The sequence below is a fragment of the Haematobacter genomosp. 1 genome (assembly GCF_002196855.1).
Lineage (GTDB): Bacteria > Pseudomonadota > Alphaproteobacteria > Rhodobacterales > Rhodobacteraceae > Haematobacter.
Genome location: NZ_NIPW01000008.1, coordinates 56,736 through 169,772, shown reverse-complemented (window position 1 = coordinate 169,772; position 113,037 = coordinate 56,736). Strand labels below are relative to the sequence as shown.

The 113,037-nt window shown below is 64.6% G+C and carries 102 protein-coding genes, 2 pseudogenes, 2 riboswitches and 1 other annotated feature (1 of these 107 cut by a window edge); of the genes and pseudogenes, 58 read left to right on the top strand and 46 right to left on the bottom strand.

Annotated elements, in window-relative coordinates; all coding sequences use genetic code 11:
* The 3 genes from CDV49_RS06105 to CDV49_RS06090 form a co-directional block, all read left to right on the top strand.
* On the top strand, nt 1-837 hold the 3' portion of the coding sequence (locus tag CDV49_RS06105; RefSeq protein WP_218821906.1) for a M20 aminoacylase family protein. Its footprint begins 327 nt before the window's first position; 837 of the gene's 1,164 nt are visible here — the last part of the coding sequence; its start codon lies beyond the left edge, outside the window; it ends in the stop codon at nt 835-837.
* Nucleotides 838-839: 2 nt separating this feature from the next.
* Nucleotides 840-1,505: a phosphoribosyltransferase gene (locus tag CDV49_RS06100; RefSeq protein WP_218821905.1), complete on the top strand. Its 666-nt coding sequence runs from the start codon at nt 840-842 to the stop codon at nt 1,503-1,505.
* Between the two features lie 1,109 nt (nt 1,506-2,614).
* Nucleotides 2,615-3,664 carry a linear amide C-N hydrolase gene (locus CDV49_RS06090; protein ID WP_088214672.1) on the top strand — a complete coding sequence of 350 codons (1,050 nt, stop codon included), beginning with the start codon at nt 2,615-2,617 and terminating at the stop codon, nt 3,662-3,664.
* Nucleotides 3,665-3,841: 177 nt separating this feature from the next.
* On the opposite strand, the gene CDV49_RS06085 is transcribed toward CDV49_RS06090, so the two are convergent.
* The 9 genes from CDV49_RS06085 to CDV49_RS06045 form a co-directional block, all read right to left on the bottom strand.
* Entirely contained in the window at nt 3,842-4,900 is a 1,059-nt protein-coding gene (locus CDV49_RS06085) for an ABC transporter ATP-binding protein (protein WP_088214671.1), read from the bottom strand.
* Nucleotides 4,897-6,486, bottom strand: coding sequence for an ABC transporter permease (locus CDV49_RS06080; RefSeq protein ID WP_256947260.1), 1,590 nt, complete (start codon nt 6,484-6,486; stop codon nt 4,897-4,899). Before CDV49_RS06080 ends, CDV49_RS06085 begins: the two co-directional genes overlap by 4 nt.
* A gap of 14 nt (nt 6,487-6,500) precedes the next feature.
* The gene (locus CDV49_RS20820; protein ID WP_256947259.1) at nt 6,501-7,100 is read right to left on the bottom strand and encodes an extracellular solute-binding protein; all 600 of its coding nucleotides are present in this window, start codon (nt 7,098-7,100) and stop codon (nt 6,501-6,503) included.
* Between the two features lie 628 nt (nt 7,101-7,728).
* Nucleotides 7,729-8,409 carry a response regulator gene (locus CDV49_RS06070; protein WP_088214670.1) on the bottom strand — a complete coding sequence of 227 codons (681 nt, stop codon included), beginning with the start codon at nt 8,407-8,409 and terminating at the stop codon, nt 7,729-7,731.
* Complete coding sequence (locus tag CDV49_RS06065) at nt 8,406-9,710, bottom strand: sensor histidine kinase (RefSeq protein WP_088214669.1); 1,305 nt, start codon at nt 9,708-9,710, stop codon at nt 8,406-8,408. The genes CDV49_RS06070 and CDV49_RS06065 overlap by 4 nt, the downstream gene beginning before the upstream one ends.
* Before the next feature lie 621 nt (nt 9,711-10,331).
* Nucleotides 10,332-11,114: an HpcH/HpaI aldolase/citrate lyase family protein gene (locus tag CDV49_RS06060; RefSeq protein WP_088214668.1), complete on the bottom strand. Its 783-nt coding sequence runs from the start codon at nt 11,112-11,114 to the stop codon at nt 10,332-10,334.
* Nucleotides 11,108-11,944 carry an FAS1-like dehydratase domain-containing protein gene (locus CDV49_RS06055; protein WP_088214667.1) on the bottom strand — a complete coding sequence of 279 codons (837 nt, stop codon included), beginning with the start codon at nt 11,942-11,944 and terminating at the stop codon, nt 11,108-11,110. Before CDV49_RS06055 ends, CDV49_RS06060 begins: the two co-directional genes overlap by 7 nt.
* On the bottom strand, nt 11,941-13,047 hold the full coding sequence (locus CDV49_RS06050; protein ID WP_088214666.1) for a CaiB/BaiF CoA transferase family protein: 1,107 nt from the start codon (nt 13,045-13,047) through the stop codon (nt 11,941-11,943). Before CDV49_RS06050 ends, CDV49_RS06055 begins: the two co-directional genes overlap by 4 nt.
* Nucleotides 13,047-14,210 carry an acyl-CoA dehydrogenase family protein gene (locus tag CDV49_RS06045; protein ID WP_035746904.1) on the bottom strand — a complete coding sequence of 388 codons (1,164 nt, stop codon included), beginning with the start codon at nt 14,208-14,210 and terminating at the stop codon, nt 13,047-13,049. The genes CDV49_RS06050 and CDV49_RS06045 overlap by 1 nt, the downstream gene beginning before the upstream one ends.
* Before the next feature lie 360 nt (nt 14,211-14,570).
* Between CDV49_RS06045 and CDV49_RS06040 the strand changes: the two genes are divergently transcribed.
* The 4 genes from CDV49_RS06040 (at nt 14,571) to CDV49_RS06025 (ending at nt 18,224) form a co-directional block, all read left to right on the top strand.
* Complete coding sequence (locus tag CDV49_RS06040) at nt 14,571-15,491, top strand: LysR family transcriptional regulator (RefSeq protein WP_088214665.1); 921 nt, start codon at nt 14,571-14,573, stop codon at nt 15,489-15,491.
* A 100-nt stretch (nt 15,492-15,591) separates the two neighbouring features.
* A complete protein-coding gene (locus CDV49_RS06035; RefSeq protein ID WP_088214664.1) occupies nt 15,592-16,134 on the top strand; it encodes a thiamine pyrophosphate-binding protein in 543 nt (180 codons plus the stop codon).
* Nucleotides 16,122-16,718, top strand: coding sequence for a thiamine pyrophosphate-dependent enzyme (locus CDV49_RS06030; protein ID WP_088214663.1), 597 nt, complete (start codon nt 16,122-16,124; stop codon nt 16,716-16,718). The genes CDV49_RS06035 and CDV49_RS06030 overlap by 13 nt, the downstream gene beginning before the upstream one ends.
* A gap of 21 nt (nt 16,719-16,739) precedes the next feature.
* On the top strand, nt 16,740-18,224 hold the full coding sequence (locus tag CDV49_RS06025) for an aldehyde dehydrogenase (protein ID WP_088214721.1): 1,485 nt from the start codon (nt 16,740-16,742) through the stop codon (nt 18,222-18,224).
* A gap of 105 nt (nt 18,225-18,329) precedes the next feature.
* Here the strand turns inward: CDV49_RS06025 and CDV49_RS06020 are convergent, their stop codons facing one another.
* Nucleotides 18,330-18,626, bottom strand: coding sequence for a photosystem reaction center subunit H (locus CDV49_RS06020; protein WP_088214662.1), 297 nt, complete (start codon nt 18,624-18,626; stop codon nt 18,330-18,332).
* Between the two features lie 603 nt (nt 18,627-19,229).
* Between CDV49_RS06020 and CDV49_RS06015 the strand changes: the two genes are divergently transcribed.
* Entirely contained in the window at nt 19,230-21,521 is a 2,292-nt protein-coding gene (locus CDV49_RS06015; protein WP_088214661.1) for an arginine/lysine/ornithine decarboxylase, read from the top strand.
* 124 nt (nt 21,522-21,645) lie between these two features.
* Nucleotides 21,646-21,700: a sequence feature (sul1 is cis-regulatory element that is thought to sense ions involved in sulfur or methionine metabolism; They are found in Alphaproteobacteria), on the top strand.
* A 27-nt stretch (nt 21,701-21,727) separates the two neighbouring features.
* Complete coding sequence (locus CDV49_RS06010) at nt 21,728-23,140, top strand: SulP family inorganic anion transporter (protein WP_088214660.1); 1,413 nt, start codon at nt 21,728-21,730, stop codon at nt 23,138-23,140.
* Here CDV49_RS06010 and CDV49_RS06005 read toward each other — a convergent pair whose 3' ends face one another.
* Nucleotides 23,141-26,095, bottom strand: a complete 2,955-nt coding sequence (locus CDV49_RS06005; protein WP_143413128.1) for a DUF11 domain-containing protein — start codon at nt 26,093-26,095, stop codon at nt 23,141-23,143.
* A 264-nt stretch (nt 26,096-26,359) separates the two neighbouring features.
* A complete protein-coding gene (locus CDV49_RS06000) occupies nt 26,360-27,094 on the bottom strand; it encodes a VPLPA-CTERM sorting domain-containing protein (protein WP_088214658.1) in 735 nt (244 codons plus the stop codon).
* Nucleotides 27,095-27,849: 755 nt separating this feature from the next.
* On the opposite strand from CDV49_RS06000, the gene CDV49_RS05995 reads away from it, so the two are divergent.
* Both CDV49_RS05995 and CDV49_RS05990 read left to right on the top strand, forming a co-directional pair.
* Nucleotides 27,850-30,540 carry an aminotransferase class III-fold pyridoxal phosphate-dependent enzyme gene (locus CDV49_RS05995; RefSeq protein ID WP_088214657.1) on the top strand — a complete coding sequence of 897 codons (2,691 nt, stop codon included), beginning with the start codon at nt 27,850-27,852 and terminating at the stop codon, nt 30,538-30,540.
* Nucleotides 30,541-30,644: 104 nt separating this feature from the next.
* A complete protein-coding gene (locus CDV49_RS05990) occupies nt 30,645-31,529 on the top strand; it encodes a glycine reductase (protein WP_218821904.1) in 885 nt (294 codons plus the stop codon).
* Between the two features lie 78 nt (nt 31,530-31,607).
* Here the strand turns inward: CDV49_RS05990 and cobO are convergent, their stop codons facing one another.
* Nucleotides 31,608-32,234 carry a cob(I)yrinic acid a,c-diamide adenosyltransferase gene (cobO, locus tag CDV49_RS05985; RefSeq protein WP_256947258.1) on the bottom strand — a complete coding sequence of 209 codons (627 nt, stop codon included), beginning with the start codon at nt 32,232-32,234 and terminating at the stop codon, nt 31,608-31,610.
* Nucleotides 32,235-32,267: 33 nt separating this feature from the next.
* A riboswitch (cobalamin riboswitch) is annotated at nt 32,268-32,472 on the top strand.
* A 107-nt stretch (nt 32,473-32,579) separates the two neighbouring features.
* Between cobO and CDV49_RS05980 the strand changes: the two genes are divergently transcribed.
* The 7 genes from CDV49_RS05980 to cobJ are packed head-to-tail and all read left to right on the top strand — an operon-like array spanning nt 32,580 to nt 40,424.
* Nucleotides 32,580-32,942: a DUF1636 domain-containing protein gene (locus tag CDV49_RS05980; protein WP_088214655.1), complete on the top strand. Its 363-nt coding sequence runs from the start codon at nt 32,580-32,582 to the stop codon at nt 32,940-32,942.
* Complete coding sequence (gene cobW / locus CDV49_RS05975) at nt 32,943-33,959, top strand: cobalamin biosynthesis protein CobW (protein ID WP_088214654.1); 1,017 nt, start codon at nt 32,943-32,945, stop codon at nt 33,957-33,959.
* Complete coding sequence (gene cobN, locus CDV49_RS05970) at nt 33,959-37,192, top strand: cobaltochelatase subunit CobN (RefSeq protein ID WP_088214653.1); 3,234 nt, start codon at nt 33,959-33,961, stop codon at nt 37,190-37,192. The genes cobW and cobN overlap by 1 nt, the downstream gene beginning before the upstream one ends.
* Nucleotides 37,189-38,325, top strand: coding sequence for a hypothetical protein (locus CDV49_RS05965; RefSeq protein WP_088214652.1), 1,137 nt, complete (start codon nt 37,189-37,191; stop codon nt 38,323-38,325). The genes cobN and CDV49_RS05965 overlap by 4 nt, the downstream gene beginning before the upstream one ends.
* Nucleotides 38,309-38,938 (top strand): precorrin-8X methylmutase, encoded by a 630-nt coding sequence (locus tag CDV49_RS05960; protein ID WP_088214651.1) that lies wholly within the window; start codon nt 38,309-38,311, stop codon nt 38,936-38,938. Before CDV49_RS05965 ends, CDV49_RS05960 begins: the two co-directional genes overlap by 17 nt.
* Nucleotides 38,938-39,651: a precorrin-2 C(20)-methyltransferase gene (cobI, locus tag CDV49_RS05955; protein WP_088214650.1), complete on the top strand. Its 714-nt coding sequence runs from the start codon at nt 38,938-38,940 to the stop codon at nt 39,649-39,651. The genes CDV49_RS05960 and cobI overlap by 1 nt, the downstream gene beginning before the upstream one ends.
* A complete protein-coding gene (gene cobJ / locus CDV49_RS05950; protein ID WP_088214649.1) occupies nt 39,648-40,424 on the top strand; it encodes a precorrin-3B C(17)-methyltransferase in 777 nt (258 codons plus the stop codon). The genes cobI and cobJ overlap by 4 nt, the downstream gene beginning before the upstream one ends.
* Here the strand turns inward: cobJ and CDV49_RS05945 are convergent.
* Nucleotides 40,403-41,143 (bottom strand): cobalt-precorrin-6A reductase, encoded by a 741-nt coding sequence (locus CDV49_RS05945; protein WP_088214648.1) that lies wholly within the window; start codon nt 41,141-41,143, stop codon nt 40,403-40,405. The genes cobJ and CDV49_RS05945 overlap by 22 nt on opposite strands.
* On the opposite strand from CDV49_RS05945, the gene cbiE reads away from it, so the two are divergent.
* From cbiE to cobA, 5 genes are read left to right on the top strand one after another with little or no spacing between them, the layout of a single operon-like run.
* Entirely contained in the window at nt 41,142-42,320 is a 1,179-nt protein-coding gene (cbiE, locus tag CDV49_RS05940) for a precorrin-6y C5,15-methyltransferase (decarboxylating) subunit CbiE (protein ID WP_088214647.1), read from the top strand. The genes CDV49_RS05945 and cbiE overlap by 2 nt on opposite strands.
* The gene (locus tag CDV49_RS05935; protein ID WP_088214646.1) at nt 42,317-42,679 is read left to right on the top strand and encodes a cobalamin biosynthesis protein; all 363 of its coding nucleotides are present in this window, start codon (nt 42,317-42,319) and stop codon (nt 42,677-42,679) included. Before cbiE ends, CDV49_RS05935 begins: the two co-directional genes overlap by 4 nt.
* The gene (cobM, locus tag CDV49_RS05930; RefSeq protein WP_088214645.1) at nt 42,676-43,449 is read left to right on the top strand and encodes a precorrin-4 C(11)-methyltransferase; all 774 of its coding nucleotides are present in this window, start codon (nt 42,676-42,678) and stop codon (nt 43,447-43,449) included. The genes CDV49_RS05935 and cobM overlap by 4 nt, the downstream gene beginning before the upstream one ends.
* Nucleotides 43,446-44,741 (top strand): cobyrinate a,c-diamide synthase, encoded by a 1,296-nt coding sequence (locus CDV49_RS05925; RefSeq protein ID WP_088214644.1) that lies wholly within the window; start codon nt 43,446-43,448, stop codon nt 44,739-44,741. The genes cobM and CDV49_RS05925 overlap by 4 nt, the downstream gene beginning before the upstream one ends.
* Nucleotides 44,738-45,457, top strand: a complete 720-nt coding sequence (gene cobA / locus CDV49_RS05920; protein WP_088214643.1) for a uroporphyrinogen-III C-methyltransferase — start codon at nt 44,738-44,740, stop codon at nt 45,455-45,457. The genes CDV49_RS05925 and cobA overlap by 4 nt, the downstream gene beginning before the upstream one ends.
* Here cobA and cobF read toward each other — a convergent pair.
* From cobF to CDV49_RS05895, 5 genes are read right to left on the bottom strand one after another with little or no spacing between them, the layout of a single operon-like run.
* A complete protein-coding gene (gene cobF, locus CDV49_RS05915) occupies nt 45,436-46,203 on the bottom strand; it encodes a precorrin-6A synthase (deacetylating) (RefSeq protein WP_088214642.1) in 768 nt (255 codons plus the stop codon). The two genes, cobA and cobF, sit on opposite strands and share 22 nt — an antisense overlap.
* On the bottom strand, nt 46,196-46,624 hold the full coding sequence (locus CDV49_RS05910) for a pseudoazurin (RefSeq protein WP_088214641.1): 429 nt from the start codon (nt 46,622-46,624) through the stop codon (nt 46,196-46,198). Before CDV49_RS05910 ends, cobF begins: the two co-directional genes overlap by 8 nt.
* Nucleotides 46,625-46,626: 2 nt before the next feature.
* Nucleotides 46,627-47,394, bottom strand: a complete 768-nt coding sequence (locus CDV49_RS05905; protein WP_088214640.1) for an ABC transporter ATP-binding protein — start codon at nt 47,392-47,394, stop codon at nt 46,627-46,629.
* Nucleotides 47,391-48,431 carry a FecCD family ABC transporter permease gene (locus tag CDV49_RS05900; RefSeq protein ID WP_088214639.1) on the bottom strand — a complete coding sequence of 347 codons (1,041 nt, stop codon included), beginning with the start codon at nt 48,429-48,431 and terminating at the stop codon, nt 47,391-47,393. Before CDV49_RS05900 ends, CDV49_RS05905 begins: the two co-directional genes overlap by 4 nt.
* Nucleotides 48,428-49,438, bottom strand: coding sequence for an ABC transporter substrate-binding protein (locus CDV49_RS05895; protein ID WP_088214638.1), 1,011 nt, complete (start codon nt 49,436-49,438; stop codon nt 48,428-48,430). Before CDV49_RS05895 ends, CDV49_RS05900 begins: the two co-directional genes overlap by 4 nt.
* Nucleotides 49,439-49,584: 146 nt before the next feature.
* Nucleotides 49,585-49,781, bottom strand: a riboswitch (cobalamin riboswitch).
* 297 nt (nt 49,782-50,078) lie between these two features.
* On the opposite strand from CDV49_RS05895, the gene CDV49_RS05890 reads away from it, so the two are divergent.
* Complete coding sequence (locus CDV49_RS05890) at nt 50,079-51,014, top strand: LysR substrate-binding domain-containing protein (protein ID WP_088214637.1); 936 nt, start codon at nt 50,079-50,081, stop codon at nt 51,012-51,014.
* On the opposite strand, the gene CDV49_RS05885 is transcribed toward CDV49_RS05890, so the two are convergent.
* The 8 genes from CDV49_RS05885 to CDV49_RS05850 form a co-directional block, all read right to left on the bottom strand.
* Nucleotides 51,011-51,973 carry a 5-oxoprolinase subunit C family protein gene (locus CDV49_RS05885; RefSeq protein WP_088214636.1) on the bottom strand — a complete coding sequence of 321 codons (963 nt, stop codon included), beginning with the start codon at nt 51,971-51,973 and terminating at the stop codon, nt 51,011-51,013. The genes CDV49_RS05890 and CDV49_RS05885 overlap by 4 nt on opposite strands.
* A complete protein-coding gene (locus tag CDV49_RS05880; protein WP_088214635.1) occupies nt 51,970-52,644 on the bottom strand; it encodes a 5-oxoprolinase subunit B family protein in 675 nt (224 codons plus the stop codon). Before CDV49_RS05880 ends, CDV49_RS05885 begins: the two co-directional genes overlap by 4 nt.
* The gene (locus CDV49_RS05875; RefSeq protein WP_088214634.1) at nt 52,641-53,399 is read right to left on the bottom strand and encodes a LamB/YcsF family protein; all 759 of its coding nucleotides are present in this window, start codon (nt 53,397-53,399) and stop codon (nt 52,641-52,643) included. Before CDV49_RS05875 ends, CDV49_RS05880 begins: the two co-directional genes overlap by 4 nt.
* Before the next feature lie 197 nt (nt 53,400-53,596).
* Nucleotides 53,597-54,370, bottom strand: a complete 774-nt coding sequence (locus CDV49_RS05870; protein WP_088214633.1) for an SDR family NAD(P)-dependent oxidoreductase — start codon at nt 54,368-54,370, stop codon at nt 53,597-53,599.
* Between the two features lie 11 nt (nt 54,371-54,381).
* Entirely contained in the window at nt 54,382-55,539 is a 1,158-nt protein-coding gene (locus CDV49_RS05865) for an NAD(P)/FAD-dependent oxidoreductase (protein WP_088214632.1), read from the bottom strand.
* A gap of 196 nt (nt 55,540-55,735) precedes the next feature.
* Entirely contained in the window at nt 55,736-56,479 is a 744-nt protein-coding gene (locus CDV49_RS05860; protein WP_088214631.1) for a sulfite exporter TauE/SafE family protein, read from the bottom strand.
* Between the two features lie 3 nt (nt 56,480-56,482).
* Nucleotides 56,483-56,860 (bottom strand): amino acid-binding ACT domain-containing protein, encoded by a 378-nt coding sequence (locus tag CDV49_RS05855; RefSeq protein ID WP_088214630.1) that lies wholly within the window; start codon nt 56,858-56,860, stop codon nt 56,483-56,485.
* Complete coding sequence (locus CDV49_RS05850) at nt 56,853-57,212, bottom strand: antibiotic biosynthesis monooxygenase family protein (RefSeq protein WP_088214629.1); 360 nt, start codon at nt 57,210-57,212, stop codon at nt 56,853-56,855. Before CDV49_RS05850 ends, CDV49_RS05855 begins: the two co-directional genes overlap by 8 nt.
* 141 nt (nt 57,213-57,353) lie before the next feature.
* On the opposite strand from CDV49_RS05850, the gene CDV49_RS05845 reads away from it, so the two are divergent.
* Nucleotides 57,354-58,019: an ArsR/SmtB family transcription factor gene (locus tag CDV49_RS05845; protein WP_088214628.1), complete on the top strand. Its 666-nt coding sequence runs from the start codon at nt 57,354-57,356 to the stop codon at nt 58,017-58,019.
* 374 nt (nt 58,020-58,393) lie between these two features.
* Nucleotides 58,394-59,257, top strand: a complete 864-nt coding sequence (locus tag CDV49_RS05840) for a fumarylacetoacetate hydrolase family protein (protein ID WP_088214627.1) — start codon at nt 58,394-58,396, stop codon at nt 59,255-59,257.
* A 118-nt stretch (nt 59,258-59,375) separates the two neighbouring features.
* Here CDV49_RS05840 and CDV49_RS05835 read toward each other — a convergent pair whose 3' ends face one another.
* The 4 genes from CDV49_RS05835 to CDV49_RS05820 all read right to left on the bottom strand — a co-directional run bounded on the left by CDV49_RS05835 (nt 59,376) and on the right by CDV49_RS05820 (nt 64,279).
* On the bottom strand, nt 59,376-60,689 hold the full coding sequence (locus CDV49_RS05835) for a TRAP transporter large permease (protein WP_088214626.1): 1,314 nt from the start codon (nt 60,687-60,689) through the stop codon (nt 59,376-59,378).
* Nucleotides 60,679-61,242: a TRAP transporter small permease subunit gene (locus tag CDV49_RS05830; protein WP_088214625.1), complete on the bottom strand. Its 564-nt coding sequence runs from the start codon at nt 61,240-61,242 to the stop codon at nt 60,679-60,681. The genes CDV49_RS05835 and CDV49_RS05830 overlap by 11 nt, the downstream gene beginning before the upstream one ends.
* Before the next feature lie 80 nt (nt 61,243-61,322).
* Nucleotides 61,323-62,366, bottom strand: a complete 1,044-nt coding sequence (gene dctP, locus CDV49_RS05825) for a TRAP transporter substrate-binding protein DctP (protein WP_088214624.1) — start codon at nt 62,364-62,366, stop codon at nt 61,323-61,325.
* Between the two features lie 146 nt (nt 62,367-62,512).
* Complete coding sequence (locus CDV49_RS05820; RefSeq protein WP_088214720.1) at nt 62,513-64,279, bottom strand: SLC13 family permease; 1,767 nt, start codon at nt 64,277-64,279, stop codon at nt 62,513-62,515.
* Nucleotides 64,280-64,388: 109 nt separating this feature from the next.
* On the opposite strand from CDV49_RS05820, the gene trhO reads away from it, so the two are divergent.
* Nucleotides 64,389-65,261, top strand: a complete 873-nt coding sequence (gene trhO / locus CDV49_RS05815) for an oxygen-dependent tRNA uridine(34) hydroxylase TrhO (protein ID WP_088214623.1) — start codon at nt 64,389-64,391, stop codon at nt 65,259-65,261.
* 527 nt (nt 65,262-65,788) lie between these two features.
* Entirely contained in the window at nt 65,789-66,190 is a 402-nt protein-coding gene (locus CDV49_RS05810) for a DUF2177 family protein (RefSeq protein ID WP_088214622.1), read from the top strand.
* 2 nt (nt 66,191-66,192) lie between these two features.
* Here CDV49_RS05810 and CDV49_RS05805 read toward each other — a convergent pair whose 3' ends face one another.
* From CDV49_RS05805 to CDV49_RS05795, 3 genes are read right to left on the bottom strand one after another with little or no spacing between them, the layout of a single operon-like run.
* Nucleotides 66,193-66,921, bottom strand: a complete 729-nt coding sequence (locus CDV49_RS05805; RefSeq protein WP_088214621.1) for an SDR family NAD(P)-dependent oxidoreductase — start codon at nt 66,919-66,921, stop codon at nt 66,193-66,195.
* Between the two features lie 3 nt (nt 66,922-66,924).
* Complete coding sequence (locus CDV49_RS05800) at nt 66,925-67,557, bottom strand: ChrR family anti-sigma-E factor (protein ID WP_088214620.1); 633 nt, start codon at nt 67,555-67,557, stop codon at nt 66,925-66,927.
* Nucleotides 67,554-68,075: a sigma-70 family RNA polymerase sigma factor gene (locus CDV49_RS05795; RefSeq protein ID WP_088214719.1), complete on the bottom strand. Its 522-nt coding sequence runs from the start codon at nt 68,073-68,075 to the stop codon at nt 67,554-67,556. The genes CDV49_RS05800 and CDV49_RS05795 overlap by 4 nt, the downstream gene beginning before the upstream one ends.
* 249 nt (nt 68,076-68,324) lie before the next feature.
* Here CDV49_RS05795 and CDV49_RS05790 point away from each other — a divergent pair, with 249 nt between their 5' ends.
* The 8 genes from CDV49_RS05790 (at nt 68,325) to CDV49_RS05755 (ending at nt 76,255) form a co-directional block, all read left to right on the top strand.
* Nucleotides 68,325-69,608: an NAD(P)/FAD-dependent oxidoreductase gene (locus CDV49_RS05790; RefSeq protein WP_088214619.1), complete on the top strand. Its 1,284-nt coding sequence runs from the start codon at nt 68,325-68,327 to the stop codon at nt 69,606-69,608.
* The gene (locus CDV49_RS05785) at nt 69,608-70,387 is read left to right on the top strand and encodes a DUF1365 domain-containing protein (RefSeq protein ID WP_088214618.1); all 780 of its coding nucleotides are present in this window, start codon (nt 69,608-69,610) and stop codon (nt 70,385-70,387) included. The genes CDV49_RS05790 and CDV49_RS05785 overlap by 1 nt, the downstream gene beginning before the upstream one ends.
* A complete protein-coding gene (locus tag CDV49_RS05780; protein ID WP_088214617.1) occupies nt 70,384-71,553 on the top strand; it encodes an SAM-dependent methyltransferase in 1,170 nt (389 codons plus the stop codon). Before CDV49_RS05785 ends, CDV49_RS05780 begins: the two co-directional genes overlap by 4 nt.
* The gene (locus CDV49_RS05775) at nt 71,550-72,962 is read left to right on the top strand and encodes a cryptochrome/photolyase family protein (RefSeq protein WP_088214616.1); all 1,413 of its coding nucleotides are present in this window, start codon (nt 71,550-71,552) and stop codon (nt 72,960-72,962) included. Before CDV49_RS05780 ends, CDV49_RS05775 begins: the two co-directional genes overlap by 4 nt.
* 59 nt (nt 72,963-73,021) lie before the next feature.
* Nucleotides 73,022-74,074 carry an NAD(P)H-dependent flavin oxidoreductase gene (locus CDV49_RS05770; RefSeq protein WP_088214615.1) on the top strand — a complete coding sequence of 351 codons (1,053 nt, stop codon included), beginning with the start codon at nt 73,022-73,024 and terminating at the stop codon, nt 74,072-74,074.
* A 59-nt stretch (nt 74,075-74,133) separates the two neighbouring features.
* Complete coding sequence (locus tag CDV49_RS05765) at nt 74,134-74,367, top strand: type II toxin-antitoxin system CcdA family antitoxin (protein ID WP_256947257.1); 234 nt, start codon at nt 74,134-74,136, stop codon at nt 74,365-74,367.
* Nucleotides 74,367-74,666 carry a CcdB family protein gene (locus CDV49_RS05760; RefSeq protein ID WP_088214613.1) on the top strand — a complete coding sequence of 100 codons (300 nt, stop codon included), beginning with the start codon at nt 74,367-74,369 and terminating at the stop codon, nt 74,664-74,666. Before CDV49_RS05765 ends, CDV49_RS05760 begins: the two co-directional genes overlap by 1 nt.
* A gap of 131 nt (nt 74,667-74,797) precedes the next feature.
* Nucleotides 74,798-76,255 carry a PAS domain-containing protein gene (locus CDV49_RS05755; protein WP_088214612.1) on the top strand — a complete coding sequence of 486 codons (1,458 nt, stop codon included), beginning with the start codon at nt 74,798-74,800 and terminating at the stop codon, nt 76,253-76,255.
* Between the two features lie 88 nt (nt 76,256-76,343).
* On the opposite strand, the gene CDV49_RS05750 is transcribed toward CDV49_RS05755, so the two are convergent.
* The 3 genes from CDV49_RS05750 to CDV49_RS05740 form a co-directional block, all read right to left on the bottom strand.
* Nucleotides 76,344-78,521: a TonB-dependent siderophore receptor gene (locus CDV49_RS05750; RefSeq protein ID WP_088214611.1), complete on the bottom strand. Its 2,178-nt coding sequence runs from the start codon at nt 78,519-78,521 to the stop codon at nt 76,344-76,346.
* Nucleotides 78,522-78,569: 48 nt separating this feature from the next.
* Nucleotides 78,570-79,499: an AraC family transcriptional regulator gene (locus tag CDV49_RS05745; protein WP_088214610.1), complete on the bottom strand. Its 930-nt coding sequence runs from the start codon at nt 79,497-79,499 to the stop codon at nt 78,570-78,572.
* Between the two features lie 90 nt (nt 79,500-79,589).
* Nucleotides 79,590-80,402, bottom strand: coding sequence for a shikimate dehydrogenase family protein (locus tag CDV49_RS05740; RefSeq protein WP_088214609.1), 813 nt, complete (start codon nt 80,400-80,402; stop codon nt 79,590-79,592).
* A gap of 129 nt (nt 80,403-80,531) precedes the next feature.
* Here CDV49_RS05740 and CDV49_RS05735 point away from each other — a divergent pair, with 129 nt between their 5' ends.
* The 7 genes from CDV49_RS05735 to CDV49_RS05705 all read left to right on the top strand — a co-directional run bounded on the left by CDV49_RS05735 (nt 80,532) and on the right by CDV49_RS05705 (nt 88,817).
* Nucleotides 80,532-81,143, top strand: coding sequence for an NIPSNAP family protein (locus CDV49_RS05735; protein WP_088214608.1), 612 nt, complete (start codon nt 80,532-80,534; stop codon nt 81,141-81,143).
* A gap of 7 nt (nt 81,144-81,150) precedes the next feature.
* Nucleotides 81,151-81,972, top strand: coding sequence for a sugar phosphate isomerase/epimerase family protein (locus CDV49_RS05730; RefSeq protein ID WP_088214607.1), 822 nt, complete (start codon nt 81,151-81,153; stop codon nt 81,970-81,972).
* A 231-nt stretch (nt 81,973-82,203) separates the two neighbouring features.
* Entirely contained in the window at nt 82,204-83,559 is a 1,356-nt protein-coding gene (locus CDV49_RS05725; protein ID WP_088214606.1) for an MFS transporter, read from the top strand.
* Nucleotides 83,560-83,569: 10 nt separating this feature from the next.
* Nucleotides 83,570-85,351 carry an FAD-dependent oxidoreductase gene (locus CDV49_RS05720; protein WP_256947256.1) on the top strand — a complete coding sequence of 594 codons (1,782 nt, stop codon included), beginning with the start codon at nt 83,570-83,572 and terminating at the stop codon, nt 85,349-85,351.
* Nucleotides 85,341-87,047 carry an FAD-dependent oxidoreductase gene (locus CDV49_RS05715; protein ID WP_088214605.1) on the top strand — a complete coding sequence of 569 codons (1,707 nt, stop codon included), beginning with the start codon at nt 85,341-85,343 and terminating at the stop codon, nt 87,045-87,047. The genes CDV49_RS05720 and CDV49_RS05715 overlap by 11 nt, the downstream gene beginning before the upstream one ends.
* 26 nt (nt 87,048-87,073) lie before the next feature.
* Nucleotides 87,074-87,922, top strand: coding sequence for a sugar phosphate isomerase/epimerase family protein (locus tag CDV49_RS05710; RefSeq protein ID WP_088214604.1), 849 nt, complete (start codon nt 87,074-87,076; stop codon nt 87,920-87,922).
* An 85-nt stretch (nt 87,923-88,007) separates the two neighbouring features.
* On the top strand, nt 88,008-88,817 hold the full coding sequence (locus CDV49_RS05705; protein ID WP_088214603.1) for an IclR family transcriptional regulator: 810 nt from the start codon (nt 88,008-88,010) through the stop codon (nt 88,815-88,817).
* Between the two features lie 4 nt (nt 88,818-88,821).
* On the opposite strand, the gene CDV49_RS05700 is transcribed toward CDV49_RS05705, so the two are convergent.
* Nucleotides 88,822-89,829 carry a LacI family DNA-binding transcriptional regulator gene (locus CDV49_RS05700; RefSeq protein ID WP_088214602.1) on the bottom strand — a complete coding sequence of 336 codons (1,008 nt, stop codon included), beginning with the start codon at nt 89,827-89,829 and terminating at the stop codon, nt 88,822-88,824.
* A gap of 134 nt (nt 89,830-89,963) precedes the next feature.
* On the opposite strand from CDV49_RS05700, the gene iolG reads away from it, so the two are divergent.
* The 10 genes from iolG (at nt 89,964) to iolB (ending at nt 101,329) form a co-directional block, all read left to right on the top strand.
* The gene (gene iolG / locus CDV49_RS05695; protein WP_088214601.1) at nt 89,964-90,971 is read left to right on the top strand and encodes an inositol 2-dehydrogenase; all 1,008 of its coding nucleotides are present in this window, start codon (nt 89,964-89,966) and stop codon (nt 90,969-90,971) included.
* 1 nt (nt 90,972) lies between these two features.
* Nucleotides 90,973-91,821: a sugar phosphate isomerase/epimerase family protein gene (locus tag CDV49_RS05690; RefSeq protein ID WP_088214600.1), complete on the top strand. Its 849-nt coding sequence runs from the start codon at nt 90,973-90,975 to the stop codon at nt 91,819-91,821.
* Between the two features lie 57 nt (nt 91,822-91,878).
* A complete protein-coding gene (locus tag CDV49_RS05685; protein ID WP_088214599.1) occupies nt 91,879-92,802 on the top strand; it encodes a sugar ABC transporter substrate-binding protein in 924 nt (307 codons plus the stop codon).
* Between the two features lie 64 nt (nt 92,803-92,866).
* Entirely contained in the window at nt 92,867-93,976 is a 1,110-nt protein-coding gene (locus CDV49_RS05680) for an ABC transporter permease (protein ID WP_088214598.1), read from the top strand.
* Nucleotides 93,976-94,755, top strand: a complete 780-nt coding sequence (locus CDV49_RS05675) for an ATP-binding cassette domain-containing protein (protein WP_088214597.1) — start codon at nt 93,976-93,978, stop codon at nt 94,753-94,755. Before CDV49_RS05680 ends, CDV49_RS05675 begins: the two co-directional genes overlap by 1 nt.
* Nucleotides 94,755-95,873, top strand: a complete 1,119-nt coding sequence (locus tag CDV49_RS05670; RefSeq protein WP_088214596.1) for a Gfo/Idh/MocA family protein — start codon at nt 94,755-94,757, stop codon at nt 95,871-95,873. Before CDV49_RS05675 ends, CDV49_RS05670 begins: the two co-directional genes overlap by 1 nt.
* Nucleotides 95,860-97,770 carry a bifunctional 5-dehydro-2-deoxygluconokinase/5-dehydro-2-deoxyphosphogluconate aldolase gene (locus CDV49_RS05665; RefSeq protein WP_088214595.1) on the top strand — a complete coding sequence of 637 codons (1,911 nt, stop codon included), beginning with the start codon at nt 95,860-95,862 and terminating at the stop codon, nt 97,768-97,770. The genes CDV49_RS05670 and CDV49_RS05665 overlap by 14 nt, the downstream gene beginning before the upstream one ends.
* Nucleotides 97,767-99,599 (top strand): 3D-(3,5/4)-trihydroxycyclohexane-1,2-dione acylhydrolase (decyclizing), encoded by a 1,833-nt coding sequence (gene iolD / locus CDV49_RS05660; RefSeq protein WP_088214594.1) that lies wholly within the window; start codon nt 97,767-97,769, stop codon nt 99,597-99,599. The genes CDV49_RS05665 and iolD overlap by 4 nt, the downstream gene beginning before the upstream one ends.
* Before the next feature lie 12 nt (nt 99,600-99,611).
* A complete protein-coding gene (iolE, locus tag CDV49_RS05655; RefSeq protein WP_088214717.1) occupies nt 99,612-100,535 on the top strand; it encodes a myo-inosose-2 dehydratase in 924 nt (307 codons plus the stop codon).
* On the top strand, nt 100,532-101,329 hold the full coding sequence (gene iolB / locus CDV49_RS05650; RefSeq protein ID WP_088214593.1) for a 5-deoxy-glucuronate isomerase: 798 nt from the start codon (nt 100,532-100,534) through the stop codon (nt 101,327-101,329). Before iolE ends, iolB begins: the two co-directional genes overlap by 4 nt.
* Nucleotides 101,330-101,347: 18 nt before the next feature.
* Here the strand turns inward: iolB and CDV49_RS05645 are convergent, their stop codons facing one another.
* From CDV49_RS05645 to CDV49_RS05625, 5 genes are all read right to left on the bottom strand, one after another.
* Entirely contained in the window at nt 101,348-102,370 is a 1,023-nt protein-coding gene (locus CDV49_RS05645) for a quaternary amine ABC transporter ATP-binding protein (RefSeq protein ID WP_088214592.1), read from the bottom strand.
* Complete coding sequence (locus CDV49_RS05640; RefSeq protein WP_088214591.1) at nt 102,363-103,250, bottom strand: ABC transporter permease; 888 nt, start codon at nt 103,248-103,250, stop codon at nt 102,363-102,365. The genes CDV49_RS05645 and CDV49_RS05640 overlap by 8 nt, the downstream gene beginning before the upstream one ends.
* A 72-nt stretch (nt 103,251-103,322) precedes the next feature.
* Complete coding sequence (locus CDV49_RS05635; protein ID WP_088214716.1) at nt 103,323-104,321, bottom strand: ABC transporter substrate-binding protein; 999 nt, start codon at nt 104,319-104,321, stop codon at nt 103,323-103,325.
* 74 nt (nt 104,322-104,395) lie between these two features.
* Entirely contained in the window at nt 104,396-105,214 is an 819-nt protein-coding gene (locus CDV49_RS05630; RefSeq protein WP_256947255.1) for a pyrroline-5-carboxylate reductase family protein, read from the bottom strand.
* 227 nt (nt 105,215-105,441) lie between these two features.
* Nucleotides 105,442-106,410, bottom strand: coding sequence for a TAXI family TRAP transporter solute-binding subunit (locus CDV49_RS05625; RefSeq protein ID WP_179209131.1), 969 nt, complete (start codon nt 106,408-106,410; stop codon nt 105,442-105,444).
* A 132-nt stretch (nt 106,411-106,542) separates the two neighbouring features.
* Here CDV49_RS05625 and CDV49_RS05620 point away from each other — a divergent pair, with 132 nt between their 5' ends.
* Nucleotides 106,543-107,343 (top strand): bestrophin-like domain, encoded by an 801-nt coding sequence (locus CDV49_RS05620; RefSeq protein WP_088214588.1) that lies wholly within the window; start codon nt 106,543-106,545, stop codon nt 107,341-107,343.
* 12 nt (nt 107,344-107,355) lie between these two features.
* Nucleotides 107,356-108,033, top strand: coding sequence for an AIM24 family protein (locus tag CDV49_RS05615; RefSeq protein WP_088214587.1), 678 nt, complete (start codon nt 107,356-107,358; stop codon nt 108,031-108,033).
* Nucleotides 108,034-108,058: 25 nt separating this feature from the next.
* On the opposite strand, the gene CDV49_RS05610 is transcribed toward CDV49_RS05615, so the two are convergent.
* The 3 genes and pseudogenes from CDV49_RS05610 to CDV49_RS05600 form a co-directional block, all read right to left on the bottom strand.
* Complete coding sequence (locus CDV49_RS05610; protein WP_088214586.1) at nt 108,059-109,642, bottom strand: SLC13 family permease; 1,584 nt, start codon at nt 109,640-109,642, stop codon at nt 108,059-108,061.
* A gap of 180 nt (nt 109,643-109,822) precedes the next feature.
* Nucleotides 109,823-110,602 (bottom strand): annotated as a pseudogene (locus CDV49_RS05605) (IS5 family transposase).
* A 527-nt stretch (nt 110,603-111,129) separates the two neighbouring features.
* Nucleotides 111,130-111,603 (bottom strand): annotated as a pseudogene (locus tag CDV49_RS05600) (DDE-type integrase/transposase/recombinase); the annotation flags it as partial.
* 289 nt (nt 111,604-111,892) lie between these two features.
* Here CDV49_RS05600 and CDV49_RS05595 point away from each other — a divergent pair.
* From CDV49_RS05595 to CDV49_RS21055, 3 genes are all read left to right on the top strand, one after another.
* On the top strand, nt 111,893-112,180 hold the full coding sequence (locus CDV49_RS05595; protein ID WP_088214585.1) for a hypothetical protein: 288 nt from the start codon (nt 111,893-111,895) through the stop codon (nt 112,178-112,180).
* A gap of 91 nt (nt 112,181-112,271) precedes the next feature.
* Nucleotides 112,272-112,469, top strand: a complete 198-nt coding sequence (locus tag CDV49_RS05590; RefSeq protein WP_088214584.1) for a hypothetical protein — start codon at nt 112,272-112,274, stop codon at nt 112,467-112,469.
* Between the two features lie 116 nt (nt 112,470-112,585).
* Nucleotides 112,586-112,882, top strand: a complete 297-nt coding sequence (locus CDV49_RS21055; RefSeq protein WP_143413127.1) for a WYL domain-containing protein — start codon at nt 112,586-112,588, stop codon at nt 112,880-112,882.
* Nucleotides 112,883-113,037: the final 155 nt, after the last annotated feature.

Here is a 113,037-nt window from a genome sequence, read left to right as displayed (position 1 = left end):
GGCGCGGCGCGGGAGCTGGCGCGGCGGAGGGATTTCTCCGGGACCGTGCATTTCATTTTCCAGCCTGCGGAGGAGGGTCGCGGGGGTGCGGATCGCATGGTGTCGGACGGGCTTTTCGACATCTTCCCCTGCGACGCGGTTTACGGGCTTCACAACATGCCTGGTCTCGACCCCGATGAGATCGCGGTGGTGGAGGGGCCGCAGCTCGCCTCCTCCGACAGCTGGCGCGTGACCTTCCGCGGGATCGGCACTCACGGGGCGAAGCCGCATCTGGGCCGCGACCCCGTGACGGCGACGGGCAGCTTCCTCACCGCCTTGCAGACCATCGTGGGACGGGTGGTCGATCCGCTGCAACCGGCGGTGGTCAGCGCCTGCTCGGTGCAGGCGGGGCAGGCGGACGTGCTGAACGTGATCCCCGAAACGGTGGAGATCGGCGGCACGGCGCGGGCTTATTCCGCCGAGGTGCGCGATCAACTGGAAGCGGAAATTGGGCGGCTGGCGGAAGGCACGGCCATGACGTTCAGCCTCACCGCCGACTACCGCTACATCCGACGCATCCCGCCCGTGGTGAACCACCCCGACGCGACATCCCGCGCTCTCGGCGCGGCGCGGGATGTCTTCGGGAAGGTCCGTACCGCGTTTCCGCCCTCCACCGCCGGGGACGATTTCGCCGCGCTCGCGCAAGGCAGACCCGGTTGCTACGTCTGGCTGGGCAACGGCCCGGCCGTGGAGGGAGCCATCCATCACAACGGCGGCTATGACTTCAATGATGCGGCAATCGGTCCCGGCGTGCGGTTCTGGACGCGGCTGGTGGAACGCGAGCTTGCGGCGGAATGACGATGGAACCTCATGACTTCTGGCAGGAGATACTGCCGCCCGGGCCCGCCGCGCCCCTGCACCACGATGGGTTCTACACCGCTACGCTGGCGGACGGACGGCGCCTGCGCCTGCCGATAAGGCCGCTGCCCAACGGGCGGCACGGGCTGGCCTCGCTGATCGTCAATCAGGCAAGCTTCGCCGTGCTGGACGCGCTCGCCACCGATCTGGCCGCGCGCGTGGCGGAATTCGAGCCGGATGTGGTGATCGGCTTGCCTACGCTGGGGCTGACACTCGCCGCGGAGGTGGCGCGGAAGCTGGGCCACAGCCGCTACGTGCCGCTCGGCACCTCGCGCAAGTTCTGGTATGAGGAGACGATGTCCGTGCCGCTTTCCTCCGTGACGACGCCCGATCAGGTGAAGCGGCTCTACATGGACCCGCGCATGCTGCCACTGCTGGTGAACCGCCGCGTGGCGCTGATTGACGACGTGATATCGAGCGGCCGGTCCATCCGCGCCGGGCTGTCGCTGCTGGAGACGCTCGGCGTTCGACCGGTCGTGATCGGCGCTGCGATGCTTCAGTCAGACCGCTGGCGCGATCCGGCCGGGGCGGAGGGGTGGAACGCCCGCGTACGCGGCTGCTTCACCACGCCGCTGCTGAAAAAGGACGCGCAAGGACGCTGGTCCTGAACGGGCCGGCATCCTCTTCTCCTGCCCATGCTCCGTGGAACCGTATGCCGTCTCGCCTGTGCGCTCGCGCGAGACAACGAGCACAGGACAGCCGCGACAGGCACGATCCTCGCCGTCCACGATCATCAGCCCTTTGCGGGACAGGACCCTCCTGCTGACCGGTCGAAATACGCAAGTAACGTGGCGTTCGGCAACGCGGACCCGATGGAGCCGCCGCCCCTCACGCAGCTCCTCAACAGCAGCCCGGTCGGCTCCACTGCGGCTGCTTTTTCGCGCGGAGGCCGCGACGGCCTGGATATCCAGCCGATGCAGCTCCGGTCGCCGCAAATACTGGTCGCCGCCTCGGATCCGAGAGAGGCAGACCAGAACCGCTTGCGAATTCTGATCGCTGGACGTTCTGCGGTTTGCTAACCCGCACAGCTATCATGTACCATGGCCGCGCCCAGCACATCTAGCAGGCTGCTGAAAAAGGCTTTTTGGCCTGTGTTGGAGCGGAAATCGTTCACTATCTGACGAAATCCAGCCGGAAATCTTCCGGGCGTTTCCGGGCCGATTTCCGGTACATACGCATGACAGTTCAGAACTTTTTCAGCAGCCTGCTAAGGTCCTGCGGATCGCGCTCGACATCTCCATCGCGCTTACTCCGCAGGTAAGCAAAGCGATCCGCGGGGATCACCTGCAACCGTATGACGTGAGGGGGCACCCGAACCTTCGAGAGCGCCTCGGGCGTCTACACGGAGATTGGACAGGCAGCCATGTTTCCACGGATGCCGACCACGAGCGCGTCCCCTCTGCCAACCGCCCAGGGGCGTCGCACCGTCGCTCTCCGTTTCGGCGCCGATAATGAGCGTCGGTCGCCGATGTCTTGCCGTCAGGCCGGTTTCCACGTGAGCGCCACGACCACTCCATCTCCATCACGCGTGTTGATCAGGAAGTTCGATTCCTCTTTTCGGAGGGCGCCGCGCCCATCATTGTGCCGCAGGGATGGCAACGGTTTTCAGAAGTGCTCTGCGGCTCCCTGCGGATTATCGCGATGGCGGCGCAGATTTCGATGCTACGGTGACCAGACAATGCGGCGTCGTCCGACAGTTCTGAAAAGAGGAAAACCCATGCTGCGCCTGCTTCTCGCCACGGGAGCCATTGCCGCGCTCACCGCCGTTCCTGTCGCCGAGGCCTGCACCCGTGTGGTCTATCATGGGCCGGAAGGCCGGGTGTTGACGGCGCGGTCGATGGACTGGAGCCTGCCGATGCTCTCCAACCTGTGGGTCTTTCCGCGCGGCATGACCCGCACGGGCGAGGCCGGGCCGCGCTCGCTGGAGTGGACATCGAAATACGGCAGCCTGATCGTATCGGGCTATGACATCGCCACCGTCGACGGCATGAACGAGACCGGGCTGGTCGCGAACATGCTGTGGCTGGAAAGCTCGGATTATCCCGAAGACGACGGCAGCACACCCCAGATGTCGCTGTCGGTTTGGGCGCAGTATTTCCTGGACAATTATGCCACCGTGGCGGAGGCCGTGGCGGACCTGAAGGCGCGGCCCTTCCATGTCGTGACGCGGGATGTGCCGGTACAGCCGGGGCGGCTGACGACGGTGCATCTGTCCTTGTCCGATGCGAGCGGCGACAGCGCCATCCTCGAATGGATCGATGGCGAGTTGATCATCCATCATGGCCCAGAATACAGGGTGATGACCAACGATCCGCCCTATCCCGAGCAGCTGGCAGTGGCCGCCTACTGGCGGGGCGTCAATCCGCGGGAGATGCTGCCGGGCACCACCCGCGCTTCCGACCGTTTCGTGCGGGCCGGAACCTATATCGACATGGTCGTACAATCCGACGACCCGCGCGAGGCGGCTGCGGCGGCCTTCAGCGTGATCCGCAATACCTCTGTGCCGTACGGCATCACTACCCCAGAAGCGCCAAACCTCTCGACCACGCGGTGGCGGGTGGTGGCGGATCAGAAGGATCGGCTGTTCTATGTGGAATCCGCGATCTCGCCCAATGTCTTCTGGGTCGATCTGAAACGTCTTGATTTTGCCGCGAACAGCGGGGTGCGCTGGCTGGATCTGGGCGTCGATATGGTCGCCCTTCAGTCCGGGGAGGTATCCGGCAAGTTCACGCCCGCAAAACCCTTCCGCTTCGAACCGGCAGAGTGAGGCCGGGCGGGCGCGCTTCCACTGTGTGCCGCCTTTCGCTGTCCATTGTGGGTGCCAGCTCACCCCATATCCAGCGACACGCTTCTTAGCCGCCCCCTCGTCCTGCCGTATGGGTGCTGCTCTCGAAGAATATGTGACGGTTGCGATACGCCCCGCCGCCGGACTGCATCGCGCCGATCAGAGCGGAGGGTCTGGAAACGCTGGCCCCGTTCCGGGCTGTTCGGGGAGCGGGCTCACCGGCGCAGGGGTAACATCGGGCCGCAAACCGACGTGGACATTCGCACCATCCCGGAAAGGCGTGCGGCTTTCAGCCTCCACCAGCAGGCCTGCGCAATCCACCGTGCAGATCGTGAAGCGCCCGCGATACTCCGATGCAACCACCTGCCCATTGCCAGCCTGATCGCCCTTGACGGGGCTGAGCAGAATGTCCTGCGGTCGCACGGAAAACACGATTTCTCCCGCCCGCGCATCGGGCACGGGAATACGCCCGATGGCGGTTTCCGCCCAATGACCGGCGGTGTCGCGCAGCCCAGGGATCAGGTTCGTGCGGCCAAGGGCGCGCGCGACGAAGACATCCGCGGGACGCTCGTATACCTCGTGCACCGGCCCGCACTGAAGCAGTCGGCCATGGCGCAGCACGGCAACACGGTCGGCAAAGCCGAGCGCCTCGTCCTGATCGTGGGTAACGATGATGATCCCGCAGCCGCTTGCCTTCAGCAGACGGCGGATTTCCTGTCTGGCAGCCGTGCGCAGGTCGGTATCGAGGTTCGAGAACGGCTCGTCGAGCAGGATCAGACGCGGCTGAAAGGCCAGCGTCCTGGCAAGCGCCACCCGCTGCTGCTGTCCGCCGGAAAGCTGGTCCGGGAACCGGTGCTCCAGCCCGCTCAGCCCGACCATGGCGAGGAGCCGGGGCAGCGCAGCGGGGTCTCTGCATCCGAAAAGGATGTTCTCCGCCACGGTCATGTGGGGAAAGAGCGCATAATCCTGAAACACGATCCCGACCTTCCGCCGTTCCGGCGGCAGGGTGGTGACATCGCGACCGGAGAGCATGATACGCCCGGCATCCGGCGTCTCGAACCCCGCGATCATTCGCAGCGTCGTTGTCTTGCCGCAACCCGAAGGGCCGATCAGGGCAAGGATTTCACCCGCAGCCACCGTGAGCGAGATGTCCGTCACGGCCGTGGTGGCGCCAAAGCGTTTTTCGATGCCTTCGAGTTGCAGCAGAGCTTCCGTCACTTTCGCGCTCCCCTTCCGCCGCCCTCGTACTTCAGGATCAGCCCGACGAATACCGCCGAAAAGAGGATCAGGACCAGCGCGAACGGCGCGGCTTCCGCCATCATCCCCTCTCCGGTGCGGGCGAAGATCGTGGTGGCGAGGGTCCGCGTGCCGGTGGGGGCAAGCATCCACGCGATGGGCAGGTCTTTCACCACCATGACGAAAACAAGGATGCCTGCAGCGATCATCGGGCGTCGCAGGCGGGGCATCACCACGCTGGCAAACGCGCGCAGAGGAGAAGCGCCAAGCGCACGGGCCGCCTCTTCCTGATGCGGGCCGATCTGCATCAGCGCCAGCCGGATCGGCCCAAACGCCAGTGCGATGAAGCTGATGACATAGGCAAAGATCAGCAGCGCATGGGTCTGATAGAGTACCGGGGCCACCTGCAACGTCAGGAATGCGAGCGAGAGCGCCAGTGCAAGGGCGGGCGTTGCATAGCCCAACCACGCCAGCCGCTCCGCCAGGCGGGAGAGTGGCCCGGGCCAGCGCAAGTCGAGCAGGACGACCGGTAAGGCCAGCGCCATGGCGACCAGTGCGGCGGGCCCGGCGATCAGCACCGTCGCGGTCATCGCCGCCCCCAGATCAGCCGCGTTCAGCGACGGCAGGCCGAGCCGCATCCAGTGCAGAAGCACCATCAGCGGCAGGCCGAGCGCGGCCAGCGCCACGCCGCAGACGCACAGACGCGCGGGCCAGCGCCATGCCCCGAGCGCGATGGGCTGCACAAGCCGCCGCGCCCCGCTGGCCGTTGCGGCAAAACGGCGATTGCGGGTCAGCCGCCCTTGCGCGAACAGCGCAGCCACCGTCACCGCCAGCAGGATCAACGCCAGCCACGCCGCATAGGTGCGGTCGAAGGCGCCGCTGTACTGGGTATAGATCGCGTAGCTGAAAACCTCATACCGCATCAGAGCGACGGCTCCGAAATCGCCGATCACATAAAGCCCGACGACCAGCCAGCCCGAAACGAGCGCGGGCCATAGCTGGGGCAGAACGACCTGGCGAAAGACGGCTATCCGCGACCGGCCAAGGCTGCGGGCGGTTTCCTCCAGCGCCGGGTCCATGCCGAGAAACGCTGCCCGCAGATTCAGGAAGATATAGGGAAACGTGTAGAGCGTCAGCGCCAGTCCCGCGCCCCACAGCCCCCGCAGCGGCGGCAGCGACAGGCCGAACCAGTGCTTCAGGAACCCGTAATACCCGGACAGGCCGATGATCGCGTAGGCCATGACGTAGCCAGGCACCGCCAGCGGCAGCACCATCAGAAAGGACACGAGCCGCCTGTGGCCAAGATCGCTGCGCGTCACCAGCCAGGCCATCGGCAAAGCGATCAGCGTGCCCAGCCCCAGAACCAGCGCCACTAGCTTCAACGTGTTCACGAGGAGCAGCAGGTTCCTCTCCCGCAGCACGATCTGGGCGATCTGTTCAGGCTCTGCGGCAAAGGCGCGCATCAGCAGATAGATCACCGGCAGGCATGTTCCCCCCAGCACCAGCAGAACGGGCAGCACCACAACAAGCGGAGGGCGGGGCTTCTGCCCCGCCGTTGTCACTCTCACCGTCGGACTCAGGCTCAGAGCAGACCCACGTCACGCAGCAGCGTCAGCGTCCCCTCAAGATCGCCGAGCTTGTTCACGTCAACCTTGGGGCTGATTTCCTCCACCGTGGCAAGCGGTTCGAGGGTCGCCTGCGGGATGATGCCCTGCCGCACCGGGTATTCGTTGCCCTGAAGGGTGAGGAACTGCTGCGCGGCGGGCGACAGGAGGAAATCCACGAACTTCTGCGCGGCGTCCTTGTTGTCGGAGGCCTCTGTCACACCGGCCCCTGCGACCAGCACCAGATTGCCGATGTCACCCGCGCCGAAATGGGTCTGGTCCACCGGGAACGTGTCGTCTTTCGCTGTGTAGCGACCCAAGTAGTAGTTGTTCACCAGTCCGAAATCCACCTCGCCATTGGCGATGCCCTCGATCTGGGTGCCGTTGTTCTTGAAGACCTTGGTTTCGTTGGCCTTCATACCCTCCAGCCAGGCCTTTGCAGCCTCATCGCCATGGGTCAGGCGGAAGGCGGTCACGAAGGCCTGAAACGAACCGTTGGTCGGCGCCCAGGCAACGCGGCCCTTGTATTTCGCATCCGTCAGATCGGTGATTGCGCGGGGCAGGTCGGCCTCCCGCACACGCTCGGGAGAATAGACCAGAACGCGGGTCCGCCCGGATGTTGCTACCTATTTGTTCGACGGATCGCGGAATACCTCCAGCACCGTTTCACTGACGGCGGGGGAGAGGTCGGCGAACTGCGATGAAAGCGCGCCAAGGGCCCCGGCATCCTGCGCCCAGAACACGTCGGCCGGTGCGCGTGCCCTCCTCCATCAACAGCGTCGCCCTCTCGGAGGTGGAGCCGTAGCGGACCTCGGCATCAATGCCGGTTTCGGCCTCGAACTAAGCGATGAGCGGGGCGACCAGGGCCTCGCCACGACCGGAATAGATCACAAGCGAGTCGGCAGAGGCCATCGAACCCGCGAATGCAAACGCAATGCCGCAGAGGAGTGTGGTCTTCATCGGTATATCCTCGTAATCGGCCCGGCAGTTGCGGGCCCGGTGGTGGTGGCGCCCCGACGATTACCGGTTGGCCTGCCGACTGCATGCTCGTTTGCTGGCCCCTTCGCATCGCGCGGGTCTGGCTGAAGGCGACACCATGGGCGGAGGATTTCCCTTTCCGCGGGCCCACGGCCTGTCGCGGAATGCATAGCCGACAAAAAAACTCATCGAAATTGGCCCGGGACCAATGCCGGACCTTCCGGGACTTTAGTCCGGTGTCCCGACCCCGCCCCGTTCACCACGCAGCAGCATTGCGGCCTCTGTCCTGTTGCGGGCGTTCAGCTTGTAGAGAATGCGGGTCATGTGATTTTTGACCGTTTTTTCATGCACTTCCGTAAGGCGGGCAATTTCCTTGTTGGACCGTCCCTCGGCCACTAGCCTCAGCACCGCGGACTCCCTCGGGGTGAGCTGGTCCAGCAGACGCGCACGAAGTCCCGCCTGCTGATCGTTGCAGGCGGGGAGGCTCATCCTTGCGTCGCGCCCCATCTCGGAGATGACACGGGCGGCGACCGTCGGAGTAACGTAACCCTCCCCCCGGGCAATGGTGCGCACCGCGTCGATCAATGTGCGGCCTCCCACGCCCTTGACGATATATCCCGCCGCCCCCGCCGACAAAGCGTTGGTCAGATCGTCACTGTCCTCCGAGGCGGTCAGCACCGCGACGGCCACCCCGGTAAGAAGGCGCAGCGCAGGCAGCGCCGACAATCCGCCCCCCGGCAGCGAAAGATCGAGCAGAACCACATCGGGCCGCAGGCTCCGGGCAAGGGAAACAGCCTCCTCCGCCGTGGCCCCCTCTCCGCAAACCACGAGATCTCCCGCCTCGGCGAGGGACAGGGCCAAGCCGCGTCGGAAGATCGGGTGGTCGTCAACGATCAGGATGCGTGTCATGGAGCTTTGCTTTCGGCGCATGCGGGCAACCACATGGCAACGGATGTGCCTGCCCCCTCGCCGCTGCGCAAGCTGAATGTTCCGCGCAGGCTGAGCGCTCGTTCCCGCAGTCCGGCCAGCCCCAGCCCCGCGGTTTCGGCGCCCGGATCGAAGCCGGGACCGGTGTCGGTAACCTCGATACCGATGCCGCCATCCGTGGAGCGGACACGCACCGCCAGATCAACCCGCGGCGCGTGGCGGGCGCTATTGTTGAGGGTTTCCTGCACGAAACGATGGATGCAGTTGCGCAGCGGAAGCGGCAATGCCGCCAGCGTATCCGGCATGTGGAGCGTGACGCCCTGCCGCACTCTGGCTTCATGCGCGGCGACGGCGCGGCGGATAATCGCCGCAACGTCGAGCTTGCGAAGTTCGGGCAACACCATGCCGCGACAGATGAAGCGCAGTTCGGTCAGGCCAGCGTCCACCGCCTCTGCCACCTCTTCCTGTCCCTTGACGCCGTCGAGGCGCATCGCGGCGAAGGCGAGGTGTTGCGCGGGCCCGCCATGCAGATCTGCCGACAGCCTCTTCAGCGTGAGATCGTTGATCTCCGTGGCGCGCTGATTTGCCCGCTCCACTTTCCGAGCCAGAGCATCGTTGTGGAGCGAAGCCGAAAGCTCGGAGATCTTGTCGTCAAGCGCCGCTTTCTGCTGCCTGATCGTCCGCGCGCTGCGGGCAAAAAGGGTGTAGAGGGCCGCAAACATTCCCAGCGTCACCAGCCCGACGGCAAGCCAACTGTTCAACTGGCTGCGAAACAGGTTCGCGCGCAAGGTCTCGCTGCCGGTATAGAATTCTGCCGCGCCGATGACCTGACCGGTGGTCGTCGAATGGACGGGGCTATAGACCTCCATCAGATCCTGCGGTTCGGCTTCCGGCGGCATGGTCACCCTGCGCAGCGCGGCGTGAACCTGACCGTCAAGGGCGGCTCTCAACCGCGGATTGTCTCTCCCGGTCTGGCCGGTCATCCCGGGCCGGGTGCTGTACACGACCTCCCCCGCCGTGTTCCAGAGCTTGAAAGCCGACACCTGCCGGCTCAGCTCTCCGCGCCGCACGATCTCCTCCAGCAGGGTGCGGGTGGCATCGCCAATCCCTCCCGGCAGTTCGAGATCCTGCGCGGCCGGGGTGATCATCGCATCGACATAGAGCGCCGTGACGGCCCCGGCATTGTGCGTGACGATCTTTCGGACCTCCCCGTTGACCCAGAAGCCGGTGCCGATCATCCCGGCAAGCAGCACGCTGCCGGCGAGCAGGATGAACTGCCTCATGGGCTCAGCAAACGCGGCCCGTCCGGTACGGTGCTTTCCTTGCCTTGAGGGAGCGGGTGTCATGCTTCTTTCGGATCCAGTGGCCAGGCGGGGAACAAGATGGGAGAGGTTTCTTCATCTCGCCGCGAGCGTCAATCCGAAGCTGGTGGATCCGAAGCTGGAGTGATCGCGGGGACGGCGCTGTCATCTGTTGCGGGGCGGTGCTGCTTGCATCACTCGCTACCGTGCTCCCAGAGGCGCTAATCCGACCGCACGTATAGTCGTCATCCCGCTATCAGGCCGAGCAAATCCTTGCCATGCGGCGATGATAACCACACCCGCGCACCGCCCGCCGCCACTATTCGGTCGGAAGGAGGGATAGCTGATCCGGGCATCGGTCGAAGGTACTTGCCTAGGCATCGTTGGGAATGCTGGCGCTTCCATGAGATCAACAAGCCGGTTGGGCGGAGCATCGAGCGTCACTTTAACACCCCTCCTGCGTATGTGAAGCGGGAGGGGTGGCTGCGTTCCACAAGTCGCGATCTGCAGGAGACGTGGCCGCGCCCATGCACCCACGCAAACTTTCCGGCACGGCTCGCCGCGACGGAGAACCGGCTCTCAAGGGCGTCAGCCCCAAGGGTATCAGCCCGCCGTTGCGAGAATGGCGCGGGCGCGAAGGCGTACGGGCTCATCCACCATTGCGCCATCGACGGAAACCGCACCATCGCCGGACGCGATCACCCGGCGCGCCCAGTCGATCTCTGCTTCCGAGGGGGCAAAGGCGTTGCGGATGACCCCGACCTGCTTCGGATGGATGCAAAGCTTGCCCGTCATCCCGAGCGAGCGGGCATGGGCGGCGTCTTCACCGCTCACGGACAGGTCATCCAGTTGCACCGTCACACCGTCGAGGGGGGCGGCGATCCCCGCAAGGCGCGAGGCAAGAACCAGTTCGAACCGCGCAGGAAGCAGAACCTCTCGCAGATGCGCGCATCCCAGATCGGCGCAGAAATCGACCGAACCGAAGGCAAGCCGCATGACACCTTCCGCCGCGGCGATGGATCGTGCCGCAGCCAGCCCACGCGCCGTTTCCACCAGAGCTATAACGGGCAGACCGACCTGCGCCGCCACGGCCGCCACCGTGCCCGCCTCCTCCGCCTTGGGCAGCATCACCGCAGCCGGGCGAAGCGCTGCGACCGCCGCGATATCCGCCTCATGCCAGGGCGTTCCGAGGGCATTGATCCGCACGATGACCGGCAGATCCGTGAAATCGGCGGTCAGCGCGGCGCGGGCCGTGTCCTTCGCATCGGCGGCAACCGCGTCCTCCAGATCAAGGATCACCGCGTCAGTGCCTGAAGCTGCGGCCTTGGCGAAACGCTCGGGCCGGTTTGCCGGCACGAACAACGGCGCCCGAATGGCGGTCACCATGTCGCACGTGCTTCCATCGCCACCGGCCCATCGACGCGGGCAGTCCAGAGCCGCAGGCCGTCGCCGTCAGTCTCTGCATTGAGCGTGTAATCGGCGGTATCATACAACGGAGACAGCGAGCGGAAGTCGAAGCGGGCGGGACTGCTGCCACGCAGTTTTGCGGCGAACTGCACAAGCTGCGTCGCCTGAAGCGGCCCATGGACCACGAGACCGGGATAGCCCTCCTCTCCGGTCACATAGGGCTGATCGTAGTGGATACGGTGGCCGTTGAATGTCAGCGCGGAATAACGAAACAACAACGGCGGCGTGGGAGTGACCGGGGTGCTATGCATCCCCCGCGCCGCCGGTTCCACCGGTTTCGGGGTGCCGCCCGGCGCGTCCGCATTGCGATAGACGATGTCCTGCCGTTCTTCGATCACCAGCCTGTCGTCACTCTCGATCCGGTGGTCCACCGTGACGAAGCAAAGCGGCCCGGTGCGCCCCTCTTTCAAGGTCACGTCCCGGATGGTGGAGATGCGCGTTACCTGCTTCCCCACGCGGATCGCGTCGTGAAAAGCAAATGCTCCTCCGGCCCACATCCGGCGCGGCAGCGGCACGGGAGGCAGGAAACCGCCCCGCGCGGGGTGCCCGTCCACCCCCAGGCTGGCAGTCGGAGCGGCAGGGGGCGCGAGGCAGAGATGGATGAGCAGGGGGGCGGCATCCCCGTCCCTCGCATCGCCGTCCAGATCCAGCGTGGCGTTAAAGCGTTCCACCAGCGCCTGCGTGACACGCTCGGATTTCCGCTCACCGCGCCCGATCCACTCCCGCAAGTAATCGATATCCACGGTCATGCCTTGACCTCCACCCGGTTCAAAGCGGGCACTGGCCCATAGCTGCGCTGCTCGCCGGAGATAACGGCGGCCGGCGCGGGGTAGCTGACCGGTCCGTTGGGCGTCTCCACCGTGATGCGCCGCAGATGCGGATGTTGTGACAGCAGCTGCATGTCGCTGACCGAGGCGAAGGCGACATCCGCCTTGAGAAGTGCAAGGCTTGCCTCCTCCGCCGTTCGGCGCGCGAAACCTTCGGCGACCAGGCTGTCGGTCTCCGGCCGGTTACGCACCCGGGCCACGTTGGTCGCGAAGCGCGGATCGCTGCCCAGTTCGGGCCGCCCCAGAAATACATCTGCCAGCTTGCGCCACTCCCGGTCGCTTTGCACGGAGATCAGGATCGGCTTGCCGTCACTGCAGGTGAACACGCTGTAAGGCGCGATGGACGGATGGGCCATGCCAAGCCGCCGTGGCGACTTGCCACCCTCATGGTTCAGCAGCGGGACGGTGAGCCAGTCGGCCATCACATCGAACATGGAGACAGAAATCTGTGCCCCCCTGCCCGTCACCCCCCGCGCGATCAGGGCTTCGAGAATGGCGGCATGAGCGGTGGCTCCCGTCGCGATATCGACGATGGAAATACCGACGCGAGCCGCGGCTTCAGGCCCGCCGGTGATCGAGCACAAACCGGACTCGGCCTGTATCAGCAGATCATAGGCCTTCCGATCGGCCATCGGCCCGTTCTCGCCATACCCGGTGATCGAGCAGGTGATGAGCCGGGGCCACTCCTGCGCCAGACGCTCGAAGGAAAAGCCGAGCTTTTCGAGCGCCCCGCGCTTAAGGTTCTGAACGAGCACGTCGGCCCCGTCCAGCAACCGCGCCAGCTCCTCCCGGCCCTCATCGCTCGCCAGATCGAGCGTGACGGAGGTCTTGCCCCGGTTCAGCCAGACGAAATAGCTCGACTGCCCGTTGGCCACGTCATCGTAACCGCGCGCGAAATCACCTTCCGGCCGCTCGATCTTGATGACTTCCGCTCCGGCATCCGCCAACCGGGAGGTGGTGAACGGAGCCGCGACGGCCTGCTCGATGGCGACGACCGTCAGGCCCTTCAGCGGCTGATACACCATCAGAAGCTCCGCGGCAGGCCGAGAACGTGTTCGGCGACATAGGACAGGATGAGGTTGGTCGAGATCGGTGCAACCTGATAGAGACGGGTTTCACGGAACTTCCGCTCCACGTCGTATTCGCAGGCGAAACCGAAGCCCCCGTGGAACTGGAGACAGGCATTCGCCGCCTCCCAGCTTGCCTTTGCGGCAAGATACTTCGCCATGTTGGCCTGTGCGCCGCAATCCTCGTGCGCGTCATAGCGGCGGCAGGCATCGAACCGCATGAGGTTCGCGGCCTCTATCTCGATATAGGCCTCCGCGATCGGGAACTGCACGCCCTGGTTCTGGCCGATGGGCCGACCGAAGACATTGCGTTCGCTGACATATTTCACGACCCTGTCGGTGAACCAGTAACCGTCTCCGATGCACTCGGCCGCGATCAGCGTCCGCTCTGCATTGAGGCCGGTGAGGATATACTTGAAGCCCTTGCCTTCCTCGCCGATCAGGTTTTCCACGGGGATTTCGAGGTTGTCGAAGAACAGTTCGTTGGTCTCGTGATTGACCATGTTCAGGATCGGGCGCACTTCCATGCCCGATTTCATCGCCTCCTTGATGTCGACGATGAAAATCGACATGCCCTCGGATTTCTTCTTGACCTCCGACAGCGGCGTGGTGCGGGCGAGCAGGATCATCAGGTCGGAATGCTGCACCCGGCTGATCCAGACCTTTTGGCCGTTGATGACATAGCGGTCACCCTTGCGAACGGCGGTGGTCTTGATCTTGGTGGTATCCGTTCCGGTGGTCGGCTCGGTCACGCCCATGGATTGCAGGCGCAATTCACCGCTGGCGATCTTCGGCAGATATCTGCGCCGCTGCTCCTCCGAGCCATGCCGGACGAGCGTGTTCATGTTGTACATCTGCCCGTGGCAGGCGCCCGAATTGCCGCCCGACCGGTTGATCTCCTCCATGATGATCGACGCTTCCGTCAACCCAAGCCCGGAGCCGCCGTACTCCTCCGGGATCAGTGCGGCCATCCAGCCCGCTCGTGTGAGCGCCTCGACGAACTCCTCCGGGTAGCCACGCGCCTCATCGATCTTGCGGTGGTATTCATCGGGGAATTCTGCGCAAAGCGCCCGAACCGCATCCCGGATATCCTGATAATCGTCCGCGCCGTGATCAAACATACCCCGACTCTCCCCAAACCTCTCATCGTTTCGCGAAGTGTGCAGCAGGTGTGGCGATACATCAAATATATGATGATGCTACCACCTATACCGGATCGGCATGAATAGGGTGGCCCTCATGCGAGGGCATTACGTTGTTTAATTGCAATTGCCGCTATTGCTCCGCGGGCTTGAGGGTCATGACCCTCAAGGTAAGCCGCTTCGACGCGCGTTGCGCCCTTCCTGCCGTGGCAGCAGATTACGAAACCCTCCCATATTAGCGAAAACATATGGACGAGCGGGGCTTTCGCGGCGCTGTTCCGGCTGGTGTCGCATTATGACGACATGTCATCCTTCCGTCAGGTAGCGGAGGCGCAGGTCTTGGAAATCAACCAACTCATCACCCTCGTCCACGTGGCCGAACTGGGCAGTATCAGCAAGGCCGCCGACCGGCTGAATATCGTGCAGCCCGCGCTCAGCAGGCAGATACGTCTGCTGGAGGAGGAGCTGGGGGTGCCGCTTTTTGAACGCCACGGCCGCGGCGTGGCTATCACGCCGGCAGGTCAGGCGGCGGTGGATCACGCGCTTCGGGTGCTCGCGGAGATTGATTCCCTGCGTGGGGCGGTGGAAGAGGGGCGATCCTCTTTCCGCGGGTTGGTCCGGATCGGCGCAACGCCCACCGTCGCAGAACTCATGACAGTCCCGTTGATGGTCCAGATCAAGAACGATCACCCTGAACTTGCCGTCCGGTTCTCCTCCGCCTTCGCAGGCTATCTGGTGGACTGGATGGCGCGGGGAGAACTCGACGTGATGATCTCCTATGACCCGGCGTCCACGCGCTCGCTCCGGGTAAGGCCGGTGCTCATGGAAAGCCTGTTCCTGATCGGCCCCTCGGGCGCTCTCTGTGAGGATCGGCCTGTCCGGTTCCGCGATCTGGCTCTCCAGCCGCTCGTGCTTCCCAGTCCGCGCCACGGGCTGCGCGCCATTTTCGATCACTGTGCGCGGGTGGCGGGTATCACGTTTACACAGGTGATCGAAGCCGATTCCTTTGCCTCCATGATCGACCTCACACGTGCCGGCTTCGGTGCGACGATCCTGCCGGTCGCCCCCATTCACAGGTCTTTGGCCGCGGGCGAACTGTCCTGCGCGCCGCTTGTCGATCCCGCACCGGAACGTAAGCTGGTGCTCTGCTACTCTGCCGATCGGCCCGTCAGTCCGGCGGCCCGCTACGTCGGCGAATTGTTCATCCGGCTGACGCAGGAAAGGGTGGAAAGCGGAATTTGGAAAGGGACGCTCCTGTAAACGAGCCATCTATTACCGCTATATCTCAAAGAAAATACTAACATTATTCTTTATATGCCCCCGACGGTAAGCTCTCCCGAACAGTGCAGGGAGTGGAACAATGGACAGGTCTGCGCCGGATGCTCCGGCTGAGCCGAACTGGCAGGAGGATGTCTATCGCGTCCTCAAGAACCATGACGTGAAGCATGTCGCCTACGTACCGGATGCCGGACATTCCGCGGCCATCCGGCATGCCGAGGCCGATAATGAGATGAATTCCGTCGTGCTGACGACGGAGGAAGAAGGCATCGGCTATCTCGCGGGTGCGTGGCTTGGCGGCGAGCGGGGCGCCCTGCTCATGCAAAGCTCCGGTGTCGGCAACTGCATCAACACCTTGGCCTTGCAGCAGGTCGCGCGGTTTCCACTGCTCATGGTCATCACGATGCGGGGCGACTGGGCGGAATTCAACGGCTGGCAAAACCCGATGGGTCAGGCGACGGAGGAAACGCTGCGCGCCATGGGTGTGATGGTGTGGCGGGCTGACCGACCGGAAGATGTCGAACCGCTGATCCATGGCGCGGCGACCATGGCCTTCAACGGAGATAGCGCAACCGCCGTCCTTCTGGGTCAGCGCCTGATCGGAGAGAAGAAATGGGTGAAGTGAAAGCAGGCGGCTCGCTTGACCGCCGCGAGGTCGTGCGTGCCCTTCTGGCGGACCGCAAGGATCTGCTGGTGGTCACGGGACTGGGGTCTGCCTCCTATGACGTGATGGCGGCGGGTGATCACGACAACAACTACTATCTGTGGGCCGCCATGGGCTCGGCAGCGATGGTGGGCCTCGGTATCGCCGCGACCCAGACCGACAAGCCCGTTCTCGTTCTGACGGGAGACGGTGAATCCCTGATGGGCTTCGGCGCATTGGCCACCATCGCCCTCCGCAGGCCGCAGAACCTGACCCTTGCCATTCTGGACAACGGTCACTTCGGCGAAACCGGCATGCAGGAGAGCCATGCGGGGCGCGGTATCGAGCTTGATCAGGTGGCGGCCGCATGCGGCTTTCCGCACACGGGGCGGATCACCGATATGACGGGCGTGCAATCGCTCCGCGATGACATCTACAAGCGGGACGGGTTGCGCCTTGCCACCCTGAAGATCAGGCCCGAGAACCTGCCACGTGTTCTGCCGCCGCGGGATGGCGTCCATGTCAAGAACCGCTTCCGCATGGCGCTCGGCCACCAGCCGATCTGAAGGACGTGAGGGGGTATGGATATGAGCGGCCTTGAACGCTTTACGAATACGGTGAACGGCCGGGAAACGGCGAGCAGGACAGGCCGTTGGCTGGTGTCGGAGGATCCATTCACCGGCAAGCCATGGGCCGAGGTTCCACATTGCGACGCCGATGATGCCCGCGCCGCAATCGAGGCCGCCCATGCCGCCTTCAACGGGCCATGGTCCAGAATGACGGCGACCGCGCGGGGCAAGCTCTTGCGACGGTTTGCCGATCTGATCGAGGCGAACACCGACCGCCTTGCGGAGATCGAAACCCGGGACAATGGGAAGCTCTACGCCGAGATGTCCGGTCAGGTTCGGTATCTGCCGGAGTATTACCACTATTTCGGTGGCTTGGCCGACAAGATAGAAGGCGGGGTACTCCCGTCCGACAAGCCGGACATATTCAGCTACACACGCCACGAACCGCTGGGCGTCGTCGTCTGCATCACGCCGTGGAACTCGCCCTTGCTGCTGCTGACGTGGAAGCTCGCGGCGGCGCTGGCTGCCGGAAATACCGTGGTCATCAAGCCCTCGGAGTTCACATCCGCTTCCACGCTGGAATTTGTCAGGCTGGCCAAGCAGGCGGGTTTTCCAGACGGGGTCATCAATACCGTCACCGGTTACGGGCAGGAGATCGGCTCTGTGCTGGTCGAACATCCGCTGGTCGAGAAGGTCGCCTTCACGGGCGGCGATGCGACCGGAGCGGCGGTCTATGCCGGCGCCGCGAAGGGGCTGAAACATGTCTCGCTTGAGCTTGGTGGCAAATCGCCGAACATCGTCTTCGATGACGCCAATCTCGACGACGCGGTGAAGGGCGCAATCTCCGGTATCTTCGCGGCGTCCGGGCAGACCTGCATCGCCGGATCGCGGTTGCTGGTTCAGCGCTCGGTATATGCCGAGGTCTCCCGCCGTGTGGTGGAGTTTGCGGCGACAGCAAAGCTCGGCAACCCGATGGAGAACACGACGCAGGTCGGGCCGATCACCACCCGCCCGCAACGTCAGAAGGTTCTCGACTACATCCGTATCGCACGGGAGGAAGGCGCCGCTTGCCTGCTCGGCGGCGGGATCCCGGGCGACGAGACGCTTTCAGACGGCTGGTTCGTGGAGCCGACGATCTTCGGCGATGTAACGAACGACATGCGCATCGCACAGGAAGAAGTATTCGGACCCGTTCTGTCCATCATCCCGTTCGAGGATGAGGATGATGCGATCCGCATTGCCAACGATACCATCTACGGACTTGCCGCCGGAGTATGGACCCGCGATATGCGTCGCGCGATAAGGATGGCGGATGCTATCAAGGCAGGAACCGTATGGGTGAATACCTATCGCGCGGTCAGCTTCATGGCACCGTTCGGCGGCTTCAAGAAAAGCGGTATCGGTCGCGAGAATGGGCAAGATGCAATCTATGAATTCATGCAAACCAAATGCGTTTGGCTGAATCTGGCGGAAGGCGTCGCAAACCCGTTTGTGCTCAGATAGGTGCAGACTTGGGGCCTTACTAACCCTAAGCAAAATGCTCGCCTCATGAAAGTCCGTGGCCGGGGTGAAGCGGTCGAAGGTTCGAACCTTCGACCGACAGCAATTTTAGTGGTGATGCTCAGGCATCGACTTCAAGTCATCCTTTGTCCAGCGCGTGACGGCATGCACGTCACCGCTTTCGTCACGCATGATATCCAGATCGGCGACGTTGAGCGCAACCGGCTTGGCGCCGATCCCCAGAAAACCCCCGACGTCGATAATCACCTGAGCATTCGATCCGGCCCCGTGCAGATGATCTATGTGCCCGACCTTCTCATCGCCCGGCCCATAGACCGTGGCTCCCGACAGCACAGCGTCGGTGATTTCTGCGGGGGCGAGTCGGGTATGTGCAGAATGGTCCATGATCGTCCTCTTTCGTGGCTATGCAGCTGAAACGTCTGCCATGCCATCGGTGTTCCCCCAACTTCCCCGCCAACCGCATGCCATGCGGACACCCGGAGACAATGAGGGTGCCGCGGTGGGTTCGTGGACCACGGAAGCTGTCCGACCGCGATCGTCATGCGTGAGAGCATCTTACCGGAAGGCTTTCGCTGCCATGCAGAGGCACGTTCACTTCCTATATAACACACGAAACTTCATGAATATTTCACGTCCGCAGGCCAGAATAGCCAAAACATAGGCGGAATTCATGGGCATTTCTTCTACCTGCATCAGCGCATTCTCACCGGTCTGTCACGGAAGGCGCAAGTGGCTGATAGGATATTCGGTGAAGCGACCCCGCCGTTTGCCCTTGCAGCATCTTGCCCGGTAGTCGGGATGATCTGTCGGTGCAGCCGCGCAAAGGACCGTCGGTTCACCGGGGGTTGGCTTAGACATACTGGAGATCACCATTCCGACATTGGGCCGTTCCGCCTTCCCACAGGTTCAGTGCATGGGTTGACCTTGACGGCGGCTGTGCAAAAAGCACCTGTCGCGTAACCGCTGCCACTTCCCCCGGAGGATGACATGAAATTCCGCTTTCCCATCGTCATCATCGATGAGGATTTCCGGTCCGAGAACTCCTCGGGACTGGGGATCCGCGCGATGGCGGAGGCCATCGAGAACGAAGGCTTCGACGTTCTTGGCGTGACCAGCTATGGCGATCTTTCGCAATTCGCCCAGCAGCAGTCCCGTGCCAGCGCCTTCGTCCTCTCCATCGACGATGAGGAGTTCAGCCCCGGTCCCGACGACGACCCGGTGATCGAGGATCTGCGCAGCTTCATCCGCGAGGTGCGGCGCAAGAACGAAGATGTACCGATCTACGTCTATGGCGAAACCAAGACCAGCCGCCACCTGCCCAACGACATCCTGCGAGAGCTGCACGGCTTCATCCACATGTTCGAGGATACCCCGGAGTTCGTGGCCCGCCACATCATCCGCGAGGCCAAGAGCTATCTGGAAAGCATCCAGCCGCCGTTCTTCAAGGCGCTGCTCGACTATGCGGAGGACGGTTCCTACTCTTGGCACTGCCCGGGGCATTCGGGAGGCGTGGCTTTCCTGAAGAGCCCCATCGGCCAGATGTATCACCAGTTCTACGGCGAAAACATGCTGCGGGCCGATGTCTGCAACGCTGTGGAGGAGCTGGGGCAGCTTCTGGACCACAACGGCGCGATCGGTGCGTCCGAGCGAAATGCCGCCCGCATCTTCAACGCCGATCACTGTTTTTTCGTGACCAACGGCACGTCCACCTCCAACAAGATGGTCTGGCACCACACGGTTGCCTCCGGTGACGTGGTGGTGGTGGATCGCAACTGCCACAAGTCGATCCTGCACAGCATCATCATGACTGGTGCTGTGCCGGTATTCCTGCGGCCGACGCGCAATAACTTCGGCATCATCGGCCCCATCCCGCACAGCGAATTCGAGATCGAGTCCATCAAGGAAAAGATCCGCGCGAACCCGCTGCTGGAAGGGGTGGACCCGGAAACCGTCAAACCGCGGATCATGACGCTGACGCAATCCACCTATGATGGCGTGCTCTACAACACCGAAGTCATCAAGGGCATGCTGGATGGCTACGTGGACAACCTCCACTTCGATGAAGCGTGGCTTCCGCATGCCTCCTTCCATTCCTTCTACGGACAGTTCCACGCGATGGGGCGGAAGCGGCCCCGCGCGCGGCATTCTGTGACCTATGCCACCCAATCCATCCACAAGCTGCTGGCGGGCATCAGTCAGGCGAGCCACGTGCTCGTTCAGGATTCGCAGGATACCAAGCTCGACCGGCACCTGTTCAACGAAGCCTATCTGATGCACACGAGCACAAGCCCCCAGTACAGCATCATCGCGAGCTGCGACGTGGCCGCCGCCATGATGGAGCCGCCGGGGGGTGCGGCGCTGGTGGAGGAGAGCATCGCCGAAGCGCTGGACTTCCGCCGCGCCATGCGAAAGGTCGATGCCGAATTCGGCGACGACGACTGGTGGTTTCAGGTCTGGGGCCCGGAGGAGCTGGAGGAGGAGGGTATCGGCCGCGCAAAGGACTGGGTGCTCCGCCGGACCGACGCGGACGGGGTCCATCCCTCCGACGGCGAGGAGTCCTGGCACGGGTTCGGCGACATGGCACCCGGCTTCAACATGCTCGATCCGATCAAGGCCACGATCGTCACGCCGGGGCTGAACCTTGACGGACGGTTCGAAGCCACCGGCATTCCGGCGTCGATCGTGACGAAATATCTGGCGGAACATGGCGTGGTGGTCGAAAAGACCGGGCTCTACAGCTTCTTCGTGCTGTTCACTATCGGCATCACCAAGGGCCGCTGGAACACCCTCTTGACGGCGCTTCAGCAGTTCAAGGACGACTACGCCAAGAACAAGCCGATGTGGCGCACCATGCCGGAGTTCTGTGCCAAGCATCCCCGGTACGAGCGCATGGGTCTGCGCGACCTCTGCCAGCATGTCCACGAACTCTACGCGCGCTACGATGTCGCCGTCCTGTCCACCGCGATGTATCTGAGCGAGCTTGTCCCCGCTATGAAACCGAGCGATGCGTTTGCCCATATCGCCCGCCGCACGACCCAGCGCGTCCCGATCAACGAGCTTGAGGGGCGGATCACCACCAGCCTTGTCACCCCCTACCCGCCCGGCATCCCGCTGGTCATCCCCGGGGAGGTGTTCAATCGGCAGATCGTGGATTACCTGAAGTTCAACCGCGAATTCGCCAAGGAATGCCCCGGATTTGAAACGGATATCCACGGCCTTGTGCAAGAGGAGGACGAGAATGGCGATGTCCAGTTCTATGCCGACTGCATTGCTGTCTGACGCATGACTTCGGCCAGGCGCGGCGAGAAACCGCCGCGCATGAGCCACTCACCCACGAGAACGTCCATCAGCGGCACGAGGAGCTTGGCAACAACCGCCTTCTCCGCTACAAGCGCCGCATTCGCATGGACCCGGTTCAATCCGGGTGGCTATTCCGGCCGCCGATCCGCCGGACAACGCATTCAAAACGCGTCCGCTTCCATCAAATGAACAGCACACGACACTATCTGCGTCAGTGGCGGGAAAACCCTGTCCGAGAAATTCTTGCCGGGTCGGTGGCGACCTTCGCCCTTATCCCGGAGGTCATCGCCTTCTCCTTCACCGCCGGGGTCGATCCGGCGGTGGGTCTTTATGCCTCCTTCGTCATCAGCATCGTGATCGCCATTTTCGGCGGACGCCCCGCCATGATCTCGGCCGCGGCCGGATCCGTTGCGCTGGTGGTGGCGCCGCTGGTGCAGGAGCATGGGGTCCAGTATCTTTTCGCCGCAGGGCTGCTGGCGGGGATGTTCCAGATCGTCTTCGGCTTCGCGCGGTTGGCGACGCTCATGCGCTATGTCTCCCGGTCGGTGCGGACAGGTTTCGTCAACGCGCTGGCGATCCTGATCTTTGCAGCGCAACTGCCGCATATCCTCGCCGCCGGGTTGACGGGATATGCGGTGATTGCAGCCGGTCTCGCGATCATCTATCTGGCGCCCCGTTTGACCACCACAATACCCGCGCCGCTGATCTGCGTCGTGGCGCTGACAGCGCTGTGTTCCGCGCTCGGCATAGACATTCCCCGTGTGGCCGACCTTGGCAGGCTGCCGGAAGGGTTACCGGCCTTCGCCCTGCCAGACGTTCCGCTGGGTCTCGACCTGCTCAACATCATCTTTCTGCCCGCTCTTGCCATCGCCATGGTGGGCCTGCTCGAAAGTCTGATGACCGCCGGTGTGGTGGACGATGAGACCGGGACGCCTTCAGACAAGAACATGGAGGCGCGCGGGCTCGGACTGGCCAATGTCGCGGCGAGCCTGTTCGGCGGCATCGCCGGCTGCGGCATGATCGGTCAGACCGTCTCCAACGTGAAATACGGCGGGCGGGGGCGGCTCTCAACCATGGCGGCGGGGGGTGTTCTGCTCCTGTTGATGGTAGCACTCGGGGACATCGTCGGGCAGGTGCCTGTCGCCGCCCTCGTGGCGATCATGATCATGGTTTCCATCGACACGCTTGACTGGGGCTCGCTGCGCCGTCTCCGCGGAACGCCGGCACTCTCCAATCTGGTGATGCTGGCGACTGTCGCGATGACGCTGGTGAGCCACAACCTGTCGCTGGGCGTTCTTGTCGGCGTGCTGATGAGCGGCGTCTTCTTTGCCGCCAAAGTCGCGCGGATGCAAAGCGTCCGCCGCAACGGCGATGTCTATACCGTCGCGGGACAGGTGTTCTTTGCCTCTGCCGACGCCTTCACCGAGGCCTTCGATCCGATCGACCACGACGGGCCGGTGGTCATAGACCTGACCAATGCAACCCTCTGGGATATCAGCGCTCTTTCAGCGCTGGATAAGGTGAAGGCCCGTTTCGCACAACATGGGCTGGACGTGACAATCCGGGGACTCGACACGGCCATCCCCACCCCCCGCTAGTCATCGCAGCAAGGCGTTGAAATCCTCAATGGTCTGTCCGTTCCGCTCATTGGAGGCGGCGAGGATCGCGCGTTTCAAAACCTCCGTATCGACATCCGCCGTCAGGCGGGGAGAGGTGACACCGGCGGTATGTTCGTAGTTCCCCACGATCACGTCGATGTAGGCAGGTTGGCGGAAGTGCCAGCCGTTTTGCATGATCGACGTGATGATCGCCGGATAGGCGGTTGAGGGTGGCTGGGTCGATAGCCAGGAAAGCAGATCGCTCTCCGCCACGCTGGTATCCAGTCCTGCCTCCCGCAATCCCCGCAGCAGCCCTTCCGGTGTTTCGAATACAGGCGGCTGCTTGTTACTGGGCAGACATTCGATGGCGAAATCATGGGCCGTTGTGTTGTTGCCCATCGATGGATCACTGTCGGGCGCGCGATCCGGTGTTATCTGGTGCTCGAAGCGGAACTTGTGGCCTCCCGGCTCCTTGCACAGCAGGATCGCGTGGTCAAAGACGGTACGGGCTTCATCCTGCCGCAGTGCCGCCTGCGTCGTGGTAAGGTAGGTCGGCGTCACGCTGGCGCCGTTATCGGTGGTCGACCGAAAGGTGAGAAGCGTATCCATGGGGCTGGAGGGTCCCCCGCTGCCCAGAATGGAGGCGAGTTCTATCACCACAGGCTCACCGGCCAGCATTTGACGCGGCGGGTTGAGGACGTCGAAGGAGCTGATGGCAAGGTCTGCGACAGCCACCGCATTTACCGTCACCATGCTTGTGTTGTTTGTCGGAGCGGCATCGTTTCCAGCCCGATCGGTGACATTGCCTTTGGCGTCAATCGTAAAGGGCGCACCGGCGAGGTAAACCAGATCGGCAGGTAGCATGGCGGCCATCGTAAGCGTCCGGGTCTCTCCGGGATGGAGCATGTCGATGGCACAGGACAGCTTATCCGGAGAGGGTGCAGCGCAACCGGGCGGGGGAGAAAGAAACAGGGCCGTCGCAGGCGGAACCTCAAGATCGAGGCTCGTCGCAAGCGATGGATTTGGCCCGTGATTGACGATGACGGCGGCATAGGTCACAGGCGTTCCCGCAGCAACCGGGTCGGGCGTGGCGGTGAGCGTCAGTTCAAGATCGGTGCGCCGCATTTCCTGCTGCATCCGGTCCAAATCTTCCTGCGTCGGGCTGGTTTCCGGGTTGCGCACGATGGCACCACTTGCCCCCGCGCCGAACTGGTGAAAGTTCAGTGCGATCCGGTTCCAGTCGTTATCACCGGCAAGCAGGCTATCTAACGCGGTATTGGCACAGCCGGGAGCACCTGTCGCGGGCGTCGTTGCGGTTGCAGGAATACCGTTGTCGATATTGATGCCCGCCGCGGTAGGCAGTGTGGGATCGCCCGTCCAGTCCGGCAGCGTATTCGCGCCGACGGTGGCAATCTGGTTCCGCCCGTTCATGAACACGATGGAGTTCCTCGGATCGGCCGGGTCGACGGCGAGCGCTTCGCTCAGCAAATTTTCCACAAGCGGGAGAAGTGGCGCGGTTGCCCGTGTCGATCCGTTGAGCGCGGTCCGCGGGGGCGAGTAGTCAATAATTCTGCCGCCCGTGACCTGCAGAATGCCGCCTTGCAGGTTATAGTTCATCACCGAAATGTAGTTCGGCTTGCAGTTCATGGAGTTGGAGCCGCCATGCTGCAGGTTCAGGTTATGCCCAAGCTCGTGCATCACCGTCCCCGCATCGAGATTGTGAGAGATGAAATCGTTGCCCCCGATCTCTCCTTCGCCGCCCGCGCACCTGAGCGGTGGAAGCGGAAGCGGAGGATTTGGCGGAGCGGCGGCCTGTATGGCGTAGTGAAACACCCATGCCCGATTGGGATTGAACTGTGCGGCCTTGATAGCGGCAAAATTGCCGTCCAGCCCGCAGGCGCGCGTTGCCGCGGTAATGGTGAGGGCCGTGCCTCCGCCCAGATTGTCACCTACCAGGCATTGCGGATCAGCAGAGTCAACCAGACCGTCGCCATCATCATCGATACCGTTGCCGCAATCACCGACACCCACCTCCCGACTGGCATCGAGATAGAAGCAACTGCCATCCTGGCCGTCCGTCAACCCATCGCCATCGTCATCGATGCCGTTCGTGCAGGTACCTGCTCTACCTGCCTCATCCGCGCCGCCATCGAAAAGCGCGCCCGCATCGACATGAAGGTTTATCCCCGTCGTGCCGTCGGGATTGGGGCGCGGCGCAGCCGCAAAAGCCCGTTTCATGGCATTTATACCGTCCCGTGTGGGCGCCCGGCCGGTCTCGTAGTCAAGCTCAAGGAAAATATCCTGATGCTGCGGGTCAGCGCCCATAGCAGGAAGATCGATATCGATCGTGCCGTCGCCATCGGCATCAAGCCCGGAAATCTCCCACGTATCCAAAAGCCCGTCGCCATCGGCATCGCCGGAAGCGGAGATCGTGGAGATGTCGAAGCAGACGCGGACCGGGTAGTATTCATTGTCATCCGTATCCACCCCGTCTCCGGTGGCGCAACTTGTCGCCGTATCCCCCGACCAACGGCCAGTAGTGAGGTCAAGAAGCAGATCGAGGTTGTTGTGATCGTACTGGGGAGACGCATCGGCGATATCGTCCCCGCTCGTACTGTCATGATCCCAGATCTGGATTGTGATGGGCACCACAGATGTGACCGAATCGTCCACGGTGCTGGTGACAGTCCAGAATGGCTGAATTTTCTGCTGATCGTCGTCTGCTCTGGGCGTGTCAATCTGCACCCCATTGATGAACACACGTGCATAAAAGTCCGGCCAATCTTCTCCCGCGGCCTCTATCCCGGCAGCGTCGCACTCCTCATCCTGTGTACACTCGACAGACGTTATGGTCACAGTGACAGGCACAGGTCTGGCGTCTGCAGGGACGATCCCAAGCCCCAAAAATGCCAAAAAAATCGTTGCAGAATGCGAGCCGGCAAAAAAACGCGACATGGCACTCGATCCATTGCTAAGAGGATTTGCACAATAATAATCTAAAAGATTTCCAGATCATGCCACGATTTCTAAGAAAAAGATCGATTCGTTTATCAAATAGACACAAAACAGCAGTTCAGCATGACATATGGTTAAAAACGAATACTATCTCGCACCTGTAAATTGCTCTCAATTCAGTACAAACTTCTTTAAATGCGAAGACGCCGACCCTTTATCCGGGCCGGCGTCTTTCAGAGTATCAAGCTCAAAGAGCGAATGTGATCACGCCTGCTTGCGACGACGCAGCACCGCCAGACCACCCACGCCGCCCATCAGAAGGAGGGCGGTGGCAGGAAGCGGGACAACACTCGCCCGCACTTCGATCTGGCTGATTGCACCGTCAACCGCATCGGCGGTATCGGAAGAGCTGATCATGAACTGAAGCGCTCCGAGATTGCCGAAGTCAAAGCCGGCGTCACCCGTGAACTCGCTGAAGTACAGATTGGGATTATAGCCCGGAGCCAGAAACTCGTTGTAGGTGACGATCTTGCCGGTCATGTCCCAAGCCGTGACGCTAAAGGCGGCGATATGGTCAAACACGATATTCGCGGGCGCAGCAAAGTAGAAGTAGGGGTTGAGACCGATGTTCAGGTTCGCACCGCCAAGACCGGTGGTGTCAACGTTAACACCATCGCCGTCAACACCATCATAGGTAAGCCAACCCGTGCCGCGCGCGCCGGCCACGTTGGAGAACTTCAGGTTCCCACCCGTGACGCGCATCTCCGAAGTGGCCGTGTTGTTGCCGTCAGCCTTGGTGTTCTGAACGGCAAGATCGCGCGCACCGCCCAGAATACCCCCGGCCGCGAGTTCGGACGCATTGGGGTTGTCGGTGGTGGGGCCATCCTGAACCCACTGTTCAGAGGAAAAGCTGTCCAGAACAAGGGTCACCGCAGATGCGGGGACGCCCGTAAGCAGAAACGCCGTGGATGCTGCGGCGCCGAGGAACTTAAATACCATTGGAAACCTCCCGGGGTGTCACAATCGATCAAAAGTGCTTAACCATCTAAACCTATAAATGATTAAAGCGCGAGTCTTTTTGACAAAAGTTTTGCAAAATCAGGGTTCAGCCCGAAAATACTTGCGGCTTGTCTGCTTCCGCTGAAATAGCGTGGCGCTGCGCTGCAGGAAATCCTTTAGAAATTATAGGGGCAACGACTCATTGCTACTTGCAGGCAAGGAGGCGCTGGGGATGGCCTCAACCGCGCCCCACCTCTCACCGTAAAATTTGGTATTGTAATCAATAACGAAACATTGCATCCCCCGGCGAGGCGGGAAAATCGTGCCACAAACCGGCAAGATCTCTCCCTCGCCGTGCGGCTCATCAGATATCGAATCCCCGGGGGTCAATGCGGCGCTGCAGCGGTGAAATTCGCGTGCTGCTCAAAAAATCACGCTCTTTTTCGCGACAATTTCACAACCATTGCGTGATTGTTGCGCAAAACCGCGCATTCGGTTCATCATCGTCGGCAGCAAAATGCCGAAATGTCAGACATGATTGAAGTTGGGCTTCTTAGGGCAGGCATTGCCAGCTATCCAGCAATCACAAGACCTGACTTCGCAATCTGCTGCTGCCTGCTGCCCTCTCATAGACACATACCGACGAGCCGACGTTGCCGACCCTCGCGCCGGCAACTCCGTGATGCGTTTGACCTTCTTCAACCGACTGCTTCACCCCGGTGACAGCAGCCGACCGAGATCTGAATGGAGCCTCCATGTCCTTTTTGAATCCTGCTCGCTCAAAGTTGCTGGAGATCTTCGCGCTGAACGGAGCAATGGTCCGGGGAAGCGGCGCGCGTCTCTTTGATGAAAACGGAGAGGAGTATCTGGACTTCCTCTCCCAGTACGGCGCACTGCCGTTCGGGCATAATCCTGAGCGCGGTTGGGCGGCATTGGGCGCGGCTCAGGCGGCGCAGATGCCGTCCCTGATCCAGCCGCTCCATTCCGCGGAGGCCGAGCGGCTGGCCAAGCGGCTGGCAGAGGTCACGCCGGGTGACCTTTCCATCACGACGCTTGCCAACAGCGGAGCGGAAACGGTGGAGGCCGCGATCAAGCTCGCCCGGATCAGGAGCGGTCGCGCGTTGATTCTGTCCACCCGGAACGGTTTTCACGGCAAGACGCTCGGCGCCCTCTCAGCCACGGGAAAATCGCTTTACCAACAGGGCTTCAATGCCCCGGCCCCCGATTTCGACTATGTGCCCTACGGCGATCTTGCCGCTCTTGAAGCGCGGCTTGTCGCGTCTGCGGATGGTATCGCGGCCTTCATCTTCGAACCGATCCAGGGAGAGGGCGGCGTGGTCTGCCCGCCCGAAGGTTACGCCGAAGCAGCGATCGCCCTTTGCCGGAAGCATGGTGTCCTGACGATTCTCGATGAAATTCAGACCGGTCTGGGGCGCACCGGCGAGCTTTTCGCCTGCTCGAGCTTCCAGGAAGTCCCCGACATGCTGCTGCTCTCCAAGGCGCTCGGCGGCGGGTTGATGCCGATTGGAGCCTGTATCGTACGCCCTTCCGCATGGGATGACCGCTTCGGGCGGCTCCATAGTTCCACTTTCGCCAACAATGCACTGGCTGCCACCGTTGCCTGTGCGACGCTCGATCAGTTGCTGGAGGATGATCAGGCGCTGATTCGGCGCGTGGCGGAGAACGGCACCTACATCCGGGCGCGGCTTGAAGAGTTGCAGCGCGCCTATCCCGACGTGATCCGGGAGGTCCGGGGACGGGGATATATGCTCGGCCTGGAGTTCCAGCCGCTTGAGGAGCGTCGCAATTCGGCCATCATGGCGCACGCCGGCTTCAACGGTGGCGTGACGGCGCTTATCGCCTCCTATCTGGTGAACGTGCAGAAGGTGCTTACGGCTCCGCTGTTCAACGACAGCCGTGTTCTCCGGCTTCAACCGCCGCTCATCCTCGGACGCGACGGGCTCGACAAGGCTGTGGCCGCGCTCGAAGCGGTCTGCCGCATCATCCATGAGAACGACTACTACTCTCTCGTGCGCCACCTCGTCGCGCGGAGGGGAGGGGAGCTTGCGGAAGAAGGGCCGCAGATGGCGCCACAGACGGGAACGCAGACGGCAGTCGTGCCGAAGGGCAGCCTTGTCCCGGGTCGCTTCGGGTTCGTGATCCACTACACCGAGGACGAGGATATCTTCCGCTCCGACGCCTCCCTGCGACAGTTCAACGAGGAGGAACTGGCAAGCTGGAAGGCGTGGGTGAAGGGCCTTGGCCCGGGCATCGTCCACGAGATTCCCGATGTCACCTCCCGTGCAGGCAAGGTTGCCTCCGGCTGGCTACTCTCGGTGCCCATGCTGCCCGGCGACATGCGCGGCAAGGGAAAGGCCGAGGCCCGTCAGATGATCGCGGAAGCGGTGGCCATCGCAGGGGAGCAGGGCGCGTGCCGTGTGGGTCTCGGTGCCTTCACCTCAATCGTCACACGCGGCGGTGAAGCCGTTACCGGAAAGGGCGTGCCTATCACCAGCGGGAATACGCTGACCACCGTCTCTGCGGTGAAGGCGATCACCCAGCTCTGCCGGCGCACCGGCATCGCCCTTGAGGATGCGCATGTGGTCGTCGTGGGCGCATCGGGAGCGATCGGGCGGCTTGGAGCCATGCTGCTTGCCCGGCGGGCCGGACGCATGACGCTGGTGGGGAACGCCCGCAATCCCTTTGCTCCGCGCCTGCTCTCCAAGGTCGCCGACGACATCCTGGCCTCGCTGGCCAGAAGCCCGCGCACCGATACCTGGACGCCGGGACGGCTGGCGCGCTCCGTCCGCCAGATGGACACGGAGAAGACGATCCACGTTCCTCCGAAGGCGAAAGCGGGTTACGGCCACGTCCTCTCCTGGACGACCGATCTGGAACCGGCGCTGGCGGATGCGGATGTCGTGCTCGTGGCCACGAGTTCGGATACAGTGCTTGTCGATCCGCGGCGTCTGAAGCCCGGAACGCTGGTCTGCGATGTGGCGCGTCCGCCGAATGTGCAGAAAGCCGATCTGCGCGGCACCGGCGTGATGGTCTTTGACGGCGGTCTCGTCCGCCCGCCGGGAGAGGTGGACCTCGGGCCTTTCCAGACGCTGCCTGCCAACATCGCCTGGGGTTGCCTGAGCGAGACGATGCTGCTGGCCCTCTCCGGTCAGGAGCGGGACTTCAGCATCGGCTCCACCCTCACGCTCGCGGATGCCGATCTGCTCTCGGCTCTGGCGGAGGAACATGGCTTCGAGCCGGCGCCCGCCCAGTGGTATGGTGACATGGTGACGGAGGCAGCAATCAACGCTTTCGCTGCCCAGTTCCGCCGGAAAGCCGTCGACCGGGTCGGTGGACGGGCGGGCGTGCCTCCGCTCTCTGACCATTCCCTGCCGTCCCTCGCCGCGGACAAGGGCATCCGCAATCGGTCCGATCGTTTCTGGTAAGATTGCCGCATCACCGCGGCCATGGACAAACCGGCTGTCTGTGCGCACAACTGGCCCGGGCGTGGCGCTCCGATACGCGCCACGCAGAGGGAGAGAGGGCCGGGATGATGCAAAGACCCCAGACTGATGCCGCGTTGACGGAACCTGTCGGCTACATGCGCCGGACGCGGGACTGGTATCTGGGCCTTGGCTATGACACGCCCTACGAATGGGCCCACAATCCCGACGCGCCCTTTACCCCTTTGACCCTTCCGTTGGCCGAAAGCACGGTCACCCTCATCACCACCGCCGTTCCCTACGATCCGGCCAAGGGTCCGCAGGGACAGGGCGCGCCGTACAATTCCGCAGCGAAGTTCTACGAGGTCTATTCCCTCCCCACCGCCACAGACCCGGACCTGCGGATCGCCCATGTCGGCATCGATCGGAAGAATGCCGACATGGGCGATCAGGGCGCGTGGTTCCCTCTGGCGGCGCTGCGACAGGCGGCTGCGCGGATCGGGCGGATCGCCCCCCGGTTTCACGGCGCTCCGACCAACCGCAGCCAACGCCATACCATGGAGGTGGATGCGCCGGAAATACTGGCCCGCTGCCGGGAGGATGGCGTGACCGCCGCGATTCTGGTGCCGAACTGCCCCGTCTGCCATCAGACGGTTACGCTCGTGTCCCGGCATCTGGAGGAAAACGGCATTTCCACTGTCATCATGGGCGCGGCGAAGGACATCGTGGAGCATGCCGGCGCGCCGCGTCTGCTGTTCAGCGACATGCCGCTCGGCAATGCGGCGGGGCGTCCCAACGACCCTGACTCACAGCTGCGCAACGTTCACCGCGCGCTCGACATGCTGGAACGCGCGCCCGGACCTCGGACGACAATGCACTCCCCGGAGACGTTTCGCCTGATATGCGCTGGAAACTCGATTACTCCAACATTCACAGCCGCACCCCCGATGAGGTGGCCTTGCTGCGGGCCGAAGCGGAGAGCGCGCGGCTGACCGCCCGACAGATCAGGGCCGAGACGCTCGGGGCATCCTGACCTCCAGCCGGCCCGCAGGTAGCGGCGGAGCGCGCGTTCAGAACTCGACGCCCGCCTGTGCCCGGATACCGCTGCGGAACGGGTGTTTCACGGCCTGCATCTCCGTGACCAGATCGGCAACCTCGATCAGGTCGGATTTCGCGTTCCGCCCGGTGAGCACCACGTGGGTCATGGGGGGTTTTTCGTCCCGAAGGAACGCCACCACCTCTGCTATGTCGAGATAATCGTAGCGGAGCGCGATATTGATCTCGTCGAGGAGCACCATACGGATCGCGGGATCGCGGATCATCTCTTTCGCCTTTTCCCACGCCGCCCTCGCGGCAGCGCGATCGCGGGCAAGGTCCTGCGTCTCCCACGTGAAACCCTCGCCCATGGTGTGGAACCGGCAGAGGTGGCCGAAGCTGCCGGTCAGCAGATCGCGCTCCCCGGTGGTCATCGCCCCCTTGATGAACTGCACCACGGCGGTTGGCATGCCATGGGCGATGGAGCGCAGCACCATGCCGAAGGCGGAGGAGGACTTGCCCTTCCCCGGACCCGTAAGAACGATCACCAGCCCCTTCTCTCCGGTCCGTTCGACCATCATGCGGTCCCGCGCTGCCTTGATGCGCGCCTTTTTCCCCGCATGGGCGGCGGCTTCCTCCGGCGTGATAGTGTCATCGGGCACGGCACTCTCCTTGACTTCCGGCGCGCGGCGTGGCTTGGCTGTCCGCATCGCTGGTTCCTGCCATATGGCAGGCTAAGAGGGAATGCGACAGGCTTCACCGCCCCAACGCAGCCGCCCCCGCGACCGTGACCGGAGAGGTCGCCCGCAGAGCCACTGGGAAACCGGGAAGGCGGGGCGCCCGCCAGGGGAAACCCTGACATCCGCAAGCCGGGAGACCTGCCGCGATCTGCCGCCCCGAGGGCGGTTGTCCGAAGCCGCGGCCGGGGTGTGCCGCAGGGCGGTGATTGCCGTTCCGGCAGCCCCGTTCTGCTCCCGTCCGCCAAGACCGTCTGGCCGGAGGGGCCGATGAGCGATGCAATGGAACTGGTGGTCTGTACCACCTGCCGCCTGCAGGGTGCCGATCCAACCGTGGCCCCCGATGCGCCCCGCGATGGCGCGCGTCTGTCCGACGCGCTTGCGCGCGCAGGCATCGACCACCGGCGCCAGCCGTGCCTGTCAGCCTGTTCGCGGGGCTGTGCCGTGGTGCTTCGCGGGCCGGGGCGCTGGACCTATGTGCAGGGCGCCCTGAACCCGGACCTCCACCTCGATGACCTGATCGCCATGATCCACGCCTATGCGACCGCGCCCGATGGCGTGGTGCCGTGGCGCGCACGGCCCGAAGTCATCCGCAAGAACACCATCGCCCGCATACCGCCCCTGGAGGATTGAATGTCCATCGAAAAGACCCCTGTCACCATCGTCACCGGATTTCTGGGCGCGGGAAAGACCACGCTGATCCGGCATCTTCTCCAGAACCCCGGCGGACGCAGGCTGGCGGTGCTGGTCAACGAATTCGGCGATGTCGGGGTGGACGGCGACCTGATCCGCGCCTGTGCGGATGCCGATTGCCCGGAGGCGAATATCGTCGAGCTTACCAACGGCTGCATCTGCTGCACCGTCGCCGATGAGTTCATCCCCTCCATCGAGCGGCTGATGGCGCTGGAGCCGCGGCCCGATCATATCGTGATCGAGACCTCCGGCCTTGCCCTGCCGAAGCCGTTGCTGAAGGCGTTCGACTGGCCCGACCTGCGCTCGCGGATCACGATCGACGGCGTGGTGGCCGTGGCGGATGCGGAGGCGGTGGCGAAGGGCCTTTTCGCGCCCGATCCCGCACATCCGGGCGACGCGTCGGAGGTCGATCACGAGACGCCGCTGTCGGAGGTGTTCGAGGATCAGATCGCCTGCGCCGATATCGTGCTGCTGTCGAAGGCCGATCTGGCCGGTGAGGCCGGGTTGGCCGAGGCGCGCAGGGTGATCGGCGCCGAAGCACCCCGCGCGCTGCCCATGATCGCGCTCACCGAAGGCGTGATCGACCCCCGCGTCGTGCTGGGCCTCAACGCCGCGGCAGAGGATGGGCTAGACGCCCGCCCCTCCCACCACGACGGGGAGGAGGAGCATGACCACGATGATTTCGATACCATTGTCCTCGACATGCCGGAGATAGCCGATCCTCAGGTGCTCGCCGAGCGGGTCGCGGCGCTGGCGGGTGAGCAGAGGATCCTCCGCGTGAAGGGCCATGTGGCGGTGACGGACAGGCCCTTCCGCCTTCTGGTTCAGGCCGTCGGCCCGCGCGTCCGCCATCAGTTCGACCGCCTCTGGGGGGAGCAACCGCGGCAGGGGCGGCTCGTCATCATCGCGGAGAAGGGCGATCTTGATGCCGAAGCCGTGCGTGCGGCGCTCCTCTGATGCACGTCCTGTTCCGCGAAAGCCACGGGCTGGAGGAGACGGCCACCCCGCAGGATCTGGGGCAATCGCCCGCGGACCTTGTGGTGTTGTCGTTTTCCGACAGCGATCTGGGGGCTTTCGCGGCGGGCTGGCATCGGGGGCGGGAGGGGTTGCCGTCCTTGCGGCTGGCCAATCTGTCCGCGCTCGCCCATCCGCTGTCCGTGGACACTTATGTTGACCGTACGCTTTCGGGGGTGAAGGGGGTTCTGATCCGGCTCATCGGGGGCGCATCCTGGTGGTCCTACGGCGTGGAGCAGGTTTCGCGACTGGCACGGGAGCGGGGCATCGCCCTTGCCATCCTGCCCGCAGACGGGTGCCCCGATCCGGCGTTGGACGCCGCCTCCACGCTCCCCGTGGCAACGCTGCGGCGGCTTTCCACCCTCTGCGAAGCAGGGGGAGAGATCGCGGCGCAAGGGGCTCTGGCACAGCTTGCTCTGGCCGCGGGCCTGTATGCCGGACCCGTCCCCGGGCCCAAGACGCTGCCCTCCTTCGGTTTCTGGCATCCCGATACCGGCCCCATGTGCGATCCGTCCAGCGGCGCGCTGCCGCTCGTCGCCATTCCGTTCTATCGCGCATGGCTCGCCGCGGCGGATACGGATGGGATCGCCGGGCTGATCCGGGGGTTTGAGCGGGAGGGCTTTCGCGCCGCAGGTCTTTTCCTGCCAAGCCTGAAGGACAGCGCTGCCGCCGCATGGCTTCGTGACATCTTGCCTGCGCTGGCACCTGTGGCGATCGTCAACACCACCGCTTTCTCCGCCCGAAGCGAGGGGGCGTCGCCGCTCGAGGCGGCCCGCGTACCGGTGTTTCAAGCCATCCACGCCACGTCCACACGCGCGGCGTGGCAGGAGTCCGGGCGCGGTCTTTCCCCCTCCGATCTGGCGATGCATGTCGCGCTGCCGGAGGTGGACGGGCGGATCGGCGCAGGCGTGATCTCTTTCAAGGAGCAGCGGGCCCGGAATGCGGATCTGCAGTTCACCCAGTCCCGGCATGGGGCGGATGCGCCGGGTATCGCCGCGACGGTCGCCCGTGTGCGCGCCTGGCACCGGCTTGCAAGCCTGCCCCCCGCAGAGCGGCGCGTGGCGCTTGTCCTGTCCACCTACCCCGGCAAGGCCCACCGGGCGGCACATGCCGTGGGGCTCGACGTGTTTGCTTCGGCAGAGGCGATGCTTGAGGATTTGCGCCAGGCAGGTCATGTGGCGCCCTCCGGCCCGGCGCTGGAAGCGGCGCTCGACGAAACGGTGCATTGGCCTCTCGCCTCCTACCGCCACACGCTCCAAAGCCTTCCCGAAGCATTGCAGGCGGAGCTGCGCGCGACCCATGGCGATGTCACGGATGCGGGCTTCGCCTTTCACGCCACCCGTCGCGGCAACGTGGTGCTGGCGCTTCAACCGGAGCGCGGCGGCGGAGAGGACCGGGAGGACGCCTATCACGATACGACCCGCGTCCCCTGCCATGCCTACGCCGCCTTCTACCTCTGGCTGCGCGAGCAGGTGGATGCCATCGTGCATATCGGCGCGCATGGCACGCTGGAATGGCTGCCCGGCAAGGCCGCGGCGCTTTCGCCTGTGTGCTGGCCGCAGGCGCTGACCGGCCCGATGCCGGTGATCTATCCGTTCATCGTCAACGATCCGGGAGAGGCCGCACAGGCACGCCGCCGCCTTGGTGCCGTGACGCTCGGCCATCTGCCGCCGCCCCTGGCCGAGAGCGGCCTTTCGCCGGAGCTTCTGCGGATCGAGCGGCTGCTGGATGAGTATTCCACCGCCGACGGGCTGGACCCGCCGCGCCGCGCCCGGCTGATCTCCGCCATCCGGCAGGAGGCTCAGCGGGCGGGCATTGAGGACGACCTTGGCCTTCCGGGGAGCGCATCAGCGGCGGAGGCGATTCCGCGTATCGACCGCTTCGTCTGCGACGTGAAGGAAAGCCAGTTCGGCGAGGGACTGCACATATGGGGTCGCGGCACGCCGCAGGCGGGGGGCGGGCTGGCAGGGGATCCCGCCTCCGTCGAGGCAGAGCAACGGGCTCTCCCCGCCGCCCTTTCCGGCAAGCCCATGCCGCCCGGACCGTCCGGCTCACCCTATCGCGGGCGCAGTGACGTTCTGCCGACGGGGCGCAACATGTATGGCACGGACCCGCGTGCCGTTCCCTCGCGCGCGGCTCACGCACAGGGGGTAAAGCTGGCGGAGGAACTGGTCCGGCGTCACCTGCAGGATCGGGGCGACTATCCACGCGGGCTTGTGGTCAATCTCTGGGGTTCGGCGACGATGCGCACGGCGGGAGAGGACTTCGCCATGGCGCTGCATCTCGCGGGTGTGACGCCGGTCTGGGACAAGGCCTCCGATCGGCTGACGGGTTACGAGATCATCCCCCTCGCCCTCATGGATCGCCCGCGGACGGAGGTGACGCTGCGGGTTTCGGGCCTGTTCCGCGATGTCTTCCCCGACCTTGCACGGCTTTTCGAAGCCGCGGCCGGGGCGCTCGCCCTCAGGGACGAGGCCGCGGACATGAACCCCTACGTCGCATCCCCCGGTGGCCCGCGGGTCTTCTGCCCGGAGCCGGGCAGCTACGGTCTTGGCATCGCGCTCGGCGGCCTGACGGAGGATCACCGCCGCGCGGCGGGCGAGGCATGGCTCACGGCCTCCGCCCACGATGCGAGCGGCGCTCCCGCCCGTGCCGCGCTGGAGGAGCGCTTGCGGAGCGCCGACAGCTTCGTCCACACGCAGGACCTCCCCGAGACGGACCTGCTGCTGGCGGAGGACTATGCGGCGCATGAGGCAGGTTTCGCGGCGGCAATGGCCCGGATCGGGGCGCCGGCCCCCGCGCTTTACCACCTTGACGCGACACGACCCGAACGCCCCCGCGCGCGCCCGTTGGCCGAGGAAATCGCCCGGGTGGTCCGGGCACGGGCGGCCCATCCCCTCTGGATACGCGGCATGATGCGGCACGGCTTTCGCGGCGCGGCGGAGATCGCCGCCACGCTCGAACACATGGCCGCCTTTGCCCATCTGGCAGGCGTTGTGCCCCCGCATCTGTTCGACCTTTACCACGCGGCGACGCTGGATGATCCTGACGTTCGGGACTTCCTCGCCCATGCCAATCCCGTAGCGCTCGCCGCAATGGAGGGGTGTTTCGCAGCTCTTGCCGAAGCGGGCCTCTGGCAATCCCGCTCCAACAGCCGCGCAACGGGGCTGGCATGAGGCATAACGTGAAGGGCTGGTGTCCCGGCGCGCTTCGCCCCATGGAAGCCGGGGATGGGCTGATGGTCCGGCTCCGCCCCCGGGCCTCGCGGCTCGGCTCCGGGCAGGCGCTGGCCCTCGCCGATCTGGCGGAGTCGCACGGGTCGGGGGAGATCGACCTTGGCAGCCGGGCGAGCCTTCAGCTCCGTGGCATCCGGCAGGAGGCGCTTCCCGAACTGCGCCAGGCACTGGACACCCTCCGCATGCTGGACGCCGACCCGGCGAGAGAAGCGCGGCGGAACATCCTGACGACGCCCATCGCGAACGATGCAGAGACCCTCGGACTGAGCGCCGCGCTGGAGGCTGCGCTGGCAGAGGATCTGGCGGAGGAACTGGATCTGCCCGCGAAATTCGGCTTTGCCGTGGATACCGGCGCAAGGGCGATCCTCGGCGGCGCCTCCGCCGATATACGGCTCGAACGCGCTGCGGAGGGGCTGATTGTGCGGGCCGACGGGATGGCGCTTGGCGAACGGGTCAGCGCGGCAACAGCCGTGGGGCGGGCAATGGATATCGCCCGGTGGTTCTGCGCGCATGCCGCTGGCCATCGCCGTATGGCCACTCTCATCGCCGCGGGGGGTGAGCCTCCGCTGAAAGTCGCGTCTCCGCCGCTCCGGGGCGAGCCGCTCCGGCCCGGCAAGACGGAATTGGGGAGTTGCGTGGCGCTGCCCTTCGGGCGGTTGACGGCGGTGACGCTCCGCGCGCTAGCCGTGGCACCCCTCCGGCTAACCCCCTGGCGGTCGGTGCTCGTGGAAGCGGCGGTGCCCCCGTCGCCGGACTGGATCATCGACCCGGCCGATCCCCGGCTCCGGGTCAGCGCCTGTCCCGGGCAACCGGCCTGCGGTTCCGCAAGTGTGGTGACACGGGATCTTGCCCTATGGCTGGCCCCGCACCTGCCGGGGTCGGTGTCGCTGCATGTGTCGGGATGCGCAAAAGGCTGCGCCCACCCACGATCCGCAGCCCTCACGCTCACCGGCCGCATGGGCAGGTTCGACCTGATCCGCGGCGGGCGCGCGGGCGACCCTCCCGCCCTGACGGACCTATCCATCGACGATGTTCATACCCTGCTGAGAGGCCCGCTTGCCCCACCTTTATGAAACAGACGGCGCGGCCATCTATCGCGCCAGCTTTGCCACAATCCGCGCCGAGGCCGATCTTGCCGGCTTCACCTCCGAGGAGGAGACCGTCGCCGTGCGCATGATCCATGCTGCGGGACTGGTGGAACTGGCCACGCATATCCGCTTTTCCCGCGATTTCGCCAGTGTTGCCCGTGCGGCGCTGGAAGCGGGCGCGCCGGTCCTTTGCGACGCGCGCATGGTGGCGGAGGGCATCACCCGCGCGCGCCTGCCCGCCGGGAACGCGGTGATCTGCACCCTTCACGAAAGGGAGGTGCCCGACCTGGCCAACCGACTGGCCACCACCCGAAGCGCTGCCGCACTCGAGTTGTGGCGTCCGTGGCTGGCGGGGGCCGTCGTGGCGATCGGCAATGCACCGACCGCGCTCTTTCACCTGCTGAACATGCTTGAGGACCCCGCCTGCCCGCGTCCGGCAGCAATCGTCGGCTGCCCCGTAGGCTTCATCGGGGCGGCGGAATCCAAGGCGGCGCTCATCGCGGACAACCCCGCGCCGTGGTGTGCCGTCGAAGGACGGCTCGGCGGTTCCGCCGTCACCGTCGCGGCGGTCAACGCTCTCGCCAGCCGGAGCGAGTGATGGGAAAGGTCATCTGCATCGGCCTTGGCCCCGGAGACCCTGATCTGATGAGCCTGCGCGCGCATCGGCTCCTGACCACTGCCCGGATCGTCGCCTACTTCCGCAAGGCCGGGCGGTCAGGACAGGCGCGCCGCATCGTTGACGGGCTGATCCCCGCGGAGGCCGAGGAATGGCCGATGGAATATCCCGTGACGACGGAGGTTTCCTTCAGCGACCCCGCTTATGGGGCCGCCCTCGCCCCGTTCTACGACACGTGGTCCGCGCGCCTGGCCGAGCAGGCCCGGAAGGCCGATGTGATCGTGCTCTGCGAAGGCGACCCCTTTCTTTACGGCAGCTTCATGCACCTGCATTCGCGATTGCCCACCGGGATGGTGGAGGTTGTCCCCGGTATTCCCGGCATGGCGGGCTGCTGGACAGCGACAGGCCGGCCGATCACTTGGGGCGATGATGTGCTGACCGTGGTTCCCGCAACCCTGCCAGAGGCCGAACTGACCCGTCGTGCAGAAGATACCGATGCCTTGGTCGTCATGAAGATCGGTCGAAATCTTGCCAAGCTGCATCGTGCGCTGGCCACCGCGGGACGGCTGGCGGACGCCTGGCTGGTGGAAAACGGCACGATGCCCACCGAACGGGTCCGCCCGCTGCGGGAGGTGGAGGGGGAGGTTCCCTATTTCGCCATCGCGCTCGTGCATGGTCGGGGGCGGCGGCCATGACCGCTCCGCAGCCCGGCTGGATCACCGTGGCGGGCCTTGGCCCCGGCGCCTCCCGCATGATTACGCCCGAGGTGGAGCAGGCGTTGGCCGAAGCCACCGACGTCATCGGCTATCAGCCCTATGTCGCCCGCATCGCCCCGCGTCAGGGGCTGTCGCGCCATGCCTCCGACAACCGGGAGGAGCTGGACCGCGCCCATCATGCGTTGCGGCTCGCGGCGGAGGGGCGGCGGGTGGTGATCGTCTCCTCCGGCGATCCCGGCGTCTTTGCCATGGCCTCGGCGCTGTTCGAGGCGCTGGAGGTTTTGCCGCAGAGTCTGTCGGAGAGCCCGTCGCAGAGCCTGTCACGGGCGGAGACGGACATCCGCGTCCTTCCCGGCATCACCGCGATGCTGGCGGCGGCGGCGGCGGCAGGCGCTCCGCTCGGGCACGATTTTTGCGCGATCAACCTTTCCGACAACCTCAAACCGTTTGATCTCGTGCTCAAGCGCGTGCGGCTCGCGGCCGAGGCGGATTTCGCCATGGCGTTCTACAACCCCCGGTCCCGCACGCGACCCGCGCAATTCGGTGCGGTGCTGACCGCCCTGCGGCAGCTGTGCGAGCCTGAACGGTTGGTGATCTTTGCCCGCGCCGTGTCCACCCCCGATCAGGCGATCCGCACCGTTGCCCTGTCGGAGGCCCTGCCGGAGATGGCGGACATGCGCACCGTGGTCATCGTCGGCTCATCACGGACACGCCGGGTCGGCCCGTTCGTCTATACCCCGAGGTCGGCATGACACCAGCGGAGCACGTCCTCCACTCCCGCTACGCTTTCACCCGTAATGGCGGGCCGCTCGACCATCAGCACGGGCAGGCCCAGCAGGCGTGCCGCATGGAGCTTGGCCACCGCCCCCTCGCCACCGGCATTCTTGGTGACGATGATTTCCGTGCCGTATCTCTCCAGAAGCGCCCGCTCCTCCCCGGTATCGAAGGGCCCGCGCCCGATGACGACACTGCAATCCCGGAAGGGCGGCGGTGTTGCGGGCGGATCGACCAGACGGAGCAGGTAGCGATGCTGCGGAACTCCCGCGAAGGCGTCCAGATGCTGACGCCCGATGGCGAGAAACACCCGCCTCGGCGACCCGGACAGTGCAGCCGCCGCAGCTGCCATATCGGGCAGCGACACCCAGCGATCCCCGGCTCCCGGTCTCCAGGCGGGGCGCTCCAGCCGGAGGAGCGGTGTGCCGGTCCTGTCACAGGCAGCGCGCGCATTGCGGCTGATCCGCGCGGCGAAAGGATGCGTGGCGTCCACGACCCTGCCGATCCGCTCCCGCAGGAGATACTCCGCCAGCCCCTCGGGCCCGCCGAAGCCGCCGATCCGTACGGGAACCGGTTGCGCACGGGGGGCGAGGGTGCGCCCGGCATAGGACAGGATCGCAGGGAGCCGCGCATCGGCCATCGCGGCGGCAAGACGGCTGGCCTCCGTCGTGCCGCCAAGGATCAGGGTCGGACGCATGAATGAGTGGCTTTCGATCATCGGTATCGGCGAAGATGGCCCGGATGGCCTGTCCGCCGCAAGCCTCCGTGCTCTTGCGGCGGCAGAGGTGGTCTTCGGCGGTTCCCGGCATCTGCGCATGATAGACCATCCACAGCGGCGGGCCTGGCCGGTGCCGTTCTCGGTGGAGCCGGTCCTGAGGCTGCGGGGAAGAAAGGTCGCGGTGCTCGCGTCCGGCGATCCCTTCTGGCACGGCGCGGGGGGGACGCTGACGGGGCGGCTGGGCAAAGGGGAATGGCGGGCCTTCCCGGCGCCCTCGGCGACCGCTCTCGCGGCGGCGCGTCTCGGCTGGCGGCAGGAGGAAACCTTGCGGCTTGGCCTTCACGCAGCACCGCTGGGGTCTCTCCGCCGCCATCTCGCACCCGGCCTTCGGGCCATTGTGACGCTTCGGGACGGCGGAGCGGCTGGCGAACTTGCCGAATGGCTCACCGGCGAGGGCTTCGGCGCCACGCGGCTTACCCTCATGGAACGGCTGGGCGGCGGCTCGGAACGCATCCGGGGGACCACGGCGGCGGAGTTTGCGTTGACCGATGTCGATCCGCTGGTGATCGCCGCGCTCGAAATCGCCGGTGAGGGTCCGGTGATCCCGCGGTGTTCCGGGGTGCAGGACGGCCTGTTCGCGCATGACGGGCAGATCACCAAGCGGCCCATCCGGGCGCTGGCGCTCTCCGCTCTCGCCCCGCGTCGCGGGGAACTGCTGTGGGATATCGGCGCTGGCTCCGGGTCCGTCGGCATCGAATGGATGCTCTGCGATCCCACCGCCCGTTGCATCGCCATCGAGCGGGATCCCGCCCGCGCGCTCCGCTGCCAGAGCAACGCCGCCAGTCTCGGCGTGGCGCTGGAGGTGCGGGAGGGCGCGGCACAGGACGTGATCGCAACGCTGGGTGATCCGCACGCGGTCTTTGTCGGCGGCGGCGCCGATGACGCCCTGCTCCACGCGCTCTGGGAACGGCTCGCGCCCGGCGTGCGCCTTGTGATCCATGCTGTCACGCTGGAGACGGAGGCGCTGCTTGCCAGATGGCATGGTGTTCACGGCGGCAGCCTCCTGCGCATCGAGCTTTCGGAGGCCCGTCCGCTGGGGCGGAAACGGGGCTGGAAGGCCAGCTACCCGGTGGTTCAATGGAGCGTCACCCGATGATCGCCGGTATCGGATTCCGCGGGGCGGCGACGATGGTCTCGGTGCTCGATGCATTGGAACGGGCGGGCGCGAAAGGCTGCCGTCGCCTAGCGCTACCGCAGGACAAGCTGCGCCAACCCGCGGCACTCGCCCTTTGCGAGGCAGGCTACCTGCTGATCCCGATAGCGCCACAGGCCATGTCCGCCCAATCGACGCTGAGCGACGGCCCCGTCTCCCGCGCGGCCCGTGGCACCGGCTCCGTGGCGGAGGCCTGCGCCCTCGCGGCGGCCGGAGCGGGCGCGCGGCTGGCAGGCCCCAGAGCCATATCCGGCGACCGGATGGCGACAGCCGCCCTCGCCGTAACAGGAGACATTCCATGACCGTCCACTTCATCGGCGCCGGTCCCGGCGCACCCGACCTGCTGACCCTCCGGGGCCGTGATCTGATCGCGGCATGCCCCGTCTGCCTCTATGCCGGATCGCTGATACCGGAAGCGGTGCTGGCTCACTGCCCTCCCGACGCCCGGAGGGTGAACACCGCGTCCCTGGATCTTGACGCCATCGTGGCGGAAATCGCGGCGGCTCACGGCGCGGGTCAGGACGTGGCGCGACTGCATTCCGGCGATCTCTCCGTTTGGTCGGCGATGGGGGAGCAGATCCGGCGACTCCGCGCGCTGGACATCCCCTATACGGTAACCCCCGGTGTGCCGTCCTTTGCCGCTGCCGCCGCAAGCCTGGGCGTGGAACTGACGCTTCCCGGCGTTGCCCAGAGCGTGGTGTTGACACGGACGGGCGGGCGCGCCTCGCCCCTTCCGGATGGAGAGCGGTTGGCGACCTTTGCCGCGACCGGAGCCACGCTGGCCCTTCATCTGTCCATTCACCGGCTGGCCGAAATCGCGGCTGAGCTCGGACACCATTACGGGCGGGAGTGCCCGGTGGCGGTGGTCTGGCGGGCAAGCTGGCCGGAGGAGCGGGTGGTGCGCGGCACCCTCGCCTCCATCACCGCCCTTGTGGGCGAGACGATGGAGCGCACGGCGCTTATCCTTGTCGGCCCTGCGCTCGCACAAGAAGGATTCGAGGAAAGCCGCCTCTATGCCGCTGATTACGACCGCCGCTTTCGCGCAGGCCGGCTGGAGGCCGTGAAACCGTGACGCGCGGCCTCCTTGTCTCCGCCCCCCGGTCAGGCTCCGGGAAGACGACCGTAATGCTCGGCCTGCTCCGCTGTCTGGCAGAGGACGGCATCGCGGTGCAGCCCTACAAATGCGGGCCGGACTACATTGATCCGGCCTTTCACCGCGCCGCTTCCGGGCGGGAGAGCTTCAATCTGGACAGTTGGGCCATGCCGCCCGGTCTCCTCGGGGCGCAACTGGCACGGGGCGGAGAGCTGGCCCTGGCGGAAGGCTCCATGGGGTTGTTCGACGGGGTGGCGACCGCGGGCGAACAGGGAACCGGGGCCAGTGCCGACATCGCCGCGATGACGGGTTGGCCGGTTGTGCTGGTCCTCGATGTTTCCGGTCAGGCACAGACGGTGGCGGCGGTCGCGGCGGGATTGGGTGCGCTCCGCACGGGTGTCCGCGTGGCGGGAGTGATCCTCAATCGTGTCGCTTCCCCCCGGCATGAGCGGCTGTGCCGCCTGTCGCTGGAGGAAGTCGGCATCCCCTGTTTCGGCGCCCTGCCCCGGCGGGGTGATCTGGCCCTGCCGGAGCGGCATCTGGGACTTGTGCAAGCGGTGGAGCATCCCGATCTGGAGACAGCCGTCGCCCGATACGCCACTTTCCTGCGCATGCATCTGGACCTCGCCGCGCTGAAGGCCGCCGCCTCCGGCGGGGCAATGGCGATCGAGGCAGAGCACCTGCCACCGCCTGCACAGCGGATTGCCCTGGCGCGGGACGCGGCCTTTTCCTTTGCCTACCCCCATCTTTTGGACGGCTGGCATCGGCGGGGTGCGGAAATCCTGCCGTTTTCCCCGCTTGCCGATGAGGCGCCCCCCGATACGGGGGTTTGCTGGCTGCCCGGCGGCTATCCCGAACTTCACGCGGGCCGGATCGCGGCGGCGGAAAGGTTCCTGTCGGGTCTGAGGCGGTTCGCAGCGACGCGGCCCGTGCACGGGGAGTGCGGCGGCTACATGGTACTGGGCGAGGCGCTGGTTGACGCGCAGGGCACCTCGCACCGGATGGCGGGGCTGCTTGGCCTTGTCACCAGCTACGCCACCCGGCGGATGCATCTCGGCTACCGGATGGCGGAGTTGCGGGCGCCACTCCCCGGTTTCCCGGCGGGAACGCGGCTCAGGGGGCACGAATTCCACTATTCCACAATCCTGTCGCAGCCAGACGCGCCGCTGGCCCGCGTCGAGGACGCCGACAGCGCGCCCGTTGCGGAGACGGGCTCCCATCGCGGAACCGTCAGCGGCACGTTCTTTCACCTGATCGCGAGGGCCTCATGACCGGCTTCGTCAGTTTCGTCTCCTCTGGTCCGGGCGACCCCGAGCTGTTGACCGTGAAGGCCGCCGACCGTCTGCGCCGGGCAGAGGTCGTGCTCTACGACGACCTTTCCGCCGGTCCGATCCTCGACATGACGCCCCCCGGCGCGGAGTTGATTTCCGTCGGCAAGCGGGCGGGCCGCGCCTCGCCCCGGCAGGCCCATGTGAGCAGGCTGCTGGTCGATCACGCCCGGACCGGTGCCCGGGTCGTCCGGTTGAAATCCGGTGATGCCGGCGTATTCGGGCGGCTTGAGGAGGAGATCGCCACCCTCCGCCAGGCGGATATCCCGTTCGAGGTCATCCCCGGCGTGCCGTCGCCCTGCGCCGCCGCCGCCGCTGCTGGCATTCCGCTGACCCGGCGCGGTGTCGCGCGGCGGGTGCAGTTCGTTACCGGCCATGACGTGACCGGCGCGCTGCCGGAAGAACTGAACTGGTCCGCCCTTGCGGATCCGGGCGCAGTCACGGCGGTTTTCATGGCGCGGGCGACCTTCCCCGAGCTTGCCCAGCGGCTGATCGCGGCGGGCCTGCCGGAGGACACCCCCGCGCTCATGGCCGAAGGCGTATCGACCCCGCGCCAATCCCTCCACCGTGACACGGTGGGCGGTCTCGCCGGGCGGCTGGCCGTCGCGCAACGGGAGGAGGCGCCAACGCTGATCCTCTACGGTGCGCTCGCCGAGTGACGGCGCAGAAGATAGGTATCCATGATCCAGCCATGTTCTGCCCGCGCCGCAGCCCGCGCCGCCGCGATACGCGGGCCAGCCTCTGCCAGCGGGCCGTGATAGACGATCTGGTTTGCCATGCCGAGAAACGCCCCCCACCAGATCGTCACGCCCCGCGGGTCGAGCGTCCGAAAGGCGCAGTCCCCGTCCAGCATCACCAGAAGCGTCTCCACCCCCTCCGGCCAACCCTCCTCCCGGAGCCTCCGCCCGGTGGTGACAAGAAATGGCTCCCCCACCGCATTCAGGGGAATGGCATGCGCGGCGGTCAGGGCCTGCGGTGCCATGATGCCCGGAATGACCGTGATGCGCGCGGGTCGCCCGAGCCTGCCCGCGATGCGGAGCGTGCTGTCGTAGAGCGCAGGATCGCCCCAGACCATCAGCGCGACCGCACGCGTATCGGGATATGCCGACAACGCGTCCTGCCAGGCGCGCGCAATCGCATCGTGCCAGTCGTCAACGCGCGCGAGATAGTCATGGATCGACGCATCGCGTACGGGCATGTCGAACTCGACCATCCGCGTCGCTGGGTTGCTGACCACATCCGCGAAGAGGCTCCGGCGGAGCGCGGCCAGATCGCCCTTTTCCGCCCCCTTGCGTGGAAGCAGCACGACATCCGCCCGGTTCAGCGCCCGGATCGCCTGAAGCGTCATATGCTCGGGATTTCCCGTGCCAATGCCGATCAGAATGACTTCCAACGGATCAGGCATCCGGCCGCGCGTCCAGAATCTGGCGGAACCGCTCCGACGCTCGTTTGGGCAGGTCGGGCGGCAGGTCGGCTTCCGCCGGCTCACCCACGTCGATCAGCATCACCATGCCCATCGCGTAATGGGGCGAGCACTTGATGCCATAGGAACCGGGGGCAGAGAGCGTGACAGCAAAGTCCTCGTTGATCCTCGATTTGAATGGCTCGGCACCCGCGGGGATCATCCCGTCGATGGTCGCGGCATTATGGCCGGGCTGGGTGGACAGGAAGCGCACCGTATCCCCCGGCGCGATGCGGAGGTAGGAGGGTTCGTAGATCATCGCCCCGTTCTCGCTCCGATTGTACATCTTCACGTCATGGGTTTCGGCAAGGACCGGACCCGCCATCAGCGCCAGCATCAGGGCGGCATGTTTCACGTATCGCATCGTCACTCCTCAAGGCAGCAGAAACGCAGAATGGTCGCCCTGTCGGCGGGATCGGTCAGGCGGCGGGCATCGACGCGGAAGATCGTGGCCAGCCGTGCGGGTGTCAGCACCTCCTCCGGTGGGCCACAGGCGGCAAGTCTGCCGCCGTCCATCACCGCGATCCGGTCGCAACCCATGGCTTGATTGAGGTCGTGGAGCGCCACGATCACCGTCACGGGAAGCTGTCCCACCAGCCGGAGAAGGCCGAGTTGGTGGTGGATATCAAGATGATTGGTCGGCTCGTCCAGAAGCAGCAGCCGCGGACGCTGTGCGAGCGCGCGGGCGATATGGATACGCTGGCGCTCCCCGCCGGACAGGGTTGACCAGAGCGCCGCCGCCATATGACCCATCTCCACCGCTGCCAGCGCGTCCTCCACAATGGCGTCATCCCCTTCCCCGAAGGGCCGGAGCGCGGAGAGCCATGGCGTTCGGCCCAGTTCGACCACATCCCGCGCCGTCAGCGCTTCCACCGTGTCGGCCTGCTGCTCTACAAAGGCGATACGGCGGGCAGCCTCCCGCCGGTGGAGCCGGGACAGCGGAGCGCCATCCAGCCACACCTCCCCCTCACCTCGCGGAACCAGCCCGGCAATGAGGCGGAGGAGCGTGGATTTCCCCGATCCGTTCGGCCCTATCAGTCCCAGCGTCTCACCCGATGCCACGTCGAGGCTCACACGCTCCACCAGCGACCGGGCCTGCACGCGCCAGCCGAGATCTTTGACCAGAACCCTCATGAGCGCCTCCGGTTGCGGATCAGGATGAGCGCAAAGCCCGGCGCCCCGACCAGAGCGGTAACCACGCCTATGGGCACGACCTGCCCGGGAATGAGCATGCGGGATACGATATCGGCCGCAATCAGGAACACCGCCCCCGTCAACGCGGAAAGCGGCACCAACGCCCCGTGCCGCGGCCCCGCCACGAACCGGACAGCATGGGGAATGACCAGACCGACGAAACCGATGGAGCCGACGAGGCTCACCATGACGGCGGTCATCAGCGTCGTCGCGCCGATCAGCAGCAGGTGAACCCGCCGGACCGAAATCCCCAGCGAAGCCGCGGAACGCGCGCCGAAGGAGAATGCGTCCATCGCGCGGACATGCCCGATGCAGACGATCAGCCCGAGCAGCACGGCCGGAACCGCCAGCGCCACATCGGGCCAACGCACCCCGGACAGGTTGCCCAGCAGCCAGAACATGATCCCGCGCGCTTGCTCCGCATTTGCCGATTTGGCGATGAAGAAGCTCGTCAGCGCGTTGAAAAGCTGTGATCCGGCGATCCCGGCAAGCACAAGCTGCGCGGGCCCGCCGCCCGCCGCACGGGCGAGCGCCGCCACCAGCAGAAACGCCAGCGCTGCCCCGCCAAAGGCCCCCGCCGACAACCCGATCGCCCCGCCGCCAAGCCCGAGGATGGTCACCGCGACCGCCCCCGTCGATGCCCCGGCGGACACGCCCAGCAGATACGGGTCGGCCAGCGCATTGCGTATCAGGGCCTGAAGCACGACACCGGAGAGCGCCAGCCCCGCCCCACAGGCCGCGGCCACCAGTGTCCGCGGCAGCCGGTAGTTCCAGATGATTGCCGCATCTATCGCATCGACAGCCTGCGCCGCCCCCAGCAACCGGTTCGCAAGGACCGCTGCAACCGTTTCCACGGGCAGCGGCATCTCACCGATGACGACCCCGGCAAGGATCGCCAGCCCAAGGACACCAACCCCAAGCGCGGCAATCCAGACCGGGGCGGCAAGGCGCGCGCGCAGATTGATGTCAGCGATCATTTCAGACCAAAGGAGGGCAGCGCATCGGCAAGCGTTTCAAGCGCGCTTACATTACGGATGGAGGGATCCATGGAATGCGCATCCAGCACGACGATCCGGTTTTCCTTCACCGCGTCCATCTGGCTGGCGACCGGGTCCGACTTCAGGAAGGCGAGCTTCTTTTCATAGTCATCCGCCTCGAACCGGCGACGGTCCATCCGGGCAATCACGATGACGCTCGGGTTGGCGCGGGCAATGGTTTCCCAGCTCACCACCGGCCATTCCTCGTCGCTTGCGATGACGTTCCTGAGGCCCAGCTTTTCCATCATGTAGGCGGGCGGACCCTTGCGACCGGCGACGTAGGGATCGACGTCCATCTCCGCAGAGGAGAACCAGAACACGGCAGAGGCGTCCTTCAACCCCAGCGCCTGTGCCTTTGCTGTCGCAGCCTCCTCCCGTGCACGGAGATCGGCCACCAGCGCATCGCCCCGCTCTGGCACGTTGAAGATGCGGGAGAGTTCCCGCACCCCCGCATGGATGCTTTCCATCTCGAACATCGCGGATCGCGTGCCGTCCGAGCCGACGGCATTATCCTTCTTCCAGCAGTCGGCCGGCAGGATATAGGTGGGGATCCCGACATCGCGGAACTGCTCGCGCGTGGCCACGATGCCATGCGGCCCGACGTGCCACTCATACTGAACCACCACCAGTCCGGGGCGCTTTCCCACGACGGCCTCGAAGCTCGGATCATTGTCCGCCAGCCGCTCCACCCCGGCGTTCAGGTCTTTGAACTCAGGCAGCACATCGGTGAACCATACGGCGGTGCCCGCCACCTTGTCGCCCAGCCCCAGCGCGTAGAGCACTTCGGTCGCCGCTTGCCCGACTGTCACCGCGCTGGCGGGAGCGGCGTCGAAGGTCAGGTCCATACCGCAATTCGTCAGGTGAAGCGGATAGGGGCTTTCCGCCAGCGCGGGGGATGCCAGGGCCGCTGCGCCCAGCAAGGCGGCCAGAATGTTTCGCGCGATCATGCGAGCTCTCCGATCAGGGTGATGGTCCCGGCGGATGCGGAGAGGAACGGCCATGGGCCGTTGTGCAGATGTGGCTGATCGGGCGCAGCTGGGCACCCGCTGGACAGACGTCATATGGCACCTCCCCGGACACCCCGTCCGGGCCGTGTTGCGTACAGACGTCGGCAGGTCTCCTGACTGGTGGGTCAACGGAAACTGCGGCCTTCCCATGGTCTGCACCACAGTGGCATGTTCACAGTGTTCCTCGCCGCCTACAGTTGCGGGGGCAGTTCCGGTTCGCCAGACGGGCTGGCGGCGGATTCCCTTTCAATTCCTCTCGGAAACCGACAGCCGACCCGTAACCCATTGCAGGCCGCCCGGCAAGCCGGGGCATGGGGCCAATGGCGGGCGGTCACCGGATAGCGCGCAGGGCTCTAACAGGCGGCTGAAAAAGGCTTTTGGCCCGTGTTGGAGCGGAAATCGTTCGCCATCTGACGAAATCCAGCCGGAAACCTATATATTTCCGTACGTTTCCGGGCCGATTTGCGATCTCCGGCGCATGGGCATGACACTTCAGGGCTTTTTCCGCGGCCTTCTAACGGACCGGAAGGGCGGGAGGAGACGGCTACCGCGGGCTCCCCCATCGCGCTATTGCTGACCCATGGATATCGCCCAGTTGCGCACCGTGCTGCATGTCGCCGAACTCGGAAGCCTGTCGCGGGCGGCCGAGCGGCTGCATATCGCGCAGCCCGCGCTCAGCCGGCAGGTCCGGTTGCTGGAGCAGGAACTCGGCACCCGGCTGTTCAGCCGTCACGGACGGGGCATGCAGCTGACCGAAGCGGGGCAGGAACTGCTCCTCCACGCGCGGCAGATCATGCGGGAACTGGAGGCGATCCGCAGCCTTCCCTTTGGCGGAGACGATGTACCCCTGCGCGGCGAAGCCTCCATCGGCATGCCGCCGACCGTGGCCGCGATCCTTGCCATTCCGCTGGCCCGCGCGTTTCGCCGCGCTCACCCGGAGGCACGGCTTCGGATCGTCAGCGCCTATTCGGCGTTCCTGATGGACTGGCTGAGACGCGGAGACCTGGACACCGCCATCCTTTACGAAACGCAACCGCTGCGATGGCTCCGCGCCTCCCCGTTGCTGGAGGAGGAGCTGTTTCTTGTGGGGCCTGCCGACAGCGGGCTTGACCAGTCGGTCCCGGTGGCAGCGCGGCGGCTGGCGGACCTGCCGATGATCCTTTCCGGCAGCCGGCACGGAATGCGGGAGACGGTAGAGAGACTCGTCCAGACGGCGGGGGTCACCGCAAATGTCGTGTTGGAGGCGGACAGCCTTTCGGTTCTGAAGGATATGGTGCAGAGCGGGCTTGGCTACACCGTGCTTCCCGCGTCGCCCATTCGGGAGGACATCGGGCGGGGCAGCCTTCGCATCGCGCCCCTGGTCGATCCGCGGGCCGGCTGGCGGCTCATGCTGACCGTGCCAGTGGACCGCCACCCCTCCCGCCTGCTGGACTATCTCGAACGGACCGTGGTGAGCGAAACGGCCGCCCTTGTGCAATCCGGGACATGGGAGGGACGCCTGCCGGACAGCGGCTAGGGAGACAGCGCCGCCGCTGCCGCCCGCCGTTCGATCCCCTGTCTGTAGAGCGCCGCCCTTGCCGCAGCGGCGCGCGCGCGAAGAACCGCCTGTTCCGGAGCAACATATTGAAATTTCACTTCATCATGGGGGCGCAACTGAACGAAAGCGTCAAGGTCGCAGTCCAGCACCGTGGCGATCTTCGGATACCCGCCCGTTGTCTGATGGTCCGCAAGCAGCACGGTGGGCACCCCGTCGCCCGCAACCTGCACAGCCCCGCGTGTGATCGGTTCGGAAGGCATGTCGAGCGCGGCAGAGGGCGCGATCGCCGGACCGGAAAGCCGCACGCCCATCCGATCCCAGGCGTCCGTCATCCGCCATGAGATCGAAAGGAATGTCTCCAGCGCCCCGGCTGAAAAGAACCTGTCCTGAGGGCCGAGGGTCACATGCACGCACCGACGCGGACGGGCGAAGACCGGGCAAGGGATGTCGCCCGCCGTGGCCCCCCGGGCCTCCGCGATCTCCAGCCTCTGTCCTGCCGGGAGCCTGCCACCGCCGAAGCCCGACAGCGCATGGGTGGCATGGCTCCCCAGCCAGATGGGCGTGAGCAGATTTCCGGCGAGCGCGAGGTAGCACCAGCTTCCCCATTGTCCCGGCCGCATGACCAGCACCTCGCCCGCGCGAAGGGTGGCGACGGTCCATGAGCTACGACGTCGCCCGGCATGGTCGATGCGGAAGCCACCGCCCGCCACGGCAAAGCCGACCTCTCCCGAAAGGCATTCGAGCGTCAGCCCCCCAAGCGACACCTCAATACCCGGCGCGTCCGGCGGATTGCCAAGCGCGATATTCGCCGCGGCAAAAGCCATACGGTCCATCGGGCCGGATTGGGGAACGCCGAACCGCATCAGACCCGGCCGCCCGCCATCCTGAACCGAGACATGCGGGCCAGCGGAGATGACAGACAGAAGGGCCTCGGTCATTTCATATCCTCGTATTCCAACCGGCTCGTGCGCCGAAAGCGCACTCTGTCACCAACGTCGAAAAGAAACGGCGCGGCAGGATCACCCGTCAGGATCGCCGTGGGTGATCGCCCGATGATCCACCACCCCGTCGGCATGGTGAGCGTGGTGACAAGGCACTGCGGCCCCGCGATCACGACGCTTCCCGCGGCAATACCCCGGACAGCGGCCGGTTTCCGCGGCATGCGCAGCGCCTCCGGCACGCCCGCGAGATAGGCATAGCCCGGCGCGAAGCCATACATGAAGACACGATACTCGCCTGCCAGGTGCGCGGCGATCACCTGCTCCCGCGTCATCCCGCCGTGGCGGGCTACCGCCGCCAAATCCGGGGCAAAATCCTCGTCATAGCAGATCGCCACCTCCCGCAATGCCGAGGGCGCCAGCGGGCTGGCCGGGGCGTGCAGCAGCGCCTCCGCCGTGCGGCGGACGATGCCGTGATCGGTCACGAGCGGATCGAACCGGATCAGGAGAGCGGCGTAGGCGGGCACAGCCTCCCGGAAGCCGGCAAAGGGCGATGCGTTGAGCGACCTGTCCAGCGCAAGAACGCGGGCATGGATATCCGCGGAAATCTCATCGCCGAACTCGACCAGCAGGCCATGCTCTCCGACCGGGCGGAAAACCGGCGTCCTCACGGCGCGAAGGGCGCGACTGTGACACCCGCCCTCTCCAGCCTGCCGCGGACCTGCTGCGCCATGCCCACCGCGCCCGGACTGTCGCCATGCACGCAGATGGACTGTGCGGAGAGCGGGATCGGATCGCCGCCGAGCACCGGCATGCGGCCGCTGTCAAGAAACCGGATCAGCCTTTCCGCCGCTTCGTCTGCGTCGTGCAGCATGGCACCCTCCCGCGTGCGCGGCACAAGCCGCCCATTCGGGAGATAGGCCCGATCAGCGAATATCTCCGAGTAAACCGGCAGACCGGCCGCCCGCGCCACCTGTTCCAGCACCGTGCCCGAGATCGCCAGTATCGCCAGCCTTCCCGGCAATACGGCGACCGCGCCGACGATGGCTTCCGCCACGTCGCGATCATCGGCAGCCAGATTTCCGAGCGCCCCGTGCGGCTTGACGTAGCGCACCTGCGCCCCGGCGAGCGCTGCAATGCCCGTCAGCGCCCCCACTTGCGCCGCCACGAGCCGCCCGATCTCCGCCGCGGGCATCGGGATCACCCGGCGTCCGAAGCCCTCCCGGTCCGCGAAACCCGGGTGGGCACCCACGCTCACGCCACGGGCCGAAGCGGCGCGAAGTGTGTCGAACATCGTCTCCGGGTCGCCGGCATGGCCCCCGCACGCGACATTCGCCGAAGTAACGAGATCGAGCATCGCCATGTCGTCGCCCATCACCCAAGGGCCGAAGCTTTCGCCCAGATCGGCGTTCAGATCGACCTTCATGGCGCGCGCCGCAGGGGTTCAACAGGCTGCTGAAACGGCGGGCATCGGCCCGGACTTACGTCGAAACTCAGGTAATTGGTCTGGTCACAATCCAAAACTCGCCGTTTCCGGGGCGATTTCCCACAATGGGGGGAGGATCTCCGCCTCAGAGCAACCCCGGAATGGTTTTTCGGCGGTCCGCTGAAAAAGACCATCGCTCACTCCCGCACGGGAACGGTGTAGTTGAGTATCCGCCGCCCCCCGTCGGGGTAGATCGTCTCCCCCGTGATGTAGGACGCGTCGGAGGAGGCGAGGAATGCCACCACACCGGCAATTTCCTCCGGTTCCCCCAGCCGCCCCATGGGTGTGCGGGCGAGGATCGCGTCCATCCCCGCGCGCTCGGTAAAGGCACCCTTGATGATCTCCGTCGCGATGGTTCCGGGGCCTACGCCGCAGACGCGGATACCATGGGGCGCCAGCGCCACGGCGGCGGTGGAGGTGACCTGATTCATGCCGCCCTTGGAAATCGCATAGGGCGCGACCGAGGGATTGGCGAGACCGGAGTTGATGGAGGACATGTTGATGATGACGCCCCCTCGCCCGGCCGCGATCATGGCCCGCGCTGCGGCCTGGGTGCCCAGAAAGGCCCCCTTCAGGTTCACGGCAAGCGTCCGGTCATACTGCTCTTCGGTGAAATCCAGAAAATCGGCGACAGGACAGACGCCGGCGTTGTTGACCATCACATCCACGCGCCCCAGATGCGCGACAGCCGTCGCGATCAGTGCATCCACATCGGCCTTGCGCGACACGTCCGTGGTGACGGGAAGCACCGTCTCCGCCGTGCCGATTTCCCCAGCCGTGCGTGCCAGCCTGGAGGCATCCACATCGCCGATCACAACCTTCGCGCCTTCCGAAAGGAAGCGTTCCGCGCAGGCCCGCCCGATGCCCTGCGCACCCCCCGTGATGACAACAACCCTGTCAGCAAACCTCATCGTCCATCCTCTCAATAAACCACGGTTTCATGGAGCGGCTCCCCGGCACGGATCCGTCCATAGCCCAGCGGGGACAGATCGAGACTGCGGTAACCGCCCTGTATCACCAGCTCCGCGACGGCACGCCCCGCCGCCGGAGAATGCATCACCCCATGGCCGGAAAAGCCGGTGAGGAATATCAGGTTGCCGATCTCATCATGCGCGCCGACGATCCCGTTGTGATCAAGTGAATTGACCTCATAATGGCCCGCCCACGACCGCTCCAGCCGCAGTTGCTCCATCGCAGGGATACGGGCAGCGAGTGCGGGCCAGAACGGGTCTTCCAGCAGGTCATGATGCGGCTCGTAATCGCCTGTCGCGTCCGGGTCTTGGTCCGGCGGGGGTTGAATGCCGCCGATGAAGCCCGTGCCTTCGGGCCTGACCCAGATGCCGGACCTGTCGAACAGCATGGGAAAGCCCGTCGGCGCTACGGGCGCGCGGAAGTTGAACACCGACCGTTTGCGCGGGCTTACAGGAAGCGCGATCCCCGCCAGTGCCGCAAGCGCGCCCGAGGCGGCCCCCGCAGCGAGCACGCAAATGTCGCAGGCGAGGCGTGAGCCATCGCTCAGGAGGACCGCATCCACCCGCTCACCAATATCAAAGCCCCGGACGCTCGCCTTTTCATATATCACACCGCGATCACGGGCCGCGCGGCGCATCAGCGCCAGCAGCGACCAGGCGTCAAACCACCCTTCACCCGTGCGCCCGAAAGTGCCGACCCCAACCCCTTCCAGAGCGAGGAACGGAAATCGCGCGGCGATCTCATCGGGCAGGAGCACTGCGACATCCGCCCCTTGGGTCTGCTGCATGGAGGCGCCTCTGCGACGCGCGTCCACATCCCCCGGTCCGCCGAGGATGAGGTAACCGTTCTCGACATAGCCGATGTCTGCCTCCGGCCCGAAAATGGTGCGAATCCCACGAAAGAACTCCACTCCGAACAAGCTCATCCGCACGTTGAGCGGCGTGCCGAACTGCGTGCGGATGGAAGCAGCCGACCGCGCTGTCGAGCTGAACTGATAGGTGGGGTCGGGTTCGACGACAGTGATCGGCCCGGTGAACCCCTCCCGGCGCAGGAACCAGGCCGCCGTGCTGCCCATGATCCCGCCGCCGATGATCACCACCCCGCTCATATGGCGTGGAACCGGGCGGACATCTCTCCGAAAGCGTCTGTGACGAAGCGCGGCATGGGGGACCTCGTGTGCCGATCTGTCCCTTCTGACTATACCACGGCTTCCGCCCTGTCTCCGACCGGTTGGTTCGATCAGATATAACGGAAATGTATATCTTGCACCGCAGAGAAACGGAAACAGAGCGTATATTTGATAGCTATGCCGAAATCATCGCCTTTCCGATCATCTGAAGGCCCAGGATGGCGAGAACGATCAGAAACCCGCGCCGGAACGCCTTCTGCGAAATCCGCTCACGGAAACGCTGGCCAAGCCACACCCCCGCCAAGGCAGGCACGACCAGAAGACACGAATGTAGCATTCCTGCTGTCTCGAACGCGCCATATCCCGCCAGACCCGCCGCCATGGCGAGGGTTGAAACCGTGAAGGACAGCCCGAGCGCCTGTACCAGCTCATCCTTCCTCAGCCCAAGCGCCTGAAGATAGGGTACGGCAGGGATCACGAAAACGCCGGTCACGCCGGTGATGACACCTGTCACCAGCCCGACCGCCGGCGAAGCTGCCCGTTCCGCCCGCGCGGGAATCGTCCGGGGCGCGGCGAAAAGCGTGAACACCGCATAGCCGAGCAGCGCCACACCCAGCAGCGCCGAGGCGAGGCGCGGGTCGGCCCGGACCATCAGCGGCAGTGCGGCCACGGTGCCGACGGTTATCGCCAGCATCATCGGCCAGAACCGCAGCGCCGTCCGGCGCGGTTGGGGGCCACTGAAGAATTGCAGCACATTCGTTACAAAAGACGGGACGATCAGCAGCCCCGCCGCCGCGACGGGCGGGATGAGAGTGCCCAGAACCCCCATTGCCACCGTGGGAAGGCCCATGCCGGACACTCCTTTCACGAAGCCTGCGGCAAGGAACGTCAGCGCGAAGACGAGCGGAAGGCTGTCCATGCATTACCCCTGCCACGCGAGCGTCGCGACATGACCCGCTTCCGGCTCGTCCACCAGCAGGATCAATCGGTTATGGTGATCGGAGTATTGGGCGGTGATCGCGACTCCGGCCTCCGCCAGTGCCTGTGCGATAGCGCCAAGCTGGCCCGGTTCCCCCTGTTTCAGCCGTCTGATCAGCGGGCGGGAGACGGCTGTCACGGGAATACCGGCTGCCTCCGCAGCGGCTTTCGCGGCCTCTGCATCCGCGAACAGGAAATGCGCCGCCACGCCGCGCCCGTGGCTGAACATGCCGCCTCCTTCAAATGCGATACCGGCGCGCCCCATGGCTTCTCCCAGATCGGCCAGACTGTGTGCATTCAGGTCGAAAGCGACATCAAACATCGGTCGCCTCCGTATGATAGCCGCGGCTGTCAGAAGGTGCGTCGTCGCGTCTGTCCATGCCGTAATCCCGCATCACGCCGGCGATCCGCAAGCGGTAGCCGGAAAACACATGATCGCGCCCCGCCGCCTGCGCCTTCCGATGCTCGGACAGCGTACGCCATTGCGCGACGGCAGCCTCATCCCGCCAGAAGGACAGCGAAAGGAGCTTGTCGGGCGAGGTCAGGCTCTGAAACCGCTCGACGGAGATGAAACCGTCAACCTCCGCCAGCAGCGGCCGCAGACCCGCGGCGAGGTCAAGGTACTCGCGGCGGTTTTCTTCCGCCATCGAAACCTCAAAGATCACGGCGATCATGCGCCTGCCCTGCGGGGCAGGTAGGTCGCCGCAACGCGGCGGGAGCGGTACTGATTGCGGTATCTCATCGTCATGGCCTTTCGTCTTGCCTCGCCCTTCTACCCGATTGGCAGAACAAGATGGTTCGATTATCATCGAACCATGCCAGAAGGCCCAGACATAGCCCGCACCGCCGCATTGGTGGCGGATCCGGCCCGCAGCGCTATGCTGCTGGGGCTGATGGACGGCCGGGCGCTCACCGCGGGGGAGTTGGCGGAGATTGCCGGGGTCACCAAGCAGACGGCCAGCAGCCACCTTGCGCGGCTTCTGGACGGAGATGTCCTGCTGGTTGAAGCGCAGGGGCGACATCGCTACTTCCGGCTGGCCGGGACACATGTCGCAGCGCTTCTTGAGGCATTGATGGTTTTTTCCAGCGACGCCGCGCCGCCCATGCGGACCGGTCCGCGGGAACCGGCCCTGAGAAAGGCGCGCGTCTGCTACGACCATCTCGCCGGGGAGATGGGTGTATATCTGTACGACAGGATGCGGACGGAAGGCTGGTTGACCCCCGACCTTTCGGTGACGGAGCGGGGATGGGCGAAACTCGCGGCATTGGGTCTGAGCGAGGGCGCGCTCCCGCAGAGCAACCGCCCCCTGTGCCGGATCTGTCTCGACTGGAGCCAGCGGCGGCACCACCTCGCCGGACGACTTGGCCGCGCGATGCTCGACCGCTTTATCACCCTGTCATGGGCGCGGCGCGAGCCTGCCTCGCGGATCATCAGCTTCAGCCGGGAGGGGGAGCGCGGTTTCATGGACTGGCTGGCATAATAGGATCTCGCGCTCCAACTGCCCTTTGACCCTGGGCTCTGTCCTTCGGGAAGCGCGTCCATCGCAGCCGGACAGCCATCATTGTCGTACCCTGAAAACGGGGCGACCAGCGGCCCGTCGGCAGGATCCGGAAGAGCTGCGCCCGATCACCCCGGTGATTGCGAATGGCTGGCACACCCCCTTCCGCGCTGAATGTTCCCGAACGCCTGATCGCGAGCATGGCGTCAGATCAGCGCCACGGGCGGGCGGGCGCGACGGGACGCCTTTCTTCCACCGCAGGATATGTGCAAGTCTCGCCGGCAGCACCTTGGCGTGATTTCTCAGGATCGGTCGCGGTGCGTGATCTGTATTGCGATAGACTGAAAGGACGCATCATGCGGTTGGTCCGTTTCACCCAAAACAGTGAGAGACCAAGGATCGGGGTGCTGTTTGACCAGCGCATCGTTCCGCTGGATGAGGTGCTGCCCGAAGCGCCCGCCAGTGTTGTGGAACTGATCACCCAATGGGACGCTATCGCCCCGCGTCTTAAGCATGTGGCGGAGGCGCGCTCCATTCCGCTGGGCGACGTAACCCTTCTTTCCCCGGTGGACAGGCCGCAGAAGCTGCTGGCCATCGGACTGAACTATGCCGACCATATCGAGGAGGCGAAAAGCATCGGCCTGCAGATCCCGACCGAGCAGGTGTGGTTCTGCAAGCAGCCAAGCGCGCTCAACGGTCCGTTCGCCGGGATCGAGATGCCGAAGGTCTCTGACAAGCTGGACTATGAGGTGGAACTCGTGGCGGTGATTGGCCGGGGTGGCCGGCACATCAGCGCGACGGACGCGCCTGAGCACGTGTTCGGTTATACCATCGGCAATGATGTGAGCGTTCGCGACTGGCAAACGCGCACTCCGCAATGGATGCTGGGGAAATCCTTCGACACGCATGCGCCGGTCGGCCCGTGCATCGTGACGGCAGATGAGATCGGCGACCCGCATCGGCTGGCCATCCGCGCCTATGTGAACGGCGAGTTGCGACAGAACTCCAATGTGAAGCATCTGGTGTTCAAGGTCTGGGATCAGATTGCGGAGTTGTCCAAGGCCATGACGCTTCAGCCCGGCGACCTGATCTTTACCGGCACGCCCGGCGGGGTCGGTTTCGGCTTCAACCCGCCGAAGTACCTCAGCGTTGGCGACATCGTGCGCTGCGAGATCGAAGAGATCGGCGCCATCGAAAACACCGTCATCGCGGAGCCCTAACGATCAAACAGCAAACGCCCCGTTATGGGGCGTTTGCCGATTTGCGTAGGTCCGAAGGTGTCTCTCGCCGACGAACGAAGGAACGCGGCGCCCCGGAAGGGAAGCCGCAGAAAATGTATCAACCGTAGAACAGCCGGGGCAGATAAAGCGCGATGTCCGGGATCAGGATGATGAGAAGAACACCGAGCAGCGTCACCAGCACATAGGGGATGACCGAGCTGTAGATGTCTCCCATCGTCACCTCCGGCGGCGCAACGCCCCTGAGATAGAACAGGTTGAAGCCGAACGGCGGCGTCATATAGCCCACCTCCATCATGATGATGAAGAGGATGCCGAACCAGATCGGATCGAAGCCGTAGCTTTGCACCACAGGCAGGAACACCGGCAGGGTGATGAGCATGATGCCCACCGGATCAAGCACCATGCCAAGGATGAACAGCACGCCCAGCATGAAGGCGAGCGATCCCCATTTGCCGCCCGGAATGAACGACATCAGATGCTCGATCAGCGTCTGGGCCCCGAGCGCGGTATAGGCGGTCGAGAAGGCATGTGCAGCGAACAGGATCCACATGATCATCGTCGTCAGCCGCAGGGTGGAGATGGCGCTGTCCCAGAGAACGCTGCGGTTGAACTTTCCGTTGACCGCCGTTGCCACGAGCGAACCGAACACGCCTATGGCCGCAGCTTCCGTCGGCGTGGCAAAGCCGCCGAAGATCGCGCCCAGAACGCTCACCACGATCAGGATCGGCAGGATGACCGAGCGGAGCGATCGGAACTTTTCGCCCCAGTCCGCACGCTGCTCCTTCGGAAGCGACGGACCCATCTGCGGCTGGATCAGACAGCGGACGAGGATATAGATGCTGACGAGCACGAACAGCAAAAGCCCGGGCCCAATCCCCGCGGCGAACAGGCGCCCCGCAGAAACTTCGGTTAGCAGCGAGTAGAGCACCATGAGGATGGACGGCGGGATCAGGATGCCCCAGCCACCGCCCGCATTGATCGCGCCAAGGGCGAGCTTCTTGTCATACCCCCGCTCCAGCATCTTGGGCAGCGCGATGGTCCCCATCGTCACCACGGCTGCGCCGGAAATGCCGGACATGGCCGCAAAGATCACGCAGATCATCACCGTGCCGATGGCAAGGCCGCCGCGCACGCCGCCCCACCATTTGTGCATCATGTCGTAAAGATCGCCGGCGACGCCCGACTTCTCCAGCATCGTCGCCATGAAGACAAAGAGCGGGATCGCCATGAGCGTGGCGTTGGACATCGTCTCCCACATCTTGGAGGAGAGGAGGTAGAAACCGACGCTTCCCATCTCGAAGTATAGAAAGAGCACCGATACCCCGCCCAGCACAAAGACGAGCGGCGTGCCGATCAGCACGAAGAGCAGGAGCGAGCCGAAGAACAGGAAGGTGAGAAGTTCAACGCTCATGTGTCACCTCCGTCGCGTCATGCCCCAGGGGCGCGGGCACCCCGAATGTTTCCTCGTCGACCGGCAGGCCACGAAGAACGCGAATGTCGGACCACAACCGTACAAGACCCTGAAGAAACAGCAAAAAGGCCGCGATCGGGATGAAGGTCTTGGTGGGCCAGAGCGGCGCTTTCCAGACGGAGTTGGACCTCTCCATATCCGCGATGGATTCAGAGGCCATGTCGTAGCCCTGCCAAAGCAGCACGAAGACGAACAGCAAGAAGAGCGGCCATGTCACGATATCGACCAGCGCCTTCCGGCGGGGTGAGAGGCGGCCGTAGAAGATATCCACATTGACATGGCCACGCTGCGCCAGAAGGCTGCCACCCGCGATGATGGCATAGACGCCGAAAATCAATGTCGCGAGTTCTGCCGTCCAGATCGCCGGGCGGCCGACCATGTAGCGCATGACCACATCCGCCAGCAAGAGCGCAAAGATGATGAAGATCGCGAGCGAGGCCCAGCGACCGATGAAGAGATTGAGCTGCGTGACGGCACGGGCGACCTTCCGCATATCGGGACCTCATGATGTGAAGGGGGATCAGGCGCAGCGACGGCTGCGCCTGTTCGGCGGGATCCAGCCCCGAAAGGGTGTCAGATGTAGCCCATGTCCGTCATCAGACCGCGGTAGATATCGGCGGCCTTGGCCGCGCGTTCACCCCGCTCGGCCTCCTTGTCCATGACCTTTCTGGAGGCCTCCGACATCATCGACATCACTTCGTCGGGCAGGTGGATGACCTGAAGATTGTTGTCCCTTTGCCCCTCCGAAAGCGCTACGGCCTCGGCATGGACGTATTCGATGGAGCGGCGATAGAACCTCGTTTCGGCCGCGTCCATGAAGGCGGTCCGCATCTCGTCGTCCAGAGCCTCGAGCGCCTTGAGGTTGACGACATAGGCATCCGTGGTCTGGGCGATGGGCGGCTTGACGTGATACTTGCAGACCTCCCAGAGCGACATGGATTGCGCGCCGACTGCCGCCCCCCAATGCGCGCCATCCACGACCCCGGAAGACAGCGCCTGATAAAGCTCCGATCCCGGCACATATTGCGGCGCGGCACCGGCCATCGACAGGAAGTCCATCATCGTGCCGGAGGAGCGGATCTTCAGCCCCTGAAAGTCACTGACGCTGGTCACATTCTTGGTGAGCGTCAGTTCCGTCGGCAGCACCTTTTCGGCAAGCGCCATCGTGCCTTCTTTTGCCAGGTCCTCATTCACCAGGGCTTCGATACCAAGGTTCTTGACGACATGCTGCATCTCCCAGCTTTCCCTGAGCGTCCCGGGAATGCCGTAGAGGAAAGACGCCGCCTGCGCATTGTCCTGAATATAGGAGGGGCTGATCGTCCCCATCGGCACCACACCGCGCCGCACGATATTGTAGATATCGGTGCCCTTGGCGAATTCCCCGTCGCCCAGAAGGGTCATCTTGAAAGCACCATCCGTCCGGCGCTCCACCTCCTTGGCGAACATGCCGAGGCTGTCGTTGAACGAACTCGACGCCTTTGGCCAGTGCGACTGCACACGCCATGTCACGGCACCCTGCGCCAGCCCCTTGCCGACCAGCGCCGGGGCGGCAAGCAGTCCGACAGCCGTGCCCCGCATCAGTGTCCTGCGGTTCAGAAGAACCCGGTTCTCGGTCATATGACCCTCCCTTTTAGACCTGCTGACGGGCATGTCTCCCCCACCCCGCCGAGGTCCGGGCCATAATTCCTGACAATTGTCATCCAATCAAGACCGTTGTTTTTATACGTGGCAGAGCAGACAAATTGCCACAGCCGCTCCGCCCCTCAGACCGGCCAGACGGCAAGGATAAGGGGCACGCCGACCAACACCACCAGAACCGACAGGGGCGCGCCGAGACGGGCGTAATCGCCGAAGCGATAGCCCCCCGGCCCCAGGACCAGCGTATTCGACTGATGCCCGATGGGGGTGAGGAAATCGCTGCCCGCACCCACCGCCACGGCCATCAGGAACGCTTCGGGGCGATAGCCCAGATCGGTGGCGAAGGTAGCGGCGATCGGGGCCATGACCAGCACTGTCGCCGCGTTGTTGAGGAACGGCGTGACCGCCATCGCCGCCACCATGATGAGCGTCAGCGCGCCCCAGACCGGCAGCCCCGTCGCGATGTCCGAAAGCAGCGTCCCGATGAGCTCCGTGGCTCCCGTCGTCTGCAGCGCCTCGCTCACCGGTATGAGCGCCCCCAGCATGACAAGGATCGGCCATTCCACGGCCTCTGTCGCCTCCCGCGCCGGGAGAGCGCCGCTGGCGATCATCGCTGTCGCCGCCCCGAAGAAGGCGACCGCGACAGGCACCGCCCCCGTCGCGGTCAGCGCCATGGCGGAGCCGAGGATCAGCAGGGGCAGCAGCGCCTTTCGTACACTGCCAAGCCCGAGCTTGCGTTGCGCCAGCGGCAGCAGGCCAAGCGCGCGCATCTGCTCCGGCATTTCCGCCTCCGGCCCCTGCACCAGCAGAACATCCCCTGCGGCAATCGAAGTGTCGCCAAGACGCTCGCTCATCCGGTGACCGGCCCGCGATATGGCGATGAGGTTCAAACCGTGCCGATCATGAAGCGCCATGCCCCCCGCACTCTGCCCGACCAAAAGCGATTCAGGGACGACGACCGTCTCCACCAGGGCCACGCCCGCCGAAACGCGACCCGCTTCCTGACGGGCGAGCGCGAGCCGACCGCGCGTGATCGCCGCCTCCAGCGCATCCGGCGCGCCCCGCAGAAGGAGCAGGTCATCCACGAGGATCTTCGTATCAGGCAGGACCGTAGCGCGCCGCTTCCCATCGCGGATGATGCCTGTGACCGCCAGTGCCCCGTCTATGTCAGAGAGGAAGTCAGACACAGTCACGCCCGCCGCGCGCGAAGTCTCCAGCACCCGCGCCTCGGTGTTGTAATCGCTGACGAATACCGCCTCGCCCAATCCGCGCGCGGCCGCACGCCGGTCGCTCGGGAGCAGCCGGTAGCCGAAGCGCAGGAAGATCAGTCCCACAAGCGACAGCCCCAGACCGACGGGGGCGTAGTCGAACATGCCAAAAGGTGTTCCCGTCATCTGCTCCCGCACCCGGGAAACGATGATGTTCGGTGACGTGCCGACAAGCGTGATGAGCCCGCCGAGCAGCGACCCGAAGGCCATGGGCATCAGGAATACCGAAGGCGATGCCCCCGACCGCTTGGCCATGCCGAACGCGGCGGGCATCAGCATGGCCAGCGCGCCGATGTTCTTGACGATGGCGGACAGCAGCGTCACGGATCCGACCAGCACCGTCAGTTGCCAGCGGAGCGAAGTCACCCGCCGCCCCACCCACTGCAGCGCCACCTCCACCACACCCGACCGGGCGATGCCCGCGCTCACCACAAGCGCACTGCCGACGATGATGACGATATCGTCGGAAAATCCGCGGAACGCCTCATCCGGGCGTACCGTGCCTGCAACCAGCGATGCGACCAGCGCCAGCATCGCCACAACGTCATATCGGAGCCTGCCCCAGATGAAGAGGATCATCATGCCGCCGAGGATGAGGAACGCGAGTATCTGGGGCTGGGTCATCATCTCTCCTGCGGCGGTTCCGCTCAATGGGCAGGGATAGCTTCCGGTTCCAGTGCTGTCACTGCGCCGCTGCTCTTGCCCGCGAAGCGTTGCAGCTTTACAGAGCCGCATGTCCCAGATCGTTGCCGCCCTTTACCATTTCACCCGTCTCGAAGCCCTGCCCGAGCTGCGCTCTGCGCTCGCCACGCTCTGCGAGGCGGAGGGGATCCGTGGCACCCTGTTGCTCGCGGACGAGGGCATCAACGGGACAATCGCCGGGCCCCGCGCCGGGATAGATCGGGTGATCGCCCATATCCGTGCCATACCCGGTTGCGCCGCGCTGGAGTGGAAGGAGAGCATCGCCGCGATCATGCCCTTCCGCCGCATGAAGGTCCGCATCAAGCGGGAGATCGTGACGATGGGCCAGCCGGGTGTTGACCCGACGGCGAGCGTCGGAACCTACGTTTCCCCCGAGGCATGGAACGATCTGATCGCGCGGGAGGATGTGGTGGTCATTGACACCCGCAACGCCTACGAAACCGCGATCGGCACCTTTGCCGGTGCGGTCGATCCCGGCATCGACACCTTTCGCGATTTCCCCGGTTGGTGGCAGGCGAACAAGGCGAAGTTCGCGGGCAAGACCCTGGCCATGTTCTGCACCGGCGGCATCCGCTGCGAGAAATCGACAAGCTGGCTGAAGCAGGAAGGCGCGCCGGAGGTTTACCACCTGAAGGGCGGCATCCTGAAGTATCTGGAGGAGGTTCCGGCAGAGAACAGCCGCTGGCAAGGCGCTTGTTTTGTCTTTGACGAGCGCGTGTCTGTCGGTCATGGTCTTGCGCCCGGAGATCACACCCTCTGCCGTGCCTGCGGCTGGCCGGTGACGGCAGAGGGCCGCGCGCATCCCGACTTCGAGGATGGGGTAAGCTGCCCGCAATGTCGGGACCATTATTCGGCAGCCGACCGCGCCCGGTTCCGCGATCGCCAGAGGCAGATGGCGGGATGATTGCGGCACGCGCCGTGGCAGCCTGATGCGATGGCCTGATGATTGCCCGCTGCCCCCAGATCGACATGGCTCTTATCGGGACAGCAAACATCTGCTGATCATCGGCTGAACCTGTATCACCTGATCTGACGGCATCTTGGTGTTCGGCGCTTCTGATTGCGCGGGTGTCGTTATTCCGGTGGCCGAAAGTCGCGACTGCACGGGATGAGAGTATGTCAAAAACCGGTCCCATCGACATCCGGCGAACATCGCTCTCCTCCTTAACAACTGACCTCATCCGCGCGCGCTGATCGCCAGAAACTGGCCGTGGGAGGGAATTCCATTCTGCACCCCCTGTTGTGAAGATGCGTTCTGAAGCGGGCTTGACCGGTAGTATTACCGCCTTACCGCATTCCGCCGCTCTCGCGGATGCCGCGGCAACTGGGGTCATCCCGATCCCGCTGCGTTGGACTAATCGGTGCGCCTCGATTGATCCGCCGCAGGCCGCGCGCCGTATGGCTTGTGCTGAACCTTCGGGAGCCGGTGCGATGCAAACCCTCATCCTCTATGTCATTACCGTCATCGTCTTTCTCGGGCTGGACAGCCTCGGCATCCGGTTCCTCATCCGGCCGGTGTTCGAGCAGCATGTGGGGCATCTTCTTGCCCAACCGCTCAGGCTGGTCCCGGCGGCGCTGTTCTACATGGCCTATGTGGCCGGGCTTCTGTGGTTCGTTTCGCTGACGGCGCTGCGGCAGGAGGCGCCGCTGCAGGCGCTTTGGGGCGGGATGATCCTGGGGTTCCTCTGCTACGGCACCTATGAGATGACCAATTATGCAACGTTGGCGGATTGGTCCGTTCGACAGGTGCTGATCGACGGCCTGTGGGGCACGTTCCTGACCGGCTTCTCCGCCTGGGCGGGTGTCGCGATCATAAGCCAGCGGCTTGCCTGATCTCACCCGATCCGGCGCGTGAGGCGGAAGGCAATCGGATAGGGCAGCACCCGAAGCAACTTCACCGCGAGGGTGAACCGTCTGGGAAAGTGAATCTCGAAAGCCCTGCCGCGGAGCCCGCGCAGCACCCTTCGCGCCGCTTCCTCCGGCTCCATGAGAGCAGGCATGTGGAAATCGTTCTTCGCTGTCAGACGGGACCGGACAAAACCCGGACAAACCAGACGCACATCCACGCGGGGCGCAAGCTCTGCCCGCAGACTCTCCGCCAGATTGTTGATCGCCGCCTTGGTCGCCGAATAGGCCTGCCCGCCGGGAAGACCGAAATAACCCGCAACCGAGCCGAAGAGCACCAGCTGCCCGCCGTCTCGCAGGAGCGGCGGGGTCAGCCTCGCAACATCGAGCGTTCCGAGCAGGTTCACCCGGACAAGCATCTCCGTCCGTGCCGGGTCCAGCGCCGCGACTTTTGCGGGATCGTAGAGGGCGGCCGTGCAGATGATCGCGTCGAACAGCTCCCGCTGCGCGGCAATCGCGGCGGGCAGCATTTCCCGCGCGGCGAGGTCGAGGGGGAGGACTTGCGCCCCCCCAATTTCTTCGGCCAGCGTGCTCAGGGCCGGACCGTCGCGGGCGGAAAGCACAAGGCGCGCGCCCTCCGCCGCAAACGCACGGGCGAGCGCCGCCCCGATACCGGCACTTGCCCCGATCACCCAGATGCGCTTGCCCCTGAAAGTCATCGCTCAGATCCCGAACAGCGGTTGCAGAAGGCGGGGAACCCATCCGCGGAACCGCAGCGGCGCATCGGTCGCCGCGAGGCAGAGACAAGACCCATCGTCCCCTGCGACCGGCTGATGGTTTGTGTCGTTGCCGGCGCACTCCACATCGCCCCGGCCGAACCGCCCTTCGCTGTCGGAGAAGCTGCCCTCCAGTACCAATGTCAGTTCCAGCCCGCCGTGACCATGTTCCGGCACCTTGCGCCCGGATGGAATATGCAGAAGCCGAAGCGATGCGTCCGGCCCCGGCAGGAGGATTTGCTGCCGGATGCCGCCGCCGAGAGACTGCCACCGCGGAGCGGCCACCGTAAGCTCCACCACTGGCGCGGGCAGCACCCCTTTCGCCTCCCGAGGCAGCACAGGCACGGCATGATCCAGCGCCGCAAACACCCTTTCGCGAGCGGCGAGGCTAACCGGCACGGGCGGCAGCCTGTCCAGCAACTCCCCGGCAAGCAGATCCTCGGCCTCCCATGCCGCGCGACAGTCATCACAAAGCGCGACATGGGCCGCGATGACCGTGGCGAAGGCGGCGGCGAGCCGCCCCGCCGCCCAGTCACGCAGCAGGTCGAGCGGAATGTGATGCGTGATCTGCCGCGTCATGGCTTCAGGTCCCGTAGTTCATGCCGCAGCCGCTCCAGTCCGAGCCTGATGCGCGATTTCACCGTCCCGAGCGGCAGGCCCGTCCGATGGCTGATCTCGCTCTGCGGCAGATCATCCATGTAGGCCTGCGCCAGCGCCTCCTGCTGCTCGGCAGAAAGCCGCGAGAGGGCGGCCCGGAGCAACCGCGCCTCCTGTGCAAGCGCCACGCTCTGTGCCGCGTCGTCGGCGGGGGGACCCAGCTCATCCGGCATGGGGATGCGCCTGCGACGGAGCACGTCGATCTGACGGTTGCGGGCGATACGGTATATCCAGCCCGCCGCCTCCGCCCGGCCCGGGTCGAACTGGGCGGCCTTGTGCCAGACGGTGAGGAGGACATCCTGCACGACGTCTTCCGCGCTGCCGTCGGTCAGGCCGCTGCGGATCAGCATGGCCTTCAGCCGTGGAGCAAAGTGATCGAACAATTCGCCGAACGCCTGCCGGTCCTGCCGGTCGCGCACGGCAAGCAGCAGCCGCGTCATCTCCGCCGACCGATCGGGGGATTGTCCGCCTGCCAAATGCACGCCCCTCCTTCTCCATACGATCTGGCCCGACAAAGCCGCGCCTTGCAAGCCTTTCGTGTCTCGGAGGATCGGTATGGGAATTTCGATTGTCATGCCGCTGGATACGCGCAGGACAAGCATTCGGATCATACGCCGCAAATTTCCTTTGGAGGGGGTGATCCGATCCCGCCCGCATCACGTAGAACTTGCGGCGAAGAGGAGATTCCGATGCCTTTTGACCTAACCCGCGGCGCCCCGGCGAACATCGCGATCATAGGCGGCGGGATTGCGGGCCTTGCCTGTGGCTGGGCACTCTGCCGGCATCACCGCGTGACGCTTTACGAGGCGGAGAGGCGTTTCGGCGGTCATGCGCGGACGGTGCTGGCGGGTGCACGGGGCGACAGAGCGGTTGATACCGGATTCATCGTCTTCAACTATGCGACCTATCCGCACCTGACCGCCATGTTTCGTGATCTGAACGTGCCGGTCGAGAAGAGCGACATGAGCTTCGGCGCATCGTTGCAGGGCGGGCGGCTGGAATATGCACTCCGCTCCGGCAACGCGATTTTTGGACAGCGGTCCAACCTGGTTGATCCGGGGTTCCACGGCATGCTCCGGGACATTCTCCGTTTCAACCGGCAGGCGGCAGACCTTCCCGTCACAGCCGATATGACGATAGGCGAGTTGCTGGTGCGTCTTCGGCTCGGGCGGCGCTTCCGGGAGCATTACCTCTATCCGCTCTGCGGTGCCATCTGGTCCACTCCACCGGCTGGAATCGATGCGTTCCCAGCAGAAGCGCTGCTGCGGTTTCTGCGCAATCACGCGCTGATGGCCCCGCGCGGACAGCATCAGTGGTGGACCGTCTCAGGGGGCAGCACAGCGTATCTCTCGCGACTGATCGAAAGCCTGCGGAGCCATGGCGTTGAAATGCGGCCCGGGACACCTGTTCGCTCGGTCACACGGGGGCAGGATGCCGTGACGGTGAGGGGCGAGGGTGCGCTTTCCGAAACCTACGATCACGTGATTTTCGCATGCCACGCGGACCAGACCATGGCCCTTCTAGCCGACGCGGATCCGGCGGAGATCGCAGCGTTTTCGTCCATCCGCTTCCAGCCGAACAGGATGGTGTTGCATCGCGATCCACGGGTGATGCCGCATCGCCGCAGATGCTGGAGTTCATGGACCCATCGGACGGAGGCTGGCGTTACCCCCCAACAGAACGTCAGCGTGAGCTATTGGATGAACCGGCTCCAGAACATTCCCGAAAGCGATCCCCTGTTCGTGACGCTCAACCCGCAGGTGCAACTGCCCGACAGTGTCATTTATGACGAGGCGGTCTTTCACCACCCGCTGTTCGATCGCGCAGCCCTTGCGGCGCAGGGGGTGATCGCAGGGCTTCAGGGCAAGCGGCGAAGCTGGTTCGCGGGGGCGTGGCTGCGCAACGGCTTCCATGAAGACGGCTTCGCCAGCGCCCTGAGGGTCGCCCGTCAGCTGCTGCCGGAGGAGGTTTGATGGAGCCACTGGCCGACAGGCTGCTCTCGGGCGAGGTGCTGCATCTGCGCGCAGGGGTGACCCATGCCCGCCGTGGTGTCACGCGCCATGCCTTCGCCTATCGGGTGGACTACGTTCTGATGGCGCCCGAAACGATGGCGGGGCCGCGCCTCCTGTCGCACAACGGTTTCAACCTGATGGCATTCCACGACCGCGATCACGGGGGGCCACGCGGTGCGGGCCGGGGCGCCCCATGGGCATGGGAACAACTGGCAGCGGCGGGTATCGACCGCAGGCCGGGCATGGTGCTTGCGCTGCTTACCCAGCCGAGATTTCTCGGCCACTGGTTCACGCCCGTGAGCTTCTGGCTTCTTTTGCGGGGAAATGACCTGCTGGCTGCGATCGCCGAGGTGAACAATACCTTCGGCCAGCGTCACAGCTATCTTTGCCTGCCCCTCGGCGCGAGCATTTCTCCCGACGATGAGATCCGCGCGGCCAAGGCATTTCACGTGTCTCCCTTTCAGGATGTTGCCGGCGAATACCGCTTCCGCTTCGGGGGGCTGCCGGACAGGCTGGCGATCCGCATCCGGCAGATCGACGGCGCCGAAGGGCTGGAGGCTGCTATGGCGGGCCCGCTTTCACCGCTCACCAACCGGGCGGTCATGTGGGCTGCGCTCCACAGGCCGGGCGGTGGCTTGCGGGTTCTAGCACTGATCTACTGGCATGCGCTGCGCCTGAAGCGGAAGGGCGCCCGCTACCGCCCCCCTCCCTCTGCGCCGGAGAAGGAGATCAGCCGATGACCTTCGCGACAGGCCTGCTGAAAAATCGGTTCCTCTCCTCTCTCGAAGGCATTTCGCACGGTCGTCTGACCCTTACCACGCCGGAGGGAGCGGTGCTTCGCTTCGGCAGCGCCGGGCCGGAGGCCGATCTGGAGGTACGGGACTGGAGCTTTCTTCCGCGGCTCGCAAGACGGGGCGACGTTGGTCTGGGCGAAAGCTGGATAGACCGGCAATGGGAAACTGCGTCGCTTGAAAACGTCCTTGCGCTGGCCCTGAAGAATATGGATCACCTTGCGCCCTGGGCAAAGGCCGGTCGGCTGCCCGGCTGGGCCATGCGGTTTTCCGACCGTGTTTCCCGCATGAACAGTCTCGGCGGTTCGGCGCGCAATATCCGCGCGCATTACGATGTGGGCAATGAATTCTACCAGCTCTGGCTCGACCGTGGCATGAGCTATTCCAGCGCGCTCTTTGCGCCGGGCGACGATGATCTGGAGCGAGCGCAGACCCGCAAGAACGACCGTATTCTGTCACGTCTGACGGCTGGCGAGACGGTGCTGGAGATCGGCTGCGGCTGGGGAAGTTTCGCCGAGGCCGCTGCAATGCGTGGGCGGCGGGTGAAGGCGATCACCATATCTCCCAGCCAGAGCGCCTATGCCGACGCGAGGCTGGACGGGCGCGCCGAAATCAGATTGCAGGATTACCGGCACACCGCTGGCCGCTTCGACAACATCGTCTCGGTGGAGATGATCGAGGCGGTGGGCGAGCGCTACTGGCCGACCTATTTCGCCACCCTGAAGGCACGTCTGGCCGACGACGGGCGCGCCATCTTACAGGCCATCACCGTGCCTGACGCGAGCTTCCCGGCCTATCGTAAGCGGTCCGATTTCATCCGGCAGCACGCCTTTCCGGGCGGCATGCTGCCCTGTCGGGCCGCGATTGCGGCGCAGGCTGCCCGGGCGGGGTTGACGCTTTCGGACAGCTTTGCATTCGGACAGGATTATGCTCGGACCTGCCGCCTCTGGGCCGGGCGCATGATGGCTGAGCGGCCCCGCATCCTCCGCTTCGGGTACGACGACGCCTTTCTGCGAAGTTGGCAGTTCTATCTGGAAGGCTGCGCCGCGACCTTCGTCACGGGCCGCACGGACGTGGTTCAAGTCGAGCTCACCCATGCCGAGGGACCGGCGTGACGGGCCTTTTGTGGCTTACCCGCGACTTCCGCTTTACGGACAATTCCGCGCTCCTCGCGGCGATCGGGGAGGGGCCGCTTCTTGTCGTGTTCTTCATAGACCGCACGTTGTGCAAGCAGGGGGCTGCCAGCCGCTGGCGTCTGGAACGGGCCTTGCGGTGCTATGACAGCGCCTTGCGACACCGGTCCGGGCGGGGCGTGCTGATCCTTGAGGGAGAGCCGGATCGCCTGCTGCCCGACATTGTCCAGCAGACCGGAGCGCGCAGAGTGCATCAGGGCGATTTCCCAACCGCGGCGACGCGCGCCACGCAAGACCGGCTCCGCGCAGCGCTTCCGCCGCAGGTGGAACTTGTTCTTCATCCGGGACACCTGCTCGCACAGCCCGCGGCCATTCGCACGGCAGGGGGCGGGAGCTACCGCGTTTTCGCGCCCTTTGCCCGCGCCCTTCGCCGTTTCGGACCGGATGTGCCACAACCGGAGGCTCCGCAGCGGTTCGGCGCGGCTGACCCACCGGTCAGGGGGATTGACATCGCAAGGCTCGATCTCGCGCCCGACCTCCATCGCGGGCGAGCGGTGCTGGATCGCTTCGCCTTGCCCGCCGGAGAGGATCGGGCGCGCGAAAGGCTGGACGGCTTCCTTGACCACCTTTCCGGTTATGCGGAAGGCCGTGACAGGCCCGACAGAGCCGCGACATCGGAGCTTTCCGAACATCTGGCCCTTGGCGAGATCAGCCCGCGCACCGTCTGGGCTGCCGCTGAGCTTCGAGCGCAGTCGAATCCCGCGATCTCTGGCGAGGTGGAGAAGTTTCTGACGGAGGTGATCTGGCGCGACTTCGCATGGCATCTGCTCATCGCCTTTCCAGATATGGCGCAAATTCCGTGGAGACCGGAATTGCGTGGATTTCCGTGGCAGGGCGAGGGGCCGGAACTGCGCCGATGGGAGCGGGCGGAGACCGGCATCGCATTGGTGGATGCGGGCCTCCGCGAAATGCGCGTGACAGGCCGGATGCACAACCGGGTCCGCATGGTCGTGGCGAGCTGGCTGACCAAGCATATGCTCACCGACTGGCGACTGGGGTTGCGACATTTCGAGGAAAGCCTGACCGACTGGGATCCCGCGTCCAATGCGATGAACTGGCAGTGGGTTGCTGGCTGTGGGCCGGATGCGTCGCCCTTCTTCCGTATTTTCAATCCCGAAACTCAGGCCGAACGCTTCGATCCCAAGGGAGCCTACCGCGCCCGCTGGCTACCGGGACGGAGGCAACCGGCGGCTGAGGCGGAAGCCTATTATGACACTCTGCCCCCCGGCTGGACTGTACCGCCGCTCTGGCGGCCGCGGGAGGATGATGCGGTGTCAGAGGGGCGGAAACACGCGCTGGAAAGCTATCAGGCATTCCGGTGCCTCTCCTGAGACGTCGGATATTGCGGGCGCTCCGGCGCCGAGGCATCCTCCCGCCGCGGAGGACCCCGATGACACAATCCATACTCAACCAGATGACCATCGTCTTGCCGATCTTTCAGGCACCGATGGCAGGCGTCTCCACCCCGGCGCTTGCCGCGGCGGTATCGGAGGCGGGAGGTCTCGGAGCGCTCGGGCTGGGAGCATCCTCCGCCACCGCCGCCCGTCAGGCCATCACCGATACGCAGGCCCTGACGAAGAAACCGATCAACGTCAATTTCTTCTGCCACCCTCCTGCCCCCCGGAATGAAGCGGTGGAGACCGCGTGGATCCATAGCGCTTCGCCGCTTTTTGCCGACTTCGGCGCCGCTCCCCCATCCACGCTGGAGGAGATCTACATCAGCTTCCGCGAGACGGATGATCTCCTGCGCGTCGTTCTGGAAATGCGCCCGGCGGTCGTCAGCTTCCACTTCGGCCTGCCCCGTGCGCATCAGATCACGGCGTTGCGAAATGCGGGCCTTGTCTTGATCGCCAGCGCCACCTCGCTCTCCGAAGCGCGGATGATCGCCGATGCGGGCTTTCATGCGGTGATCGCCCAAGGCTGGGAGGCCGGCGGGCATCGGGGGATATTCGAGCCCGATGGCCCTGATGAGCGCCTGTCCACCGATGATCTGACACGTCTTCTGGTGCAGGAAGCAGGCCTTCCGGTGATCGCTGCGGGCGGGCTGATGGATGGGCAAGACATTCGCCGGATGCTCGACATGGGCGCCGCTGCGGCGCAACTTGGCACGGCCTTTGTCGGATGCACGGAATCCGCTGCCGATCAGGCCTATCGTGAGCGTCTTGCGAAAGGAGGAAAGACGGAGATGACCCGCGTGATATCGGGCAGACCCGCGCGCTGTCTCACCAACCGGTTTACCGGCTGGGGTCAAGCTTTTCCCGAAACGGACGTGCCCGCCTATCCCCGTGCCTACGATCTGGGCAAAGCGCTCAACGCCGCTGCCAAAGCGAGGGGTGAGACCGGTTATGGCGCGCAATGGGCCGGAACCGGAGCGGGACGGGGCATGAAAGGGGACGCCGCCGAAGTAATGCGCGCGCTCGTTACAGGAGCGGGCGGGTTATAGAGCCGCTTGCCTTTCCAGTGGCCGCGCATATATCATGCGCATGATCCATGAGGTATATCATGCCCATTTCCGCAGCCCGCAAAGCCACCAACCTGACGATCGACACGGCCCTGCTGGCAGAGGCGCGGTCGTTCGGCGTCAACCTGTCCCAGGCAGCAGAGGCGGGACTGCGATCCGCCGTCTCTCGGGCACGGGCAGAGGCGTGGCGGGCGGAAAATCGCCGGGCCATCGAAAGCTCCAACGACTGGGTGGTGGAAAACGGACTGCCGCTGGACGGTTTCCGGCAGTTCTGATGGCGCGCTACGACGTGTATCCCAACCCCGGCGGAGCGGGATATCTTCTGGATGTGCAGGCAGACCTGCTGGACGGCCTGAACACCCGCGTCGTCGTGCCCCTGCTCCCGCCGAACGCCGCCCCCCTGCCCGCGCGACGCCTGAACCCGCTCTTTGACATCGCGGAAATGCCGCATGTGATGGTGACGCAGTTCATGGCCGCAGTTCCGCTTACCGTGCTTGGCCGGCCCGTTGCCTCGCTGATCGCTCGGGATACCGAGATCACGAATGCCCTCGACATGCTTCTGGCAGGTATTTGATCCACAAGATTGTGGTTGACGGACACATCGCTGCCGGTTGGACTTGGCGGCGGCAATGTGCCATGAACATAGATGGAACACCACTTCCCACGGGCCTTCGATCCCGCGGGCGACGGCGAGCGTAGAGCATAATGAGCAATCCTCTGGAAGAACTCCGCATCGACCGCGAGATACACCGCCGAAAGCCAGGGTCCGACCCGTTTGCCGCTGCCATGCGCGCCACGCGGATGCCGATGATCATCACCGACCCCCGGCAGCCGGACAATCCCATCGTCTTTGCGAACGACGCCTTTCTGAAGCTTACCGGCTATGGGAGGGAGGAGGTTCTGGGGCGCAACTGCCGGTTTCTTCAGGGACCGGGCACGAATGCGGAAGATGTGGGACGGCTTCGTCACGCCATCCGAGACCGTGAACCGCTCGAGATCGACCTGCTCAATTACCGCAAGGACGGCACGATCTTCTGGAACCGGCTGCTCGTCTCCCCCGTGTTCGACGAGGGGGAACTGACCTATTTCTTTGCCTCGCAGCTTGACGTGACATGGGAGCGGACGGCGGGTTTCTCCAGCGACCGCAACGAAATGGAACGCGGGATGCAGCAGCGTATCGCCGATCTGACGGCGAGCGAGGAGCGGCTGAACTTCACCCTGAAGGCGGGCGGGCTGGGGACATGGACACTCGACGTGGCGAGCGAAAGACTCGTCGCTTCTGCGATCTGCAAGGCGAATTTCGGTCGCGCCCCGGCAGAAAGCTTCAGCTATGCCGATCTGAAGACCGCCATCCATCCCGATGATGTAGAGCGCTGGTATTCAGCGGTGGCAGCCGCGCTCGCCGCCGGTGGTGATCTCCACGTTGAATATCGCGTAATCTGGCCGGATGGATCCGTTCATTGGATCGAGATCCGGGCGGAAACACGCTTTGACGACGACCATCGGCCCGTGTTGATGAGCGGGGTCTCCATCGACATCACCGCGCGGAGGGCGGCCGAAGCCTATCGTGACCTGATGAACCGGGAAATGGGGCACAGGATCAAGAATATCCTGTCGACGGTTCGATCCATCGTCCGGCAATCGCTTCGTGCCGAGGCGCCGCTCCCCGATATGCGGGATGTTCTGCTGCGTCGCATCAATGCGCTGAGCGGCGCGCATGACGTCCTCACCGGCAAGGACTGGGATATCGCCGCTCTGCGGCAAACAGTGGAGAAGGCCGTCCTGCCATTTAACGGCGAGCGCCGGATTCACTACTTTGGCCCCGATCTGGACATCTCCCACCGGGCGAGCAGTGCACTGACCATGGCGCTGCACGAACTGGCGACGAATGCCGTCAAGTATGGCGCGCTCTCGGGCGAAGAAGGGCGGGTCCGGGTGGAGTGGTTCATAGAGGGCAAGCGCTTCGAACTCCGCTGGATCGAGACCGGCGGCCCGACCGTCATGCTACCCGAGCGGACGGGCTTCGGCTCGACGATGATCGAATACGCCCTGTCGGCCTCTGTCGATGGCACGGCGCAGGTGGAATATCTGCCCGACGGAGTACGCTTTCAGTTGGTGACAGACCTTGCGGCCATGCAGACAGGCGACACAAAGTCCACCTGATCTCTCCAATCGGCCGCTATCGTCACGATCCCCAAGGTTGGCGACGGTGATGGTGGCGTTCCGCGGGCCGTAAACGCCACCCGCCCTTTCACCAGCTCTTGCGCAGCGAAAGCGAGGCGCGCCGCCCATCGCCATAGAAACAGGACAGCGCGCCGTCACAGGAGGAAACATAGTCCCGGTCGGTGAGGTTGGTCACCGAGGCAGCCACCAGCCAACCCTCGCCAAAGGCATAGCTCGCGCCCAGATCGTAGAGCGTCGCTCCATCGACCTTGTACTGATTGAGGTCATCCGCCCATGAGGATCCGAGCCGCCGCACACCCGCCATGACGCTCAGACCCTCCACCTGCGCCACCTGCCAGTCGAGCCGGAGCGAGGCGAAGTTCTCCGGCGTCGCCTTGGGTGTCTTGCCGACGAGGGCCGGGTTCACATCCTCACGCACCTCGATATCCATGGATGTCAGCGCACCGGTGAGGGTGAGGCCCGTCATGATCTCGCCCCGCGCCTCCAGCTCAACCCCGCGGGAGCGGATCTTGCCGACCTGGAAATACTCGTAACCCGCCCCGCCCCAAGCGCTGATCGACACATTCTCCCGCTCCAGATCGAAGGCGGACAGTGTCAGCAAGGTACGTTGGGACGGAGCCCATTTCACGCCCGCCTCCCATTGGCGACCGGTTTCAGGCTCTACCTTGTTGCCCGCCGCATCGTTGACGATCTGCGGCGTGAAATAGGTCGCATAGGAGGCATACGGGGTCACCCCATTGGCAAAGGCATAGGCAAGGCCCAGCCGCCCCGTGAACTCCCCGTCCGAGCGATCCACGCCCTCGGCGCCCGTGGCCTCGTTCCGGCCGGATGAGGTCTCCACCCAGTCGTAACGCGCGTTCGCCGTGGCAATCCAGTTGCCCCAGCGGAGCTGGTCCTGCGCGTAAAGGCCCGCCTGACGCATGGTAATATCCTGATCGATATAGGGAACGGCAGGCGGGAAGACCGCACCCCGAACCGGGTCGAGCACGGATATCGTCGGTGCAGACGGCGATGACGAGGACGCCTGTACCTGGTCCATCTTGAAGATGCGAAGATCAAGCCCGAAGGTCAGCCGGTGCTGGACCGCACCGGTTTCGACGGTTCCTTCGAGCCGGGTATCGGCCAGCGCGCTCCGCGACGTGGTCTGCTGCTGGAAGAGGATGCGGGACAGGTTCGCCTTAGGATCCTGCGGAAGCATCGCGAAATGGTTGGAGAATGTCTCGTTCCACGTGTCGCCGTAGCCATACCCGTAGGCATAAGGCGCGCTTTCGTCGATATCCGACCATGCAAGGCGTATCCCCTGGCTCAGCACCCAGCCGTTGTCGAACCGATGGCGTATCTCGGAGGAAAGCGTGGCCTGATCCCGTTCATACCAGTCCAGCCGCGGGTCGGAGGTGTTGAAGTCGCGCGGAATGAAGCCGAAGTCCGCCCCCCTCACCGTGCCGACATAGGGCAGCCAGGAGCCGCCGACATGCGTTTCATCCACCCGGTAGAGCGTGGCGGAAAGCGTCATCTCCGTCGCCTCGCCCAGATCGAAGGTGACGGAGGGCGCGATCAGGCCTGTCAGCCCGTCATCGAATGCGCCGTTCGACTTTTCCGTGTTGATCTTGCCAAGAAAGCGCCAGTCGTAGCCACCCGCCGTGCCGTTCACATCGGTCGCGATCCAACGGCGGCTGTCGGTGCCGACGCCAGCCTCAACCATACCGCCCGGCGTTCCCGTCGGGCGTTTGGAAACCATGTTGACGATACCGCCGGGATTGGAGCCGCCATAGAGCACGGACGCTGGCCCCTTCAACACCTCCACCCGCTCCAGCAGGAAGGGATCGGTATAGAACCCCCCGAAGCCGAAGGCATATTGCGCCAGACCGTCAAGAAACATACCGGTCTGTGTCGCCTCGAAGCCGCGGATGTTGATCCAGTTGGTATCGGTGTCGAAGCCAAAGGGCGCAGGGCTCACACCCGCTGTATAGCCGAGGATCTCATCGACCTTGGTGGGTTGGAGGACGTTGAACACTTCCCGGCCGATGACGCTCACCGACTGCGGGATCTCCGTGATCGGCGTGGCGCTTTTGGTTCCCACCAGGGTGACAGGGTTGGCATCCGATCCGACGGGGCCGGTTCCTGTGGCCTGACCGTCAAGATAGACCGGGGACAGGGTGGCCTGCTGGGCCGCAACGGGCAGCGCCGCGAGCAGCGTCAGACAGGCAGTGGTGGAGGCGAGGCGGGCGCGCGGCGTGCGGAACATGGGGACTCCCTGAAGGCGTAAGACGGATGGAGGGGTGCTGGGCCGACCTCACCTAGGGGGAAGCGCTCCATCTGTCTTGATCATTTCTGTCGGAATTTGTCGGATCCTGCCGCGCCGTGCAGTATCGCGCTCCCGCCGCCAGTTTCCCGGTGTGATCCCGATGGCGCTGCGGAAACTCCGCGTCAGATGCGCCTGATCCGCAAAGCCCACCGCACAGGCAATTTCCGCCAAGGGCAGGTCGGAGGCCTCAAGCAATCCCTGTGCTCTCGCCAGTCTCCGCCGCAACACCCATTGATGCGGAGGCAGTCCGGTCGCCTGCTTGAAGGCGCGCGTGAACCAGCTTTCGGAAAGACCCGCCACCTGAGCAAGGTCCGTGATCGCGATCCGCCCAGCAAGATTGGCTTCCACATGCTCGCGGACACGCGCGAGTTGACGGCGCGTAAGACCGCCCTTTGCCGCAGCCGCCGGAGGGAGGGCGAAAAGCTCGGCGAGGAATGCCTGTATCAGCCCTTCCCCAGCGAGATCATGGCGCTCCGGTTCCGTGCATTCCCGCGCGATAAGGCCCGCAAGCGTGACAAGAGCCGCGCTGCCGCCCTGAAGGATCGGCCGTGACCAGCACTCGCCGGCAATCGCCCCGCCCAGCCGCTCCTCCATCCGCGCACGGTCCAGATGAAGATCGAGATGGCGAAAGGAATGGGAGTGATCGACGCGGCTCCACACCCTCATCCCGGCAGGGACATAAAAGACCCGCCCGACAGGCCGGAACCCCCGTCCTGCGACAGGGGAAAGGGCCAACGCCTCCGCCCCCTCAAGCAGCACGACGATGCGTGGGTCCGGGGACAGGTATGTGCCGCCCGCCCCTTTGGCGCCCCGCGCATGCCAGACATCCGCGACCACGCCGTCCCAGCCCCGCCATGAGAGGGTGTCACAAAGGCGGATGCCTTCGATCTGGCTCGTCATGTTCGGGCGGAATGTCACGGGATTATCCAGCGGGTGAAGGGGCTGGCTCGCCCACGGGCTGGCTCATCCAAAACTATCACCCCCAGCCCAACCGGTCAATTCCGGCCGTCAGGCGGCGATACGGCGAACCCCCATCAGAAGCTCCGCCAGAAGAAACGCCTGCGCCTCGAACATGCCGCTTCCCGGCATCGTCCTGCAACCGGTGGCCCGCGCCGCGGCGATCAGCGGTGAAACGGCCGGGCGGGTCACCACATCCGCCACGAACTGATCTGCACCAAGGCGAGAGGCATCTACCGGCAAGGGATCGCTTTCCTTCATTCCAAGCGGCGTCGCATGGGCAATGAGCGCAAAGCCCCGCGGATCGGTTCCGCCAATACGGAGCTTGCCCGGGAACCGCTGCTCCAGCCGCGCGATCAGGCTGTCGCGGCGCGCGATATCGATATCATGAACCGCCAGTTCGCTCGCGCCGCGGGCAAGGATTTCATACGCAATCGCAGCCCCGGCGCCACCCGCTCCGATCAGCAGCGCGGGCGTGCCCCCGACATCGAACCCTTCTGCGGCGATCCCGTCCATGTAACCATGCCCGTCCGTGGCGTCCCCGATCCAGTCATCGCCGTCCCTGATGGCGATGTTCACCGCACCAGAGGCGCGTGCGCGGTCAGAAACCCGGCTGCAGAAGTCGAGACAGGCGATCTTGTGCGGGACCGTCACGACGATGCCGCCGCAGTTCCGTATGACTTTCACGCCCTCAAGCCAAGCGGGAAGCCCTTCCGGCTGCACATGAAACGGCACCACCAGTCCATTGAAGCCTCGCTCGGCCATGATCTGGCTGAGCGCGCCGGGTGATTTCACCTGCCCCACCGGATGAGCCACCACGGGAAAGATCATCGTCTCTCCATCCAGTTTCAGGACCTGTCCCATGCGCTTTCCTCCGACTGATCGAAAGTGAATTTTCATAAAATGGAACTTGGTTCAAGTATTAAATTATAATACGGATACGCAGGGATGTTTTGACTCACCCGGGTGAGCCGACGAACAAGGAGAGCTTTGATGACGTTTTATGAACTTGCGACACTCGACACGGTGATCTTCGGCGCCGGCAAGGCGGGAGCGGGACTCGAGCGTTGGGTGACGGAAGGCGCCGGGCGGTTCTGCGGTGCGTGGGCTACTGACATCGGCGCGCTGAACCGCATCTTCATTCTGCGCGCGTTCGATGATCTGGGCGGGGTCTTTGCCGAACGGGAGCGCGCGTTGCTCCACGCTAATCCCTTCGGTTGCGCCGACCATCTGGTCGGCCTGACTATGGAAAGCTACCGGGGGCTGGATTTCCTGCCGCCCGTCGCAGCGGGAAAGTTTGGGCCGATCTATGAATTCCGCACCTACAAGACAAAGATCAACGGCATCCGCCCCACTATGGAGAAATGGCGGACCGCCGTCCCGGCGCGGGAGGCGTATTCCAAGTTGACAGTCGCGATGTACGGCCTGGACGGCGCGCCCCGGCTCACTCAGATCTGGCCTTATGCAAATCTTGCCGATCGCAGTTCGGCGCGCGCGAAGTCGGTGGCAGATGGAGTCTGGCCCCCCAAGGGAGGCCCGGACTGGCTGCTTCCCGACATGACGAGCCAGATCGCGCTGCCGCTTCCCTTCTCCCCCCTGCAGTGAGGCGACGATGAGCCACGCCATTTCTCTCGCCTTTCTCACGGTCTTCGACATCGGCCCGGTCGAGGCGGTCCGTGTCGCGGCAGCGGCGGGCTATGATATGCTCGGCGTACGCCTGCTTCCGGCCGCGACCAGTGGCGAGCAGGACTATCCCCTGCTGACGGATGACGCTCTGCTCGCCGACATGAAGACTGCGCTCTCGGATCATGGCATCCGCGTGGGCGACGTCGAGATCATCCGTCTGAAGCCGGAAAACGATTGGCCGTTGATAGAGCGGTTCTGCGCGCGCTGCGAGGCGCTGGACGCGCGGCATATCCTTGTCGCGGGCGATGACCCGGACACCGGGCGGCTGACGGCAAACTTCGCGCGGCTCTGCGAGATCGCGGCGCGCCATGGGCAGACGGCCGATCTGGAGTTCATGCCGTGGACGGCGGTACCCGATCTCGCTTCGGCTGCCGCGATCGTCGCCGCGTCAGGGCAGCCCAACGGCGGGGTGCTGATAGATGCGCTGCATCTCGACCGTTCCTCCAGCAGCACGGCAGAGGTTGCAGGGTTACCTCCCGCCCGGATGAACTACGTGCAGTTCTGCGACGGCCCGGTGCCCTATGATCCCTCCGACGAGGGGCTGATCCGGGTTGCACGGGGCGAACGCCTCATGCCCGGCCTGGGCGGCGTGGACGTGACAGGGCTTGCCCGCGCGATTCCCCAGGATGTGACAATCAGCGTCGAAGTTCCTCATCGCGCGCTCGCATCGAAGGTCGATGCCCGGGCAAGGGCGGAAATGGCAATGGCTGCCACGCGTGGCATTCTGCGGGGCATCGGTCGTCTATGATGAAATAAGATTTTGATAATACGAATTAAAAAAAGTGATGCCCGGGTCCGTTGGCCACGGGCATTTTCTTTACCTCGTCCAATAAATCGAATCTCATATAATTGTTGAATCAGTTTCCATTTAAAGTATCATCTTCGACGGGAGATCACACGCCTTGGGGAGCGGGGCAGGCTGTCTGGTGAGACCGGACAGACACCGCCGGGCTCGCATGTCATCGTTGGAGGAGGAAACATGAGCGATATAACGACCGCGGATCGCCTTGGACCGCATGGTACAAAGACTGCCGCGCCCTATCGGCAAGGTGCGCCCGCCATGGACATCGGCGCGAGCGATCAATGGTCCGGGCTGCGGATCATGATTGTCGGCCTCTGTTTCCTGCTCAATGCGATCGACGGAATGGATGTAGTGATCCTCTCCTACATCGCGCCGGTTCTGACGACGGATTGGCAGCTTTCGCCGGAACGGCTGGGCATCGTGTTCTCCGCGAGCCTCGCCGGCATGGTGGTGGGGTGCTTCTTCGTGGCCCCGCTGGCCGATCACTGGGGCCGCCGGCCACTGATCCTGGCCTCGCTCACCATCATCACCGGTTGCATGATCGCGAGCGGCTTTGCCCGGAACGTGGCGGAGCTTCTGGTGCTGCGCCTGGTCATCGGTGTGGGCGTCGGGGCGATCCTCGCCTCCATGGCGGCAATCGCGGCGGAATTCGCCCCCGTGAAGGAGCGGGCGCTGGCCGTGTCGATCATGACGGCGGGTTATCCTCTGGGAGCCATGCTGACGGGGCTTGCGATGGCGCCGCTGCTGCCTCAGTTCGGCTGGCACATGATGCTGCTCGGCGCGGGTATCATCTCTCTCATCGCGCTGCCGATCGTATGGCTGGTGCTGCCCGAGTCCATTGACTTCCTCATCCGCCGCCAGCCGCGAAATGCCCTGACAAGGGTGAACGGCGTGCTGACGCGCCTCAACCATGCCCCCATCGCGGCACTGCCTCCCCGCCCCGCCAAGGCCGGAAACCTCAACATCGGTCAGATTTTCGCCCCCGGCCGCATTCGCGCGACCATCGCGCTCTGGATCGGCATCTTCATGGGCTTCATGTCGCTTTACTTCGTGATCTCGTGGATCACCAAGCTGGCCTCCGGCGCGGGATTGTCGCTCGACAAGGCGATCTATGTCGGCGCGATCCTGAACTTCGGTGCCTGCCTCGGTACAATCGCGATGGGCAAGCTCTCCACCGTCTTCCCGCAGTCCCGCGTCGGCGCCATTTTCCTGATCGTCGCCGCCGCAATGCTGGTGGTCTTCGGCACGGTCGCCATGCCGCTTCCCGTGGTGCTCATCAACGCCTTCCTGATGGGGGTGGCGATCTACGGCGGGTTCAACGCGTTCTACGGCCTGGCCGCGAGCCTCTATCCCGCCGCCGTTCGCAGCACGGGCATCGGCTGGGCCATGGGCGTCGGACGGTTCGGCGCAGTGGTCGGGCCGACCTTCGGCGGCATGCTGATCGGTGCGGGGGCGAGCCTTTCCACCGTCATGATCGTCTTCGCCATTCCCCTGGTCATTGCCGCAATCGCAGCGATCCTCAGCCGGCATTAAGGAAGGTCCCATGCCCATGACATCTCTCTCCAGCGCCCCCGGTAACGGACCGGTCGTGCTTCATCAGCGGATGACCTGCGACCTGCTCGTGATCGGTTCCGGCGCGGGGGGGCTTGCGGCGGCAACCACCGCCGCGGCGCTTGGCCTCACCGTCATCGTGGCCGAGAAGGCCAATCTGGTCGGCGGCACCACCGCCATTTCGGGCGGCTGGCTGTGGATCCCCGACGCGCCCCACGCACAGGTAGCGGGCAAGGAGGAGGATCCGGCGGCGGTGCGGGCCTATCTGCGCGCCGTCATCGGCGACCGTTACGACCCCGTCCTGATCGAGGCCTATCTGCGCGATGCGCCCCGAATGCTCGCCTTCTTCGAGCAACGGACAGAGGTCCGCTTCCTGCCGGGCTCCGGCGTGCCGGATTTTCACGGCACTCTCCCGGGTGCGGCGGAAGGCTGGCGTTCGGTGGTGGCCGCGCCCTATGACGGGCGCCGGCTGGGTGGGCTGATCGCGCAGCTGCGCGAGCCCATTCCGGAAACCACGCTGCTCGGCATGGGCATCGCCTCAGGTCTGGACCTGCGCATGTTCCTGACTGCCCTGCGCAGTCCCCGCGCCTTCGGCCATGTCACGGGGCGGGTGCTCCGGCATCTGCGCGATCTGGCCGTACACGGGCGGGGGATGCAGCTGGTGAACGGCAATGCGCTTGCCGCGCGGTTGCTGCGCTCCGCAGAGGATCTGGGCGTCACCCTTCTTAACGGAACGAGCGCGCGGTCGCTGCTGCGGGACGGGACCCGGGTTGTCGGCGCGATGCTGGAGACGGCGGACGGCGCCGTGGCCGTCACGGTGCGGAGCGGCGTGGTGCTGGCGACCGGCGGCTTTCCCCACGCGGAGGAACGCCTGCGAGAGTTGCTGCCACATGTGGAGGCAGGCACACCGCACGTTTCCGCCGCACCCGAAACGAATACCGGAGACGGGCTGCGCCTTGCCGAGACAGCGGGAGGCCAGGTGAGCAGGACACAGACCCACGCCGCCGCCTACGCCCCCGTGTCGCTGGTACCACGGACGGACGGCAGCATGGGTCGCTTTCCGCATCTGGTGGAGCGCGGCAAGCCGGGCCTCATCGCGGTGTTGGCAAACGGCGCCCGCTTTACCGATGAGGGCGGTCCCTACCACGATTTCGTGCGCGAGATGATCGCGGCTACTCCGCAGGGGGAACGGGTCCGGTCCTGGCTCATCTGCGATCACCGCTTCCTTCGCCGCTATGGACTTGGAGCGGTGAAGCCGTCGCCCCTTCCGTACGGGCGTTGGCTACGCAGCGGTTATCTGAAAAGGGGCCGGACGCTCGCCGATCTGGCGCAGGTTTGCGGTATCGCGCCGGAGGGGCTGGAAACCACCGTCGCGCATTACAACCGCCACGCGGAAGACGGGCGCGATCCGCAGTTCCATCGGGGAGAAACGGCATACGGGCGTGTGCAGGGGGATCCCGATCACGGCCCCAACCCCGCGGTCGCTCCCATTCGGAAGGGCCCCTTCTACGCGGTGGAGATCGCGCCCGGCAGCCTCGGCACCTTTGCCGGGGTTGTCACAGATGAGCGGGCGCGCGCCCTGGATGCCGACGGCATGCCGATTCCCGGCCTCTACGCGGTGGGAAACGACATGAATTCCATCATGGGCGGAAGCTATCCGAGCGGCGGCATCACGCTCGGCCCCGCAATGACATTCGGCTTTCTGGCCGCAGAGACGGCCGCAGCCGGAACCGCCGCGGCCACGAATGGGAGGAGAAAAACCCATGCCCGTTGATCCCGAAATGCTGACCGAGGTCGATCTGCTGGTCATCGGCGCGGGCGCCGGAGGGATGACCACCGCCCTCGTCGCCGCCCTCGCGGGGCTGAGCGTGCTGCTCGTCGAAAAGACCGGTCAGGTCGGCGGTACCACGGCGACATCAGGCGGCACGACCTGGATACCCGGAACCCACCTTTCCGATGCCGCGGGTGTGCCGGACCGTGTGGAGGACGCCGAGCTGTTCCTCCGCACCATCGTAGGGCAGAGGGGTGGCGACCATTTGCGGGCGGCCTTCCTCCGCTCGGGTCCCGAGGCAGTCGCCGACCTTGAGCGCCACACGGAGGTCAAGTTCGCCGCCGCCACTGCACATCCCGATTACATCGATGCGCCGGGGCAGGCGTTTGGCGGGCGGGCGCTTGGTCCCCTGCCCTTCGACGGGCGGCTTCTGGGTGCCGACTTCGACCGGGTCCGCCCTCCCCGGCGGGAGTTCATGGGGTTGGGTGGCATGATGGTGGGCCGGAACGAGCTGTCAGCCCTGCTCTCCCCCTTTGCCTCGCTGACCAACCTTCGCACGACGGTTGGAATCGTCGGCCGTTACGCGCTGGACCGGCTGCGATACCGGCGGGGGACGAGGCTGCTCATGGGCAATGCGCTGGTCGCGCGGCTGCTCTACAGCCTGCGCAAAACCGGGGTGCCGATCCTGTTCGACGCCACGACCGACGCGCTGCTGGTGGAGCAGGGCCGCGTCACCGGAGCCCGGGTGAATGGGCGCGAGATCCGCGCACGCCGCGGCGTAGTTCTGGCGACCGGAGGTCTCTGCTGGAACAAGGACATCCGCGCCCGGCTGTTCCCCGAACCGACGCGCGCCTATGCTCTCGGGCCGGTGACGAATACCGGCGACGGCGCGGACCTTGCGACGGCCATCGGCGCGGGGTTTGATGACGGCGGAGACAGCCCCGCGCTCTGGATGCCGTGCTCCTCCTACCGGCGCGCGGATGGGACGCTGGCGGTCTGGCCGCATATCATCCTCGACCGGGCCAAGCCCGGCCTGCTTGCGATCAATGCGCGCGGGGAGCGGTTCGTGAACGAATCCGATTCCTACCATGACTTCTCCGTCGCGCAGATCAAGGCGGGGGCGTTCCCGGCCCATCTGGTCTGTGATGCGGATTTCATGCGGAAATACGGGCTGGGGATGGTCCTGCCCGGCGCCCGCAATCTGCCTGCGATGCTGAAGGCCGGTTACGTGACCGAGGCCGGAAGCATCGCCGCCCTCGCCCGCAGGATCGGGTGCGATCCGGTCGGACTGCAACGCACGGTAGAGGAGTACAACCGCTTTGCCGCCACCGGTCGGGACGACGCCTTTGGTCGCGGCACATCGGTAATGAATCGTTTCAACGGCGATCCGGCAGCCGGCGCCAACCCTTGCCTCAAACCGTTGGGCGAGGGTCCGTTCTACGCCGTTGCCGTGAAACCGGCAGACCTCGCGTCCAGCGCCGGGTTGAAAGGGGACGAATTCGGCCGTGTCCTGAACCGGAGCGACCAGCCCATATCCGGGCTCTATGCCTGCGGCAACGACCTGGCCTCCATCTTTCGCGGCACCTACCCCGGTCCGGGTACCACCATCGGGCCGGCCATCGTCTTCGGCTGGCGTATCGCCAAACATGCGGCGGGCGAATTGTGCGCGGAGCCGCTGCCTGTTGCCCGCGCTGTCTGATGACCACATCTGAGAGGAGCAGAACCATGACCGATTTACCGCTTGGCGTGAACACGATCAGCGACACCTGGACGATCCCGCTGGAAGAAAGTCTGATCCGCCTGTCGAAGCTGGGTTTTCGCCAGTTCGACGTGATGGTCAGCCCGGCGCATCTGGATATCGAAAACATGACGCCGCGCGACTATGCCCGTATCCGCAAGCTTTTGGAGGGCGAGGGGCTGACGATCCATGCGCTGACCGCGCAGAGCCTCGACCACAACCTCGCCTCCCCGCGGGAGGAGATCCGCGAGATGACGGTAGGCTTCAACCGGAAGATGCTGAACGCCTGCTACGAACTCGGGGCGCAGGGGTTCGTCTCGGTCTCGGGCCGATACAACGCGCTGAATGCTCCACCGCGAGAACAGCTTGAGGGGTGGTTCTTCGGGGCGCTGGAAAAGACCATCTCCCATGCGGAGCGCGCGGGCGTGAAGGTCTTTCTCGAAAACGTTCCCATGGGCGTCCTGCCGGATGCGCGGAGCATGATGGCCTGCGTGGAGCGGTTTGACAGCCCGGCGCTCCGCATCTGCTATGACCTTGCGAATGCCCATTTCATCCATGAGGACCTAAGCGAAGCGCTGCCGCTGGTCGTGCCCTATCTCGACCTCCTTCACATGTCGGATACCGGTCAGCAGCAGTGGCGCCACGATGCGATCGGCACCGGCAGCGTCAACTTCGCCGCTGCCGCAAGCGCGTTGCAGGCGGCCGGATTCAAGGGCCTCTCCGTCGTGGAAATCCTGAACGTCGATGCAGACCGGGCGGTCATGGAGGCGGTGGACAGGCTCTCTCCCCTCGGCTGGAAGATCGCCCGTCAGGGACCGTTCGCACAAGCGGCGTGAGCCGCGACGCAGGGTTTCTGAGTTCGTCGGTTGACCTTTCCGCTGTTGAACGTCTTTTTGACATCAGCGGAAGCGAGGTGAAACCGTGAGCAGCGTCGTCGAGAAGTCACTGGCCATCATCGAGGGGCTGGCCGAGCATCCTGCGGGGTTGTCGGTCTCCCATATCGCGGGGATGACCGGTCAACCCGTCAGCGGTGTCCACCGCACTCTCCATGAGTTGATCCGGTTGGGCTATGTGCGTCAGATCGCGGACGGGGGCGATTACACGCTGTCGATCAAGCTGGCGGCACTCGGCCTTGGCTTCATGCGGCGCGCCGGGATCAATGACGTGGTTCAGCCGATCCTGGACCGGCTGGCCGCGGAATCAGGCGAACTCATCCGCCTCTCGGTCATCGATAACAGCGCGCTCACCTGGGTTGCCGTTGCGCAAGGGGCAACCACGGGGCTGCGCTACGATCCTGGGCAGGAACAGGGCGTTGTGGTCCACCTCGCCTCCTCTGCAGGCGGGCGGGCGTGGCTCGCGGCGATGCGGGACGAGGAGGCGCTGGAGCACGTCAGCGCGCAGGGCTTTGGCCGGGACGATGGTCCGGCGAAACCCATCGGCATCCCGGAGCTGCTGGCGATCCTCAAGGAAACCCGCGCGCGCGGCTATTCCGTGGCCGTCAGCACATATATTCTTGGCATGGCCGCGATGGCCGTGACGGTGCGGTATGCCGATACGGACCGAGTACTCGGCTGCCTGTCAATCGCGGGGCCATCAGTACGGATGACGGATACCCGCATGGCGGAACTGGCGCCGCTGTTGCAATCGGCGGCGACAGAATTGGGGATGGCCGCGCCCGCCTCGGAATATTTCGCGCTTCCCGCCCGGAGAGCGGGCCCGAAGGTCGCCTGAAGGGTCAAGCGGTGTCACGGGGAATGAACTGGCCGGGCAGCAGGACATCCCCTTCCCGCTTGCCCTCCAGCACCTCGAACAGCGCCTCCGCCATCTGGGTGATCGGCTGCCGATAGGTTGTGAGGCGGTAGGCGGGTGACAGGGACAGCGGAATGTCGTCGAACCCCGTGACCGCAACATCCTCCGGGACTTTCAGCCCCAGTCGATAGCGCAGCGCATCCATGGCGCCGATGGCGAGGATGTCGTTTTCGCAGACAAGCACGTCCGGCCGGTTGTCCATCGCTCCGGTGAACAGCAGACTGACCGCCTCGATTGCCGCACCGAAGTCATACGCCTCGGCGTGAACGGTCGCCACATCGCCCCCTGTCCGGCTCCGCCAATGGTCGATGAAGGCGCTCTTGCGGTGGAGCTTGGCCGATTGCGTGTCCGGCCCGGCCAGAAACGCGGGCCGCCGGTAGCCACCCTCAACCAGATGATCCGCGATCCGTCCCATGGCGAGGATATCGTCGCAAGCGATTGTCAGTGTGTTCGGGTTCTGGCTGTAGCGGGCGAAGACGACGAGTTTCTTGACCCGCCTTGCCCCAAGCGCGGTGTCCAGCACGCTGTCATCGAACCGCGTCCCGATCAGAACCGCAGCATCTACGCGCCGTTGGCTCGCCGCCAGCAACGCAGCCGATGCGTCATCGCTGTCCGACATGTGGATAAGCAGCGTCGCCCAGCCGTGACTGGACAGGATCCGCGTCAATCGTTCCAGCAGCACGAGCTTGTGGGGGTTGTTGAAGTCATTGGTGATGAGCGCGACCAGATTGGAACGGTCGGATGCCAGCGATGCCGCCAGCAGATCAGGCGCGTATCCCAGCCGCCGGGCGGCGGTAAGCACGCGATCCCGGCTTTTGGGGGAGATCGAAGCATCCTTTTTGAAAGCGCGGGCCACGGTCCAGCGGGACACACCCGCAGCGGCGGCCACGTCATCGGCGGTAACGCTGACTTCGGGATCGGGGAGCTTGTCCATCTGCCCTTTCTACCCCGCGGCACCCGGGGAGGAAAGATATTTGCACGCGCGTGCAGTTTATGTTGCACGCGCGTGCAGTGGTCGTCATTCTAGCGCTAACATGAGATCGCAGACGCGATTCGGGGGGGAAAAGAATGCTCAGGGTTGCCCTGATCGGGGCGGGGCGCATCGGCCGCGTCCATGCCAGATCCATGTCCGCCACACAGGCCAGCCGCGTCGTTGCGGTAGCCGATGCAAATGCCGAAGCCGCGGCTGACGTGGCGGCCGAGGTGGGTGCAGATGTCCGGCAGATTGAGGAGATTCTCGCGGATCCCGCCATTGACGCGGTGCTGATCGCCACTTCCACCGACACACATTCCGAGCTGATCGAACGGGCGACAGCCGCCGGGAAAGCCGTGCTGTGCGAAAAGCCGGTCGATCTTTCGCTGGAGCGGGCAGAGCGGGCACTGAAGAAGGCGAGCGATACCGGCAGGCCTGTGATGATCGGCTTCAATCGCCGCTTCGACCCGAATTTTGCCGCTCTAAAGGCAGCCTATGACGGGGGGGAGATAGGGAGAGGGGAATTGCTGTCCATAACCTCCTTCGATCCGGCGCCCCCGCCCGTCGCCTACGTAAAGGTGTCAGGCGGATTGTTCCGCGACATGATGATCCACGATTTCGACATGGCCTGCTGGTTGTTCGACGGCCCTCCGAAGACGATCTTTGCCACCGGCAGCGCGCTGGTGGACCCGGAGATCGGCGCCGCGGGCGATGTGGATACGGCGGTTGTCACGATGACTTGGGCGGATGGGCGGATCGCCGTCATCCGCAATTCTCGCCGCGCGGGCTATGGGTATGATCAGCGGATAGAGCTTCTGGGATCCGAAGGGCTTCTGTCGGCCCAGAACGTGCTCGAAAACACGGTGGAGAAAATCACTGCGGCAGGCGCGCTATCGGCCAAGCCGGTCCATTTCTTTCTCGAACGCTACATGCGGGCCTATGAGCGGGAATGGGCGGCGTTCGTGGAGGCGCTGCAGGAGGGCAGGCCGATGCCCGTCAGCTTGCAGGATGGCGTGACCGCCCTCGCCTGCGCGGAACTGGCAGCCCGATCCGCCGCGACGGGCAGAGCCGTCAGCTTTTCGCCCGAAATGGCGGATGCCTGACATGCGCCCGATCGGCTGCTGCACCTGGATTTTCGCGGGCGAAGACCTGTCGCGCATTGCCATGCGGGCCTGTCGGGCGAAATTGAACGGGGTCGAACTGCACGGTGACATAGGCGGACTGGACCCTGCCCGGTCAGGGCGGTTGCTGGCCGAAGCGGGTCTGCAAATCTTTTCCGTCACTCCGGGCGATGCCGATATCAGCCACCCGGACCCGATACGGCGGCAGGCGGCAGTCACCTACTACGCGCGGCTGATAGAGTGGGTGGTGCGGCTGGATCATCCCGGGGTGCGGCTCTCCGTCCACGGGCAGGTCGGGCGCATCCGCCCGCTGGCGGATGAAGCGGCGGAGTGGGGATTTCTTGTGGAAAGCGTTCAGCACATCACCGCGCTTGCTGCGACAGCGGGTCTTCCCGTCGTCTTCGAGTTGCTCAATCGCTATGAGAGCCATCAGGTGAATACCGTGGCGCAGGGCCTGACTCTCATCGAGCGGGTGGCAGCCCCCAACCTGTGGCTGCTGCCCGACGCCTATCACATGAATATCGAGGAAGCCGATCCACCGGCGGCGCTTCGCGCTGCCGGCGGCGCAATCGGCCTGTATCACGCGGCTGATTCCAACCGGCAGGGTATAGGCGAAGGCCATACGGATTTCGCAGCCCATGTCGCGGCGCTCGACGCCATCGGCTATCGCGGCCCGATCATTCTGGAGCCTGCCGCCCCCGGGCCGGACCCGTTCCGCGCCGACAAGGGGAACGGCTTCCGCGACCGGCTGGAGGCGATGATTACCGCCTCCGCCGCGCGACTTCGGACAATTCAAGAGATCACGCAGGAGCGGGACAGCCTGCCTGCCTGATGATCCTGCCGGGACGGGAGGCCCGGTCAGACCACAATCGAAGCAGGGGAGGAAAAGATGAACAGACTGAAACTCACGGTGGCGGCGATTGCAGTGGCGCTCGCCGCGCCCGTCGCGGCGCAGAACATCGTCATCGTCGCGCATGGGCAGGCGGCGGACCCGTTCTGGTCCGTGGTCAAGAACGGCGCTGCCGCGGCCGGGAAGGAAGCGGGGGTCACTGTAGATTTCCGTTCACCCGAGACCTTCGACATGGTGCGCATGGCGCAGCTCATCGACGCGGCGGTCAATCAGAACCCGGACGGGCTTGTCGTGTCCATCCCGGATGGCGATGCGCTTGGGCCGTCCATCCGGCGCGCGGTGGAGGCGGGGATCCCGGTGATCTCGATGAACTCCGGTGGGGACGTCGCCCACGGTCTCGGCGTCAGGCTCCACGTCGGGCAGTCGGAATTCGACGCGGGCAAGGCAGCGGGTGCGCGGCTGGCGGAAATGGGCGGCAAGAAGGGGATCTGCGTCAACCATGAGGTCGGCAACGTCTCCCTCGACCAACGCTGCGCCGGATTTGCCGAAGGCTTCGGCCATGCAGTCGCCGTGATCCCCACCCAGATGGACCCCGCGGAGGTTCAGTCCAAGGTCCGCGCGGCGCTGGAGGCAGACCCGGAGATCGACAGCGTCCTGACGCTTGGGGCGGCACTTGTGGGCGAGCCGGCCGTCGCCGCGGTCGAGGCGCTTGGAGAGACCGACAAGGTCAGGGTGGCAAGCTTCGACCTTTCTGCGGGTTTCCTGCAGGACGTGGCGGACGGCAAGGCAGCCTTCGCCATTGACCAGCAGCAATACCTTCAGGGCTATCTGCCGGTGAGCTTCCTCGCGCTCAACGCCAAATACGGGCTGATGCCGGCGGGCGACGTGGCCTCCGGGCCGAACCTCGTGGAAAAGGCCGCCGCTTCACAAGCCATCGACCTCTCCGCCAAGGGCATCCGCTGACCGGGCCACAGCCGCCGGGCGCAGTGCGCCCGGCTGAACCCGAACCGAACAGGGGGAAATACCCATGGCATCGGATACGACGACCCTTTCCGCGGATGAGCGGATCCGGTCGGAAAGCCTCGTCACGCGGTTGATGAAACGGCCCGAGCTCGGCGCAATCGGCGGTCTCGTGCTCGTCACCGTCTTCTTTCTCGTCACCGCCAGCCCTGCGATGTTCACGCCACAGGGCGTCATGAACTTCATGACCCCGGCGGCGCAACTTGGCATCCTGGGCATCGCGGCCGCGATGTTGATGATCGGCGGAGAGTTCGACCTGTCCATCGGGTCCATGATCGCCTTTGCAGGGCTGATCTTCGGTGTCCTTGTCGTCAACATGGGCCTGCCGCTGATCCTCGCAATTCCGCTCACCATGGCTTTCGCCGCGGGGATCGGCGCGCTCAACGGGGTGATCGTGCTCCGCACCGGGCTGCCCAGTTTCATCGTGACGCTCGCCTTCCTGTTCATTCTGCGCGGCGCGTCGCTGGTGGGGCTGAAGCTGTTCACCAATGGCTCCACGCAGCTTCGCGGCGTGCGGGAAGCGGTGGAGGGCGATTGGCTGGCCCCGCTTTTCTCCGGCGATGCTTTCGGCGGGTTGTTCCGCTGGATGGCCGGGCAAGGCTGGATCGCCACGCTCCGCTCCGGCACGCCGAGCGTGCCGGGCGTGCCGGTGGAAATCCTGTGGTTTGTGGGTTTTGCGCTGATCGCCACCTTCGTGCTGCTGCGCACCCCTTGGGGCAACTGGATCTTCGCGACGGGCGGCGACAGGAATGCCGCCGAGAACTCCGGGGTGCCGGTGCGGCGGGTCAAGATCGCGCTGTTCATGCTGACGGCCTGTGCCGCCGCCCTTGTCGCGATCATCACCGTGATCGACTCCGGCTCCACGGATGCGCGCCGGGGCTTCATGAAGGAGTTCGAGGCCATCATCGCGGCCGTGATCGGCGGCTGTCTGCTCACCGGGGGTTACGGCTCCGCCATCGGGGCCTTCTTCGGCGCGATCATCTTCGGCATGGTCACCATCGGCCTGACCTATACCAGCTTCGATCAGGACTGGTTCCAGGTGTTCCTTGGCGGAATGCTCCTGCTCGCGGTGATCTTCAACAACGTGATACGCAAGCGCGTGACGGGAGAGCGGTGATGTCCGAACCCATCATCCAGATGGAAAACATCCGAAAGCATTTCGGTAATGTCATCGCACTGAATGGCGTGACCTTCGATGTGCAGCCGGGAGAATGTCACTGTCTGCTGGGTGACAACGGCGCGGGAAAATCGACCTTCATCAAGACCATGTCGGGGGTGCACAAACCCACCTCCGGCACCATCGCCTTTGAAGGCAGGCCGATGAGCTTTCAAAGCCCGCGCGACGCGATGGAGGCCGGGATCGCCACGGTGTTTCAGGATCTTGCCATGATCCCGCTGATGAGCGTCACCCGCAACTTCTTCATGGGACGGGAGCCGACGCGCGGACGCGGCCCCTTCAAGCGCTTCGACATCGAAAGGGCGAATGCCGTTACCATGGAGGAGATGCAGCGCATGGGCATCAACCTGCGTGCGCCGGATCAGGCCGTCGGCACGTTGTCAGGGGGGGAGCGGCAGACCGTCGCCATCGCGCGGGCGGTCTATTTCGGGGCCAAGGTGCTGATCCTCGATGAGCCGACGAGCGCCCTTGGCGTCCGGCAGACCTCGAACGTCCTGGCGACCATCGCACGGGTCAGGGCGCAGGGCGTGGGCGTGGTCTTCATCAGCCACAACGTCCGTCACGCCCTGGCGGTGGGAGACCGGTTCACGGTACTGAACCGTGGCCAGACGCTTGGCACCGCGCGCAAGGGAGAGATCGACGCCTCCGCCCTGCAGGACATGATGGCCGGCGGGCAGGAGATGGCGCAACTGGAAGGCAGCCTCGGAGGAACGATCTGATGGCCGGGCTGGGCGTGGCGCTGATCGGCACGGGCTTCATGGGCAAATGTCACGCAATGGCGTGGCGCAATGTGGCCACCGTCTTTGGCGGCCCTCCCCCCCGGCTGGAGATGCTCTGCGATACTCCCGGAGACAGGGCTGCCGCTCTGGCGTCCCGTTTCGGTTTCGCCCGGAGCAGCGATGACTGGCAGGCGGTGGTGCAGGATCCCTTGGTGGATGTCGTGTCCATCACCACCCCCAACGCACTTCATCGCCGGATGGCGGAAGCCGCGCTGCGGGCGGGCAAGCATGTCTGGCTTGAAAAGCCGATGGCTCTGACGCTCCCGGATGCGGAGGCGATGGCGGCGCTCGCTGCCCGCCATCCTGCTCAGGTCACGCTGCTCGGCTACAACTATCTGCGCAGCCCGGCGTTTCAGGCAGCGGCGAAAATGGTGGCCGAAGGGGCGATAGGCCGCCCGCATGCTTTCCGCGGTGTCTATGACGAGGATTATTCCGCCGATCCCGCGCTTCCCTGGACGTGGCGCATGACGAAGGCGGAGGGAGGGTTGGGGGCACTCGGCGATCTGGGATGCCATCTCGTGAGCCAGATGGTCACGCTCATGGGGCCGGTTGCCGAGGTCACGGCGCTGACCCAGATCACGGTTCCCGAACGGCCCTCTCCCGATGGACCGCGCGCGGTGGAGAACGAGGACAGCGCCCTTGCCCTCGTCCGTTTCGCCTCGGGCGCGCTTGGCTCCTTCGCGACCTCCCGGGTGGCGCGGGGGCGCAAGTGCCGCCTGCAGTGGGAAGTGCAGGGAAGCGACGGCACCATGATATTCGATCAGGAGAACATGAACGAACTGTGGCTCCACCGCAGGGGAGAGGCCGGGTTCACACGTCACCTCACCGGCCCGGAGCAGCCCGACTTTGCCGCCTTCTGCCCCGCGCCCGGCCACAACTTCGGCTTCAACGAACAGAAGGTGGTGGAATGCCGGGATATCATTGCGGCAATCGTCGGCGCACCTTCCCGCGGGCCTGATTTCGCGCAGGGGCTCGTGATCGAGCGCGTGATCCATGCCATGGCCGCCTCCGAGGGCCGCCCCGTCCGCATCGAGGAGACAGCGCATGAAGACGCTTGATGTGATCACGATTGGCCGATCCTCGGTCGATCTCTATGGCCAACAGATCGGGGGCCGTCTGGAGGACATGGCCTCCTTCGCGAAATATATCGGCGGCAGCCCCACCAACATCGCCTGCGGTGCCGCGCGGCTGGGCCTCCGGTCGGCTGTGATCACGAAAGTCGGAGATGAGCACATGGGCCGGTTCATCCGCGAGCAGTTGACGCGCGAGGGGGTCGATACGCGCGGTGTTCTCACCGACCGGGAGCGGCTCACCGCGCTCGTTCTGCTGGGCATCCGCGATGAGGATAGCTTTCCCCTGATCTTCTACCGGGAGAACTGTGCCGACATGGCGCTCTCGCCCGACGATATCGACGAAGACCTCATCGCGGAGGCCCGCTCGGTTCTCGCGACGGGCACACATCTCAGCCATCCCCGGACGGAAGCCGCCGTTCTGAAAGCGCTCGACCTCGCGCGGCGGCACGGGGCACGGACGGCGCTCGACATCGACTATCGCCCGAACCTCTGGGGCGTGGCGGGGCATGGGGAGGGCGAGAGCCGGTTCGTGGAAAGCGCCGCGGTGACCGCCCGCCTTCAGAAAACGCTGCCGCTCTTCGATCTGATCGTCGGCACGGAGGAGGAGTTCCATATCGCTGGCGGCAGCACCGATACGCTCGACGCGCTCCGTGCGGTGCGGAAAGTCTCGGGCGCCGTGCTGGTCTGCAAGCGGGGCGCTGCGGGGGCCGTCGCCTTTGCCGGAGCGATCCCCGACAGTCTCGATGCGGGGGAGAGCGGGCCGGGCTTTCCCATTGAGGTCTTCAATGTGCTGGGCGCGGGCGACGGGTTTTTCTCCGGCCTCCTGAAGGGCTGGCTGGACGGTGACAGCTGGCCGCGTGCGCTCGAATACGCCAATGCCTGCGGGGCCTTTGCCGTCAGTCGTCATGGCTGCACGCCTGCCTATCCGAGCCTTGAGGAGTTGCGCTTCTTCCTGTCGCGCGGCCTCCGTCGCCCCGATCTGCGCAATGATCGGGAGCTTGAGCAGATACACTGGTCAACGACCCGAACCGCGGGCTGGGAGGACTGCCGCATCTTCGCCTTCGACCATCGCGCGCAACTGGAGGAGATGGCGGGATACAGCCCCGCGAAGGGCGCGGCCTTCAAGGACCTCTGCCTCCGGGCCGCGCGCGAGGTGCAGGGCGGGCGGACGGGCTACGGCATTCTCTGCGACAGCCGGATCGGGCGGCGCGCGCTCCACGCGGCCTCGGGCAGCGGACTGTGGATAGGCCGCCCTGCGGAATGGCCGGGCTCCCGCCCCCTCGCGCTGGAGCCGGAACTGGGGCCCGATTGCGGCGGCTTGCAGGAGTGGGCAAGGGAGAATGTGGTGAAGGTGCTCTGCTTCTGCCACCCCGCCGACCCGCCCGACATGAGGACCGCGCAGGAGGAGACGGTGCTCCGCCTGTTCACAGCGGCGCGCCGTAACGGGCTGGAATTTCTGCTGGAGATCATTCCTTCGCGTGTCGGCCCCGTAGATGACACCACCACCGCCGTGCTCATCCGGCAGTTCTACGAAATCGGCGTGCGCCCGGACTGGTGGAAGCTGGAGCCGATGACAACGCCGGCCGCATGGGAAGCGGCCATCGCCGCCATTGAATCGCATGACCGCCACACCCGCGGCATCGTCGTGCTGGGGCTGGACGCGCCCGAGGCGGTGCTGGGAGAAAGCTTCCGTGTCGCGGCGGCCTTTCCGCTGGTGCGGGGCTTCGCGGTCGGGCGAACGATCTTTGCGGAAGCGGCGCGGCAATGGTTCGCCGGGCGCATGGACGATGCCGCGGCAGTGGCGGAGATGGCGGCGCGCTACCGCCGTCTCTGCGATCTTTGGGACCAGGCGCGCGCAAGCGCGCGGAAGGAGGCGGCATGACGCTCAGATTGACGGCCGCACAGGCCATGGTGCGCTGGCTCTCGCAACAGCAAAACGAAGCGGGCGAGCGGTTCATCGAAGGCGTATGGGCGATTTTCGGTCATGGCAACGTGGCCGGTCTGGGCGAGGCGCTGCACGGGGTGGGCGCCGAGCTGCCGACATGGCGAGGGCAGAACGAACAGACCATGGCCCATGCTGCCATCGCCTATGCCAAGGGGAATGCCCGCCGGCGCACACAGGCCGTGACAAGCTCCATCGGGCCGGGGGCCACCAACATGGTGACCGCCGCCGCCGTGGCGCATGTGAACCGGTTGCCGCTTCTCCTCATTCCCGGAGACGTCTTTGCCAACCGCCGGCCGGACCCGGTCCTGCAGCAGATCGAGGACTTCGAGGATGGAACGGTCAGCGCCAACGACTGTTTCCGCCCCGTTAGCCGCTACTTCGACCGTATTACCCGGCCGGAGCACCTGCTGACGGCCCTGCCCCGTGCGATGCGAGTGATGACCGATCCCGCAACATGCGGCCCGGTCACGCTGGCCTTCTGTCAGGACGTGCAGACGGAGGCGCATGACTGGCCCGAGGCGTTCTTTGCGCCGCGCATCTGGCGTATCCGCCGCCCCGAACCGGATGCCGCCGATCTTGCAGAGGTCGCGCGCCTGATCCGGGAGGCAGCCGCTCCGGTCATCGTCTGCGGGGGCGGCGTGATCTATTCGGGCGCGGAGGGGGCGCTGGCCGATTTCGCCGCCCGCCACGCCATCCCGGTGGTGGAGACGCAGGCCGGGAAATCCGCGCTCCCGCAAGCGCATCCGTTGAATTACGGCGCGGCCGGGGTGGATGGATCGGCGGCAGCCAATGCCATGGCGGGCAAGGCGGATCTGGTCATCGGCATCGGCACCCGCTTTCAGGATTTCACGACGGGCTCATGGTCGCTCTTCGCGCGTCCGGGGCGACGGCTCGTCAGCATCAACACCCAAGGGTATGACGCCGACAAGCATGGCGCCGTCGGGCTGCTGGCCGATGCGCGTGTCGCGCTCGACCGGCTGGGAGGTCTGCTCGGGACCTATCGCGCCACGAATGCCGATGCGGCGGCGCGAAGCCGCTGGCTGTCGGCGGTGGAGACGCATTGCGCGCGCCCCCGGAACACCAACCTGCTGCCCACCGATGCGCAGGTCATCGGCGCCGTGCAGCGTGCCGCGACAGAGGCCAGCATCGCCATGTCTGCCGCGGGCACCATGCCCGGAGCGCTGAAACTGCTGTGGCAGGCCTCTCAGGGCGGGTATCACATGGAATACGGCTATTCCTGCATGGGCTACGAGATCGCCGGCGCCATGGGCCTGAAGCTCGCGCAGCCGGAGCGGGAGGTGCTCTGCTTTGTCGGCGATGGCAGTTACATGATGGCCAACTCCGAACTCGCCACCGCCGTGATGCGGCGCATCCCCTTCACGGTCATCCTGACGGACAATCGCGGATATGGATGCATCAACCGTCTCCAGCAGGGCACGGGGGGCGAAGCCTTCAACAACCTTTATGCCGATTGCGCGGTCGAAGCACAGCCGGAGATCGACTTCGTTGCCCATGCCCGCAGCATGGGCGCCCATGCGGTCAAAGCCGCGGACATCGTCGATCTGGAGGCGCAGGTCGCTGCCGCGCGTCTCCGCAATCTGCCCACCGTCATCGTGATCGAGACCGACCCCAGCCATGGCCCCGGTTTCGGCGAGGCGGGACATTGGTGGGACGTTGCCGTCCCGGAGACCGGCGACGGCGAGAAACTCCAGCAGGCCCGCGCCCGCTATCTCGAGGCGCTGGCGCGGCAGAACCTGGTCAACTGACGGATGGCAAAGATGATCCTTTACGGCACCAACCCTATCGCCTGGGCCAATGACGACGACCGCTCCATCGGCGCTGACATTCCGACGGACCGCATTCTGCACGAAGCGGGCGAAGTCATCGGCTTCGACGGAATCGAGAACGGCCATCGCTGGCCCGAAGACCCCGAGGCGCTGAAGGCATTGCTGGCGCGCTATGGCCTCCGCTTCATCTCGGGCTGGTATTCCATGGCCCTGCTCACCCGCGGTGTGGATGAGGAAATCCGCGCCGTTCAGCCCCATCTTGCGAAGCTCAAGGTCAACGGCTGCAAGGTCTGCATCGTGTGCGAATGCTCCAACACCGTGCATGGCGATCCTCTGGCGCCCGTGAACGATCGGCCCCGACTGACAGCGGCGGAGATGACGGCCTTCGGCGCGCGGGTGGAGGAGTTCGCCCGCTATCTGGCGGATGAGGGCGTGACGCTCGCCTATCATCACCACATGGGCACGGTTGTCGAAAGCCCCGAGGATATCGACGCCTTCATGGCCGCGACAGGGCCTGCGACACATCTGTTGTTCGACGCGGGCCATTGCGCCTTTGGAGGCGGTGACCCGGAGACGGTGCTGGCGCGCCATGTCGCGCGCGTGGCGCATGTCCATGCCAAAAATATCCGCCGCGGGGTGACGGAGCGCGTGCGGATGGAGAACCTCTCCTTCCTTCAGGGCGTTCTGGCGGGGGCCTTCACCGTGCCGGGCGACCCGGAGGGAGCGATCGACTTCCTGCCGCTGCTGCGGATACTCGCGACGGCAGGCTATCAGGGCTGGCTGGTCATCGAAGCGGAGCAGGATCCCGACCGCTACGATCCGCTCATCTACCAAACCCTCGGTCTCGACTCTCTGCGCGCCGCCGCGCGGGAGGCGGGGCTGGACCGCGCCGTCGCTGCAGAGACGCGGCCATGAGCGCCCTTCTCCGCCGTCCCTTCGGTCATCATGGCGAGGTCCATTGCATCACACCCGAAAACGCCGGATGGCGTTACGTGGGCTTCACCCTCCACCGCCTGCGCCCCGGCGACCGTATTTCCGGTGCGACGGGAGACCGGGAGGCGATCTTCGTCATGGTGGAGGGCAAGGCCGCGTTCCGGGCCGCGGGGCAGGACTGGGGGGTGCTTGGCGACCGGATGGACGTTTTCGATCGCACACCGCCGCATTCGCTCTACCTCCCGAACGGATCGGACTGGGCGGCGGAGGCGGTGACGGGATGCACGATCGCGCTCTGCACGGCACCGGGCAAGGGTGGCCATCCGCCGCGGCGCATCGGACCCGACGGGATCGAGCTTACCCCGCGCGGCGAGGGAACCAACACCCGCTACATCAACAATATCGCCATGGAAGCGCAGGATTTCTGCGACAGCCTGCTGGTGACGGAGGTCTTTACCCCCGCGGGCCACTGGTCGTCCTACCCCTCCCACCGGCATGACGAAGACGACTTCCCGCGGATCACCTATCTGGAGGAAACCTACTACCATCGCCTTCGCCCGGCGGAGGGCTGGGCGGTGCAGCGCGTCTATACAGATGACGGGGCCCTGAACGAAACCATGACAGTTCGGGATGGCGATGTGGTGCTTGTGCCACGCGGCCATCATCCCTGTGGTGCGCCCTTCGGTTTCGAACTCTACTATCTCAACGTCATGGCAGGGCCGCGGCGGAACTGGCGCTTCATCGTCGCACCGGAAATGGAAACGCTCACCGGGTGAATCAGGGGGTCTCCGCCGTCAGACCCCCGCCGAAACAGCGATGGCACGTTGCAAAGACAGCCGCCCTACCGTCCTGCCTGTTCCGTCGCACACCGCGAGGCACTGGACGCCGTGCCCCATCATCTCGCGAAGGGCATCGGTCAGGGTGGTTTCCATCTTCACGGTGGGGCCCGCAGTGTCAGGCCCTGCCGCTTCCATGACGGAGGCGACCCGCACCACCTTGCCACGGTCCACATGCTGCACGAAATTCGCGACGTAGTCGTCGGCAGGGTGCAGCACGATTTCCTGCCCCGTCCCCTGCTGGATGACCGCACCGTCCCTGAGCAGCGCAATGCGATCCCCGAGGCGCAGGGCTTCGTCGAGGTCATGCGTAATGAACACGATGGTCTTGCGGACCTCCTTCTGAAGATCGAGCAGCACCGTCTGCATGTCGTAGCGGATCAGCGGGTCCAGCGCGGAATAGGCCTCGTCCATCAGCAGGATCGGCGCATCATTGGCCAGCGCACGGGCCAGACCCACCCGTTGCTGCATCCCGCCCGACAACTGGGCGGGATATTTCCGTTCGAACCCGGCGAGACCCACCCTGTCGATCCAGCGGGCAGAGATGCGGTTCCGTTCGGCGGCGTCCCTGCCCTGCACCTCCAGCCCATAACCCACATTGTCGAGCACGGTTCGATGCGGAAGCAGGCCGAACTTCTGGAATACCATCGCCGTCCGGTGGCGCCGGAAGTCGCGGAGAGCAGTGGGAGACATCCTCACCACATCCTCCCCCTCCACGAGTATCTCTCCGGCAGTCGGCTCGATAAGCCGGTTGATATGGCGGATCAGCGTGGATTTCCCCGAGCCGGACAGGCCCATCACCACCTGTATGCCGCCCGGGGCGATGGAAATGTTGATATCGCGCAGCCCGAGGACATGGCGATACCGCTCGTTGAGCTCCTGCTTCGACAGGCCGCGTTGAACCGCTTCTATGTAGTCGGCAGGGCGAGGGCCGAAGATCTTGAAGAGATGGCGGATTTCGATGCTGATGGGATCAGACACGACGACCGCCGCGATGCTTCTGAAGCCGGAAGCCCCAAGCCTGACTTATCCGGTCAAAGACGATGGCGATACCGACGATGGCCAGCCCGTTGAACAGTCCCAGCGTGAAATACTGGTTGGAAATCGCCTTCAGCACCGGCTGGCCCAGGCCCTGCACGCCGATCATCGACGCGATGACGACCATCGCCAGCGCCATCATGATCGTCTGGTTGATGCCCGCCATGATCGTCGGCAGCGCGAGTGGAAGCTCCGCCTTCACCAGCCGTTGCCAGCGGGAAGAACCGAAGGCATCCGCCGCCTCCAGCACCTCGCCATCCACCTCGCGGATACCAAGGTTCGTCAGCCGGATCATGGGCGGAATGGCATAGATCACCACCGCGATGAGGCCCGGCACCTTGCCGATGCCCAGCAGCATGACAACCGGGATCAGATACACGAAGGATGGCATGGTCTGCATCACGTCGAGCACGGGGTTAACGAAAGACTGAACCCGGTCGGAGCGCGACATGAGAATGCCGATCGGCAAGCCGATGACGACGGCAAGAAGCGTCGATGTCAGGATCATGGAGATCGTCTTCATCGTATCGTCCCACATCCCGAACGCCCCGATCAGAACGAGCGTCGCCACGCTGGCGATCACGATGCGCAGGCTGCGGCTGGCGAACCATGCAAGAACGGCAATGGCCGCAAGGATGATGGGCCAGGGCGTGCTCGTCAACAGCGCCTCCGACCATACCAGAAACTGCCGGAGCGGCTCGAAAAAGCCTTCAATCGCATCGCCGTAGGAGCGTGTGAAGGTGCGAAAACCCTCATCGATGACCTTCTTGAGATCACGGAGGGTCGAGTCATCGAGCTGCGGGAACCTGTCGAACCAGGCCATGGCGACCTCCTGATCGGATGGGCTATGACATGCGGGAGGCGGCGAAGCCGCAGGGGCGGCTCCGCCAGCGGATCAGAGTGCCGCCTTGATGCGCTCGGCCGCTTCGGGGCTGACCCACGCACTCCACATATCGGGATGTTCCTTCAGGAACTGCCGTGCGCCGTCCTCTCCCGTCGCCTGATTGTCCGTCATCCAGGCCATGAGCTGGTTCACGGTATCGTTGGTCCAGTTGCGCTTCTTCAGATAGTCGATGACCGCGGGATCGGTCTCGTCCGCGAATTTTTTCGACACGAGCGTAAAGACATTGTCACGAGGGAAGGCATTGGGCTTTGGATCGGCGCAATCGGCCGAAGAGGTGCAGCGCTTCCATTCCGCAGGGTCATTCGCGATGCCGAAATCCACGGCGACCATATCGTACTTGCCCAGCATGGACGTGGGCGACCAGTAGAAGCCGAGCCATGGCGCCTTCTGTTCATAGGCCTTGGCCATGGAGCCGTCGAGCCCGGCGGCGGAGCCCGTATCGACAAGGGTGAACCCCTTGTTCTCTATCCCGAACGCCTTGGCGAGCTGTGTCGTCACCACCGTTCCACCCCAGCCCTGCGGGCCGTTGTAAACGGCACCTTTCGACTTATCCTCCGGTGCCGGGAAGAGTTCGGGATGGGCAAGGATTTCCTCGATCTTGTTGAGGTTGGGATGCTCGTCGAGCATGTAGCGCGGGATAAACCAGCCCTGCTGCCCACCGTCGGAAAGCGAGCGGGACAGTTCGACGATCTTGCCATCCTTCAGGCCGCCCGCGACCACCTCGGGCATGAGATCGACCCAGGATTCCGGCACCACCTCGGGCTTGCCCTTCTCTACCAGAGAGGTGATGGCCGGCACCGTGTCGCTGGTAGTGATCTCTGCACTGCAGCCATAGCCCTTATTCAGAATGAACTGGTCGAGGCTCGCCAGCACCTCGGCGCTCTGCCAGTTCATGCTCGCGATGGTGAAGCTGCCGCAAGCTGCGCTGGCAGCCGTCGAAAACGCTGCCGCCGGAAGGGCAACCGCGATGAGACACGCTAGCTTTTTCATTTCCATTCCCTGTTGCGGCTTTTGTGATCTGCCCGCGAGCTGCCGCTTTTGCACGTCGGGCACCTTGAGATACGTTAGACGGCGCCTGCACCGGCCATAGTCCGTGCCCTTTCCGCAGCGGCTTCAAGCGCTGTTCGCAGCGCGGTGGAAAACCCTCCTCTTTCCGCCGCGTCCAATCCGGTCGCGGTAGTGCCTGCGTAGTCCTGATAGGCAGTGAGGAAACTCTGCGCCCGCTGCGGGTGCCCGGCCAGCAGGGCAGCACCATCGCAGACGGCAGCTTTCGCGGCGTGCCATGCGATGCCGTCCGGGATCCCGTGTCGCTTCATCACGTCAACCATCGCAACCATCATCAGGGAGGGATAGGCCGCGCCAGAGCCGGAAACGGCGGTCATCATGTCGATTTGTCGCTCCTTCGGCAGCTCATCAAAGGTGCCGATCGCGCCCAGAATACGGTGAACCGTATTACGATCCTCCTTTGTCACATCGGCACCTGCCCAGAAGGGCGAGTAGGATTTGCCGGTTTCGGCCGCGGCATTCGGCATTGCGCGCACGACGCGCCCCCCGCTACGGGCAAGATCACCGCTTCCCACGCCAGCCATCAGGGAAATGAGCAGCTTGCCTGGGGCTTGCAGCCGGAGCCCCGGCCATGTCTCGGGGCGAACCGCGACGATGACCACATCCACCCGCGCCACCAGTTCCGCAGGATCGCCGGCCCAGCCGATTGCGTATGGCTTGTATGGGCCGGGGTTGCCGCTGCGGTTCATCGCGACCAGCCCGGAGGGCGTGACGATCCCCGATGTCAAAAGCCGCGTCCCCAGCGCCGCGCCGATCCAGCCGGTCGCGCCGATCAAGCCGATCCGCATGTCCGCCGATCGCGGGGCCGCTCCGCTCATCTTACCGCCAAGGAGGGAAGCGGACGGAGAACCCTACCCGCACAAAGGCCGAATTTCCGGTCTGCCGCGCCTTTCACAGCTTTTCACGCCTCTACAAAACCTCCCTCCAAAATGGCGGAAGCCGCGTCGGGCGGAGTACGATTTACGACCATATATCTCTCATTTCCGCCATACTGCATATTTCGATGCTGTAGAGCGGCGTTAGCGGTCGCAGATTATCGTGATGGTCAGGGAGACAGCGCTTTGTAGGCTGCCGCAGCACCCGGATGAAGCGGCGCGATCTCTGCCCCCTCCCCCATCCGCGATGCTTCGACCGCGCCGAAAACCGGTGCCTCTATCCGCAGGGCCGGCAAGGCCGCAAGGGTCTGTTCGACCAGCGTCTTCACCAGATCATCAGGCTGCGCGGCCGAGGTGATGACCGTCGCGGTGACGGCGAGGGACGCGATATCTGCCACCGTGCCATAGTCCGAGGCGGGGATGGAAATGGCGCGGAAATCCGGATGCCGGGAGAGAATGCTCTCGCGCGTCGGCGCGGAAATCCCCACGATTTCAAGGTTGCAGCGTGAAATGGCGCTGGCCAGACCCGCATTGGGATGACCCATCACGAGAATGGAGGCATCGATCCGCCCGGCGCAGAGTTCTTCATAGGCGCTCGCGATCGGGAGTTCGAGCACCATGGGAAAGTCGTTGCTGCTCAACCCGACTGCATCGAGCACGCTGAGAGCCGTCGCATGTCGACCGGAGGCCGGCGCGCCGATATCGATCCGATGGCCCCGCAGTCCCAGCAGACTGTCGATCCCACGGCCGCGCGCGGCAAGGAGGGTGAGCGTTTCGGGATAGAGCGCCATGACCGTCCGAAGCTCGGTCATTGGACCTTCTGCCTCGAAAAGACCCGCGCCCTGATAGGCATATCTCAACCAGTCCGACTGCACGATTGCAAAGTCCAGATCACCGGACTTCAGCGCGGCGAGATTGTAGATCGTCCCTTGGGTCGCCTCCGCGCTGCATCGGATCGTGCCGTCGGAGTGACGGTTGACGGCACCGCAGATCGCCTTGGCCGCGGCATAGTAGTTCCCTGTCACCTCCCCTGTTCCGATCGAGAAGAATCGCAGATCCGGGGAAGCCTGGTCCGCTGCCATTGCCGGGGAGGCAATCAAGGCCGACAGGGCAAAAAGGAGCCGAACGAACGAGATCATAGTGAGCGCCCTGTACCAGCATCTGCAAGGGAAGAATAATCGAGCGTTCCACATGCGACAATTTGCATTTTTACCCTTCGCGCTTCTCCGTTCGCGCTATAGCTTCGCGGTGACATCTACGGTCATGTGCTCATGTTTGATTTTGTCTACGATATTCCCCAGCAGCAACTGGCGATCGGCTTCCTCGCCTTGGCGATCATCGGCATGTTGCTGGGGATGCTGGTATTCAAGCCGGTTATGCGTGTCCTGATCGGCTCCGGCCCGGATCTGAACGAATCCATCAATTACGCGACCTCGGGTTTCAGCCTGTTCTACGGCTTGCTGCTCGGCCTTCTCACCGTATCGGCCTATCAGAACAATGACCGCGTCCGCACTGCCATGCTGGATGAGGCGAACTCCATCTCCGCGCTCTATGCCGATGTGAACGTGTATCCCGAGCCGCTGCGATCCGACATGAAGGATATGCTGCGCGATTATGTGTTGTTCACCATCCACAAGGACTGGGCCGCACATCAGCGCGGCGACTTCCTCGACGGAGGCAACAACCGCTCCAATGCCATGCGCCAGCGTCTGGCGGAATTCGAGCCGCAGACACCGGGGCAGGAGATCGTGCATGCCGAGGTGCTCTCCGCGTTCCGCGATTTCGTCGCCGCCCGGCAGCAGCGCATCGCTGCCGTCTTCGTACGGATCCCGCAGGCGATGTGGTACGCCGTGTTCGGCGGCGCGGTCATCAGCGTTCTGCTGATCTGCCTGCTGCGTATGCGGCCGCTACGGCAGTTCTTTCTGGGCGCCGTCACCTCGGTCTTTCTTGCCGTCATTCTGTTCGTGATGTCCACGCTGGACGCACCGCTGCGGGGGGCAGCCGGGCTGCGGCCGGAATCCCTCATCATGGTATGGGAGCGTTCGATGTCATGGGACGAGCCGCGTTACTGAAGGGGGACGGTCATGGCGGAATTCAGTGTCCGTGAGGTCGAAGGGATGCGCCAGATCCGCATCGACATCGCAGAGGAAACGGTGCGCGCCCGCCATGGCGCAATGTCCACCATGCAGGGCAACGTGGTCATGACGCCCCGTCTGCCCGGACCGCGCGACATCTTCCGATCCTTCTTCACCTCGGATGCCCGTATCCGGCCCTTTTACACGGGAACCGGCTCCGTTCTTCTTCAGCCGACGCTCGGCGGCTACCATCTTCTGGATGTGACACCGGGTGAGCGGTGGATACTGGAACCGGGGGCGTACTGGGCCTCCGAAGGATCGGTGCAGCTTGGCATGACGCGAGAACCCGCCTGGTCCAGCTTCTGGGCGGGCGATGGGTTTCTGTCATGGAAGACAACCGTTTCAGGCACAGGCAAGGTCGCCATCAACGCCCCCGGCCCGGTGGAGACCATCGATGTCGATGACAGCGACTTCCGGGTTCAGGGGCGGCTCGTCCTGGGCCGGACGGGCGGGCTGAAGTTTTCATCCCGCGCACCGGCGAGATGGCCCCGCAGCCTGATCTCCGGTCAGAGGCGATTGCGCGCCTTCCATGGTACGGGCCGCGCGCTGGTCTGCTGGGTGCCCTACTGGAACGAGCGCCTTTACAGGACGATCGCCGAACAGGCCGCAATGGAAGGGGTCCAGTAACCCCCTCCGCCGCAGAAGAGAAAGATCAGAAGTCTATCCCAAGCGCCATCCCGCCGATCGCATAGATCGCGCAGGTGATGAGCAGGATGCCGATCAGGTTCATCACCGCCCCGCCCCGCGCCATCTGGGCGATCGTGACCGCCCCAGAGCCGAAGACGATCGCGTTCGGCGGCGTGCCTACCGGCAGCATGAAGGCGCAGGTCGCCGCCAGCGCCGCGGGCACGATCAGCATCATCGCATTGACGTCAAGGCCCAGAGCCACACCTCCGAGGATCGGAATGAACGTCGCAGCCGTCGCGGTATTGGAGGTCACCTCCGTCAGGAAAAGGATGATACCGACGACCGAAGCGACGAGCAGGATTGCGGGCAGCGCCCCCAGACCGGACACCTGCGCGCCGAACCAGTCATCCAGCCCGGACGACCCCACGGCAGCGGCGAGGCTCAGGCCACCCCCGAACAGCAGCAGAACGCCCCACGGCAGCCCGTCCTCCGCATCTTTCCAGTTCAGGACCATCTTCGTCTTGCCCTCCGCAGGCAGGATGAACATGGCAAGCCCCGCCGCAATGGCGATGACGGTGTCGTTGAAACCGCCCAGCCAGGGCAGAGCGGCAGCGACGAAGGGAATGTTGCCGAGCAAGCCCGGAACGATCCACAGGAAGGCCGCACTCACGAATACGGCGAGCACCACCTTTTCCCCTTGGCTCATTGGCCCCAAAGCATCGATCTCCTTGTCGATCATGCTGCGGCCCCCGGGGATTTCCGGCAGTTCGAAGCGATAGATGACCCGGGTCATCACCCACCACGCCAGCAGGATGAACACTGCGGCGAGCGGCAGGCCGATCATCATCCACTGAAAGAAACTGATCGGCGTGCCCAACGTATCCGCCGCATACCCCGCCACGATGGCGTTGGGCGGGCTTCCGAGCAGCGTGCCGAGCCCTCCGATGGAGGCCGACCATGCGATGCCGAGCATCAGGCAGACGCCGAAAGTCGCCACGTTGGGATCGCGGATCGCTTCCGTGATCGTCTGGCCGTTCCCGATGTCCTCGACCGATCCAGCGGACTTGCCCCCGCTGGTGAACAGCGCGAGGATCGACATGCCGATGGGCAGCATCATCAGCGCCGTCGCGGTGTTGGAAACCCACATCGACAGAAACGCTGTGGAGACCATCACGCCGAGGACAATGCGGCGCGGCTCCACCCCGATGCGCGCGATGGTGAGCAGCGCGATACGCCGGTGCAGGTTCCATTTCTCCATGGCGATCGCGATGAGAAATCCACCCAGAAAAAGGAAAACGATGGGATTTGCATAGGGCGAAGTCGCCTGCGACACGCTCTGCCCCGTAAGCGCTGGAAACAGCACGATGGGGATCAGCGACGTGGCGGCCAGCGGTATGGCCTCCGTCATCCACCAAATCGCCATGAGCGTTGCAATAGCCGCAACCGCACGACCATCCGCGCTCAATCCCTCCGAACCCCCGAGCAGAGCATAGACGACAAGCGCCGCAATCAGACCGAGCGCGCGCATGATCCAGACGTTATACTGCCGCCACCCGCGTTGCTCGTTGAACTGACCCTGATGACTGAGTTCCGGCTTTTCTCCAGCCATATGATCCTCCCGAAAAAAACCTGCCGCCGCGAGCGGCGTGGATCCCGACGGAAATAGTGCTCAGCAAGCACGGTCAATGTTGCAAAACGTCCCGATAAGCTCAGCAATATGTGGCGAATGGACGCAATACCGCCGCTTGCGACCATTCTGTCGCGACTAGTTTCACCGGTGGAAGCTAGGTCATGTTGACAAATGGCGAAGCCAGAGCCTGATGCAGGCGACGTCTATAAAACCGAGGAAACTGTCTGCGGTTTTGTCGTAGCGGGTTGCCAGCCGGCGGCTGTTTTTCAGTTTGTTGAAGCAGCGCTCGACCATGTTGCGCAGGGTGGAGATGGTCATGTCGACAGCCTTGCGTACCTTTCGGTTCTTCGCATCGGGATCATGGGCAGCGCGTTACGGTTCTCGATGTCTTCCCGAATTTTATCAGAGTCGTAGCCTCTGTCCGCCACCAGAACCGCAGGCTGCGGCAGGTTGGCGGCCATTTACCAGATCATAGCCGGTATAGTCGGAATCCTGGCCCGGCGTGATCTCGGTCCTCATAGGGAGACCGGCGCCGTTGACGCGGAGATGGATCTTGTCGAGAACCCACCTCTCGAAAGGCCAAGAGCCTCTTTCGGAGCTCCCCTTTTGCACCCGCCGCATGATGATGGGCGCGTATCACGGTACTGTCGACCATCTGAAGGTTGCAGGGGGCAATCCCGGCGTGGTTCAGCGCATCCAAGATATCCTCCCACAGTCCCGCCAAGTCCAGCGGCGGAACTGGCGGTAGACCGATGACCACTTGCCGAACTCTTCGGGCAGGTCCCGCCAGGGCGCACCGGTCCGCGCGATCCAGAAAATGCCATCCAGAACAAATCGATGGTCTGCAGGCTTGCGCCCGTTCGGATGCCGTACAGCACGAATAAAGCCATCGAAGAAGGCCCACTCATCGTCGGATATCAGGTTGCGCGCCAAGCTCATCTCCTGCCTAGAGAGGGTCTTGAATCACAGCCGACCGCGCAGGGGAATCACTTTTGTCAACAAAGCCTAACGTTTCGAGATCGTACTCAATATTCTGTGTTTTGACAATTCTCTCTCGAGCCTTGCTCTGCAAGCTGTCGAGGGATTGGCGCAAAGTCTCGTTTGTCATGTTTTTTCCCACGATCTGCTCGCTCTCGTCGAAAGGTTGACATCGGCGCTGAATCTCATAACTGCCATCGGGCGACAACGGTAGACAAGGGTAACTGCTTTACGCAGGTCTTGACGCTTTCCCGCACCGACATAGGCACGCTGATGACTGACTAGTAGATGCTAAAATTCACTATGGCTACCCGCCGCGAGCCGTTACGTCCAAGCTGTTTGTGAGGAGCTTGGCACCTGTGGCCTCGTCCTCCTCTCAAGCCGGGAGCGAACACAAAATAACTGGTCGCACCACTGGGGCAGTCTGCGCTAGGTGGCGAGGGCACCCTGAACTGCCGCCGGGTTTGGCGGAGGCTGATTTTGGTTAGTTACGCGGCCATGGGTTCAGTTTCCAGAGCTGCGTAGAAGTTGGCCTCGGCTTCTGCTGGCGGGATGTTCGCGATGGGCTCGAGGAGCCGGCGGTTGTTGAACCAGTCGACCCATTCCAGCGTGGCATATTCGACAGCCTCGAAGCTGCGCGAGGGGCCACGGCGGTGGATGACCTCGGCCTTGAATAGGCCGTTGATCGTCTCGGCCAGCGCGTTGTCATAGCTGTCGCCGACGCTGCCGACCGAAGGCTCAATGCCTGCTTCGGCAAGACGTTCGGTGTAGCGAATGGATAGGTATTGAGAGCCCCTGTCGCTGTGGTGGACCAGCCCCGTGCCCTTGGCCGGGCGGCGTTCATGAACTGCCTGTTCCAGAGCATCCAGAACGAAGCCCGCATGGGCCGAACGGCTGAGCCTCCAGCCGACGATGCAGTGGGCATAGGCATCGATGACGAAAGCGACATGGACGAAGCCTCTCTAGGTGGCGAATCCTGCGCCGCATCGAGCGCAGCGCCAGCAAATGAGCCTCATAATTTCGACGTCCGTCATTGCAGCGACCTTCTCCCGCAGCGTCTGCCTCACGTCGGTCATTCCCCACGAACCGCCATAATCTTCCTTTGTCACTCGTTAACCCTCCCTCAGAATCGGTTCTTGTAATGTTCTGGATGAAAGCAGAGAGGGGCGATTCTGGGAAGGTGACCTTTTATACCATAAGTTATTGACAAGTAACATGTTACTTAGTTTTCCCCCTCCATTGGAGGAGTAGATGACGCTGGACGAGAGGGTTGAAGCCTTGGCTGCGCTCGTGGATGCGGCAGAAAGCAAAATCCGAGAGCTGACGCGAGAGAACGCGGAAATCAGAAAATGGACAAGCGCGTGGATCGCCGCCGCCTATGAGGATGCTGCAAAATACGTAGATGGCATTTTCATGCAGTCGTTCGGAGCGGACGATATGCGCAAGGCAGCCGGAAAAGATATGATCGAACAAGCCAAGAAGAACTGGGAGACAATCCGCGCGCAGTCCCTCTTTGAGGCACCGTCCGATGACGAATGAGACGGGAAACATCTATCAGTATCCATCAGGCCCCTACTTGCCTAAAGGACCACAAGGCCCACATACTCCCGGGGGGCCACCGGAGGACACCATGCTGGCAGTGCGCGTTGCAAGCTTGGAGAGCGACATGAAGGAAGTGAAGGCCGACATGAAGGTCTTGCGAACCGACGTCGCCGAACTCAAGGGCAAGGTGTCTATGCTTCCAGGCTACGGAGGCATCGCTCTTATCGTCGGATTGATCGTTGGCCTGTCTACCATCGCGCAAGTTGCGGCGAGATTTATCCAGTAAGCCGCACCGCGTTACCGCCATAGCCCGCCCTCGCCCGGCGGGCTTTTCCATGGCCGACGAAGGACTCGACAGGTCAGGCAGAGCCGATCACCATCGAAATATTGCAGCCCTTTGGTGTGGTGATTCTTTTGTTGTCCGCGCAAATTTCCCAAGCCATCCGCGACCGTCAGGTGATCCGGTTCATGTACAACGGCAAGGCTCGCGAGGTCGAACCTCACCTGCTAGGCGTGGACAAATCGGGCGACGTGACCCTCAGCGGCTGGCAAGTTCTCGGAGGAACCGGGCAAGGCTGGCGTGATTTTCACGTTTCCAAACTATCCGGGCTCGCCACAGTTGGGCGTAGCTTTTCAGGCGCCCGACCCGGCTACAATGCGAACGACCGGACTCTTCGCCAGGTTCTTTGCCGCCTGTGAAGCCTCCACAATCGCAGGCGGTCGAAAAGCGTGCGGGACCGCTGTGAAGCCCGCAGCTTGACCAGTGATCGGTGAACAAGGCCAAGCCTCCTCCATCATGAGGGGGCTTTTTGCCGCCCTCTCCATCTCAGTTTCCCACGCCATGCGCCGCGCCT

What these genes read in the sequence shown, in the direction of transcription:
- CDV49_RS05910 (WP_088214641.1), bottom strand. Translation starts at nt 46,624, where the DNA reads ATGCGATACGTGAAACATGCCGCCCTGATGCTGGCGCTGATGGCGGGT.
- CDV49_RS05610 (WP_088214586.1), bottom strand. Translation starts at nt 109,642, where the DNA reads ATGGCTGGAGAAAAGCCGGAACTCAGTCATCAGGGTCAGTTCAACGAG.
- CDV49_RS05965 (WP_088214652.1), top strand. Translation starts at nt 37,189, where the DNA reads ATGAGGCATAACGTGAAGGGCTGGTGTCCCGGCGCGCTTCGCCCCATG.
- cobJ (WP_088214649.1), top strand. Translation starts at nt 39,648, where the DNA reads ATGACCGCTCCGCAGCCCGGCTGGATCACCGTGGCGGGCCTTGGCCCC.
- CDV49_RS06070 (WP_088214670.1), bottom strand. Translation starts at nt 8,409, where the DNA reads ATGACACGCATCCTGATCGTTGACGACCACCCGATCTTCCGACGCGGC.
- cobF (WP_088214642.1), bottom strand. Translation starts at nt 46,203, where the DNA reads ATGCCTGATCCGTTGGAAGTCATTCTGATCGGCATTGGCACGGGAAAT.
- CDV49_RS05795 (WP_088214719.1), bottom strand. Translation starts at nt 68,075, where the DNA reads ATGACGCGGCTGCTGCTTGCCGTGCGCGACCGGCAGGACCGGCAGGCG.
- CDV49_RS05710 (WP_088214604.1), top strand. Translation starts at nt 87,074, where the DNA reads ATGACCGATTTACCGCTTGGCGTGAACACGATCAGCGACACCTGGACG.
- CDV49_RS05850 (WP_088214629.1), bottom strand. Translation starts at nt 57,212, where the DNA reads ATGATCGCCGTGATCTTTGAGGTTTCGATGGCGGAAGAAAACCGCCGC.
- CDV49_RS06005 (WP_143413128.1), bottom strand. Translation starts at nt 26,095, where the DNA reads ATGTCGCGTTTTTTTGCCGGCTCGCATTCTGCAACGATTTTTTTGGCA.
- dctP (WP_088214624.1), bottom strand. Translation starts at nt 62,366, where the DNA reads ATGACCGAGAACCGGGTTCTTCTGAACCGCAGGACACTGATGCGGGGC.
- iolE (WP_088214717.1), top strand. Translation starts at nt 99,612, where the DNA reads ATGATCCTTTACGGCACCAACCCTATCGCCTGGGCCAATGACGACGAC.
- CDV49_RS05905 (WP_088214640.1), bottom strand. Translation starts at nt 47,394, where the DNA reads ATGAGGGTTCTGGTCAAAGATCTCGGCTGGCGCGTGCAGGCCCGGTCG.
- CDV49_RS05715 (WP_088214605.1), top strand. Translation starts at nt 85,341, where the DNA reads ATGCCCGTTGATCCCGAAATGCTGACCGAGGTCGATCTGCTGGTCATC.
- CDV49_RS06030 (WP_088214663.1), top strand. Translation starts at nt 16,122, where the DNA reads ATGGGTGAAGTGAAAGCAGGCGGCTCGCTTGACCGCCGCGAGGTCGTG.
- CDV49_RS05760 (WP_088214613.1), top strand. Translation starts at nt 74,367, where the DNA reads ATGGCGCGCTACGACGTGTATCCCAACCCCGGCGGAGCGGGATATCTT.
- CDV49_RS06045 (WP_035746904.1), bottom strand. Translation starts at nt 14,210, where the DNA reads ATGTTTGATCACGGCGCGGACGATTATCAGGATATCCGGGATGCGGTT.
- CDV49_RS05945 (WP_088214648.1), bottom strand. Translation starts at nt 41,143, where the DNA reads ATGCGTCCGACCCTGATCCTTGGCGGCACGACGGAGGCCAGCCGTCTT.
- CDV49_RS05870 (WP_088214633.1), bottom strand. Translation starts at nt 54,370, where the DNA reads ATGAGGTTTGCTGACAGGGTTGTTGTCATCACGGGGGGTGCGCAGGGC.
- CDV49_RS06020 (WP_088214662.1), bottom strand. Translation starts at nt 18,626, where the DNA reads ATGGACCATTCTGCACATACCCGACTCGCCCCCGCAGAAATCACCGAC.
- CDV49_RS05755 (WP_088214612.1), top strand. Translation starts at nt 74,798, where the DNA reads ATGAGCAATCCTCTGGAAGAACTCCGCATCGACCGCGAGATACACCGC.
- CDV49_RS06065 (WP_088214669.1), bottom strand. Translation starts at nt 9,710, where the DNA reads ATGAGGCAGTTCATCCTGCTCGCCGGCAGCGTGCTGCTTGCCGGGATG.
- CDV49_RS05615 (WP_088214587.1), top strand. Translation starts at nt 107,356, where the DNA reads ATGGCGGAATTCAGTGTCCGTGAGGTCGAAGGGATGCGCCAGATCCGC.
- CDV49_RS05630 (WP_256947255.1), bottom strand. Translation starts at nt 105,214, where the DNA reads ATGAGCGGAGCGGCCCCGCGATCGGCGGACATGCGGATCGGCTTGATC.
- CDV49_RS05845 (WP_088214628.1), top strand. Translation starts at nt 57,354, where the DNA reads ATGCCAGAAGGCCCAGACATAGCCCGCACCGCCGCATTGGTGGCGGAT.
- CDV49_RS05770 (WP_088214615.1), top strand. Translation starts at nt 73,022, where the DNA reads ATGACACAATCCATACTCAACCAGATGACCATCGTCTTGCCGATCTTT.
- cobM (WP_088214645.1), top strand. Translation starts at nt 42,676, where the DNA reads ATGACCGTCCACTTCATCGGCGCCGGTCCCGGCGCACCCGACCTGCTG.
- CDV49_RS05725 (WP_088214606.1), top strand. Translation starts at nt 82,204, where the DNA reads ATGAGCGATATAACGACCGCGGATCGCCTTGGACCGCATGGTACAAAG.
- CDV49_RS05740 (WP_088214609.1), bottom strand. Translation starts at nt 80,402, where the DNA reads ATGGGACAGGTCCTGAAACTGGATGGAGAGACGATGATCTTTCCCGTG.
- CDV49_RS05590 (WP_088214584.1), top strand. Translation starts at nt 112,272, where the DNA reads ATGCTGGCAGTGCGCGTTGCAAGCTTGGAGAGCGACATGAAGGAAGTG.
- CDV49_RS05700 (WP_088214602.1), bottom strand. Translation starts at nt 89,829, where the DNA reads ATGGACAAGCTCCCCGATCCCGAAGTCAGCGTTACCGCCGATGACGTG.
- CDV49_RS05595 (WP_088214585.1), top strand. Translation starts at nt 111,893, where the DNA reads ATGACGCTGGACGAGAGGGTTGAAGCCTTGGCTGCGCTCGTGGATGCG.
- CDV49_RS05750 (WP_088214611.1), bottom strand. Translation starts at nt 78,521, where the DNA reads ATGTTCCGCACGCCGCGCGCCCGCCTCGCCTCCACCACTGCCTGTCTG.
- CDV49_RS05690 (WP_088214600.1), top strand. Translation starts at nt 90,973, where the DNA reads ATGCGCCCGATCGGCTGCTGCACCTGGATTTTCGCGGGCGAAGACCTG.
- CDV49_RS05625 (WP_179209131.1), bottom strand. Translation starts at nt 106,410, where the DNA reads ATGATCTCGTTCGTTCGGCTCCTTTTTGCCCTGTCGGCCTTGATTGCC.
- iolD (WP_088214594.1), top strand. Translation starts at nt 97,767, where the DNA reads ATGACGCTCAGATTGACGGCCGCACAGGCCATGGTGCGCTGGCTCTCG.
- CDV49_RS05805 (WP_088214621.1), bottom strand. Translation starts at nt 66,921, where the DNA reads ATGACTTTCAGGGGCAAGCGCATCTGGGTGATCGGGGCAAGTGCCGGT.
- CDV49_RS05935 (WP_088214646.1), top strand. Translation starts at nt 42,317, where the DNA reads ATGATCGCCGGTATCGGATTCCGCGGGGCGGCGACGATGGTCTCGGTG.
- CDV49_RS05875 (WP_088214634.1), bottom strand. Translation starts at nt 53,399, where the DNA reads ATGAAGGTCGATCTGAACGCCGATCTGGGCGAAAGCTTCGGCCCTTGG.
- CDV49_RS05890 (WP_088214637.1), top strand. Translation starts at nt 50,079, where the DNA reads ATGGATATCGCCCAGTTGCGCACCGTGCTGCATGTCGCCGAACTCGGA.
- CDV49_RS06025 (WP_088214721.1), top strand. Translation starts at nt 16,740, where the DNA reads ATGAGCGGCCTTGAACGCTTTACGAATACGGTGAACGGCCGGGAAACG.
- CDV49_RS05980 (WP_088214655.1), top strand. Translation starts at nt 32,580, where the DNA reads ATGAGCGATGCAATGGAACTGGTGGTCTGTACCACCTGCCGCCTGCAG.
- CDV49_RS05855 (WP_088214630.1), bottom strand. Translation starts at nt 56,860, where the DNA reads ATGTTTGATGTCGCTTTCGACCTGAATGCACACAGTCTGGCCGATCTG.
- CDV49_RS05995 (WP_088214657.1), top strand. Translation starts at nt 27,850, where the DNA reads ATGTCCTTTTTGAATCCTGCTCGCTCAAAGTTGCTGGAGATCTTCGCG.
- CDV49_RS05800 (WP_088214620.1), bottom strand. Translation starts at nt 67,557, where the DNA reads ATGACGCGGCAGATCACGCATCACATTCCGCTCGACCTGCTGCGTGAC.
- CDV49_RS05680 (WP_088214598.1), top strand. Translation starts at nt 92,867, where the DNA reads ATGGCATCGGATACGACGACCCTTTCCGCGGATGAGCGGATCCGGTCG.
- trhO (WP_088214623.1), top strand. Translation starts at nt 64,389, where the DNA reads ATGTCCCAGATCGTTGCCGCCCTTTACCATTTCACCCGTCTCGAAGCC.
- CDV49_RS05670 (WP_088214596.1), top strand. Translation starts at nt 94,755, where the DNA reads ATGGCCGGGCTGGGCGTGGCGCTGATCGGCACGGGCTTCATGGGCAAA.
- CDV49_RS05860 (WP_088214631.1), bottom strand. Translation starts at nt 56,479, where the DNA reads ATGGACAGCCTTCCGCTCGTCTTCGCGCTGACGTTCCTTGCCGCAGGC.
- CDV49_RS05810 (WP_088214622.1), top strand. Translation starts at nt 65,789, where the DNA reads ATGCAAACCCTCATCCTCTATGTCATTACCGTCATCGTCTTTCTCGGG.
- CDV49_RS05665 (WP_088214595.1), top strand. Translation starts at nt 95,860, where the DNA reads ATGAAGACGCTTGATGTGATCACGATTGGCCGATCCTCGGTCGATCTC.
- CDV49_RS05790 (WP_088214619.1), top strand. Translation starts at nt 68,325, where the DNA reads ATGCCTTTTGACCTAACCCGCGGCGCCCCGGCGAACATCGCGATCATA.
- CDV49_RS05730 (WP_088214607.1), top strand. Translation starts at nt 81,151, where the DNA reads ATGAGCCACGCCATTTCTCTCGCCTTTCTCACGGTCTTCGACATCGGC.
- CDV49_RS05785 (WP_088214618.1), top strand. Translation starts at nt 69,608, where the DNA reads ATGGAGCCACTGGCCGACAGGCTGCTCTCGGGCGAGGTGCTGCATCTG.
- CDV49_RS06055 (WP_088214667.1), bottom strand. Translation starts at nt 11,944, where the DNA reads ATGACCGTGGATATCGATTACTTGCGGGAGTGGATCGGGCGCGGTGAG.
- cobI (WP_088214650.1), top strand. Translation starts at nt 38,938, where the DNA reads ATGGGAAAGGTCATCTGCATCGGCCTTGGCCCCGGAGACCCTGATCTG.
- CDV49_RS06100 (WP_218821905.1), top strand. Translation starts at nt 840, where the DNA reads ATGGAACCTCATGACTTCTGGCAGGAGATACTGCCGCCCGGGCCCGCC.
- iolB (WP_088214593.1), top strand. Translation starts at nt 100,532, where the DNA reads ATGAGCGCCCTTCTCCGCCGTCCCTTCGGTCATCATGGCGAGGTCCAT.
- CDV49_RS05885 (WP_088214636.1), bottom strand. Translation starts at nt 51,973, where the DNA reads ATGACCGAGGCCCTTCTGTCTGTCATCTCCGCTGGCCCGCATGTCTCG.
- CDV49_RS05640 (WP_088214591.1), bottom strand. Translation starts at nt 103,250, where the DNA reads ATGGCCTGGTTCGACAGGTTCCCGCAGCTCGATGACTCGACCCTCCGT.
- CDV49_RS06090 (WP_088214672.1), top strand. Translation starts at nt 2,615, where the DNA reads ATGCTGCGCCTGCTTCTCGCCACGGGAGCCATTGCCGCGCTCACCGCC.
- CDV49_RS05820 (WP_088214720.1), bottom strand. Translation starts at nt 64,279, where the DNA reads ATGACCCAGCCCCAGATACTCGCGTTCCTCATCCTCGGCGGCATGATG.
- CDV49_RS06060 (WP_088214668.1), bottom strand. Translation starts at nt 11,114, where the DNA reads ATGGTGACCGCCATTCGGGCGCCGTTGTTCGTGCCGGCAAACCGGCCC.
- CDV49_RS06015 (WP_088214661.1), top strand. Translation starts at nt 19,230, where the DNA reads ATGAAATTCCGCTTTCCCATCGTCATCATCGATGAGGATTTCCGGTCC.
- iolG (WP_088214601.1), top strand. Translation starts at nt 89,964, where the DNA reads ATGCTCAGGGTTGCCCTGATCGGGGCGGGGCGCATCGGCCGCGTCCAT.
- CDV49_RS05735 (WP_088214608.1), top strand. Translation starts at nt 80,532, where the DNA reads ATGACGTTTTATGAACTTGCGACACTCGACACGGTGATCTTCGGCGCC.
- CDV49_RS05900 (WP_088214639.1), bottom strand. Translation starts at nt 48,431, where the DNA reads ATGATCGCTGACATCAATCTGCGCGCGCGCCTTGCCGCCCCGGTCTGG.
- CDV49_RS05835 (WP_088214626.1), bottom strand. Translation starts at nt 60,689, where the DNA reads ATGAGCGTTGAACTTCTCACCTTCCTGTTCTTCGGCTCGCTCCTGCTC.
- CDV49_RS06000 (WP_088214658.1), bottom strand. Translation starts at nt 27,094, where the DNA reads ATGGTATTTAAGTTCCTCGGCGCCGCAGCATCCACGGCGTTTCTGCTT.
- CDV49_RS05720 (WP_256947256.1), top strand. Translation starts at nt 83,570, where the DNA reads ATGCCCATGACATCTCTCTCCAGCGCCCCCGGTAACGGACCGGTCGTG.
- CDV49_RS06050 (WP_088214666.1), bottom strand. Translation starts at nt 13,047, where the DNA reads ATGGTGTATCAGCCGCTGAAGGGCCTGACGGTCGTCGCCATCGAGCAG.
- cobN (WP_088214653.1), top strand. Translation starts at nt 33,959, where the DNA reads ATGCACGTCCTGTTCCGCGAAAGCCACGGGCTGGAGGAGACGGCCACC.
- CDV49_RS05780 (WP_088214617.1), top strand. Translation starts at nt 70,384, where the DNA reads ATGACCTTCGCGACAGGCCTGCTGAAAAATCGGTTCCTCTCCTCTCTC.
- cbiE (WP_088214647.1), top strand. Translation starts at nt 41,142, where the DNA reads ATGAATGAGTGGCTTTCGATCATCGGTATCGGCGAAGATGGCCCGGAT.
- CDV49_RS06035 (WP_088214664.1), top strand. Translation starts at nt 15,592, where the DNA reads ATGGACAGGTCTGCGCCGGATGCTCCGGCTGAGCCGAACTGGCAGGAG.
- CDV49_RS05635 (WP_088214716.1), bottom strand. Translation starts at nt 104,321, where the DNA reads ATGAAAAAGCTAGCGTGTCTCATCGCGGTTGCCCTTCCGGCGGCAGCG.
- CDV49_RS06010 (WP_088214660.1), top strand. Translation starts at nt 21,728, where the DNA reads ATGAACAGCACACGACACTATCTGCGTCAGTGGCGGGAAAACCCTGTC.
- CDV49_RS05865 (WP_088214632.1), bottom strand. Translation starts at nt 55,539, where the DNA reads ATGAGCGGGGTGGTGATCATCGGCGGCGGGATCATGGGCAGCACGGCG.
- cobW (WP_088214654.1), top strand. Translation starts at nt 32,943, where the DNA reads ATGTCCATCGAAAAGACCCCTGTCACCATCGTCACCGGATTTCTGGGC.
- CDV49_RS05840 (WP_088214627.1), top strand. Translation starts at nt 58,394, where the DNA reads ATGCGGTTGGTCCGTTTCACCCAAAACAGTGAGAGACCAAGGATCGGG.
- CDV49_RS05895 (WP_088214638.1), bottom strand. Translation starts at nt 49,438, where the DNA reads ATGATCGCGCGAAACATTCTGGCCGCCTTGCTGGGCGCAGCGGCCCTG.
- CDV49_RS05990 (WP_218821904.1), top strand. Translation starts at nt 30,645, where the DNA reads ATGATGCAAAGACCCCAGACTGATGCCGCGTTGACGGAACCTGTCGGC.
- CDV49_RS05620 (WP_088214588.1), top strand. Translation starts at nt 106,543, where the DNA reads ATGTTTGATTTTGTCTACGATATTCCCCAGCAGCAACTGGCGATCGGC.
- CDV49_RS05830 (WP_088214625.1), bottom strand. Translation starts at nt 61,242, where the DNA reads ATGCGGAAGGTCGCCCGTGCCGTCACGCAGCTCAATCTCTTCATCGGT.
- CDV49_RS05765 (WP_256947257.1), top strand. Translation starts at nt 74,134, where the DNA reads ATGCCCATTTCCGCAGCCCGCAAAGCCACCAACCTGACGATCGACACG.
- CDV49_RS05685 (WP_088214599.1), top strand. Translation starts at nt 91,879, where the DNA reads ATGAACAGACTGAAACTCACGGTGGCGGCGATTGCAGTGGCGCTCGCC.
- CDV49_RS05675 (WP_088214597.1), top strand. Translation starts at nt 93,976, where the DNA reads ATGTCCGAACCCATCATCCAGATGGAAAACATCCGAAAGCATTTCGGT.
- cobA (WP_088214643.1), top strand. Translation starts at nt 44,738, where the DNA reads ATGACCGGCTTCGTCAGTTTCGTCTCCTCTGGTCCGGGCGACCCCGAG.